Source organism: Pantoea sp. CFCC18179, from assembly GCF_059412405.1.
On sequence record NZ_JBNBPM010000001.1, the window covers coordinates 458,354 to 573,696 of the forward strand.

Annotated in this window: 110 protein-coding genes and 1 tRNA gene (1 of these 111 cut by a window edge); 13 read left to right on the forward strand and 98 right to left on the reverse strand. The window is 54.3% G+C overall.

Features of this window, described 5'->3' with window-relative positions:
* The 4 genes from ACPUC7_RS02230 to ACPUC7_RS02245 all read right to left on the reverse strand — a co-directional run.
* On the reverse strand, positions 1-12 hold the 5' portion of the coding sequence (locus tag ACPUC7_RS02230; RefSeq protein WP_494921590.1) for a ketose 1,6-bisphosphate aldolase. It extends 849 nt beyond the left edge of the window; 12 of the gene's 861 nt are visible here — the first part of the coding sequence; the start codon lies at positions 10-12; its stop codon lies beyond the left edge, outside the window.
* Positions 13-83: 71 nt separating this feature from the next.
* Entirely contained in the window at positions 84-1,022 is a 939-nt protein-coding gene (locus ACPUC7_RS02235) for an ABC transporter substrate-binding protein (RefSeq protein ID WP_494921591.1), read from the reverse strand.
* 72 nt (positions 1,023-1,094) lie between these two features.
* The gene (locus ACPUC7_RS02240; protein WP_494921592.1) at positions 1,095-2,078 is read right to left on the reverse strand and encodes an ABC transporter permease subunit; all 984 of its coding nucleotides are present in this window, start codon (positions 2,076-2,078) and stop codon (positions 1,095-1,097) included.
* Positions 2,079-2,088: 10 nt separating this feature from the next.
* Complete coding sequence (locus ACPUC7_RS02245; RefSeq protein WP_494921593.1) at positions 2,089-3,594, reverse strand: sugar ABC transporter ATP-binding protein; 1,506 nt, start codon at positions 3,592-3,594, stop codon at positions 2,089-2,091.
* Between the two features lie 145 nt (positions 3,595-3,739).
* Between ACPUC7_RS02245 and ACPUC7_RS02250 the strand changes: the two genes are divergently transcribed.
* Positions 3,740-6,046, forward strand: a complete 2,307-nt coding sequence (locus tag ACPUC7_RS02250) for an ATP-binding protein (RefSeq protein WP_494921594.1) — start codon at positions 3,740-3,742, stop codon at positions 6,044-6,046.
* Here the strand turns inward: ACPUC7_RS02250 and phnE (ACPUC7_RS02255) are convergent.
* The 13 genes from phnE (ACPUC7_RS02255) to phnF form a co-directional block, all read right to left on the reverse strand.
* A complete protein-coding gene (gene phnE, locus ACPUC7_RS02255; RefSeq protein WP_494921595.1) occupies positions 6,000-6,884 on the reverse strand; it encodes a phosphonate ABC transporter, permease protein PhnE in 885 nt (294 codons plus the stop codon). The two genes, ACPUC7_RS02250 and phnE (ACPUC7_RS02255), sit on opposite strands and share 47 nt — an antisense overlap.
* A complete protein-coding gene (gene phnE / locus ACPUC7_RS02260; RefSeq protein WP_343551322.1) occupies positions 6,881-7,744 on the reverse strand; it encodes a phosphonate ABC transporter, permease protein PhnE in 864 nt (287 codons plus the stop codon). The genes phnE (ACPUC7_RS02255) and phnE (ACPUC7_RS02260) overlap by 4 nt, the downstream gene beginning before the upstream one ends.
* Positions 7,745-7,827: 83 nt before the next feature.
* A complete protein-coding gene (phnD, locus tag ACPUC7_RS02265) occupies positions 7,828-8,754 on the reverse strand; it encodes a phosphonate ABC transporter substrate-binding protein (protein ID WP_343551321.1) in 927 nt (308 codons plus the stop codon).
* Positions 8,755-8,780: 26 nt separating this feature from the next.
* Positions 8,781-9,608, reverse strand: coding sequence for a phosphonate ABC transporter ATP-binding protein (gene phnC / locus ACPUC7_RS02270; RefSeq protein WP_343551320.1), 828 nt, complete (start codon positions 9,606-9,608; stop codon positions 8,781-8,783).
* 233 nt (positions 9,609-9,841) lie between these two features.
* A complete protein-coding gene (gene phnN / locus ACPUC7_RS02275) occupies positions 9,842-10,372 on the reverse strand; it encodes a ribose 1,5-bisphosphokinase (RefSeq protein ID WP_494921596.1) in 531 nt (176 codons plus the stop codon).
* Positions 10,372-11,508 (reverse strand): alpha-D-ribose 1-methylphosphonate 5-triphosphate diphosphatase, encoded by a 1,137-nt coding sequence (phnM, locus tag ACPUC7_RS02280; RefSeq protein ID WP_494921597.1) that lies wholly within the window; start codon positions 11,506-11,508, stop codon positions 10,372-10,374. Before phnM ends, phnN begins: the two co-directional genes overlap by 1 nt.
* Positions 11,505-12,209, reverse strand: coding sequence for a phosphonate C-P lyase system protein PhnL (gene phnL / locus ACPUC7_RS02285; RefSeq protein WP_343551316.1), 705 nt, complete (start codon positions 12,207-12,209; stop codon positions 11,505-11,507). The genes phnM and phnL overlap by 4 nt, the downstream gene beginning before the upstream one ends.
* A 161-nt stretch (positions 12,210-12,370) precedes the next feature.
* Positions 12,371-13,132 (reverse strand): phosphonate C-P lyase system protein PhnK, encoded by a 762-nt coding sequence (gene phnK, locus ACPUC7_RS02290; protein ID WP_494921598.1) that lies wholly within the window; start codon positions 13,130-13,132, stop codon positions 12,371-12,373.
* Positions 13,122-13,970: an alpha-D-ribose 1-methylphosphonate 5-phosphate C-P-lyase PhnJ gene (locus ACPUC7_RS02295; RefSeq protein WP_343551313.1), complete on the reverse strand. Its 849-nt coding sequence runs from the start codon at positions 13,968-13,970 to the stop codon at positions 13,122-13,124. The genes phnK and ACPUC7_RS02295 overlap by 11 nt, the downstream gene beginning before the upstream one ends.
* Positions 13,963-15,039 (reverse strand): carbon-phosphorus lyase complex subunit, encoded by a 1,077-nt coding sequence (locus tag ACPUC7_RS02300; RefSeq protein ID WP_494921599.1) that lies wholly within the window; start codon positions 15,037-15,039, stop codon positions 13,963-13,965. Before ACPUC7_RS02300 ends, ACPUC7_RS02295 begins: the two co-directional genes overlap by 8 nt.
* The gene (gene phnH / locus ACPUC7_RS02305; protein ID WP_343551311.1) at positions 15,039-15,614 is read right to left on the reverse strand and encodes a phosphonate C-P lyase system protein PhnH; all 576 of its coding nucleotides are present in this window, start codon (positions 15,612-15,614) and stop codon (positions 15,039-15,041) included. Before phnH ends, ACPUC7_RS02300 begins: the two co-directional genes overlap by 1 nt.
* Positions 15,614-16,060, reverse strand: coding sequence for a phosphonate C-P lyase system protein PhnG (gene phnG / locus ACPUC7_RS02310; RefSeq protein ID WP_343551310.1), 447 nt, complete (start codon positions 16,058-16,060; stop codon positions 15,614-15,616). The genes phnH and phnG overlap by 1 nt, the downstream gene beginning before the upstream one ends.
* Positions 16,057-16,773 (reverse strand): phosphonate metabolism transcriptional regulator PhnF, encoded by a 717-nt coding sequence (phnF, locus tag ACPUC7_RS02315; RefSeq protein WP_343551309.1) that lies wholly within the window; start codon positions 16,771-16,773, stop codon positions 16,057-16,059. Before phnF ends, phnG begins: the two co-directional genes overlap by 4 nt.
* Before the next feature lie 310 nt (positions 16,774-17,083).
* On the opposite strand from phnF, the gene ACPUC7_RS02320 reads away from it, so the two are divergent.
* Together ACPUC7_RS02320 and ACPUC7_RS02325 are read left to right on the forward strand one after the other, a co-directional pair.
* On the forward strand, positions 17,084-19,249 hold the full coding sequence (locus tag ACPUC7_RS02320; protein WP_494921600.1) for a putative bifunctional diguanylate cyclase/phosphodiesterase: 2,166 nt from the start codon (positions 17,084-17,086) through the stop codon (positions 19,247-19,249).
* A gap of 172 nt (positions 19,250-19,421) precedes the next feature.
* Positions 19,422-19,874 (forward strand): transposase, encoded by a 453-nt coding sequence (locus tag ACPUC7_RS02325; protein WP_494921601.1) that lies wholly within the window; start codon positions 19,422-19,424, stop codon positions 19,872-19,874.
* Between the two features lie 79 nt (positions 19,875-19,953).
* Here the strand turns inward: ACPUC7_RS02325 and ACPUC7_RS02330 are convergent, their stop codons facing one another.
* From ACPUC7_RS02330 to ACPUC7_RS02345, 4 genes are all read right to left on the reverse strand, one after another.
* The gene (locus tag ACPUC7_RS02330) at positions 19,954-20,796 is read right to left on the reverse strand and encodes an oxidoreductase (RefSeq protein ID WP_494921602.1); all 843 of its coding nucleotides are present in this window, start codon (positions 20,794-20,796) and stop codon (positions 19,954-19,956) included.
* 95 nt (positions 20,797-20,891) lie between these two features.
* Positions 20,892-22,847, reverse strand: coding sequence for a hydantoinase B/oxoprolinase family protein (locus ACPUC7_RS02335; protein ID WP_494921603.1), 1,956 nt, complete (start codon positions 22,845-22,847; stop codon positions 20,892-20,894).
* A gap of 1 nt (position 22,848) precedes the next feature.
* The gene (locus tag ACPUC7_RS02340; protein ID WP_494921604.1) at positions 22,849-24,897 is read right to left on the reverse strand and encodes a hydantoinase/oxoprolinase family protein; all 2,049 of its coding nucleotides are present in this window, start codon (positions 24,895-24,897) and stop codon (positions 22,849-22,851) included.
* 15 nt (positions 24,898-24,912) lie between these two features.
* On the reverse strand, positions 24,913-25,359 hold the full coding sequence (locus ACPUC7_RS02345; protein WP_494921605.1) for a GNAT family N-acetyltransferase: 447 nt from the start codon (positions 25,357-25,359) through the stop codon (positions 24,913-24,915).
* Between the two features lie 304 nt (positions 25,360-25,663).
* Between ACPUC7_RS02345 and ACPUC7_RS02350 the strand changes: the two genes are divergently transcribed.
* Entirely contained in the window at positions 25,664-28,924 is a 3,261-nt protein-coding gene (locus ACPUC7_RS02350) for an Ig-like domain-containing protein (protein ID WP_494921606.1), read from the forward strand.
* 403 nt (positions 28,925-29,327) lie between these two features.
* Positions 29,328-32,504, forward strand: a complete 3,177-nt coding sequence (locus tag ACPUC7_RS02355; RefSeq protein WP_494921607.1) for an Ig-like domain-containing protein — start codon at positions 29,328-29,330, stop codon at positions 32,502-32,504.
* Between the two features lie 303 nt (positions 32,505-32,807).
* On the opposite strand, the gene ACPUC7_RS02360 is transcribed toward ACPUC7_RS02355, so the two are convergent.
* The 17 genes from ACPUC7_RS02360 to ACPUC7_RS02440 form a co-directional block, all read right to left on the reverse strand.
* Positions 32,808-33,317 (reverse strand): Lrp/AsnC family transcriptional regulator, encoded by a 510-nt coding sequence (locus tag ACPUC7_RS02360; protein ID WP_008109584.1) that lies wholly within the window; start codon positions 33,315-33,317, stop codon positions 32,808-32,810.
* Positions 33,318-33,457: 140 nt separating this feature from the next.
* Positions 33,458-34,774: a 4-aminobutyrate--2-oxoglutarate transaminase gene (gabT, locus tag ACPUC7_RS02365; RefSeq protein WP_494921608.1), complete on the reverse strand. Its 1,317-nt coding sequence runs from the start codon at positions 34,772-34,774 to the stop codon at positions 33,458-33,460.
* 142 nt (positions 34,775-34,916) lie between these two features.
* Entirely contained in the window at positions 34,917-35,843 is a 927-nt protein-coding gene (locus ACPUC7_RS02370; RefSeq protein ID WP_494921609.1) for a 2-hydroxyacid dehydrogenase, read from the reverse strand.
* A complete protein-coding gene (locus tag ACPUC7_RS02375) occupies positions 35,843-36,688 on the reverse strand; it encodes a GNAT family N-acetyltransferase (RefSeq protein WP_494921610.1) in 846 nt (281 codons plus the stop codon). The genes ACPUC7_RS02370 and ACPUC7_RS02375 overlap by 1 nt, the downstream gene beginning before the upstream one ends.
* A 135-nt stretch (positions 36,689-36,823) precedes the next feature.
* A complete protein-coding gene (locus ACPUC7_RS02380; RefSeq protein ID WP_494921611.1) occupies positions 36,824-38,488 on the reverse strand; it encodes an ABC transporter ATP-binding protein in 1,665 nt (554 codons plus the stop codon).
* A complete protein-coding gene (locus ACPUC7_RS02385) occupies positions 38,485-39,336 on the reverse strand; it encodes an ABC transporter permease (RefSeq protein ID WP_494921612.1) in 852 nt (283 codons plus the stop codon). Before ACPUC7_RS02385 ends, ACPUC7_RS02380 begins: the two co-directional genes overlap by 4 nt.
* Positions 39,336-40,289: an ABC transporter permease gene (locus ACPUC7_RS02390; protein ID WP_343551295.1), complete on the reverse strand. Its 954-nt coding sequence runs from the start codon at positions 40,287-40,289 to the stop codon at positions 39,336-39,338. The genes ACPUC7_RS02385 and ACPUC7_RS02390 overlap by 1 nt, the downstream gene beginning before the upstream one ends.
* A 78-nt stretch (positions 40,290-40,367) precedes the next feature.
* Positions 40,368-41,972 (reverse strand): ABC transporter substrate-binding protein, encoded by a 1,605-nt coding sequence (locus ACPUC7_RS02395; RefSeq protein ID WP_343551294.1) that lies wholly within the window; start codon positions 41,970-41,972, stop codon positions 40,368-40,370.
* A gap of 150 nt (positions 41,973-42,122) precedes the next feature.
* Entirely contained in the window at positions 42,123-43,400 is a 1,278-nt protein-coding gene (locus ACPUC7_RS02400; protein ID WP_494921613.1) for an NAD(P)/FAD-dependent oxidoreductase, read from the reverse strand.
* A gap of 14 nt (positions 43,401-43,414) precedes the next feature.
* Positions 43,415-44,083: a haloacid dehalogenase type II gene (locus ACPUC7_RS02405; protein WP_494921614.1), complete on the reverse strand. Its 669-nt coding sequence runs from the start codon at positions 44,081-44,083 to the stop codon at positions 43,415-43,417.
* A gap of 31 nt (positions 44,084-44,114) precedes the next feature.
* Entirely contained in the window at positions 44,115-45,584 is a 1,470-nt protein-coding gene (locus ACPUC7_RS02410) for an aldehyde dehydrogenase family protein (protein WP_343551290.1), read from the reverse strand.
* Between the two features lie 381 nt (positions 45,585-45,965).
* Positions 45,966-47,423 (reverse strand): NAD-dependent succinate-semialdehyde dehydrogenase, encoded by a 1,458-nt coding sequence (locus tag ACPUC7_RS02415; RefSeq protein ID WP_494921615.1) that lies wholly within the window; start codon positions 47,421-47,423, stop codon positions 45,966-45,968.
* Between the two features lie 202 nt (positions 47,424-47,625).
* Positions 47,626-48,585 (reverse strand): HTH-type transcriptional regulator Cbl, encoded by a 960-nt coding sequence (gene cbl / locus ACPUC7_RS02420; RefSeq protein WP_343551287.1) that lies wholly within the window; start codon positions 48,583-48,585, stop codon positions 47,626-47,628.
* A gap of 215 nt (positions 48,586-48,800) precedes the next feature.
* Positions 48,801-49,718, reverse strand: coding sequence for a nitrogen assimilation transcriptional regulator NAC (gene nac / locus ACPUC7_RS02425; RefSeq protein ID WP_494921616.1), 918 nt, complete (start codon positions 49,716-49,718; stop codon positions 48,801-48,803).
* A 498-nt stretch (positions 49,719-50,216) separates the two neighbouring features.
* Positions 50,217-51,251 carry an ABC transporter permease gene (locus ACPUC7_RS02430; RefSeq protein ID WP_343551285.1) on the reverse strand — a complete coding sequence of 345 codons (1,035 nt, stop codon included), beginning with the start codon at positions 51,249-51,251 and terminating at the stop codon, positions 50,217-50,219.
* Positions 51,252-51,265: 14 nt separating this feature from the next.
* A complete protein-coding gene (locus tag ACPUC7_RS02435; protein WP_494921617.1) occupies positions 51,266-52,750 on the reverse strand; it encodes a sugar ABC transporter ATP-binding protein in 1,485 nt (494 codons plus the stop codon).
* A 33-nt stretch (positions 52,751-52,783) separates the two neighbouring features.
* Positions 52,784-53,707, reverse strand: a complete 924-nt coding sequence (locus ACPUC7_RS02440) for a sugar ABC transporter substrate-binding protein (RefSeq protein WP_494921618.1) — start codon at positions 53,705-53,707, stop codon at positions 52,784-52,786.
* 507 nt (positions 53,708-54,214) lie between these two features.
* On the opposite strand from ACPUC7_RS02440, the gene ACPUC7_RS02445 reads away from it, so the two are divergent.
* Positions 54,215-54,290, forward strand: a tRNA-Asn gene (locus tag ACPUC7_RS02445).
* A gap of 138 nt (positions 54,291-54,428) precedes the next feature.
* Here the strand turns inward: ACPUC7_RS02445 and ACPUC7_RS02450 are convergent.
* The 4 genes from ACPUC7_RS02450 to ACPUC7_RS02465 all read right to left on the reverse strand — a co-directional run bounded on the left by ACPUC7_RS02450 (position 54,429) and on the right by ACPUC7_RS02465 (position 58,756).
* A complete protein-coding gene (locus ACPUC7_RS02450) occupies positions 54,429-55,721 on the reverse strand; it encodes an NtaA/DmoA family FMN-dependent monooxygenase (RefSeq protein WP_494921619.1) in 1,293 nt (430 codons plus the stop codon).
* An 11-nt stretch (positions 55,722-55,732) separates the two neighbouring features.
* Positions 55,733-56,932, reverse strand: coding sequence for a M20 family metallopeptidase (locus tag ACPUC7_RS02455; protein ID WP_494921620.1), 1,200 nt, complete (start codon positions 56,930-56,932; stop codon positions 55,733-55,735).
* Between the two features lie 68 nt (positions 56,933-57,000).
* Positions 57,001-57,657: a methionine ABC transporter permease gene (locus tag ACPUC7_RS02460; protein WP_494921621.1), complete on the reverse strand. Its 657-nt coding sequence runs from the start codon at positions 57,655-57,657 to the stop codon at positions 57,001-57,003.
* Positions 57,638-58,756, reverse strand: coding sequence for a methionine ABC transporter ATP-binding protein (locus ACPUC7_RS02465; protein WP_494921622.1), 1,119 nt, complete (start codon positions 58,754-58,756; stop codon positions 57,638-57,640). The genes ACPUC7_RS02460 and ACPUC7_RS02465 overlap by 20 nt, the downstream gene beginning before the upstream one ends.
* A gap of 212 nt (positions 58,757-58,968) precedes the next feature.
* Here ACPUC7_RS02465 and ACPUC7_RS02470 point away from each other — a divergent pair, with 212 nt between their 5' ends.
* From ACPUC7_RS02470 to ACPUC7_RS02480, 3 genes are all read left to right on the forward strand, one after another.
* The gene (locus ACPUC7_RS02470; RefSeq protein ID WP_343551275.1) at positions 58,969-59,610 is read left to right on the forward strand and encodes a TetR/AcrR family transcriptional regulator; all 642 of its coding nucleotides are present in this window, start codon (positions 58,969-58,971) and stop codon (positions 59,608-59,610) included.
* Positions 59,611-59,684: 74 nt separating this feature from the next.
* Entirely contained in the window at positions 59,685-61,067 is a 1,383-nt protein-coding gene (locus ACPUC7_RS02475) for a D-arabinono-1,4-lactone oxidase (protein WP_494921623.1), read from the forward strand.
* 17 nt (positions 61,068-61,084) lie between these two features.
* On the forward strand, positions 61,085-61,912 hold the full coding sequence (locus ACPUC7_RS02480; protein WP_494921624.1) for a glycosyltransferase family 8 protein: 828 nt from the start codon (positions 61,085-61,087) through the stop codon (positions 61,910-61,912).
* A 68-nt stretch (positions 61,913-61,980) separates the two neighbouring features.
* Here the strand turns inward: ACPUC7_RS02480 and ACPUC7_RS02485 are convergent, their stop codons facing one another.
* From ACPUC7_RS02485 to ACPUC7_RS02495, 3 genes are all read right to left on the reverse strand, one after another.
* Complete coding sequence (locus ACPUC7_RS02485) at positions 61,981-62,391, reverse strand: type II toxin-antitoxin system HicB family antitoxin (protein WP_343551271.1); 411 nt, start codon at positions 62,389-62,391, stop codon at positions 61,981-61,983.
* A gap of 16 nt (positions 62,392-62,407) precedes the next feature.
* Positions 62,408-62,596 (reverse strand): type II toxin-antitoxin system HicA family toxin, encoded by a 189-nt coding sequence (locus tag ACPUC7_RS02490; protein ID WP_343551270.1) that lies wholly within the window; start codon positions 62,594-62,596, stop codon positions 62,408-62,410.
* 162 nt (positions 62,597-62,758) lie between these two features.
* Positions 62,759-63,781 (reverse strand): LLM class flavin-dependent oxidoreductase, encoded by a 1,023-nt coding sequence (locus tag ACPUC7_RS02495; protein WP_494921625.1) that lies wholly within the window; start codon positions 63,779-63,781, stop codon positions 62,759-62,761.
* Between the two features lie 197 nt (positions 63,782-63,978).
* Between ACPUC7_RS02495 and ACPUC7_RS02500 the strand changes: the two genes are divergently transcribed.
* Together ACPUC7_RS02500 and ACPUC7_RS02505 are read left to right on the forward strand one after the other, a co-directional pair.
* On the forward strand, positions 63,979-65,037 hold the full coding sequence (locus tag ACPUC7_RS02500) for a fatty acid desaturase (protein WP_494921626.1): 1,059 nt from the start codon (positions 63,979-63,981) through the stop codon (positions 65,035-65,037).
* Entirely contained in the window at positions 64,934-65,719 is a 786-nt protein-coding gene (locus ACPUC7_RS02505; RefSeq protein WP_494921627.1) for a phosphate/phosphite/phosphonate ABC transporter substrate-binding protein, read from the forward strand. The genes ACPUC7_RS02500 and ACPUC7_RS02505 overlap by 104 nt, the downstream gene beginning before the upstream one ends.
* A 98-nt stretch (positions 65,720-65,817) precedes the next feature.
* Here the strand turns inward: ACPUC7_RS02505 and ACPUC7_RS02510 are convergent, their stop codons facing one another.
* The 6 genes from ACPUC7_RS02510 to fusA all read right to left on the reverse strand — a co-directional run bounded on the left by ACPUC7_RS02510 (position 65,818) and on the right by fusA (position 74,729).
* Entirely contained in the window at positions 65,818-67,158 is a 1,341-nt protein-coding gene (locus ACPUC7_RS02510; RefSeq protein WP_494921628.1) for an LLM class flavin-dependent oxidoreductase, read from the reverse strand.
* 10 nt (positions 67,159-67,168) lie between these two features.
* Entirely contained in the window at positions 67,169-68,776 is a 1,608-nt protein-coding gene (locus ACPUC7_RS02515; RefSeq protein WP_494921629.1) for a dipeptide ABC transporter ATP-binding protein, read from the reverse strand.
* Entirely contained in the window at positions 68,773-69,606 is an 834-nt protein-coding gene (locus tag ACPUC7_RS02520; RefSeq protein ID WP_494921630.1) for an ABC transporter permease, read from the reverse strand. The genes ACPUC7_RS02515 and ACPUC7_RS02520 overlap by 4 nt, the downstream gene beginning before the upstream one ends.
* Positions 69,603-70,595 (reverse strand): ABC transporter permease, encoded by a 993-nt coding sequence (locus ACPUC7_RS02525; RefSeq protein WP_494921631.1) that lies wholly within the window; start codon positions 70,593-70,595, stop codon positions 69,603-69,605. The genes ACPUC7_RS02520 and ACPUC7_RS02525 overlap by 4 nt, the downstream gene beginning before the upstream one ends.
* A gap of 177 nt (positions 70,596-70,772) precedes the next feature.
* Positions 70,773-72,386 carry an ABC transporter substrate-binding protein gene (locus ACPUC7_RS02530; protein ID WP_494921632.1) on the reverse strand — a complete coding sequence of 538 codons (1,614 nt, stop codon included), beginning with the start codon at positions 72,384-72,386 and terminating at the stop codon, positions 70,773-70,775.
* A 243-nt stretch (positions 72,387-72,629) separates the two neighbouring features.
* Complete coding sequence (fusA, locus tag ACPUC7_RS02535; protein WP_494921633.1) at positions 72,630-74,729, reverse strand: elongation factor G; 2,100 nt, start codon at positions 74,727-74,729, stop codon at positions 72,630-72,632.
* 213 nt (positions 74,730-74,942) lie between these two features.
* Here fusA and ACPUC7_RS02540 point away from each other — a divergent pair, with 213 nt between their 5' ends.
* Entirely contained in the window at positions 74,943-75,854 is a 912-nt protein-coding gene (locus ACPUC7_RS02540; RefSeq protein ID WP_494921634.1) for a ketopantoate reductase family protein, read from the forward strand.
* Positions 75,855-75,919: 65 nt separating this feature from the next.
* On the opposite strand, the gene ACPUC7_RS02545 is transcribed toward ACPUC7_RS02540, so the two are convergent.
* Positions 75,920-76,687: a YdcF family protein gene (locus ACPUC7_RS02545; RefSeq protein ID WP_494921635.1), complete on the reverse strand. Its 768-nt coding sequence runs from the start codon at positions 76,685-76,687 to the stop codon at positions 75,920-75,922.
* Between the two features lie 99 nt (positions 76,688-76,786).
* Between ACPUC7_RS02545 and ACPUC7_RS02550 the strand changes: the two genes are divergently transcribed.
* Positions 76,787-77,857 (forward strand): LacI family DNA-binding transcriptional regulator, encoded by a 1,071-nt coding sequence (locus tag ACPUC7_RS02550; protein WP_494921636.1) that lies wholly within the window; start codon positions 76,787-76,789, stop codon positions 77,855-77,857.
* A 31-nt stretch (positions 77,858-77,888) separates the two neighbouring features.
* Here ACPUC7_RS02550 and tmaR read toward each other — a convergent pair whose 3' ends face one another.
* From tmaR to ACPUC7_RS02780, 46 genes are all read right to left on the reverse strand, one after another.
* A complete protein-coding gene (gene tmaR / locus ACPUC7_RS02555) occupies positions 77,889-78,209 on the reverse strand; it encodes a PTS system regulator TmaR (protein WP_343551398.1) in 321 nt (106 codons plus the stop codon).
* A 161-nt stretch (positions 78,210-78,370) separates the two neighbouring features.
* A complete protein-coding gene (locus ACPUC7_RS02560) occupies positions 78,371-79,429 on the reverse strand; it encodes an FUSC family protein (protein ID WP_343551257.1) in 1,059 nt (352 codons plus the stop codon).
* Between the two features lie 242 nt (positions 79,430-79,671).
* On the reverse strand, positions 79,672-80,130 hold the full coding sequence (locus ACPUC7_RS02565) for a GyrI-like domain-containing protein (protein WP_494921637.1): 459 nt from the start codon (positions 80,128-80,130) through the stop codon (positions 79,672-79,674).
* Positions 80,131-80,218: 88 nt separating this feature from the next.
* A complete protein-coding gene (dacD, locus tag ACPUC7_RS02570) occupies positions 80,219-81,385 on the reverse strand; it encodes a serine-type D-Ala-D-Ala carboxypeptidase DacD (RefSeq protein WP_343551255.1) in 1,167 nt (388 codons plus the stop codon).
* 341 nt (positions 81,386-81,726) lie between these two features.
* Positions 81,727-81,966 carry a hypothetical protein gene (locus ACPUC7_RS02575; protein ID WP_494921638.1) on the reverse strand — a complete coding sequence of 80 codons (240 nt, stop codon included), beginning with the start codon at positions 81,964-81,966 and terminating at the stop codon, positions 81,727-81,729.
* Positions 81,967-82,022: 56 nt separating this feature from the next.
* Positions 82,023-83,285: a Y-family DNA polymerase gene (locus ACPUC7_RS02580; protein WP_494921639.1), complete on the reverse strand. Its 1,263-nt coding sequence runs from the start codon at positions 83,283-83,285 to the stop codon at positions 82,023-82,025.
* Positions 83,285-83,524, reverse strand: a complete 240-nt coding sequence (locus tag ACPUC7_RS02585) for a DNA polymerase V (RefSeq protein ID WP_494921640.1) — start codon at positions 83,522-83,524, stop codon at positions 83,285-83,287. Before ACPUC7_RS02585 ends, ACPUC7_RS02580 begins: the two co-directional genes overlap by 1 nt.
* A 144-nt stretch (positions 83,525-83,668) precedes the next feature.
* The gene (locus ACPUC7_RS02590) at positions 83,669-83,848 is read right to left on the reverse strand and encodes a hypothetical protein (protein WP_494921641.1); all 180 of its coding nucleotides are present in this window, start codon (positions 83,846-83,848) and stop codon (positions 83,669-83,671) included.
* Between the two features lie 106 nt (positions 83,849-83,954).
* A complete protein-coding gene (locus ACPUC7_RS02595; protein ID WP_494921642.1) occupies positions 83,955-85,103 on the reverse strand; it encodes an acyltransferase family protein in 1,149 nt (382 codons plus the stop codon).
* 58 nt (positions 85,104-85,161) lie between these two features.
* Entirely contained in the window at positions 85,162-87,066 is a 1,905-nt protein-coding gene (locus ACPUC7_RS02600; RefSeq protein ID WP_494921643.1) for a tail fiber/spike domain-containing protein, read from the reverse strand.
* A 65-nt stretch (positions 87,067-87,131) separates the two neighbouring features.
* Positions 87,132-87,485: a hypothetical protein gene (locus ACPUC7_RS02605; protein WP_494921644.1), complete on the reverse strand. Its 354-nt coding sequence runs from the start codon at positions 87,483-87,485 to the stop codon at positions 87,132-87,134.
* Between the two features lie 73 nt (positions 87,486-87,558).
* The gene (locus tag ACPUC7_RS02610; protein ID WP_494921645.1) at positions 87,559-90,042 is read right to left on the reverse strand and encodes a host specificity factor TipJ family phage tail protein; all 2,484 of its coding nucleotides are present in this window, start codon (positions 90,040-90,042) and stop codon (positions 87,559-87,561) included.
* A complete protein-coding gene (locus ACPUC7_RS02615) occupies positions 90,002-90,421 on the reverse strand; it encodes an NlpC/P60 family protein (RefSeq protein ID WP_494921646.1) in 420 nt (139 codons plus the stop codon). The genes ACPUC7_RS02610 and ACPUC7_RS02615 overlap by 41 nt, the downstream gene beginning before the upstream one ends.
* On the reverse strand, positions 90,414-90,884 hold the full coding sequence (locus tag ACPUC7_RS02620; protein ID WP_494921936.1) for a DUF1833 family protein: 471 nt from the start codon (positions 90,882-90,884) through the stop codon (positions 90,414-90,416). Before ACPUC7_RS02620 ends, ACPUC7_RS02615 begins: the two co-directional genes overlap by 8 nt.
* Positions 90,884-91,381, reverse strand: a complete 498-nt coding sequence (locus tag ACPUC7_RS02625) for a hypothetical protein (protein ID WP_494921647.1) — start codon at positions 91,379-91,381, stop codon at positions 90,884-90,886. Before ACPUC7_RS02625 ends, ACPUC7_RS02620 begins: the two co-directional genes overlap by 1 nt.
* A gap of 3 nt (positions 91,382-91,384) precedes the next feature.
* Positions 91,385-94,843 (reverse strand): tape measure protein, encoded by a 3,459-nt coding sequence (locus ACPUC7_RS02630; RefSeq protein WP_494921648.1) that lies wholly within the window; start codon positions 94,841-94,843, stop codon positions 91,385-91,387.
* Between the two features lie 60 nt (positions 94,844-94,903).
* A complete protein-coding gene (locus ACPUC7_RS02635; protein WP_494921649.1) occupies positions 94,904-95,578 on the reverse strand; it encodes a DUF6246 family protein in 675 nt (224 codons plus the stop codon).
* 58 nt (positions 95,579-95,636) lie between these two features.
* On the reverse strand, positions 95,637-96,392 hold the full coding sequence (locus tag ACPUC7_RS02640; RefSeq protein ID WP_494921650.1) for an Ig-like domain-containing protein: 756 nt from the start codon (positions 96,390-96,392) through the stop codon (positions 95,637-95,639).
* Positions 96,393-96,453: 61 nt separating this feature from the next.
* Complete coding sequence (locus ACPUC7_RS02645) at positions 96,454-96,837, reverse strand: phage tail termination protein (RefSeq protein WP_494921651.1); 384 nt, start codon at positions 96,835-96,837, stop codon at positions 96,454-96,456.
* On the reverse strand, positions 96,834-97,202 hold the full coding sequence (locus ACPUC7_RS02650; protein ID WP_494921652.1) for an HK97 gp10 family phage protein: 369 nt from the start codon (positions 97,200-97,202) through the stop codon (positions 96,834-96,836). Before ACPUC7_RS02650 ends, ACPUC7_RS02645 begins: the two co-directional genes overlap by 4 nt.
* Before the next feature lie 2 nt (positions 97,203-97,204).
* The gene (locus ACPUC7_RS02655; protein WP_494921653.1) at positions 97,205-97,552 is read right to left on the reverse strand and encodes an uL10 family ribosomal protein; all 348 of its coding nucleotides are present in this window, start codon (positions 97,550-97,552) and stop codon (positions 97,205-97,207) included.
* 165 nt (positions 97,553-97,717) lie between these two features.
* Positions 97,718-97,990: a hypothetical protein gene (locus ACPUC7_RS02660; RefSeq protein ID WP_494921654.1), complete on the reverse strand. Its 273-nt coding sequence runs from the start codon at positions 97,988-97,990 to the stop codon at positions 97,718-97,720.
* Between the two features lie 2 nt (positions 97,991-97,992).
* Complete coding sequence (locus ACPUC7_RS02665) at positions 97,993-98,370, reverse strand: DUF7370 family protein (protein WP_494921655.1); 378 nt, start codon at positions 98,368-98,370, stop codon at positions 97,993-97,995.
* Between the two features lie 2 nt (positions 98,371-98,372).
* Positions 98,373-98,699: a hypothetical protein gene (locus ACPUC7_RS02670; RefSeq protein ID WP_494921656.1), complete on the reverse strand. Its 327-nt coding sequence runs from the start codon at positions 98,697-98,699 to the stop codon at positions 98,373-98,375.
* Between the two features lie 40 nt (positions 98,700-98,739).
* On the reverse strand, positions 98,740-99,771 hold the full coding sequence (locus ACPUC7_RS02675) for a major capsid protein (protein WP_494921657.1): 1,032 nt from the start codon (positions 99,769-99,771) through the stop codon (positions 98,740-98,742).
* Between the two features lie 11 nt (positions 99,772-99,782).
* Entirely contained in the window at positions 99,783-100,226 is a 444-nt protein-coding gene (locus ACPUC7_RS02680) for a hypothetical protein (RefSeq protein WP_494921658.1), read from the reverse strand.
* A complete protein-coding gene (locus ACPUC7_RS02685) occupies positions 100,226-101,665 on the reverse strand; it encodes a DUF2213 domain-containing protein (RefSeq protein WP_494921659.1) in 1,440 nt (479 codons plus the stop codon). The genes ACPUC7_RS02680 and ACPUC7_RS02685 overlap by 1 nt, the downstream gene beginning before the upstream one ends.
* Positions 101,666-101,716: 51 nt before the next feature.
* Complete coding sequence (locus tag ACPUC7_RS02690) at positions 101,717-102,379, reverse strand: hypothetical protein (RefSeq protein ID WP_494921660.1); 663 nt, start codon at positions 102,377-102,379, stop codon at positions 101,717-101,719.
* A 118-nt stretch (positions 102,380-102,497) separates the two neighbouring features.
* Positions 102,498-103,418 (reverse strand): phage minor head protein, encoded by a 921-nt coding sequence (locus tag ACPUC7_RS02695; RefSeq protein ID WP_494921661.1) that lies wholly within the window; start codon positions 103,416-103,418, stop codon positions 102,498-102,500.
* Positions 103,419-103,425: 7 nt separating this feature from the next.
* Complete coding sequence (locus tag ACPUC7_RS02700; protein ID WP_494921937.1) at positions 103,426-104,868, reverse strand: DUF1073 domain-containing protein; 1,443 nt, start codon at positions 104,866-104,868, stop codon at positions 103,426-103,428.
* A 27-nt stretch (positions 104,869-104,895) separates the two neighbouring features.
* Positions 104,896-106,368, reverse strand: a complete 1,473-nt coding sequence (locus ACPUC7_RS02705) for a phage terminase large subunit family protein (protein ID WP_494921662.1) — start codon at positions 106,366-106,368, stop codon at positions 104,896-104,898.
* Entirely contained in the window at positions 106,355-106,834 is a 480-nt protein-coding gene (locus ACPUC7_RS02710; protein ID WP_494921663.1) for a DUF2280 domain-containing protein, read from the reverse strand. Before ACPUC7_RS02710 ends, ACPUC7_RS02705 begins: the two co-directional genes overlap by 14 nt.
* A gap of 30 nt (positions 106,835-106,864) precedes the next feature.
* The gene (locus ACPUC7_RS02715; RefSeq protein WP_494921664.1) at positions 106,865-107,500 is read right to left on the reverse strand and encodes a putative metallopeptidase; all 636 of its coding nucleotides are present in this window, start codon (positions 107,498-107,500) and stop codon (positions 106,865-106,867) included.
* Positions 107,493-107,621, reverse strand: coding sequence for a hypothetical protein (locus ACPUC7_RS02720; RefSeq protein ID WP_494921665.1), 129 nt, complete (start codon positions 107,619-107,621; stop codon positions 107,493-107,495). Before ACPUC7_RS02720 ends, ACPUC7_RS02715 begins: the two co-directional genes overlap by 8 nt.
* 322 nt (positions 107,622-107,943) lie before the next feature.
* Positions 107,944-108,141, reverse strand: coding sequence for a hypothetical protein (locus tag ACPUC7_RS02725; protein WP_494921666.1), 198 nt, complete (start codon positions 108,139-108,141; stop codon positions 107,944-107,946).
* 52 nt (positions 108,142-108,193) lie between these two features.
* On the reverse strand, positions 108,194-108,433 hold the full coding sequence (locus tag ACPUC7_RS02730; protein ID WP_494921667.1) for a hypothetical protein: 240 nt from the start codon (positions 108,431-108,433) through the stop codon (positions 108,194-108,196).
* A 103-nt stretch (positions 108,434-108,536) separates the two neighbouring features.
* Positions 108,537-108,998: a lysis protein gene (locus ACPUC7_RS02735; RefSeq protein ID WP_494921668.1), complete on the reverse strand. Its 462-nt coding sequence runs from the start codon at positions 108,996-108,998 to the stop codon at positions 108,537-108,539.
* Positions 108,995-109,534 carry a lysozyme gene (locus ACPUC7_RS02740; protein WP_494921669.1) on the reverse strand — a complete coding sequence of 180 codons (540 nt, stop codon included), beginning with the start codon at positions 109,532-109,534 and terminating at the stop codon, positions 108,995-108,997. Before ACPUC7_RS02740 ends, ACPUC7_RS02735 begins: the two co-directional genes overlap by 4 nt.
* Positions 109,535-109,536: 2 nt before the next feature.
* A complete protein-coding gene (locus tag ACPUC7_RS02745) occupies positions 109,537-109,887 on the reverse strand; it encodes a hypothetical protein (protein ID WP_494921670.1) in 351 nt (116 codons plus the stop codon).
* 749 nt (positions 109,888-110,636) lie between these two features.
* A complete protein-coding gene (locus tag ACPUC7_RS02750) occupies positions 110,637-111,482 on the reverse strand; it encodes an antitermination protein (RefSeq protein ID WP_494921671.1) in 846 nt (281 codons plus the stop codon).
* Between the two features lie 38 nt (positions 111,483-111,520).
* On the reverse strand, positions 111,521-111,877 hold the full coding sequence (locus ACPUC7_RS02755) for a RusA family crossover junction endodeoxyribonuclease (protein WP_494921938.1): 357 nt from the start codon (positions 111,875-111,877) through the stop codon (positions 111,521-111,523).
* Positions 111,877-113,268: a replicative DNA helicase gene (locus ACPUC7_RS02760; RefSeq protein WP_494921672.1), complete on the reverse strand. Its 1,392-nt coding sequence runs from the start codon at positions 113,266-113,268 to the stop codon at positions 111,877-111,879. The genes ACPUC7_RS02755 and ACPUC7_RS02760 overlap by 1 nt, the downstream gene beginning before the upstream one ends.
* Positions 113,265-114,314: a replication protein gene (locus tag ACPUC7_RS02765; protein ID WP_494921673.1), complete on the reverse strand. Its 1,050-nt coding sequence runs from the start codon at positions 114,312-114,314 to the stop codon at positions 113,265-113,267. The genes ACPUC7_RS02760 and ACPUC7_RS02765 overlap by 4 nt, the downstream gene beginning before the upstream one ends.
* A 209-nt stretch (positions 114,315-114,523) precedes the next feature.
* Complete coding sequence (locus ACPUC7_RS02770) at positions 114,524-114,796, reverse strand: DUF4222 domain-containing protein (protein ID WP_494921674.1); 273 nt, start codon at positions 114,794-114,796, stop codon at positions 114,524-114,526.
* Positions 114,702-115,025 (reverse strand): hypothetical protein, encoded by a 324-nt coding sequence (locus ACPUC7_RS02775; protein ID WP_494921675.1) that lies wholly within the window; start codon positions 115,023-115,025, stop codon positions 114,702-114,704. The genes ACPUC7_RS02770 and ACPUC7_RS02775 overlap by 95 nt, the downstream gene beginning before the upstream one ends.
* Before the next feature lie 84 nt (positions 115,026-115,109).
* Positions 115,110-115,334, reverse strand: a complete 225-nt coding sequence (locus ACPUC7_RS02780; protein ID WP_494921939.1) for a helix-turn-helix domain-containing protein — start codon at positions 115,332-115,334, stop codon at positions 115,110-115,112.
* Positions 115,335-115,343 lie beyond the last annotated feature (9 nt).

Genomic DNA, 115,343 nt, shown 5'->3' on the forward strand with positions numbered 1-115,343 from the left:
AATCAATGCCATGTTGTCCTCCTAATTATCCCCTCTCCCGCTTGCGGGAGAGGGTTAGGGTTAGGGTGAGGAAAAGCGAGCGCCTATTTCACCGTCCAGCCCTTGTAGCTGCTGACGCTGTTGCGATCGATCATCGTCACCGGAATCAGCACCGGTTTATCTGGCGCAGGCTTGCCTTGCAGAATGTCGTAACCAATCTCCACCGCTTTCGCCGCCATCACTTGCGGGTCTTGCGCTGGTGTGGCGACAAACAGTGAACCCTTACGCTTCAGCGCCTCTTCGCCATCTGGTGATCCATCGACGCCGACAATAAAGAACTCACTGCGTTGTGCTTGTTTCGCCGCTAAATCGGCACCAATCGCCGTCGGATCGTTAATTGCGAACACCGCATCGATCTTCGGATTAGCCGACAACAAACCGGTCATCACTTCCAGGCCACCTTCACGGCTGCCTTTGGCGTTCTGGTTATAGGAGAGAATTTTGATATCTGGATGGGTTTTCAGCTCGGTCATGCAGCCTTCAACACGGTTTTGCACTGCGGAGACCGGCGGCCCATTGATGATCACCACATTGCCTTTGGCTTTCAGGCGGTCAGAGATGTACTTGCACGCCATCGCACCGGCAGCGGTGTTATCGGAGGTGATGGTGGCATTGGCACCGTCAGCCGCCACGTCCACCGCTACTACCACGATACCGGCGTCACGCGCACGCTTCACGGCTGGCGCGATACCTTTGGAATCCGCAGCGTTGAGGATGATCATGTCGACTTTGGCGGCGATGAAGTTATCAATCTGCGCCACCTGTTGACCGAGATCGTAGCCACTGGAAACCAGCGTCACGTTCACTTTGTCGCCCGCCAGTTCTCGCGCCTTGAGTTCCGCGCCTTTAGTAATTTGCACGAAGAACGGGTTGGCGAGGTCGCCGACAGTCACACCAATGGATTTCAGATCTTTGGCCTGCACCAATGGCGCGCTCAAAAGCGAAGCTGCCAGCAGTCCGGTAATAATCGGATTAAAACGCATAGTCGATGTTCTCCTGCTTTTTTGGTTTTTGTGGTCACCATAAATGGCGACCCTACATAACGACGCTCTAATTCAACCCACGTGATGCCGCGTGCGGTACTTATCGATCAGCACCGCGATAATGATCACCGCACCCTTGATCACTAACTGCCAGAAATAAGACACACCCATCAGTGTCATGCCGTTATTCAGCGTGGCGATAATCAGCGCCCCGATCAGCGTGCCGGTAATGGTGCCGATGCCGCCGACAAAGCTGGTGCCACCGAGAATCACCGCGGCAATCGCATCCAGTTCATAACCGACGCCGAGATTGCCGTTGGCGCTGTAAAGTCGTGAGGCGCTCATCAATCCGCCCAAGCCTGACAACAGCCCGCTCATGGCGTAGACAAACAGCAGCACCACGCCAACCTTGATGCCGGTCAAGCGCGCCGCCTGCACGTTGCCGCCTACCGCGTAGATGTGCACACCCAGCGTGGTGCGGCGCAGAATGAACCAGCACAGCGCAATCACCGCAAAGGCGATAATGATCAGCCACGGCACCGGGCCGAGATAGCCGTTGCCAATCCATTCAAAGTTGATGTCGGAGTTAATCACCGTGGTACCATTCGCCAGCAAATAGGCCGCGCCGCGCATTGCGGTATAGGTTCCCAGCGTGACAATAAACGGCGGCAAACCGGCCCACGCCACCAAAATGCCGTTGAACAATCCCATGATCAGACCGGCACCCAACGCCGCCGGAATAGTGAGTGAAGCAAAGGCCGGATCGAGTGACACCACCATCGCCACCACCGCCGTAGTGCCGAGCATTGATCCCACCGACAAATCGATGCCGCCGGTGAGAATCACAAAGGTCATGCCCGCCGCCAGCACGATGTTGATCGACGCCTGACGCGTGATATTCAGCAAATTGCCTTCGGTAAAGAAGTTGGGCGCAACAAAACCAAATACCGCCACAATCAGGATTAAGATCGGCAAGATGCCGACGGTTTGCAGCAGATCGCTCATCAAGGCGCGCTTGAGCGTTGGACTTTTTACGCGTGCGGTTTCACTGGTCATTGCGCTCTCCTCAGGCCTGAACCGGCTGCGCGCCGGTGGCCAGTGTCATTATGTTTTCCTGGCTAATCTCCGCCCCACTCAACTCGCCCGCGATGGTGCCTTCGCGCATCACATAAACGCGGTCGCTCATGCCGACCACTTCCGGCAACTCGCTGGAAATCATCAAAATCGCCACGCCTTGCTGTGCCATTTGCTGCATCATGCGGTAGATTTCGCTCTTGGCACCAACGTCTACGCCGCGCGTCGGTTCATCAAGAATCAGGATGCGTGGTGCAATCGCCACCCAGCGTGAAATCAGCAATTTTTGCTGGTTGCCGCCGGACAAGCCGCCCGCTCTGACCTGCGCATGCGGCACGCGAATATTCAGCGAATCAATTGCTTCGCTGGCGATCTTCTGCCCTTTGCGCTTATTCAGCAGACCGTAACTGGCATCGCGCTCCAGCGTCGCCATCACGATGTTTTCCTGCGCCGCCATCTCAAGGAATAAGCCCTGCTCTTTACGGTTCTCGGTGAGGAAACCTATGCCACGCGCGATGGCATCACGCGGGGAATGAATCTGTACTTCCTCGCCATCGATCCAGATCTCACCACCGCTGGGTTTGTGCACGCCAAAAATCAGTTGCGCCAGCTCGCTGCGCCCGGCTCCGACCAAACCAGCCAGACCAACAATCTCGCCAGCGCGCACCGCTAAACTGCTGGGATGCACTTTGCGTTTGTCGCACAGGTGATTAACCGCCAGACGAATGTCGCCGAGCGGGATGTTGCGATCTTTGTTGAACAAATCGTTGAGTGGACGCCCGACCATCATGCGCACCAGCTCGCTGGCGTTCAGTTGATCGCGCGTCAAGCTGCCAACGTATTGCCCATCGCGCAGCACGCTAACGCGGTCGGAAAGCTCATACACTTCCGCCATGCGATGGCTGATATAGATGATCGCCATGCCCTCGCTGCGCAGACGTTTAATCAGCGCAAACAGCTGTTCGGTTTCACGATTCGAAAGCGCGGCAGTGGGTTCATCCATCACCAGAATGCGGCTGTTGCGATGCAGCGCACGGGCGATTTCTACTTGCTGCTGCTCGGCGATACTCAGGCGGCTGACCAGATCGGTGGCGTTGAACTGCGCGCCGAGCCGGTCGATGACCACCTGCGCCTCTTCCGCCATCTGACGACGCCGGACTAATCCAGCACGGGTGATTTCGCTGCCGAGGAAGATGTTCTCCGCCACGGTTAAGTTGGGCGCCAGATTGATCTCCTGATAAATCAGCGTGATGCCCGCCGCCAGCGCCTCTTTCGGCCCTTTAATGGCGTACGGTTGCCCATCGATAAGGATCTCGCCGCTGCTGGCGGTGTAAGCTCCGGCCAGAATCTTCATCAGCGTACTTTTCCCCGCGCCGTTTTCACCCATCAGCGCATGCACTTCGCCGGGCCAGACGGTGAGATCGACGCCTTTTAGCGCGTAGAAGCTACCAAAGCGGCGGTTGATTGCGCGCATTTCCAATATCGGTGTCGCTGTCATCGGTAAGCTCCTGCTGGCAAAGGTTGCAGCGAGTAAAGCCGCTGTAGATAAATGGAAAATGTCAGCGTCCCGTTCATATTTGTCATATTTCGCCTCGGGTGCGCTTCTATACTCGCCGGGAGTTGAACGGCATGAGGTGGCAAGAATGAGTCACGGTCGGCATTGGCACGCGGGCGCACGCAGTCGCCTGCTGCTGTTTAATCTGCTGGTGATGTCGGTGACGTTGGCGGTGAGCCTGGTGGCTATTTTTGGATTTCGCCACGCCGGTCACATTCAGGAACAGGCGCAGGCGCAAACGCTGGCCGATATGAACGGCAGTCTGGCGCTGGCACGCGATACCGCCAACGTGGCGATTGCCGCGGTGCGCTTATCACAAGTGGTGGGCGCGCTGGAATATCAAAGCGAATCGGCACGTTTGCAGCAAACGCAACAGGAACTGCAACACTCGCTGAACTTGCTGGCGCACGCACCACTGGCCGAACAACAGCCGCAACTGCTGGCACGCATCCGCGATCGCAGCCAGATGCTGGAACAGACCATCAATCAGTTGTTATTGGCCGGACATCAGCGCCATTTGCAGCGCAACGTGATGCTGAGCGGTTTATGGCAATCGCAGCTGCTGCTCAACCACATCAACCTACTGACGCACACCCCATCGCCTTCCCGCGCCTTGCGCCAGCAAACCGCCAGTTTATTGAGCGTGGCGATTCAATCTGCTGCGCCACAAGCGGCGGTGCAGCAACTCGCCACGGTGCTAGGCCAGTGGCAAACGCTGATGCTAAACGGCGTGTTGAATGACCAAGTCCAGCGATTGATCACCACGGGCAACGATCTGCTGCCGGTGGCGCAACAACTGGAACAAAGTGATATCGCCATCGCCTACGCCACCTATCGCATCAAGGCCTTAGTGGCAATGCTCAACGACGACATCACCCATTATGTGCAGCTGGTGGCGCAGCAAAGCGATGCGCGCAGCGCGGTAACGCATGAAGAGCTGGATTCAATTATCGGCTTTATCGGCCTGTTTATGCTGCTGGCATTGCTGATCACCGGTTACGCCGGTTATTACATTTATCGCAATCTGGGATCGAGTTTGACCGCCATCGCCCACGCCATGACGCGGCTGGCGCAGGGTGAGAAAAGCGTCAATGTGCCGGGCCTGGCGCGACGTGATGAATTGGGCGACTTGGCACGGGCGTTTAACGTGTTTGCGCGCAATACCGCTTCGCTGGCACAAACTTCGCGTTTGCTGAGAGAGAAAAGCAATCAACTGGAATCGACGGAAGAAGCGTTACTGCACAGCCAGAAGATGAAAGCGGTTGGGCAACTGACCGGCGGCCTGGCGCATGACTTCAACAATCTGCTGGCAGTGATCATTGGCAGCCTGGCGCTAACCGTGGATCAACTGCCGCCCGGTACGCTGGCCAGCCGCATTGATCGCGCACGTCAGGCCGCCGATCGCGCGGCGCAACTGACGCAGCGTTTGCTGGCGTTTTCGCGCAAGCAGGCGCTCTATCCTTGCGCGGTGGCGGTGGTCGAACTGGTGGAAAATTTGCACTCGCTGCTACAGCACGCGCTGCTGCCCGGCCAAAACCTGGTGGTCGATGCGCAAGGTCCTGGCTGGCCGGCGTGGATCGATGCTGGGCAACTGGAAAACGCCCTGATGAATCTGGTGGTTAACGCGCGTGATGCAATGGAGAAACAGCGCGGCGAGATTCGGCTGCGTATCTGGAATCAACGTAAAGCGCTGGCCGATGGCGAACGCGATTGCGTCACGATCGAAGTCATCGATCACGGTTGCGGCATGTCGAACGAAGTGCGCGAACAGGTGTTTGAGCCGTTCTTCACCACCAAAGCGATTGGCAGCGGCAGCGGATTGGGATTATCGATGGTGTACGGATTTGTGCGCCAATCCGGCGGGCAAATCGAACTTGAAACCGCGCCGGGCCAAGGCACCACCGTGCGTTTGCTGCTGCCGCGTGCGCCGGAAGCGGTGCAACCCACTCGCTTGCCTGTATCGATTGCGCCAACCGCGAGCAATGATCGGCTGATTTTAGTGCTGGATGATGAACCGGCGGTGCGGCAAACGCTGTGTGAGCATCTGCATCAGTTGGGCTATTTGACGCTGGAGTGTGCCGACGGTGAAAGTGCATTGGCCTTGCTGCGTCAAACGCCAGATATCGACATGCTGATCAGTGATTTGATGTTATCGGGCGGGATGAACGGCGCGGATGTGATCCGTCAGGCGCAGGCCCAATGGCCGCATTTGGCAACGGTGTTAATCAGCGGGCAGGATTTGCGCCGGAGCCAGGTGACGCTGCCGCTGTGTGAGCGGCTGGCAAAACCCTGGCATCAGGCGCAGTTGGTACAGACGCTGGAGCGCGCCTGGCAACGCAGTCAGCGGCTTAGTCGCGCGCGGCAGGCTGCCACAACGGCACCCCTTTCCCGGTGATGTAGCGTTTACGCAGTTTGCTGGAGATTACATCCATGATCATCACCACCGCCACCAGAATAATGGTCAGGAACATCACCACATCCCAGTTCCACAAACGCATATTCTCGGCATACACCAAACCGACGCCGCCCGCGCCGACAAAGCCCAGCACCGCCGCGGAACGGGTGTTGGATTCAATCTGGTACAAGCTGAGGGCGAGGAAGGTCGGGAACGATTGGGTGAAGATGCCGTAGCGATGTTTTTGCAGGCTGTTGGCGCCCACCGCGCTGAGACCACGACTTGGCGAACGTTCTACCGCTTCGTGCCCTTCGGCATACAGTTTGCCGAGCAAACCGACATCCTGCATCACAATCGCCAGCACACCGGCCAGCGGCCCCATGCCGACGGCGCGCACGAAGATCAAACCCCAAATCGCCATGTCGATGCCGCGCAGCACATCCAGGATGCGACGCACCACCAGCGAAATCGGACGCGTAACCGGATCGTGCATCACGTTACGCGCGGCAAGGAACGAAACCGGCAGCGCAATAAACGAGGCGGTTATGGTGCCGGCAAACACAATCGCCAGCGTAATGCCGACTTGAGTGAAGTAGTAAGCAAACGGCCAGTTCATGAAATCCTGCCAGACAAACATGCGCAGGAAATAGCGACTCAACTGCTGGCAGCCGACCAGAAAGCGGCTCCACTCAATGCCGAAAAACTCAAAGAAGAACAGGTAATAGAGCACGATAGCCAATGCTACCAACGCCACGCGGCGCAAATAACGGTTCTGCGCGGCAAACAGCGCGGCGTGTTCCTGCTTGAGTTTGGCAACATCCGGCGCGAGGGTAATCATAGCGTCTCTCCTTCCACCACGCGGCGACGCAGCCAGCCGGACAGCGTATCCAGCAGCGACACCACTACAATAATCAGCAACAGCGTGATGCTGACCTGATCGTAACGATCGAGTTTGATATTGGTCATCAGCTCCTGGCCAATCCCGCCTGCGCCGACCAAACCGAGAATGGTCGAGGAGCGGAAATTCACTTCCAGGCGCATAAAGCTGTAGGAAAGAAACGTCGGTTTGACCTGCGGCCAGAAAGCAAAGCGCATGCGCTGTAATTTGGTGGCACCACAGGCGGCAAGGCCGCGCACCGGTTTATCGGAGGCGCTTTCAATCGATTCGTAGAACAACTTAGTTAGGCTGCCGACGGTGTGCAACGCCAGCGCGAGGAAGCCAGGAATCGCGCCAATGCCGAACGCCATCACGAACATCACTGCCCACGCCAGTTCCGGCATGGTGCGCAGGAAGGCGACAAAGGCGCGAATGGCGATGCGCAGGCTGCGTGGCGTGTTGGTGTTATCGGCGGCGAAGAACGCCAGCACACCCGCGACCATGACTGCCACGATGGTGGACGACAGCGCCAGCTGTAAGGTTTCCCAAATCAGGGGCAGCTGGAAGTGCAGACGATAGCCCCAATAGGCCAGCGATCCTTCGGTTTTCACATCAGAGAACAAGACCGACCAATGCAACACCGGCATGGTTTCGCCGATGTAGTCAAAAAAGTGTGGCAGCGATTGCCAGACCGTGGTGAGGCTGAATTCCGACATCTTGCCCGCGGCCAGATAGAGCGCCAGTAACAGCAGCGACCACAGCAGCGAGTCGCGCTTTTGCTGGCGGCGGATGCGTTGGTAGTAGTGTTCGAAATCGGTCAAGGGAGGAATTCCTGTGGTAGGAAGGTCACCATAAATGGCGACCCTACAAAAACATGGGGGTGCATGAATGCGCCCCTTGTTAATTAACCGCGCGAACCTTTCATCAAATCACGCTTCATATCGATGATGTTCTGGTAATCAGCCACGGTTGCAGGACCGATGTGCTGCGCACCGCCAACCGCTTTAACGAAGCAGCTGTGCTGTTCTTTATCCAGCTTCTTGATGGTCGCGACCACTTTCTCTTTAAAGTCGGCTGGCAGATTATTGCTCACCAGAATCGGGCCATTTGGAATCAGCGGCGACTGCCAGATGATGCGGATCTGCTTCATCAGGTCTGGGTGATCCATACGAATCAGACGACCAAAAGCACCTGAGGTATAACCGGTTTCACGATCGCCGATCAGTGAAGTCCAGGTGACCGCGCCTTCGAACTGACCGTTCAGCACGCCAAGGATGTCCTGCTCGTGGCCGCCAGAGAAGGTCACGCTAGAGAAGGTGTTGTTGTACTTGTCATCAACCGTGCCGCCGAACTCTTTCTTGAAGGCCTGGTTTGGCATCAGGAAGCCCGAAGTAGAATCAGGATCGGCCATCCCGAACGATTTGCCTTTCAGGTCTTCCAGCTTTTTGTATGGGCTGTCGGCTTTCACGATCACCACAGAGTGATAACCTTGTGAACCGTCTTTGTCGTCTACCACGATACCGACCACATCCACTGCTTTCGGGTTTTGCAGGTAAACAGAAGCGTAAGAGGCCGGTGACATGCTCAGCACTAGGTCAATTTTGTTACCCAGCAAACCCTGAATCACGCCTGAATAGTCAGACGAGTTGCGCAGTTTAGTATCAACCTGCAACTCCTTGTCGAAGAAGTCTTTCACACACTGGTTATCACCAATCTGCTGCGTGGCGTTCTGGCCACCAAGAATCCCGAGGTTCAACTCTTTTGGTGCATCCGCTGCGTTTGCGCCAAATGCCATCGCAATAGTCAGTAAAGCTAAAGAAGTCAGTTTCATTCTTAGGTTTTCTCTTGCCGTGGGAGTTAGTGGAGCTGGTTAATTTCGTCGCCGTACAGCTCATGCATCAAGCCATCGGTCAACTGGGAAGGATGTCCATCGAACAGGATTCTGCCGCGCTGAATGCCAATCACGCGGGTGCAGTAACTTTTCACCAGTTCGATGGAGTGCAGGTTCACCATCACGCTGATGCCCTGCTCGCTCACCTGACGCAACACATCCATGATGCGTTTGGTGTTTTTTGGATCGAGTGACGCTACCGGTTCATCGGCCAGCAAGATGCGCGGGTTCTGCATCAACGCACGGCAAATCGCCACACGCTGCATCTGACCACCGGACAGGTTTTCGGCACGTTGCAGCGCCTGCGGCAGCATGTTCATCCACTGCAACAGTTCAATGGCACGCGCACGGTCGGTTTCGGAGAACACTTTGAAAAACGATTTCAGCGTTGAGGTTTGGCTCAAGCGGCCCAGCAGCACGTTGGTCAGCACATCGAGGCGCGGCACCAAACAGAAATCCTGGAAAATCATGCCGCATTCGGTGCGCCATTCGCGCATCTGACGGCTATTCAGCGTCACCACATCGCGGTCGGCTTGCCCTTGATGAATGCTTTGAATCGCGCCTTGCGACGCGCTAATGGTGCCATTCAGCATATGCAGCAGTGTCGATTTGCCTGCGCCAGAGCGACCAATCACGGCCACCAGCTCGCCCGCATGCAGATCGAAACTGACATTATCCAGCACCTTGTTTTCGCCGTAGGCTTTGCACAATCCTTGTACCGACAGCACCTTGCTGCTCTGGCCTACAGGCGGGAACGGATTGTCGACGACGGTCTTCAGTAATGCCTGTGCCATGTTGCGCTCCATCTCTTCTGAGGTGTTGATTGCCCGCTATTACGGCCAAATCGGATGAAAGCTTGATGACAGTAAAGTGATTAAACCGTGACAGCGTTTCATCAGCCGTCGTAGGGTCGCCATTTATGGTGACCGCTCGCTACAGCCTGAAGATTCGTAAGGTCGCCATTTATGGTGACCTCAAGCCAGTGCGCGGTTTAATAAGAGGTCACCATAAATGGCGACCCTACGAGTTACTCGGCGAGGAAATTACGCAACTGATTCAGCGTGTCACTCAGCGCGCCATCGTTGCTCAGCGCATGACAATGGGCGGGCAGCGGCTCGGCAGCGCGTGCCAGGCGTCGGGCGATTTCGGCATCATCCTCGCGTCCACGCTGGCGCAGACGCGCTTCCAGCACCGCAGGCGACACCTGCAACACCAGCGGCAACAGCTGCGCACCGTAATGTTGCTGCACAATCGGCAGATGCAGCCGCGATCCGTTGACCAGCACATTCAAACCGCGCGCCAGCCACAAGTCGATCTCCTCGCCCAGCCCGTAATAGAGGCCGTGCGCCTGCCAGCTCACCGCGAACAAGCCCAGCGCTTCACGCCGTCGGAACTCGGCTTCGCTCAGCGCCACATGGTTCTCGCCACCGGCATCGGCGGCGCGGGTTATGTAGCGATGGGCGATCAGCAGATTGTCCGGCGGCGCTTCACGCAGCGCATTCAACAGGCTGTCTTTTCCCGAGCCCGAAGGCCCGGTTAGCCAAATCAGGCGCGCCATCAGAACACCAGCTTGCCTTGCGACCAGACGTAACGAATATGCGGATGACCGTGCGCGGTATGTGCCAGCACCAAGTCGGCGCGCATCCCTTCGGCGATAGAACCGCGATCGTGCAGGCCAATGGCGCGAGCCGGATTACACGTCACCAATGCGGCGGCTTGCGGCAGCGTCAGGCTATTGCGCTCATCGGCCACTAAGCGGAATACCGCATCGAGCAAGCTGGCCGGATAGTAATCCGACGACAGAATATCCAGCAGCCCGTGGCTGGCGAGATCGGCCGCCGCGACGTTGCCGGAGTGCGAACCGCCACGCACAATGTTCGGCGCGCCCATCAGCACTTGCATGCCACATTCGCGTGAGGCGCGTGCCGCCTCAATAGTGGTCGGGAATTCAGCAATCGCGCTGCCGACTTCGTGTGATTCCGCCACGTGTGCGGCGGTGGCATCGTCATGGCTGGCAATCGGAATACCGCGAGAACGACACAAGCTGGAGATGGCGTTGCGGTTCGGCGTGGAGAACTCGGCCGCCAGCGCCAGTTGCTCGCGCTCAAACTGATCCATCTGCTCATCGTTGAGCTGATATTTGCCCTGATAATAGGTGCGATACATCTCCAGCGAGGCGTACTGGCGCTGGCCCGGCGAGTGATCCATCAACGACACCAATGACAATTCCGGCGTGCTCATCAGCTTTTCAAACAATGGCAAGGTGGTGTGATGCGGCAACTCGCAGCGCAGATGCAAGTGGTGATCGGCGCGGTTAATGCCTTTGCGATTACTGTCCTGAATCGCCTCGATCATCTTGTTAAGATTCTCAATGCGATGCCCACCATCGCGCACATCGCCGACGCCAATCGCATCCAGCACCGTGGTGATGCCGCTGGCGACCATCAACGCATCGTGGCTGCTCATCGCCGAATGCGCAGGCCAATCAACTTTCGGACGCGGCGTAAAGAACTTGTCGAGGTTATCGGTATGCAACTCGACCAAACCCGGCAGCAGGAAAGCATTTTCGCCATCCAGCGCGCCCGGCAACTGGCTGGCGCTGTCGCTGAAGCTGGCAATACGACCGTCACGGATCTCCAGAGAACCGGCCACCACTTCCTGATCCAGCACCAGCTGGACGTTATTCACGATCATGCTTCTGCTCCTGTGTTCACTGGCTGCATGACGTGCAGGCGATCGGCAACGCGGCTGCGCACCACTTCGTCATGGAAAATACCTACGATGGCGGCACCGCGAGTGCGGGCCTGTTCAATCAGTTCCACTACCGCCGCGCTGTTGGCGCTGTCGAGTGAGGCGGTCGGTTCATCCAGTAGCAGCACCGGATAATCGGCGATAAAACCGCGTGCGATATTCACACGTTGCTGTTCGCCGCCGGAGAAGGTCGATGGTGCCAGCGACCACAAGCGCTCTGGCACGTTGAGACGCGTTAGCAGTTCTTTGGCGCGTTTCTCACAGAAGGCACGCTCCACGCCGCGTTCCAGCAACGGCTGCATGACGATCTCCAGCGTTGGCACGCGCGGAATCACGCGTAAAAACTGGCTGACCCAGCCGATAGTGTGGCAACGAATCGCCAGAATCTGCCGTGCTGGCGCTTGCGCCATGTCGATCCATTCGCCTTGATGTTGCAGCCAGATGTGGCCGCTGTTGGCCTGGTAGTTGCCGTACAGTGCGCGCAGCAAGGTGGATTTGCCGCTGCCGGAACGTCCGTGCAGCACCACACATTCCCCGCCGTTGACTTCAAGATTGGCGTCCTGCAACACCGGCAGCGCAGCGCTGCTTTGGTTGTGCAGCACAAAGGTTTTGCTCAGATGCTCTACGCGCAATAAAGGTTGCATGTTGATGTCCTGATGTTTTTCCTGGAGGTCACCATAAATGGCGACCCTACGAAACAATACGGTTGGGCCATTACACCGCTTTCGGTCACCATAAATGGCGATCCTACAAAAGCACGCTCGGTTACCGTAGGGTCGCCATTTATGGTGACCGTTTGATGCGATTAACTCAGCACCGACGAAACCAGCAGCTGAGTATAAGGATGATGCGGATCGTCCAGCACTCGGTCGGTCAATCCGCTCTCTACAACGCGGCCCTGCTTCATCACCAACAGGCGATGCGCCAGCAAACGCGCCACGCCGAGATCGTGGGTGACAATCACCACCGCCAGATTCAACTCACGCACCAGCGTGCGCAGCAGATCCAGCAGGCGCGCCTGTACCGACACATCCAAACCGCCAGTCGGCTCATCCATAAACACCAGCGTCGGCTGCGTCACGAGGTTGCGCGCAATCTGTAAACGTTGCTGCATGCCGCCAGAAAAAGTGGTGGGCAGATCGTCGATACGGTTGGCGGGGATCTCAACATCCTGCAACCAGCGCATCGCTTCTTTACGGATGTCGCCGTAATGGCGTTGCCCCACCGCCATCAAACGCTCGCCGATATTGCCGCCCGCCGTCACTTGTGGGCGCAAACCGTCGAGCGGATGCTGATGCACCACGCCCCATTCGGTGCGCAGCAAGCGGCGGCGATCGCTTTCGCTCAGTTGATAAAGATCCTGCGCGCGATAAAGAATGTTGCCCTGCTGCGGTGCCAAACGCGCCGACAAACTGCGCAGCAGCGTGGTTTTACCCGAACCGGATTCGCCGACAATGCCTAACACTTCGCCGGGATAGAGTTCAAAGCTGACATCTTCAAAGCCTTTGCCTGGCGCATAAAGGTGCGTCAGATTGTTGACCGCGAGCAGCGGCTGTTCACTGTGCATGCTGTTGTTCCTGCTGCTGGTGGCAAAAATCGGTATCGGAGCAGACAAACATGCGCGTACCGGCATCATCCATGACCACTTCATCGAGATAGCTGTGACGGGAACCGCACAGCGCGCAGGGTTCTTCCCAGCTTTGAACGCTGAACGGATGATCGTCAAAATCGAGGCTTTCTACTTTGGTAAACGGCGGCAGCGCATAGATGCGTTTTTCACGCCCGGCACCAAACAGTTGCAGCGCCGGCATCATGTGCATCTTCGGGTTGTCGAATTTCGGAATCGGCGAGGGATCCATCACGTAGCGATCGTTGACCTTCACCGGATACGCGTAGGTGGTGGCGATGTGGCCGTAACGGGCGATATCTTCATACAATTTCACCTGCATGATGCCGTACTCTTCCAGCGCGTGCATGGTGCGGGTTTCAGTCTCGCGCGGCTCGATAAAACGCAACGGTTCTGGAATCGGCACCTGAAAAATCAGGATCTGATCTTCTTCGAGCGGCGTTTCCGGGATGCGGTGACGCGTCTGGATCAGCGTGGCGTCATGCGTGGATTCCGTGGTTGCCGCGCCGCTGACGCGCTGGAAGAAGCGACGAATCGACACCGCGTTGGTGGTGTCATCCGCGCCTTGGTCGATCACCTTCAGCACATCAGCATCGCCAATAATGCTGGCGGTGATCTGAATGCCGCCGGTGCCCCAGCCATACGGCATCGGCATTTCACGTCCGGCGAACGGCACCTGATAACCGGGGATCGCCACCGCTTTCAGAATGGCGCGGCGAATGGTGCGTTTGGTCTGCTCGTCCAGATAACCGTTGTTGTAGCCGGTTAACTCACTCATGGTTCTGCTCCTGATGCTGTTGGCGCAGCCGTTTCAGCAGCTCAAGCTCCGCCTGGAAATCGACGTAGTGCGGCAGTTTCAGATGCGAGACAAAGCCCGCCGCCTCTACGTTGTCGGCATGCGACAACACAAACTCTTCATCCTGCGCCGGGCCAGCAATGCGCTCGTGGTACTCCGGCGCTTGCAGCGCACGATCAACCAGCGCCATCGCCATCGCTTTGCGTTCGGAGCGACCAAACACCAAACCGTAACCGCGCGTGAAGTGCGGCGCGCTGTCTGTTTCAGTGATGAAGCCGTTGACCATTTCGCATTCGGTCAGCAGGATTTCGCCAATCTCGATATCGAAACCGAGCTCTTCCGGGCAGATCGATACGCTGAGATAGCCGGTACGGATTTCACCGGCAAACGGATGGTTACGACCGTAGCCGCGCTGCGTTGAGTAACCCAACGCCAGCAGGAAACCTTCGTCGCCGCGCACCAGTTGTTGCAAACGGGCAGCACGCGTCGCCGGATAACCGGGCGGTTCGCGGGTGATGTCGCACGGCTCGCTGCCGTCATCTTCTTCACGCGCCGCCAATCCTTCGTTTGTCATCATGCTGAACACATGCGGACAGCGCTCAGGCAGCGCCTGATCGTCACGCGGTGCTGCCGGCGTTTCGCCATTGGCGAGTAAGGTGAAATCCAGCAGACGATGGCTATAGTCGTAAGTCGGGCCAAGTACCTGGCCGCCGGGCAGATCTTTGTACACCGCCGAGATACGACGTTCGATGCGCATCTCATCGGTTGCCAGCGGCAAACTGTCGGCGAGGCGCGGCAACGTGGTGCGGTAAGCGCGCAGCAGAAAGATCGCTTCGACCAAATCGCCGCTGGCTTGTTTAATCGCTAACGCCGCCAGTTGCGGATCAAAAATGCCGCCTTCGGTCATAACGCGATCCACCGCTAAACCGAGTTGTTGCACGACCTGATCGCAACCCAGTTCAGCTACGTCGCGGTCACCACGGCGCAAATCCGCCTGAAGTTCATGGGCGCTGGCAATCGCCTTTTCGCCCCCTTTAACCGCAACGTACATCAGCACACCTCCACGTCGGTGGTGCGCGGCAAGGCCATCATCGCTTCACCACAGGTGAAAATCAGATCCACGCCTTGTGGGAACGGATGCGGGCGCTCGCGCAGATAATGCAGAATCGCGTCGGGCAGTTGTGGCGCGATGGCGCGTGATTCACGCAAGCCCGGTCCACTCAGACGCAGCGTTAAGCCGCCATTCAGTGAAGGCACTTCGACAATCAGCGTGGTGCTTTTTTCCGGTGACATATTGTCGCCCGCCGCAAACAGCGCCGGATCGGGATTGGCGGCGGCATGCGTCAAAGCAAACGGCGCATCGCGCTCATCCACAATCGGTACGCCGGTATGGAAACGCAGGTTGTTGCGCACCACTTCATTATCAATGCGGCTATCCAGCCACAGCGCGCTCTCTTGATCGACCAGCGTCAGCAGCACGGCGGTAGCAGCAGGTGACAGATCGCCCCAGCCTTGTTGGAGCGGCAGCGACACCATCACGCCCGGCTCGCTCATCGCTTTGAGAATGCGGCGGAAGGCACGTTGTGCATCAGCAACCGGATGGTTAAAACTTGCCAGTAATGTCATTAGTTATCTCCGCGAACCAGCGTAAAGAAATCCACTTTGGAGCTGGCGATTTCACGCGCGCGCAGCTGACGCTGCTCTTCACGCAGTGCCGCCAGCGGGGCAATCAATTTTTCCTGCAACAGCGCCTGGGTCTCCGGCTGTTGCAGCAGCGCATCAATCAGCGCACAACGTTCGGCGTGCGGCTTATCGCGTCCCAACACATAGCTAAAACCCAGCGTGCCATCGTGCAGCTTCACTACTGCACGCGTCACCGTGGCGTCGCCCATCACGAAGCGTTTGCCGCTGCCGCCCATACGCGCTTGCAGGCGGGTTAAGCCGGTCTCTGCCGGGCGAATCGCTTCAAAATCGGCATGCAGATTCAGCGGCTGCCAATGCGCTTCAAGCGTGCTGGCGTCGCTGTGTGCCAGCACCGAGAGCCAATGTTGGCGGGCGGTTTGCTGTTTCATTCGTGCTCCAGAGTCAGTTCAATCATGTCGCCACGCGTCAGGCTGACGGAGTATTCCGCCACCTGGCCGTCGCTGTGTTTATTCAGGGTGCGCACGCACAACAGCGGCGACTGCAACGCAATCTCCAACTGCTTGCACTCTTTGGCCTGTGCGCGGCGAGTGCTGATGCGCGTTTGGCTGCGCGTCAGGAATAAGCCGAGGTTTTTCTGCATATAGTCGTGCAGCGAACCGCTGTGAAACTGTTGCAGCGTCGGCCACCAGCTGAGATCGGCGAGGAAGTGGTTGATCACGCACACCGCCACGCCGTTGACGCGACGCAGCGTGCGCAGATGAATCACGTTGTCGCCTTCATTGATCGCCAACGCGCTCGCCACATCGCTGCTGGCCGGACGCACCACCGCCAGCAAACGTTCGCTGGTTGGATGGCTGCCCTGCTCCATCAGGTTCTGACTGAAACGCGCCTGCGCATGCAGCGGATAATCGTAAGGACGCATCAGCACCAAAATGCCGACGCCGTGACGACGTTGCAGCAGCCCTTTATTGACCAACTCATCGACGGCGCGGCGCAAGGTGTGACGATTCACTTCATAGTGATCGGCCAACTGTTGTTCGGAAGGCAGATAGTCGCCACAGCGATAACGTTCCTGTAACGCCTGTTCGAGTTGCGCGGCGACTGCCTGATAGACAGTGGTCGGATGTCTGGATATCTCCATCACGCTCAATACCTCATTCACATTGGTTGAGGAGCGCAGCGAGGGTTGCTGCGGGATGGCGATTACATTGCGCGAGCCAGATGACAGCGCCGTGACGGCTCAATGACGCGCTGATGAATTTGCTTTAAGACAGAAGGATGTGAGCGAAACGGCAGGCAATTCAATAAAATATTTTTAACTATCACCTTTGTGACAGTGTTCAAAAATTTACCGCTTAATTACATCTCTTTTGCACCGCCCTTACATCACGCAGCTTAAGAAAAGTCTGCTAAGTTAAAATATGTAACCCACTTGTTAAGTGAAACTTAAAATGATTAACGCGTTGAAACTATCGGATGGTTTTCGCCGCAACTTTGTCCGTGAAGTTATTTTGCCGCTGATGGCTATTCTTATCCTGACCTTTGCTGGTGCCGGCATGGGTTTATTCTGGGGCACCTCGCTCACCAATAATGAAGCACGCGATCAGCAGCAGCGCATGATCGAAGCCTCTTTTACCCAAAGTTTGTCGGAACATTTGCGCCAGTTGCGCAGCCTGACACGCTGGTCACCGCTGGCCGATCAGCTGGCACTGGCCCATCCTGATGAAAGCTGGCTGACGCAAAATGTTGGCGGTTGGCTGTACGACATGTTTGATCACCAACTGGTGGTACTGCTGGATCGCGACAATCAGTTGGTCGATGTGTGGCGCAACGGGCAAACGGTGCCGGACAAAAATATTGGCCCGGTGATGCAGGACATCCTGAATAATCCGCTGGTGCAAAACAGCGATGTGGTGGTCGGCCCGAACGATCACGCCGATTTCGTGCGGGTTGGACAACGCGCAGCGGCGCTGGCGGTGGGCGACATCAGCAGCACCAAACAGGCCGGACGCTATCGTTTGGTGAGCATCAAATTCCTTGATGATGGTTATTTGCAAAACCTTGCCGATCGCAGCCAGTTACGTGAACTGACCTTTACCGATGCCGAACCAGCCACACCCACCAAAGCGCGCTATTTACTCAATTCTCAGCAAGGTGAACCGGTGGGTTTTCTCAGCTGGCGGCCGGATAAACCTGGCGCACAAATGCTGCGCACCATCGGCCCCACCACGTTGATTTCGGTGCTGCTGATCACTTTGCTGTGCATGTTTATGGTGAGGCGCATCTGGACCTCGTCGCTGAAACTGTCGCAGTCCATGCTCAAGCTGGGCGCCAGTGAAGCGCAGGCACAGCATCTGGCGTTTCATGATGTGCTGACCGGTTTGCCGAATCGTTCATTAGTCGAAGACCGTTTAACCCAGGCGCTGGCGGCAGCATCGCGGCACGATCATCGCGTAGCATTGCTGCTGTTGGATCTCGATCGTTTTAAGAACATTAATGACACTTACGGCCATCACGCCGGTGATGAGCTGATCATTGAAGTGGCGCGCCGTCTCAATGAGATTGTGCGCGCCAGCGATACCGTTGGGCGCATCGGCGGCGATGAATTCATTATTGTGATGCCGGATGTCGATAATATTGGGCAAGTGCAATCGCTGGCGAAGCGCATCATTACCCGGCTAAGCGAGCCGTATCCGTTAGTCGGCAGCGAGTTGTGGGTTGGCGTTAGCGTCGGGTTAGCGCTGGCTCCCAAAGATGGCATTGACCGATTGGATCTGATGCGCAAAGCCGATATTGCCTTGTACGAAGCCAAAAACCACGGACGCGGTCAATATCGCCAGTTCGAAAAAGTGATGGATGAGTCGCTGCGTACCCGCCAGCAAATGGCGGCCGATTTGCGCCAGGCGATCTTAAAATTCGAAGGGCTGGCGGTGTGGTATCAACCGTTAATGGATATCAGCGGGCAGCGCGTGGTGGGCCTTGAGGCGCTGCTGCGCTGGCATCACGCCGAGCGCGGCGATGTGGCGCCGGGAGATTTCATCGCCATCGCCGAAGAGACCGGCATGATCATTCCGCTTGGCGAATGGGTGCTGCGCGAAGCCTGTAAAACCTCGCTCAAGCTGCCGCAGATTGTGGTGGCAGTTAACGTCTCGCCGGTGCAGTTCCGTGCCAGCAATTTTGTCGAGCGCATCATTGAAATCGTCGAGTCGGAAGGCGCCAATCCGCAACATATGGAGCTGGAGATCACCGAAGGCGTATTGATCGAAGATGAACATGAAGCGCGCAACAACATCATCGCGCTACGCGATGCTGGTTTCCGTATTGCGTTGGACGATTTCGGCACCGGCTACTCCAGCCTCAATTACCTCAGCACCTTCCCGGTGGATAAAATCAAAATCGATCGCTCGTTTACCCAATCGCTCGGCGTGGCGCAAAATTCCACCGCGATTGTCGAATCGGTGGTGCGTTTGGGCCACGCGATGGGCTTGACCGTCACCGCCGAGGGTGTCGAAACCGAAGGGCAAAAAAACGCGCTGGCCGATGCAGGGTGTAATCAGTTGCAAGGGTATTTGTTCAGTCACGCGGTGCCGTTTAGTGAGATTGAGAAGATGATGTGACGGAAGTGTGGTTATCGGCCAGGTCACCATAAATGGCGACCCTACGGGCTGATTCTGTAGGGTCGCCATTTATGGTGACCTGAATTTTCCCCGAATGCGCCTCGCAATAATTAATTCCTGTCGTACTCCTTTCGCCGCATATCATGCAATATCCAGTCGGCAAGGAGGCCGAATGAAAAACCGCCACTATCCTCGTTTGAAAAATTATGATTACCGCACGCCTGGCGCCTATTTCATTACCTTGGTCTGCCATCGACGCGCACCATTATTCGGTCAACTTTTCGGTACAGATTTGGATCTCTCCTCTGTTGAGGATTACGTGATTAAAGCCTGGCGTGCCTTGCCGCAACGCAATACGGCAATCACCCTTGATGCGTTTGTGCTGATGCCGAATCACCTGCATGGCATTTTGTGGCTGGGGAAAAATAGTGCAAGAAGCCTGCAAGACATTGTTAATGGCTTTAAAGCGGAAGTCTCACGGGAAACCGGTGTGAAAGCGTGGCAGCGCAGCTTTTATGATCGGGTGATTCGGGATGAGGTGGAGTTGTTTAATATCCGCAAATATATTGAAAACAACCCGAAGCAGTGGGCGTTGGATCGGTTGTATGTATCGAGTTCAAATTAAAGAGGTCACCATAAATGGCGACCCTACGAAAACCTGATGTTGTAGGGTCGCCATTTATGGTGACCGCAACAAGCCAACGCTACGACGGAAAATCGGTCTCAATCGAAGTCTGTTTCCATGCCTCGATCTGCGCCAAACGCTCTTTCAATTTGGTGGTCACCGCGTCGTATCCCCACGCGCCCATCACCAAATGACGTGGCGGGTTGTCGTGCTCGGTGATGGCGATCATCGCTTTGGCTGCGCGTGCCGGATCGCCTGCCTGCGTGCCGCTGTATTCGGAGGTGGCTTTCATGCGAGCTGCGGCCGTTTCGGCGTACTCCGGCAAGGTGCTTGGCGTTTGATGCAGCGAACGTCCAGCCCAATCGGTGCGGAACGGGCCGGGTTCGACGCAGGTGACATGAATGCCGAGCGGTGCGGTTTCCAGCGCCAGCGAATCCGACCAACCTTCTACCGCGTGTTTGCTGGCTGAGTAATAGCCCGAACTGGCGAAGCCAATAAATCCGGCCACCGATGTGATGTTGATGATGTGGCCGCTGCGTGCTTTACGCATCGACGGCAACACCGCGCGCGTTAAGGCAAACAGGCCAAACACGTTGGCATCGAACTGGGCGCGGATCTCTTTTTCATCGCCCTCTTCCACCGAACTTTGATAACCGTAACCGGCGTTATTCACCAGTACATCCACGCCGCCGAATTTCTCCAGCGCAGCGCTTACCGCCCGATCGATGCTGCTTTGATCGGTCACATCCAGCGCTACCGCCAGCGCGTTTTCATGTCCGGCGACCAGATCCTGCACTTTGCTGGCATCGCGCGCCGTGACCACTGTGTTGAAACCGCGTGCAATCGCCTGCTGTGCCAGTTCGCGGCCAAAGCCGGTTGAGCAACCTGAAATGAACCATACCGGAGTGTTTGCTGAAGCCATGATGACGTCCCCTTCAATCACGCCCAATGAACCGCCATCGGGCAAAGAGAGTAACTATGGCAAACACCTTCCGTGGCGATTAGCGTTGCGTGCGCCTAAGGCGTCATTGCCGGATAGCGTTGCTTAAGCTGGTCGAAGATGTTCTGCATCGGCCTGTCGTTATCCGCTGCAACCGCCGTAAACACCTGCTGCTTGAGGAAGTGACGCCAGCCGATCGGCGCTGCCGCCAAAAACGCGGTGAGCAGACGATAACGTTCCGGCGTCCAAATCGCTTCGAATGCGCTCCGTGCCGCACCGTGATCGAAATGTTGGCTGGCACGCGTTTGCATCTCCGCGCGCAGTTGCTCGGTGGCGGCGTGATCGATCTCGCCATCGCGCAGCGCCACGCCGTAACTGTCGCGCGCCCTCCGTTCCGAGAGGAAGCCACAACGAATATCCTGCAACACCGCGTGTACATCACGCTCTACAGGCAAACCGTAACCGCCTGCGCCGGGGCCGCGCACTTCAACGATATCGCCCGGTTGGCAGTGGATCACATCGGTGTTGCCATGCTCAATCGCCACGCCGTTGCGTAAGGTGCGGAAATGCGACAGGCCGCCCGCCGCGCCGCCCAGCACGCCCGCCGAGGCAAATACCGAGCGATTGCGGTTGCGCGCGGTGACGGTGGTATTCGGCGCGAAGATTTCAAACGCCATTTCAGTGGCTAATCCGCCGCGATAACGCCCGGCTCCGGCACTGTCGGCGGCTAGACCGTAGCGATGGAAATGGATCGGCACTTCCGCTTCGTTGATCTCAATCGGCGTGTTTTTCAGGAATGCCGACAAGCCGCCAGAACCATCCGGGCCATCATGCCGCGGCGTGCCGCCCGCACCGCCGCCCACCGGGCCGAGCGACGCCACCACGTTACGATTGGCACTATCGCTGGTGCGAATGTTCATGATCGAATTTCCGCCCGGCGAGTTGGCGGGCAAACGCTCGGGAATCGCCTGTGAAAACACGCCTAGCGTGGCGATTTGCGACAGCGCGCAGGTCAGCGATCGCATACCCACTGCCGCTGGCGCTTCGCAGTTCATCACCGTGCCCGGCGGCAAAATGGCGCGTGTTGGCCTTAAGGTTCCGGCATTCAGCAGCAGATTGCGATCCAGCGTCGAGAGCACATACGTCACGCCAACCAGCGCCAGCGGATGCCGCTCACGTCCGCCGGTCGGCATATTCAACGAGGAAGTCAGTTGCGGATCGCTGCCGGTGTAATCGAGTTCCAGCGTGTCGCCGGTAACGCGCAAGGTAATCGCCACGCGGCACGGAAAACCGCCTTCGCCATCTTCATCGGCAAAATCAGCGTAGAAGTATTCTCCATCGGGAAGGGTGGCGATGATGCTGCGCGCTTGTGCTTCGGCGTAATCGAGAATGCCGTTAATGCCTTGCAGGAAATCATCGATGCCAAAGCGCGCAATGATGTCGTGGATCTTACGTTCGCCGACGTTAACCGACGCGATTTGCGCTTTGAAGTCGCCCCAGTTTTGCTCCGGCGCGCGTACGTTGAGACGCATGATGCGCGCCACTTCTTCATTCAATTCACCGTTACGCACGATTTTCAGCGGCGGAATGCGAATCCCTTCCTGCACGATATCGGTCAATGAACGCGACAGCGACGCTGGCACTGCGCCGCCGACATCGGTGTTGTGAATGTGTCCGACGACAAAGCAGACGATCTCGCCGTGGTGAAACACCGGTTTCCAGATATGGATATCCGGCGAATGCGTCGCCACGTTTCCGGCGTAGGAATCGTTGGTGATGCAGATATCGCCCTCTTGATAGCTGTCGATCAAGGCCAACACCGGGCCGTAATCGATGCCGCTGTACCACGGCGCGCCGAAGCTGCGCGGCGAGGCAAATGCCAAACCGTCACGGCTGACAATCTGGCAGGAGAAATCTTCCGTCTCTTTAACGAATGTCGAATGCGCCGTGCGCATCAAGGTGAAGGCCATGGCATCCGCCGCCGCCGCGCAGTAATTGGCCAGAATTTGCAGGTTACGTCCGTCAATCGCCATGTTAATTCGCCTCCGTTGGCGTGATCAGCAAGTTGCCAAAACTATCCACGTCCACTTTCATCTTCGGCGGCACGCAGGTGGTGCAATCGTCCTGCGCGATGATCACCGGGCCGATCAGTTGGTGTCCGGCGCGCAACGTGCCACGACGCACCACATCCACCTGATGCGTGGCACCATCAATCCACGCGCTAACCTGCTGCGCCACGTCAACCGGCGCATCGGCGGCGGCGAGCGGATTGAGCGTGGGTTTAGGCGTCGGCGAGGCAATGACTAAACGCAGATTGATAATTTGTACCGGCGCATCGCCATCACAATGACCAAATAACTGTTGATGCTGGCGATCAAACGCCGCGTGCAACGCGGCAACATTGGCCTGCGCTAACCATGCAGGTTCTAATGCCACTTCGATTTCAAATGACTGGCCGCGATAGCGCATATCGGCGCTGTAGTGCAGCGTAAATGGCATCTGTGCGCCGTGCTGCTCGCTGAGCCAATTGCGCGCGCGTTGACTGAGCGCATCGGCTTCGCTCGCCAGACGATCGGCTAAAGTGGCATCGAGATCGCTGTACAGCGTACGGATAAAATCATTGCGGATATCCGCCACCAATCCGCCCAGCGCCGACAGCACGCCCGGCGTCGGCGGCACAATCACCCCTTTCATATTCAACTCGCGCGCCAGGAAACAGCCCATCATCGGACCTGCGCCGCCAAAGGCGAGGAACCAGAATTCACGCGGATCCAGACCGAAACGCGACAGCAAGCCGCTGGTGTCGCCATACATGCTGGAGATTGCCAGTTCGATGGCGGTTTCGGCGGTCTCTTCAACGCTGATGCCCAGCCGCTCGGCTAAAGGTTGCCAGGCCGCGCGTGCCGCCGCGACATTTACTTGCACCGCGTTATAGCCAAGATCGCCGTGACCGATCATGCCGCAGGCGGCAAACGCATCGGTGGCGGTCGGCTGCGTGCCGCCGCGCTGGAAGCACACCGGACCGGGCAGCGATCCGGCGCTGTCTGGCCCCATTTGCAGTACGCCTTGATTATCGATCCATGCCAGCGAGCCGCCGCCTTGCCCAACCGATGTCACCGCAACGGAAGGAATATAGATCGGGAAATCACCGATAATTTCCCCGTTGCCCTGCGCCACCTGACCATCAACAATCACTGCCACATCGGCGCTGGTGCCGCCAATATCGAGGCTGAGAATTTTGTCAAAACCGCAGGCGCTGGCGAGGAAGCTGGCACCGATCACGCCTGACGCGGTGCCGGATAACACCATCTGCACACATTCGCTTTTCGCCTGCTCCACGCCCATTACGCCACCGTTGGATTTAGTGATACGCGGTGGAGGACGCACGCCCTTCTCTTTTAATGCACGCTCAAACGATTCCAGATAATGGATCACCATCGGCTGCACGTAGGCGTTAATGGTGGCGGTGATGGTGCGCTCATATTCACGGATAATCGGCCAGATGTCGGCGGAACAGGAGGACAGTAATTCCGGAGCATGTTGATTGATGATGGCTTTCACTGCCGCTTCGTTGTGGCGATTGCGATAGCTGTGCAAAAGCGACACCACAATGCCCTGACAACCGGCGGCGCGCGCAGCTTCAATGGCATCCAGCACGCTTTGCGTATCCACTTCGGTTAACACCTTGCCGTGGCGATCGGTGCGCTCTTTAATGGCGAACACCCGATCGCGCGAAATCAGCGGCGCCGGTCGGCGTGAGAACAAATCGTGGATATGTGGGATCTTCAGACGTGCCAGCTCCAGCACATCGCAAAATCCTTCAGTAGCAAACAGCGCCAGCCGCACACCACGACGCTGGATTACCGCATTGATGCCGACCGTGGTGCCGTGCGTGAAGTAATCAATCTGCCGCGGCTCAATGCCGTCGCGCTGCTGCAACTGCGTTAACCCCGTGAGGATTTCACTGCCCGGCGCATCCGGGCGCGACAGCACTTTTAACGTGTGAATCTGATTTGTCTCTTCATCCAGCACGGCGAAATCGGTAAACGATCCGCCAATATCGACGCCAACGCGGTAACCCATGTCAAAACTCCAGTTTCAGGAGAGAGGAAATTCCATCAGCTTGTGTGGATCTTGCACCACGCGCCAGCCGAGGCGCTGATACAGCTGATGGGCATCATTGGTCGAGAGCATCCAGCGATGAACCGTCACCAGTTCCGGGTGCTCGCGCACACAGGTCGCCAGCCAGGTTCCTAATCCATGTCCGCGCCAGTTATCATCAATCATCACATCGCATAGCCAGCCAAAACGGGTGTAATCCGTTACCAATCTTGCGAAACCGATCTGCTGGTGTTGATGATAAAGACCAAACGGCAGCGAGCCAGCAAACGCGCGCTCAGTTTTGGCGCGTGGCTGGTCTTTCGCCCAGTACGATTTTTCCGTTAGCTGGCAGTGGATGTAAGCGAAATCCAGTTTGGCGCGCTCGGTAGAGAGCGTGAATGCATCGCGCTGCCAGACCTGATCGGGAATGTTGAGTGTGCTCATAACAACTCCTTGTATCGGATGGATTCAGTGTAAAAGCGTTGGGTTTTACCCCGTTGCTGAAGCTGGGTTGAAATCCAGCAGGATCAGGGGAATTTTGTGATGGCAAGAAATTTTATGCTGTGAACAATTTATGCACTTAGCTCGCATTTTCCTGTCCCGCTTTAAGACCTTTCTCGTCAGCAGAAATTACGTCTTCTATTACCTTTCACGCCAGGATTGGTGTTTCCACTTTACGCCTCGCTGTGCAGCAGGCTCGCCATTCATCCTCTCTAACCCAACTTATTGATAACCAGGACGTTTAATCATGAATACAATAAATTATACTGGCACAGCTTATGCGCAAAGGGATACATCGCTGCCCACCATCAACGCCACCGCGTCAACCGAGATCGGGAAGCAAGGCTCTATAGCGCTGATTACCGTTGGTGGTGAATCCTTTGAAGTCGAGATTGATCCAGTAACCGGAAAATATTCCTGGACGGCTAATGTTGCGATGCCAGATGGTGATTACAGTGTCTCAATGGCGATCAAAGATCGTGCAGGCAATGTGGGCCAACCAAACCTCTTTACTTTGCGTATTGATACGACGCCGCCAGAAGCGCCCCAGCTGCTTAACCTGTTTGATGATCAGGGCGCGATTACCGGCAGTTTTGATGCGGGTAAAATCACCGATGACAAACGCCCAAAACTCACCGGCGTAGCACAGGAAGGGACTACCGTTTATCTGTGTGACGAAAACGGCAATAAAATTGGCAGCGCGGTCGCCGATAAAGTCACCGGTAAATGGGTGATGGAGCCAAATGTAGACCTGAAAGACGGTGCCAATAGTCTCACACTGGTTGCCGAAGAGACTTTTGCAGGCAAATTGCGCACTGGCACAGCTTCCTCTCCCTTCACTATCGTCATTGGCGCTGACGGTGCGGTAATACCGCCAAATCTCATCACCATTAATGACGCGATTGACGATGCCGGTGCCATCTCTTTGCTATCAGCTGTTGAAAATCATGGAAATAATACACTCGCATACGTTGAAACCCTGGTTGCGCAAAGAGACACCCCGCTTCCGACCATTAACGCTAGCGCGCCGAGTGAAATTGGTAAACAAGGTTCCATTGCGCGAATCATTGTTGGTGGTGAAGCCTATGAAGTGAATATTGATCCTGTAACTGGCAAATATTCCTGGACGGCTGTACTTCCGTTAACTGACGGGGATTACAGCGTTTCGATGACAGTGGTCGATCGCGCGGGTAACGTGGGTAAACCTACGCTCTTTACCCTGCGAATTGATACCACACCACCAGAAGCACCGGACCTGATTAATATGTATGACGATCAAGGTGCAATTCAGGAAAGCTTTGATTCTGGTGATACCACTGACGATAAACGCCCAACATTCACCGGCATTGCACAGAAAGGCGTGACGGTTTACCTGCAGGACGAAAGCGGCAATAAAATTGGCAGCGCGGTGGCCGATAAAGTGACCGGTAAGTGGGAAATAGAACCTAATGTCGATCTCAAGGACGGCGTAAATACCTTGACACTGGTTGCTGAAGAGACCTTCGCTGGAAAATTACGTGCAGGCGCGGCTTCTGCCCCCATTACTGTTGTGATTGGTGCCGATGCCCCTATCCTTCCGCCAAATACCATTGTCATCAAGGATGCCATCGACGATGCGGGTACGGTAACCGGCAAGCTCACGACTGGAGCGCTGACCGATGACACGACACCGACATTGCAGGGCATCGTCTCTGCTGGCAATAGCGTAACCGTTTACTATCGCCTCGCTGGCAGTACCTCTTGGGCCGGCAGTGCCACCGCGACCGTGAACGGCAGCGAGTGGAGCTGGACGCCAACCAGCGCGCTCGCTTATGGCGAATATGAGTTCCAGGCCAGTATTGGCAGCTTCAGCAGCAACCTGTTCACGCTGGATATAGCAACCGCTGCCGACATCGTAAAGAAAACCGTTATTGAGTTGGTAGAGGACGACTTCGGCGTCTGGAAAGGCGCGCTCAGCAGCGGCGCCATCACCGATGACGCCACGCCGACCTTCAGCGGACGCGGTGAAGCCAATGGCAAAGTGGTGGTTCGCTATGGCCAGCCAGGCCAGCTCAGTAACACCGTTGTGGTAGACGTGGACAGCAGCGGACACTGGGCGTGGACGCCAGTTTCAGACCTACCAATAGGCAACTGGAACTTTGACGTGCAGCCGCAGGGTGAAACCAACTGGTCCGACACCTTCTTGCTGAGCATCGACAGCTCCGATCGCTTTACCCCGGTCATTACGCATGCCTATGATGACGTGGGTACACCGCAAAATCTGGGTAACGGTGATACCACAAATGACAGCACTCCAACCCTGAAAGGCACTGGCATGCCGGGTAGTGTGATTACAGTCGAATATGCTCAACCTACAGGTGGCTGGATTTATGCAGGTACAGCTACCGTCAATGCCAGCGGTAATTGGGAAATGACGTCCCCTGTACTAAACAGTTCTGGTAAATATGATTATCGTGCGAAAGCAAATGATGGCAACAACGAGAGTGCCTGGTCTCCAACATTTAGTTTAAATTTTGATGATTTACCCGATGGTGGCTATGAAGAATTTTCAGAGGTTGTTGGCAATATTTCGGCAGGATATGAAAAAACTTTTACCTCAGGGCTAAAATTAAAACTTATAACCTATGCCGAAGAATTGGTCAGAGGAAACCTTGCTAAACCTGGCTTTCATAATTCGGGTACACCGGGATATCACGTTATCGATGAATCCTTTACAAGAATTATATTCCCGAAACCAACAAATAGCTTTACCTTAGAAATTTCGGCTGTTCAAAATGGAATTTTAGCTTTATTTGGCGCCGACGGTAGACAGTTGGGCCAGGAATTACTTGGCAATGGGGTTGGCAATGGAAATAAAAGTTTCACTAAGACTTACTACGCCTATAGCGGTGAGAAAATAGCCTATTTTACTTTACGCAGTAAAGATGGAAATGATGATGCTGGATTTACTTTAAAAAGTGTAGAATGGGGTAGTGGAAGATACTCTTACTTTAATGTTGAAGAAAATGACAATTCATTTTTGAATGATTCATCCGAAACGGTCATTACTTCATATATTGAAGATGATATTCATTCTGTTAGTCATGTAAATGATCTCTACACGATGCCTGTAGTGGGTAACGCTTTAAAAACCGACACTCTGCAACTCACCGGTAAAGATCAGCTTCTCGATTTAACCACACTGAGCAGCCAGATTGAATCGGTGGAAATTATCGACATCACCGGCAGCGGCGATAATACCCTGAAACTGGATCTCACCGCCCTGCTGCAGCGCGGTGAAAAAGATCTGTTTATCGAAGACGGCAAAACCCAGTTAGTTGTCAAAGGTAATGAAGGTGATGTCGTTGAGTTAAAAGATATTCTGCCAGAAGGCAGCGATATCAGTGAATGGCAACATCAGGACGGTACGGTTACGGTTGCAGGCGTTGAGTATCAAGTTTATAGCCATGCAGACAACGCCGATCTATTGGTACAACAAGGTGTGAAAATCGAACTCATCCATCAATAGACGATAGGCAGCCACGTGGTGTTAATATAATTCACGTTGTTAACAAATGAGTTATTCCCTGAAGCCACTGCAATTGCGGTGGCTTTTTATTGCCCAGATAAGACAAACCCATCCTTCACGACCCTTTCTCTACTTAAGACTCGTCGCAGATTCGTTACCTTTGAGACTGTTCTCGTCACGGATGCTTGCGAGCTCTATTAACTTTCCTGCCAGGTTGTCTATTTTTAAGCCCGCATGGTAATAAGCGGCAACGTAAGCGCCACTTATAAAATGGATATCATTGAAATAAAGGATTGTCCTTATGCAAATTAACGCCTATACAGGCACCGTTTACGCCCAAAGAGATACTTCGCTGCCCACAATCTCGGGGACTGCCACCACTGAAATTGGCAAAACAGGCAGCATGGCAAAAATATACGTGGGCACCGAATATTTTGAAGTGCCTGTCGATCCGCTAACGGGTCACTATACCTGGACCGCCACCACGCCCATCCCTGACGGCGATTACAGCGTTTCCGTGACCATCCAGGACAAGGCGGGTAACCTTGGCAAACCAAACCTGATCACTCTCCGCGTGGATACCACACCGCCGGCCGCGCCAATCCTGCTGGATATGTATGACGACCAGGGCGCGGTAACCGGCAGCTTTGATAATGGCAAAACCACCGACGATAAGCGGCCTGAACTCACCGGCTTTGCCCAGGAAGGCACGACGGTTTACCTGCGCGATGCAACCGGCACAACCATAGGCAGCGCGGTCGCCGATGCCAAAACCGGCAAATGGGTGATGGTGCCGACTTCAGACCTAAAAGACGGCGTGAACAACCTGACATTGGTCGCTGAGGAAAACTTCGCGAGAAAGCTGCGTACTGGCACGCCTTCACCGGTGTTCTCTATTGTGATTGGCGCAGACACTTCCGTCCTCGCCGCAAACACGACCGCCATTAACCAAGAACTCCCCGCCCGCATCGAGGAAGAAACAGCGACTCAGGCTGCCGGCATTGACCCTATTGGCACGTTGGCCTACATCAAAACGGAATATGCCGAGCGGGACAGTGCGCTGCCAACCCTCGCAGGCGTAGCGACAACGGAAATAGGTAAGTCCGGCTCGATTGCGCAAATCATTGTGGGTACCGAATATTTCGAAGTCGAGATTGATCCCGTCACCGGCCGTTACTCGTGGACCGCTACCACCCCAATTCCTGATGGTGATTACAGCATCTCTATCACCATTAAAGACCGCGCGGGGAACGTGGGCGCACCTACGCTGGCCACCCTGCGTGTGGATACCACGCCGCCGGACGCACCAGACCTGATTAACCTGTACGACGACCAGGGTGCGATCACCGGCAGCTTCAATACTGGCAAAACCACTGACGATAAACGTCCAACCCTGACCGGTCTCGCTCAGGAAGGCACCACCGTTTACCTGCGGGACGAGAGCGGTAAAATCATCGGCAGCGCAGTGGCAGACAAGGTCACCGGCATCTGGAGATTGGAGCCGAATGAAGACCTGAAAGATGGCGTAAATAATCTGACTCTGGTCGCAGAGGAGAACTTCGCTAAAAATTTGCGCACAGGCCCCTCTTCGCCGGTTTTCACCATCGTGATTGGCGAGGATGATCGCATCCTGCCGCCAAACACCATTACCATCAATGACGCCTTCGATAATATGGGCGCTTTCACCGGTATCCTGGCCAGCGGTGCTCTGACCGATGACACCACGCCAACTTTACGCGGCGACGTCACTGCGGGTAGCAGCGTGACGGTTTACTATCGCCTTGCCGGCAGCAGCAGCTGGGCTGGCAGCGCAACGGCAACGGTTAGCGGAACCGAGTGGAGTTGGACGCCGGGTAGCGCCCTGCCTTTTGCAACCTACGAATTCCAGGCCACCATCGGCACGGCTCACAGCAACCTGTTTACCTTAGAAATCGCCAGTGCGGTGGACATTGTGCTGAAAACCCGCATTGAGTACGCCTATGATGATTTTGGCAATTGGCAAGGTACGCTAAGCAGCGGCGCGATAACCGATGATGAAACCCCAACACTGCATGGTCGAGGTGAAGCTAACAGCAAGTTGGTATTACGTTTCGCTCAAACCGGTCAGATCCCGAACACCGTGGTGATTGACGTTGACAGCAGTGGTAACTGGAAATGGACATCAGCAGCCAATCTGCCCACGGGTAACTGGAGTTTTGACGTGCAGCAGCAGGGGCAAACCAGCTGGAGTGACGCCTTCACCCTTAACATCGTCAGCGCCAGTGGCTTCGATCCGATCATTGATTATGCTATCGACGACGTGGGCGCTTCTCAGGGCAAAATATACAGCGGTGCTAATACTGACGACACCACGCCAACATTGCACGGTCGCGCTGAAGCCAACAGCCTCGTCTATCTGCGCTACAGCTCAGGCCAAACCCCGATTACAATTTCGGTAACCGCCGATAGCAAGGGTGACTGGAGTTGGGCCGCGCCTACGTTGGCTAACGGTAACTGGACGTTTGAAGCGCAGAAAACGGGTCAAATTGGCTGGAATGCTTTTAACTTAAAAATTGATACCACAATCTTTGTTCCTCGCCCAACCATCGATGATGTGCTTGATAACGTCGGCGGGATCAGCATTATTGGCAATAACGGTACCACCGATGACAATACGCCAACGCTGAGAGGTACTGGCGAAAATGGCGCGATGATTGAGATTCAACGCCAGTCTGGCAGCAGTTGGGTAACCATTGGACAAACCTCGGCCAATAGCGCCGGTAATTGGTCATATACGCCAAGCCAATTGGCCGATGGCTCGTACACATTCCGCGCAAAAGCTGCGTTAGGAAACAGTCAAAGCACATGGTCTAACAATTTCAAAATTCAGATTGATACGGTGCTTCCCCCATCAACCCCAGTGATTGTAGATTTTTGGGATAACGTCAACCATATTGATGGTGTCGGCGTGCGTTATTCAGGTCAGCTTAGCGATGACCTTAATCCTACATTCCGTGGCACTGCGACCCCCAACAGTATTCTTGTGCTTGAGGTTGATACTGATATTTACGACAGCGGTTTCGGTGAATATAGAAGAATCAATGTCGATCATACTGGAAAGTGGGAATATACATTGAGAAGTCCTACATTCCATAATTTTTATGAAATACGCGCCTACAGCATTTTGGCCGGTAAATACAGCGGCTATTCAAATGTTTTCAAGCATGCATTTTATCCAACATCATTACCTGATGATGGAACAGGAAAGTTTTCAAATTTGAACATTGATCTTCCTGATACTGAGCATGTTATTAATGTTAACAATGTTGTTGATAACGCGGTGAAAGTTGATGTAGCTCATTTACTCTCACATGGCGAAAAAAATCTGTTTATTGAAGATGGAAAAACACAGTTGATGGTAACTGGCGAAGAAGGCAGCGTTGTTCAGTTGGTCGATATTCTGCCTAAAGGCAGCGATATCCATCAATGGCAGCATCAGAACGGCACAGTCACCGTAGCGGGCGTGGAATATAACGTCTATAGCCACGGCAATGACGCGGAACTGCTGGTGCAGCAAGGCGTAAAAACTGAACTGGTTTAATGGTTGAATAATTATTTCAATCAAAATGGTTAAAACTCAACCACCGTATTTATTACGGTGGTATTTTTTCTGAAAAAAATAGCGCACCATTTGTAGCGGCGCGATTTATCGCGCATTTCAATGTTGGCATTGTGCCCGAACAGGCATTGCGCAATAAATTGCGCCGCTACGGCATCTTCGGTTATTGATTTCGGCATGTTGCTTAAATGCGTGGTCACCATAAATGGCGACCCTACAAAAACACGCCGTCATTTCGTAGGGTCGCCATTTATGGTGACCGTGTTTGCATCACCCAATTAAACCTCAACCAAACTCCACCGAATTCTGTTTGGAAATTAACGATCGTAACGGCACGCTGCTTTTCATAATCGGCGATTTAATCACGATATAACTGAAATACTTATCGATGCCGATCTGCGCATCCAGCATCTTCTCAATCACTTCCTGATAATGCTCAATGCTGCGGGTAATAAAGCGCAGCAAATAGTCATAGCCGCCGGTAATCAGATGGCATTCCATTAATTCATCCACCTCACGCACCGCGTTCTCGAATTTCATAAAATCTTCGCGGCGATGGCCCGACAACGTGACTTCGGTAAATACCGTCACGGAATCAGTGATTTTGGTGAGATTAATATGCGCTTCATAGCCATTGATGAACCCGGCCTGCTCCAGACGTTTCACTCGTTGCAAGCACGGGCTGGGCGACAGCCCAACGGCGTCGGCGAGATTGACGTTGCTAATACGGCCATCTTTTTGGAGTTGCACCAGGATATTGATGTCGATGCGGTCGAGTTTCATTAAGCCGTTCATAGCACCCCTCATTGTCAACCAATTAGGTTTAACCTCCCGAAGATATACCACGCTTTAAGGCAATTGTGCTATCTCGTTAACTGGTTCTACCAGCGGGAGGTTTTCAAATTACTACAACAATTTCAATGAGGAAGCGGATTTTATCCCAGACGACCCGTGGCGCGTGCCAGCGCGATATCGAAAATATGCAACGCCTCTTCCAGCTGCGAATCGGTGGTCACCAGCGGCGCGAGGAAACGCACGGTGTTGCGATGAATGCCGCACTTAATCAGCAGTAAACCTTCCTGGCAGGCGCTATCGAGGATCTTTTGCGTTAAGGCTGCATCCGGACGTTTGGTCTCGAAATCAATGATCTCCACCGCCTGCATAAAGCCAATGCCGCGCACATCACCAATGCAGGCATATTTCTCCGCCAGTTGCTGCAAACGTGCGTTGAGTTGCTCGCCCAACTGGTTGGATCGCGCTAACAGATTGTCATTTTCCAGCAGATCCAGCACCGCCAGCGCGGCCGCACAAGCCAGTGCATTACCGCCATAAGTACCGCCTAAACCGCCCGGTTGTGGCGCATCCATGATCGCCGCTTTACCCACCACACCGGAAATCGGCAAGCCGCCTCCAATGCTCTTCGCCACCGTCACCAGATCTGGCGTGATGCCGAGATGCTGGAAGGCAAACATCTTGCCGGTGCGACCAAAACCGGTTTGCACTTCATCGAGAATCAGCACGATGCCGTGCTTCTCAGTGATGCGACGCAGCGCCTGCATGAAGTTGGCGCCAGCTTGCAGGAAACCACCATCTCCCTGCACCGGTTCGATGATGATCGCCGCCACGCGTTCCGGCGCAATTTGCACCGCGAACAGTTGATCCAGCGCTTGCAGGCAATCGTCATCACTCACGCCATGAAACGCATTCGGGAACGGCAAACGATAAATGTCACTCGGGAACGGGCCGAAATTCTGCTTGTACGGTGCCGACATGCCGGTCAACGTGGTGCCAAGCAAGGTGCGGCCGTGGAACGCGCCGTCGAAAGCAATTATGCCGCTGCGTTTGGTGTGCGCACGTGCGATCTTCACCGCATTTTCTACTGCTTCCGCGCCGCTGGTGAAGAACACGCTTTTGAAATCTTCGCCGCCGCCGACCAGCACATTGAGGCGTTTCGCCAGCTCGATGTAACCCGGATACGCCACCACCTGGAAACAGGCATGCGACACTAAACCGAGTTGTTTAGTCACCGCATTGACCACCGCCGGATGGTTGTGACCAACGTTGAGCACGCCAATGCCGCCCACGAAATCGAGGTAGCGATTGCCCTCCACATCCCACACTTCGCTGCCTTTCGCTCGCTCGATCACCAACGGATGCGCGGTGACCACGCCACGTGGCACATGCTGCTCACGCGCGTCCAGTAACACGCTGTTATCGGTATATGTTTGCTGCTCCGCCATGACATTCTGCATTTTCTAAAACCCCTATCCACGTAACGTTCGGTTGGCTCAAGTATCGCAATCGCTTGGTTTGTCACGCTGCCGTAATCCACCAGACAGCGGCATTTCCTGTCAAAATCAGAGGCTAATCAGCAGGGAAATTTGGCGTGCTGCATCAGTAGCCGCGGCTGCGATCAATCACGCCAACCATCGGCTCGCCGCGCTGAAAACGCCGCAAATTGTCGAGCACTGCCGACACCGCGCTGTTGGTTTGCGTGGAGCTGGCGATGTGTGGCGTCAGCCAAATTGCTGGATGCTGCCAGAATGGATGTCCGGCCGGCAGCGGCTCGGGATCGGTGACATCAATCACCGCCGCGCTGAGTTGCCCACTCGCCAGCGCCGCCAGCAAATCCTCTTCATTGAGCTGTGGACCGCGTCCGACTTGTACCAGCGCCGCGCCCGCTGGCAATTGGGCAAACAGCGCTGCATTGAGCAAGCCGCGCGTGCTGTCGGTGAGCGGCAGCAAGCACACCAGAATGTCGCTGTGGGCGAGGAAATCGGCTAACTGATCGCTACCGTGCCAGCAGCGTACGCCAGCAATCTCTCGCGGTGTGCGGCTCCAGCCAGCGCAATCAAAACCCAGCGCCACCAGCTGCTGCAAAGAGGCTTGCCCGAGTTCGCCCAAGCCCATCACGCCAACGCGACGTTGATTGGCGGTACGAATCGGATGGGTTTGCCACTGTTCGGCACGCTGCTGCTGGAAGTAGCGCGGCATATCGCGATGCAAACCCAGCACGGCAAAAGTGACGTATTCGACCATGCCTTGCGTCAGGCCGGGTTCGATCATGCGTACCACCGGCAAATCCGGCGGCAATTGGCTGAGATCAAACTGATCGGCACCCGCGCCGACCGAAAGCAGCGCTTTCAGATTGGGAAAGGTGGTCATCAGGTTTTCTGGCGGCTGCCATGCCACCAACAGTTCCACCTGGTTGGCATCGCCGATATCCGGCCAGATGTGCATTTGAATGTCTGGCGCATGTTCAGCCAGCCAGCGCTGCCAGCTGGCACCGCGCGTCGGTTCAGATTTGTAAACGATATGCATCAGGCCATCGCCTGGGTCATCAACCCAAACGCCTGCATCTCACCGGCTTGCGGCGACCACGGCGCTCCCCGAATCATGGTGGTTGGCGCATCGACCTGCACCAAACCCAGCGTTTCCAGCCATGCGGCCAGCGGCAGCGCGCCATCGGTGTCGATACGCACGAACTCGCCGCGCAGACCTTGCATTAAGGCGGCAATCAGCATTTGTGCGCTTTCGAGATTAAGCGCGATCACCGGACCAATCGCATAACCGTGACCGAAGCGGCGCAGGCTGGCAAAACCCTGCATGCGTTGGTTGGCATCTTGCAGCAACACGGTTTGATATTCGGCGATCAAGCTGTTGATCAATGTTGGCCGCCACATGCCGTGCGCTTGCTGATCCAGTTTAGTTAGCAACTCGGCATCAGCCGGTTGCGCATTGCGCAGCGTGAGATCGGCAGGAATGTGAACGCAAGGTACCGCTGCCAGCTCGCGGGTTTGATGCTGCTGAATGTGGCCAGTAATTTTAAAGCCGAGCTTTTCGTATAAACCTTTGCCCATTTCGGTGGCGTGTAAGCGGATGTTGTAGTCGGGGAATTTTTCCATCACCGCTAGCATCAGCTGCTTGCCGATACCGCGCCCCTGAAATTGCGGGTTGACCACCACCAAACCTATGGTCGCCGCCCGCTCGCCCCAGCGCCAGCCAAAGGCGCTGCCGACGAATGCGCTGTTTTCTTCCGCGACTACGCCTTCGCCCAGCGTGAGCGCTTGCAGCCAGTCTTCGCGGCGGTGCGGCCATTGCAGTTGTTGGGTGATGGCGTAGCCGTGTTCAATGTCGTCACGCATCATGGCGCGTAGTGTAATCATGGTTGTTCCTTGTTAATCAGGTCACCATAAATGGCGACCCTACATATTTTGGCGCGGTCTGCGGTCACCATAAATGGCGACCCTACGGGTAGGGGCGGGTTTTCGTAGGGTCGCCATTTATGGTGACCTCACACCCTACTCCGCCTTCAACACATCCTCGTGCTCATCCAGCCAGCCTTGGCGCAACTCCGGCACCGCACGTTTCAGGCGTTCGAAATAGAGCTCGCTGGTCGGCTTATCATAGTCGGCACGCGCAATCTGGGTGACAATCTTGCCGGATTGCATCACCACAATATCGTCGCACACCGCGCGCACCGCATGCATGTCGTGGCTGATAAACAGCACTGACAAGCCTAACTCGCGGCGCAGTTCGCTGATCAGATCCAGCACTGCCGCCGCCACTACGGTATCCAGCGCCGAAGTCACTTCATCACACAGAATCAGATCCGGGTCCGCCGCCAGCGCACGCGCCAAATTGACGCGCTGTTTCTGCCCGCCAGACAGCGCCCACGGACGCCGCCACAGCACGGTGCGCGGCAGTTTCACCAGGTCCAGCAGTTGATACAATCGCGCCTTGAGCGCCGGGCCTTTCAGTCCGTGGAACAGCACCAGCGGGCGCGACAGAATCTGCTCGACGCTGTGTGCCGGGTTCAGCGCAGTGTCGGCCATCTGGAACACATATTGAATGCGGCGCAGTTCATTGTCCGGGCGCTTATGCATGTCGCCATTGATGTAGTGGCCGTTAAACAAAATATGGCCGTGGCTCGGCGCATTCAGTCCAGCAATGGCGTGCGCCAGCGTGGTTTTACCGGAACCCGATTCGCCGATGATGCCAATCGCCTGGCCTTTCCATAACTTAAGGTTGATGTCTTCGAGGATACGGATCTTCTGCTGACCCTTGCTGTCACGCGGGCCATAACCGGCGCTGAGATCGCGCACTTCCATCAGCGGCTGCATCTCTGCATCGGCACAGGTCCAACTGCTTGGGCGCTCTTTCTGCCGCGCCGCATCCATTAGCAGTTGGGTGTATTCGGCCTGCGGCGCGCCAATCAGGCGCTCGGTGGTGCCATATTCGGCCATTTGTCCGCGCAGCAGCACCAGAATGCGGTCAGCCATTTGCGCCACCACCGCCAAATCGTGGCTGACGTAAATCGCCGTCACGCCACGCTGCGCCACCACGCGACGAAACGCTTTGAGCACTTCCACTTGGGTAGTCACATCCAGCGCGGTGGTTGGTTCGTCGAGGATCACCACATTCGGATCGCCAATCAGCGCCATCGCGGTCATCAAGCGTTGCAACTGTCCACCGGAAACCTGATGCGGAAAACGATCGCCGATGGTTTCTGGATTCGGCAGCGCCAGCTCGCGGAACAGCGCAATCGCCTTCTGTTTGGCCTCTTTGCGCTTCATGGTGCCGTGAATCACCACCGGCTCAATCACCTGATCAAGAATGCGCATGCCGGGATTGAATGAGGCCGCCGCACTCTGCGCGATGTAGGCCACTTTATTGCCACGAAACTCGCGCAGTTGGCTTGGCGTCAGGCTGCGCACATCGGTGCCCGCCATGTGAATATTGCCGTCGGCGATACGGCAGCCGTGGCGCGCGTAGCCCATCAGCGCCATCGCAATGGTGGTTTTGCCGGAGCCCGATTCACCAATCAGCGCCAGCACTTCGCCCTTTTGCACCGTGAAACGGATATCGGAAACCAGATCGATCTCTTCGCCTTTATCGGTCTGCGCAGTAACACGCAGGTTCTCAACCGAGATCACCGGCATGGCGGTATGTGGCGTCACGTTCATGCTCCCTCCTTCGCCAACGTCAGCGGACGCATCTGCTGCAAGCTGTCGATAAACAGGTTCGCGCCGATCGTTAAGCTGGCGATCGCCACCGCAGGCATCAGCACCGCAGGTGAACCGTTGAACAAGCCCTGGATATTCTCGCGCACTAACGTGCCCCAATCGGCGTAAGGCGGCTGCACGCCGAGGCCGAGGAAGCTCAAACCGCTGAGCAACAACACGATGTAGACAAAGCGCAGGCCGAAATCGGTCAGCATCGGATGCACCATATTCGGCAGGATGTCGTGAATCGCCACGTACCAGCGGCTTTCACCGCGCAGCCGGGAAGCACGAACGTAATCCATATTGCGCAGGCTACTCGCCATGGCAAACGCGATGCGAAACGCACCAGGCCAGTAAGTGAAGATGGCGGTGAGAATCAGCATCGGCAGCGATGATCCGAACACCGCAACAATCATCAGCGACAACACTTTGCCCGGCAGCACTAATAAGGCATCGTTGATGCGGCCGAGTAACTCTTCCAGCCAGCGTCCAGCAACCGCCGCCAGCAGCGCCAGCAAGGTGCCAATGATGCTGGCACACAGCGCGGCGGTGAGCGCCAGACCAATCGAGAACTTCGCGCCATACAGAATGCGGCTGAGGATGTCGCGCCCAAGATAATCGGTGCCGAGCAGGTTGGCGCCGGTCATGCCACCGAGCATCGGCCCGCCGCCGATATCCTCCACGCTGTGCGGCGCTAACTGCGTGCCAAACAGCGCCATGCACAGCCAAAACAGCGAAATCAGCAGCCCAATTCGGCCCGAGAGCGACAGCGCCTGAAATAAGCGCACAGGAAGCAGTAAGCTATTCATCAGCTTCTCCATTTCGGGTTAAAGGCGATAGTCAGAATGTCGGCCACCAGCAGCAGCACCAGATAACAGGCGGCGAACAGCATCACGCACAATTGCACCACTGGCAGATCGCGGTTGCTGACCGCATCGACCAGGGCGCTGGCTAAACCGGGATAACTAAAGATCGATTCGATGATGATCACCCCGCCGAACAAATACGACAGGCTGAGTGAGATGGCATTGGCAATCGGCCCGACCGCATTCGGCAGCGCGTGACGTAACACCGCGCGCAGCGGCGACACGCCTTTCAGCAGCGCCATTTCCAGATACGGGCTGTCGAGCTGATTGATGATGGCGGAACGCGTCATGCGCGCCATTTGCGCCACCAGTACGCAGCATAAGGTCATCACCGGCAGCGCGTAGGCTTTCAGGTAGCTGATCACATCCATGTTGGGGCTGCCGAACGACATCGCCGACACCCAATGCAGTTGCACCGCGAAGATCAGTACCGCCACGGTAGCGACTAAAAATTCCGGTACCGCCACCGTTGCCATGGTGCTGATCACCAGGAAGCGATCCAGCGCCGATCCCCGATTCATCGCCGCCACAATGCCGATAATCAACGCCAGCGGCACACAAATCACCGTGGTGATGCCCGCCAGTTGCAGCGTGGCGGGAATGCGTTGTTCCACCAGTTGCAGCACCGGCAGATGGCTGGCAAATGAGGTGCCGAAATCACCCTGTAGCATGCCGGTGAGCCAGGTGAAGTAACGCACCAGCAGCGGCTGATCCAATCCCAATTGTTGACGTAACGCCGCCACCGTTTCCGGCGTGGCGTTTTGTCCCAGAATCATCTGCGCCGCGTCGCCGGGCAGCAGGCTGGTGATAAAGAACACCACCGCCGAGACGATAAGTAAGGTCAGGATGCCAGCACCAGCGCGGCGGGCAATCAGAAACAACATGTATCGGTTCATCGGCGATCTCCTGGTACAGAATCATCGGGCACAGGCGAATCGGTCACCATAAATGGCGACCCTACAACACCCGCAGCGTTAGGCATTCAACCAGGCAAACTCATGGAAGCGATAGCCCATCATCATGCCGCTTGGCCATGCCTCAACGCCGCCGACTTTCTTGCTGTAACCGTCGGTGGAGCTGATAAAGGTCGGGATGATGGTGCCGCAGTGATCGTAAATCAGCTTCTGCATGTCGCCGTACATCTGCTTGCGTTTGCTCTGCTCGCGTTCGCCGCGTGCCGCCACCACCAACTGATCGAACTGATCGTTCTTCCAGCCGGATTCATTGTTAGATGCTGTCGAGAGATAGAACTGCGAGAACAACATATCCAGCGTCGGGCGCGGGTTAATCGAGCCGTAACCCACCGGATCTTTGGTCCAATGCGTTGACCAATAACCGTCGTACGGCACGCGGCGCACTTTGATGTTGAGTCCGGTGCTGCGTGAAACCTGCTGAATTAACTGACCGCCTTCCACCGAACCTTCGATGTTCGGCGTGGTGATGATCTCCACCGTGGCGCCTTTCATGCCCGCTTTCTCGATGTGGAACTTGGCTTTCTCGGCATCCAGCGGACGCGGTTTGAGATCGGCGTTATACAGCGGATGCCACGGCGGTACTGGCGTGTCGTTACTGACGTCGCCGTAACCTTGCAGTACGGTTTTCACCAGAATGTCGCGCGGTTGCAGATACTTCATCGCCAGCACGAAATCTTCGTTGCTGCCCGGTTTCACATCGGTGCGAATGATCAGGTTGGTGTACATGCCGGATTTACTCTCCAGCACCGCGAAATCCGAGGTGGCTTTGATGCGATTGCAGTCAGCCGCGCTCAAAGTGGAGACGATGTGCAGATCGCCAGACATCAGTGCATTGACGCGTGCCGCTTGATCGGTGACGCCCAGCAGTTCCACTTCGTCGAGATGCGGCAAACCCGTTTTGTAGTAATTCGGGTTTTTCACGCCCACCGAACGCACGCCCGGCGTGAACTCTTTCAGCTTGAACGGCCCGGTGCCGATGCCTTTGCTGAAATCTTTGGTGCCATCCTGCACGATAAGGAACGGCGCGCTCGCCAGCATAAACGGCACGTCAAAGTTGGCCTGGCTGAGTTCCAGCGTCACTTCGTTGTCGTTGACGGCGGTGAAGGTTTTGAATTGATCCGCCAGTTTGAAGGCGTTAGAGGCGACCGCCGGATCTTTGTGGCGGCTCAGCGAGTAAATCACGTCTTTGGCGGTCAGCGGTTTCCCGTCGTGGAAAGTGACGCCTTTGCGCAGTTTGATCTGCCAGGTGATGCCATCGCTGGAATCAATCGATTCCGCCAGCGCCGGTTGCACCGCGAGGCTTTTATCCAGCTCAGTCAAACCGCTATAAACCATAAACTGGCGGGTATAATCGCCGCTGTTATTGCCTTTGGCCGGATCCAGCGTATCGGTGGCTGAGGCGTTGGACATTGCGGCGCGCAATTTGCCGCCTTTCACCGGCGTGGTGGCGGCGAAACTCATTTGCGGGAAACCGATAATGCCGCTGCTCATCACCGCACCGGCAGACAACAACTTCATCAGGCCACGCCGCGACATCGATCCTTCGGTCAACATACGCGTTAAGGCCGGATTTACAGCGTCAGACTCTTTATCGAATTTACTCATCTGCACACCCTCAATATGAATTGTTGTTTGTTTGGTTCTGCGCGTTTTGCCTGGTCACCCTAAATGGCGACCCTACAAGCCATTAGCGTAGGGTCGCCATTTATGGTGACCTTCCCGATGGACGCGCGAACCGTTACGACACCCCTGAAATCACGACAACCGATCCTTGGCTTTGTAATACAACCCCGCGAGGGGCAAAAACCACGGTTTCCCGTGATAACCGGGCAGCGCAGGCCATGCGTCGCGCTGCCAGGGATTTTCGTTGCGTTTCTCGGCCAGCAGATCGGCCATCACACGGCCCATCCACACCGACATCTGCGTGCCGTGCCCGCTGTAACCCATCGAATAAAACACGCCATCTTGCTCACCGGCATGTGGCAGGCGGTCGGCTGTCATATCCACCATGCCGCCCCAGCAATAATCGATGCGCGCTTTGCCCAACGGCGGGAATAGCGCGGTCATCGCCGCACGCAGCACGTCGCCGCTGCGGGTGTCCGAAGTGGGATTGCTGACGGCAAAACGTGCGCGGCCACCAAACACCAATCGACGATCGGCGGTGGTGCGGAAATAGTTGCCGATATTCAGCGAGGTCACGTAGGTACGGTCGCGCGGCAAGATCTGCTCAATCAATTCATCACCCAGCGGCGCGGTGACCACGATAAAGCTGCCAACCGGCACGATACGGCGCTGGAACCACGGGAATGGCCCTTCGTTCGACACGCCAGTCGCCATCATCACTTTGTCGGCAATGATCTCGCCTTTGGCGGTGGTGACGCGGTGACGATAACCGTCGAGACGGGTTAAGCCAGTAACCGCATGATGCGGGAAGATCTTCGCCCCGCTGCGTGCCGCCGCTTCCGCCAGGCCAACACCAAATTTGCCCATGTGCATCTGCCCGCCACGTTTTTGCAGCAGGCCGCCGTGGAAGCTGTCGCTGCCGACTTCGCGGCGAATCTCATCTTTGCCGATCAGTTCGATTTCCGGATCAACGGTGTCGCGCATCAGTTGCCACGCGCTGCGTAAACCGGGGAAATGCGAGGCTTTGCTGGCGAGCTTGAGCTTGCCGCACAGGCGGAAATCGCAATCGATCTTCTCCTCGCGTACCAACTGCTCGACGTAGCTCACCGCATCGTCATACGCCCGATAGAAGCGGCTGGCCTGCTCGATTCCCTGGCTCTCTACCAACGAGGCAAAGTTCTGCGCCACACCAGTGTTGCAGTGTCCGCCGTTGCGGGCTGATGCCTGGCTCATCACCTCGCCGCTCTCGAGCAGCACCACATTGATGCCGCTACGCGCCAGGTTGAGCGCCGTCGAGACGCCGGTAAAGCCACCGCCAATCACCACCACGTCCGCCACGCTCGGCAGTTCGCCGGTGGCAGCTCCGCCGAAGGCGGGCGCGGTGGCTTGCCAGAATGATTCGAGTTTCATCGCCGCCTCCGGGCTTAAAGTCCAACCACAGCGGGCAGGCCGCCGATGTCTTTGATTTCGGTGTATTCGTAGGCCGGATTGGCCGGATCGTGGCCGCGATTGACCCAAACCTTGTTCTTGATGCCCATGTCGTAGCAGGTCATCAGGTCGTAACGCAGGCTGGAGGAGACGTGCAGAATCTCTTCCGGGCCGCAGTTCAGCTTGTCCAGCATGTATTCGAAGCCTTTCATTTGCGGCTTGTACGCGCCGACTTCCTCGGCGGTGATGGTCATATGAATCGGTGCGCCGAGACGCGGTACGTGATGTGGGATCAGGTCATTCATCGAGTTGGTGAGCAGCACCAGCGGAAACTCTTTGGCGACCTTGGCTAAGCCCGCAGGCACATCGGGATGTGGTCCCCAAGTGGCGCAATCGGTATAGATAAAGTCGCTATCGGCTTTGCTCCACTGCACGCCCCACTTTTTGCAGGTGCGCTCAATCGCATCGCTGACCACGTCGTAATACGGTTTCCACGCGCCAAGCACTTCATCGCGGCGGTAATGGGCGAAATCGGTGGTGAAGGCCAGCATATCTTGCGCGGCTACGCGGTCGCTAAAGCAGCGCGTGGCAGCACCCGCCATGTCAAAGTTGATCAGGGTGCCGTAACAATCAAAGGTGATGAATTTCGGTTTAAACAGTGCCATGACGCGACCTCGTGGTGGTTTGATACGTGAATTAAAAATCGATTAAGACGCTTTTCTGGCGCTGACAAGCCTGGAATGCCTGACGTCCCAGATCCTTGCCGATACCGGAACCGAGGAAGCCGCCGGTGGGAATGATGAAATCGCCGGAACGACCGTAGCGATTCACCCACACGGTGCCGGATTCCAGCGCGCGGATCGCCCGCATCGCGCGTGGCAAACTCAGCGTGTGCACGCCCGCGCACAGGCCGTAGGTTTCATGCGCCGCCAACGCCAGCCCTTCTTCTTCGTCGTCAAATTGCTGCACGGTGAGCACCGGGCCAAAGATCTCCTGCTGCACCGCCGGATTGTTGTTGGCTACGCCGCACAGCAAGGTGGGCTGCCAGAACCAGCCTTCGGCGGTATCGGCAAATCGTTCGCCGCCGACTAACACCTCTGCGCCCTGCGCTTTGGCCTCGGCAATCACCGACGCCACTTTGTTACCCTGACGTTCGTCGATCAGCGGCGCATAGCGGCTGCTCTCCAGCCAGGTGGCGCCCGGACGCGGCTGCTGGCATAGCGCCACCAGGCGATCCAGCAGCGGCTGGGCAATAGCGCGTTGCACGATTAAGCGCGTTCCGGCGACGCACGCCTGGCCGCCGTTGGCGGTGAAGCCGCGCAGAATGCGTTGCGCCAGCGCATCGATATCACCGGCATCGTCGAACACCAGCTGCGGGCTTTTGCCGCCCAGCTCCAGCGTGACCGGTTTCATGCCGTGCTGCGCCACATCGCTCATAATGCGCGAGCCAGTGACGGTGGAGCCGGTGAAGGAAACCTTGCGCACCAGCGGATGGGTGACTAACGCGTGGCCGGTGACCGCGCCGCTGCCCTGCACGATATTCAGCACGCCCGCCGGTAATCCGGCTTGTACCGCCAGTTCCGCCATGCGCACGGTGGAGAACGGCGTCAGTTCTGACGGTTTCAGCACCACCGCGTTACCGGCGGCCAGCGCCGGGCCGCATTTCCATGACGCCATCGACAGCGGAAAATTCCACGGCGTGATGGCACCGATCACGCCATACGGCTCGGCAATCAGCATGCCGAGGCTGCTTTCCTGGGTTGGGAACAGGTCGCCACTGTATTTGTCGGCGCACTCGGCGTAGAAACGAATGGCTTCGGCGGTAAAGGGAATTTCATGCTGGATGACATCGCTGATCGGACGCGTGGAGCCAAGGGATTCCAGTTGCGCCAGCAGCGCATCACTCTCAATAAGATCGGCCCAGCGACGCAGAATTTTGCCTCTGGCACGTGGCGCGCAACTGCGCCAGCCGCTGGTGATTAATGCCTGATGGGCGCTGGTAACCGCGCGATCCACATCCTCGATGGTCGCTTCGGTTAGCTCGGCATAAATTTGGCCATCGGAAGGACGTTTCACCGCAAAACGCGCGCCAGCGGTTTTAACATGTTGGCCGTCGATATAATGTCCCGCCGGCAATAAAACTTTTTCAGGGTCGAAACTTAACATGGAAAATTCCTTATTTGTTACACCCATCACAGACGCGCTAATTAACATTTTGCAATGCGCATTTCTGTCTCGCTAATAAGCTAATGCAGAAAGTATGCCAGCCCGCTAAAAAATAAAAATGCGTAAAAAACAGCGCAAAAAAATTTTCTGCCGTATTGGTGAGCGAAATTTTGCGGAATTGCCGAAGGAATAAACAGATGATTTAGCTCACAAATTATGTGCATCGCAGCGGTGCAGTGCGCATGAAACTTGCACTAAAACGGGGATGAGCGGGAAAAGTATGATGAGGCGCACAAAATAAACAGCGCCGCGAACCATGCGGTAGCGGCGCTGTTTATTGGTCACCATTAATGGCGACCCTACAAATAGGGTGGTCGTTATTTAAAGACTGCCAATATGAAACGTTTTCTGTTCTAAATATTCTTCAATACCGTAACGCGATCCTTCACGGCCTAAACCCGATAATTTAATTCCACCAAAGGGTGCCGCGTCTAATGATATTGCGCCGGTATTAAATCCGACCATGCCAAATTCTAATGCTTCTGCGACGCGCCACGCACGGCGAATATTTTCGGTAAAGAAATAGGCACCGAGTCCATATGGCGTGTCGTTCGCCATGCGGATCGCTTGCTCTTCATCGTCAAACACAAACAGCGGTGCTACCGGGCCAAAGGTTTCTTCATACGCAATACGCATGCTGCTGGTGACATTGCCTAACACCGTGGGTTCGACAAAAGTGCCATTCGGCGCGCTGATACCACCGCGCAATAAGGTTGCGCCCTGGCTCAATGCATCGTCGATATGGCTGTTAACCTTCTCCACCGCACTTTGGTTAATTAGCGGGCCGATGGTGCTATCGGGCGCAAAGCCGTCGCCGACTTTCAACGCTGCCACCGCCGCCAGCAAACGCTCACTGAACTGCTGATAGATGCCACGCTGCACCAGAATGCGGTTGGCACACACGCAGGTTTGTCCGGCGTTGCGGAACTTGCTCGCCATCACGCCCGCAAGGGTGACATCGAGATCGGCGTCATCGAACACGATCAACGGTGCATTGCCGCCGAGTTCCAGACTCAAGCGTTTAATGCTGTCGGCACTTTGCTGCATCAGCAACTGACCAACGCGGGTCGAACCGGTAAAGGAGATTTTGCGCACCGTGCGGCTGGCGGTTAAGGTGCTGCCGATCTCGGTCGGCAAGCCAGTCAGCACCTGCAATACGCCGCTGGGGAAACCCGCGCGTTCGGCGAGCACCGCTAAGGCTAATGCCGACAACGGCGTCAGTTCTGAAGGTTTGACAATGATCGGACAACCCGCCGCCAGCGCAGGTGCGACTTTGCGAGTGATCATCGCAATCGGGAAATTCCACGGCGTGATGGCCGCCGCCACGCCGACCGGCTGTTTCAGCACCAGAATGCGGCGATCTTCGCTGGGTGCAGGAATGGTATCGCCATAAATACGGCGCGCCTCTTCGGCAAACCACTTCACAAAACTGGCACCGTACAGCACTTCGCCTTTGGCTTCCGCCAGCGGCTTGCCTTGTTCAGCGGTCATGATAATCGCCAGATCGTCAGCATTATCCAGTATCAACTGGTGCCACTTCTCCAGCAGCGCCGCGCGCGTGGCGTTGGGCGTTTTGCCCCATCTAACGCGCACCGATTCAGCATAATCTATCGCCAGCTCGGTTTCCGCCGCACCCAGTGCCGGGATGGTGGCAATCGGCTGTTGTGTGGCGGGATCGATCACCTCCAGCGTGGCGCCCTGCTGCGCATCCTGCCAGCGCCCGGCAAAGAGCGCCTGCTGACGCAGTAAATCCGTATCTTTAAGTTGAATCCGCGACATGGCTATCCCCTGTTTCACTGTCTTTTCACTGTAACGTGCGACGACAGCGCAGGATGTTTTTCTGGCGCGGGGAAGCGGCTTCGGTGGCTGTTTTGCGGCGGGAAAAGAAATTTTATGCTGTGGGGAAGAAGGTCACCATAAATGGCGACCCTACGGGTTCGGTGTGGTTTTGTAGGGTCGCCATTTAGGGTGACCGCGTACATTAGATCTGGAAATCGATGGCCGGTTCGTTCTCGGTTTCATACGAGAGCGCCTGACGCTTGATCTCCTCCAGCGACAGATTGGCGTTACATAATTCGAGGAACTGCCAGACATAATTGCGCTGCAATTGTCCGCGTTTCAAACCGAGCCACACGGTGTTGGCATCGAACAGATGATGGGTATCGATCTTTACCAAATCTTCGCCTTCATAGATATCGCAGGCTTGATCGGCCAGAATCCCAACGCCTAAACCGAGCTCAACGTAGGTTTTCACCACATCTGAATCCTGCGCACTGAGCACGATATCCGGTCGCAATCCCGCCGCCTGAAATGCGCGATCAACCTTTGAGCGGCCTGTGATGCCCTGGCGATAAGTGATCAATGGATGGCGGCTGAGGCTGGCAAGCGTTACCGGTTGCTGCTGCAACAGTTCATGATCGTGCGGCACCAGTAACGAGTGATGCCAGCTAAACCACGGGAACGCCGCGAGACTGCTGTTATTGACCAATTGCTCCGAGGCGATGCCGATATCGGCTTCACCGGCCAGCAACATGGCGACGATCTCCTGCGGCGAGCCTTGGTTCAGTTCCAGACGCACGTTGGGATAGAGCTGGCGGAACGCTTTGATCACGCGCGGCAAGCTGTAACGCGCCTGGGTATGCGTGGTGGCGATGGTCAGCACGCCGCTGGTTTCATTGGTAAACACATCCGCTAAACGGCGCACTTTGCCCGCTTCATCAAGGATGCGTTCAGCAATGGTCAACAACGCCTTGCCCGGTTCGGTCATGCCTAACAGTCGCTTGCCACGACGAATAAAAATTTCCACGCCCAGTTCATCTTCTAAATCGCGAATATGACGACTGACACCTGATTGCGAGGTGAACAGCGTATTTGCCACTTCGGTGAGGTTGAACTCGCAACGGGCCGCTTCACGTATAATTTTAAGTTGTTGGAAATTCACACCCTTTTCTCCTGATTCCTGCCCTGTTTCATCCATGTTATGAACTTGGTGTCATCGCAACAAATAATAAAAAACGGTGTGTTATGCGGAATAGTAATAAGGCGGGAGTTTGAGCGGATGGAAGGTTAGGTAAACAATTTAGCTAAGAACAGACGGGATCGGTCCCCTCTCCCATTTATGGGAGAGGGTTAAGGTGAGGGAAAGCGCGTACCGACTTACCCCACCAACATCAATTCGCGATCTTCCACCATTGGCTTATTGAGTAGCGACAGCAGAATATTCTTCACCGCCTGCGCCGATGGCGACAGCGGTAGACGCGCCGAGATGTTCAGCGACAGCGGCAGATTCAGCGATGGACTGTTAATCCGCGCCATCCACGCATGAGTTGAACTGACCAACGCACGTGCCGCAGATTCTGGCAACACGGTGACGCCCATGCCGCTGGCAACTGCCGCAGTCAACGTGGAGATCGACTCAATTTCACCGATGATGCGTGCACTTAAGCGACGCAGCGAGAAGGCTTCATCCACACGTTTGCGCACCGCGCTGTAATCACGTGGCAGGAACAGATTCATCTGCGCCACTTCCGCCAGATCCACCGAAGCACCCGGACACGCGGTCGCACCGACCAGATACAACTCTTCTTTCATTAACGGAATGCTGTTGATGCCGGCGGTTGGCGCGCGGTCATACAGCACCGCCATATCCAGTTGGCCGTTCATCACTTTTTCGTTCAGCGAGGTGCCGCTGTTTTCGTGCAGATACACCAACACATCCGGGAATTGTTCACGTACGGTTTGCAGCAGCGGCATGGTCAGCGACGAGGCGGCGGTGCCTGGCGCTAAACCAATCGATACCTGGCCATTTAATGCTTGTCCGGCATTGATCACTGCGGTTTGGGCTTGTTCACACTGGCGCAAAATAGTCCGCGCATGGGCATACAGAATTTTACCGGCTTCCGTTGGCGTCACGCCGCGCTTGGTGCGGATCAGCAATTGCTGATCGAGTTCATTTTCCAGCGTAGCGACTTGCTGGCTAAGCGCAGGCTGCGCGATGTGCAGCACTTCTGCTGCCTGAGTCAGGCTGCCGATATCGACGATTTTTACAAAGTACTTGAGTCGTCTTAAATTCATGTTGCCTCCGTCAATCCCCGAATACCCAGGTTGGGCGTCTCAGCCTGCTGGCTTGTGTAGATGAATTTGCAATATGCAGGCCAGGTTTGTTCGAGGTGCGAAAAAGCATTGCCAGATTTTTCCTAAAGGCACGAAAAATAAGCGTTTGTGATTACCTCTAACGGGTTAATAAGCCTGAGCGATGACACAGGAGGTTTAGGAATTCATCGTTGCGCACTGGATTGGTGCAGGAAATGCGAGCCAGCCGTGCAAAAAAGTGATGACGTTTTGAGCCGCGATGGTGCAGAAATAACAAAAATCAGGCAGAAACGGCGATTACGAAAGCAAACGAGCAAAAAAGAACGGGGTTGGTCAGTGGGAAAACTTATGTGGTGGGTTGGGCGAGTTGTAGGTAAGAGAGTGCGCGCTGTGGATGACTCGGTGCGCGCTGTCCCTCACCCTAGCCCTCTCCCGCACGCGGGAGAGGGAACCGATCGAGCAAGCTGTGGGGCTGGCTGATTAACGTTTTTTACGGTTGCGGTGCATATCGATGGACACTGCGGCGACGATGATGATGCCTTTGATAATGTCCTGCACGTACGCATCGACACCCACGAAGGTGAAGCCGCTTTTAATCAGGCCGAGAATCACTGCACCAATCAGCGTACCGGTGATGCGTCCGACGCCGCCCATCAGGCTGCTGCCGCCGATGACTGCTGCGGCAATCGCATCCAGTTCGTAGGCCATCCCCATACTTGACTGACCGCTACTGACGCGCGCCGCCAGCACGACACCCGCCAGGCCAGAGAGCGCACCGGCGATGGTGTAAACGATGATCAGATATTTGTTAACGTTGATGCCCGACACTTTGGCGGAGGTCATGTTGCCGCCAATCGCGTAAACATATTTGCCGTAGCGCGTGTGTTTCAAGGCGATATGGAACAGGAATGCTACCACCAGGAAGATAATCACCGGCATCGCGCCCTGGCCGATGGAGGTGAAGCCATCTGACAAGAAGCTGATCGGGTTACCTTGCGTGTAGTACTGCGCCAGACCGCGCGCTGAAACCATCATGCCCAAGGTGGCAATAAACGGTGGAATGCCGGTTTTGGTGATCAGCACGCCGTTCATCACGCCGCACAATAATCCCACGCCAATCCCGGCCACAATCGGTATCACCGCTGGCAGGTTAACCAGCGACGGATACATCGGCGTTAAGCTGTCCGAGGTTTGCGCCAGGCTGGCCGCCACGACCGCGGTTAAGGCGATGACCGAACCGGAGGACAAGTCGATACCGGTGGTGATGATGACTTGCGTCACGCCTACCGCGATGATGCCGATGATCGCCACCTGCAAAATAATCAGCACCAAACGGTTGGTGTTCAACAGGAATGACTGATCGCGCACATACCAACCGGCAATTTCAAAAATCAGCGCAATGCCCACCATCACCACGAAAATGCCGGTATCTTTTGGCAGCTTATGACGCAGGTTACTGAAGAAAGAACTCTGTTGTTCCGCGGCCTGCGGGGCCGTAATTTTTACGTTACTCATAGATGTCTCACGCCTCACTCGGATGCCAACGACAAAATGGTTTCCTGATTGGCCTCTTCTTTATCGAGGATGCCGGTTATACGTCCGCCGTGCATGACCATCACGCGGTCGCTCATGCCGAGGATTTCGGGCAACTCAGACGACACCATGATGATGGCGACGCCACGGTTTGCCAGTTCACTGATCAAGCGATAAATCTCCGCCTTCGCCCCAACGTCGATTCCGCGCGTCGGTTCGTCGAGGATCAGGATCTTCGGTTGCGCCAGCAGCCAGCGTGCAATCAACACTTTCTGCTGATTGCCGCCGCTGAGGTTATTGATGATCTGATCCATGGTCGGCGTTTTGATGTTCAGCTTGCGAATCTGATCCATGCAGTCCTGCGCCATTTTGATGTGGCTGACAAAACCGCTTTTATGGGTGTAATCCGGCATGTTGACGATGCTCATGTTCTCCATCACCGACAGCACCAGGAACAGGCCGGACTTTTTACGGTCTTCGGTGAGGAACGCCATGCCCTTTTCAATCGCCGTGGAAGGCGAATCGATTTTGACCGGCACGCCATCAATCAGGATTTCGCCGCTGTCGAAACTCTCCATGCCGAACAGGCTTTCCATCACTTCACTGCGCCCGGCACCGACTAAACCAGCCACGCCGAGGATTTCGCCTTTGCGCACCGTAAAGTTGATGTCGGTGAAACGATCCTTGCAGGTCAGATTGCGCACCGTCAGCACATCGCCGCCGATTTCGCCATTGAATTTCGGGAACAGCTGCGTTAATTCGCGACCTACCATCTGGGTAATCAGCGACTGGCGGGTAAATTCGCTGGTGTTGTTGCTGCCCACCCAGGTGCCGTCGCGGAAAATGCTGATCTCATCGGTAATCGAGAAAATCTCGTCCATCTTGTGACTGATATAGATGATGGCTTTGCCCTGCTCACGCAGGTCGCGAATGATGGTGAACAAGTGCGCCACTTCGGTTTCCGTCAGTGCCGAGGTCGGTTCATCCATAATCACGATGTCGGAGTTCCACGATACCGCTTTGGCAATCTCCACCATCTGCTGGGCGGCGATACTCAGCTCGCCGACCATGCGATCCGCTTTGAGGCGGATATTCAGTCGATTGAGCAATTCCTGGGTTTGCTTGTTGAGCTTGTTGTGATCAACAAAGCCGTACTTCATCGGTTCGCGACCAAGCCAGATGTTCTCGGCCACGGTCATGTAAGGCACCAGATTCAGCTCCTGATGAATCATGGAGATGCCAGAACGTAAGGCATCCATGGTGTCCTGAAACTGCACCGGCTCCCCTTTAATGCGAATGGTGCCCTTATCGGGACGATACATCCCGATAAGGCATTTCATTAAAGTGGATTTGCCCGCGCCATTTTCACCCATCAGGGCATGTACCGACCCCGGTTTGATACGCAGTGAGACATTGTCGAGTGCCTTCACTCCGGGGAAGAACTTGCTGATGCCTTCGGCTTCAAGCGCAAAAGCGGTCATACATCACCTCCGTACGGCTGAGTCGGGAACGGTTTATTTCTGATTCTGGTTGGCGAACTTTTCGTAGTTTTCTTTGGTGATCAGCTGGAATGGAATGTCGACCACTTTCTGCACTTTTTCGCCGTTGATCAGTTTCACCGCTGTTTGCACCGCGCCTTCGCCCTGACCTTTCGCATCCTGGAATACGCTGGCGACCATTTTGTCGTTCTTGATCATCTGCAATGCATCGGGCGTACCATCCACACCGGCTACCAGAATGTGGTTCGGGTTTTTACCTAATGCTTGCAGTGCACCAATTGCCATTTCGTCGTTGTTAGAAGCAATGGCCTGAATGTCATCGCCTGCTGTTAACCAGTTACTCACCACATCAACCGCATCATTACGGGTGAATTTCGCAGTTTGTTTCTGTACCACTTTGATGCCCGGATATTTGGCCACCACGGCTTCCACACCTTTGGTGCGTTCACGGGTGGATTCGTTAGCCAGATCGCCCAGCAGAATCGCTACGTTGCCTTTGCCATTCATTTTTTTCGCCAGCGCTTCCATCTGCAAACGTCCCGCCAGTTCAGAATCTGAACCGACAAACGCCATTTTGTCTTTCAGCTCGCCCGCCGGTTTGCGGTTAACAAACACCAGCGGCACGCCCGCTTTGGCCGCAGCATCCACCAGCGGTTTCACGGCGTTGGTATCAACCGGGTTAACGATAATTGCGTCAACGCCCTGACCAATGAAGTTCTGCACCTGCTGCAACTGCTGTGAAACGTCACCTTTCGCGTCTTCGACCTGACCTTTGATGCCATCTTTGGTCATCTCTTTTTGCATCGCGGTACGCAGAATGGTGAGGAAGTTGTCATCAAACAGCGCCATAGAAACGCCCACCTGAAGGTCTTTTGCCATAACTGCGGCAGGTAACATGCAAGCTAACAGGGAAGTCACTAACGCTTTTTTGAATTTCATAGGTAACCCTTCTTTTTCGTTAACATGCTCAGGTTGGCTGAAACCGCGAATGAAAAATATCTTTTACATTCATTCAACGTCGCTGGCGTTTTTTATGTGGTTGTAGAGGTAAGGCTTCTGGTTTAACGCTATCGGTCACAAACATCCGTATTGAACAATTTATTCCTTATCAATCAGTTGTTTTCAAAATCACATTCCCGATGAAGTAACTTGTTTCGCGGGTGATGATAAGCAGTTCATTTATTTCATCTGATGTTCATTTGAAATTTTCATCATAAAAGCACTGAAATGATTGTTTTAAAATCGGCAAATAACAAAACTTTGACACGCCTCTAACATCTCAAAGGAATTGCGTTTAAAGTGAGATCTTGCTGGCAGTTTAGAATCTGCTCATTCAAGGCAGAAAAGCACCATTCCGCTGCTTTTCCGCGCACTTAAACCAGAAGTGTGCAGTCGGGCTTTGACATTAGAGATCGGCATCGCTAATATGCGCCTCGTTCACACGATTCCTCTGTAGTTCAGTCGGTAGAACGGCGGACTGTTAATCCGTATGTCACTGGTTCGAGTCCAGTCAGAGGAGCCAAATTCAAAAAGCCCGCTCAGGGAAACCTGAGCGGGCTTTTGTCATTCTGCGCTTTTGCCAGGTCACCATAAATGGCGACCCTACAGGTGCTGGTTTGTAGGGTCGCCATTTATGGTGACCGCGTGTTGCCACGTGCAATTATTTCAACGCTGGCAACTCCAAACTGCTGCGGAAATCACTGCCAACATAATCGCTATCAATCAACTGGCGACGGCGCAGTTCCGGCAGCAAGCCGTTGAGCAGCAAATCTTGTTGATCGGGCTGACCGAGGCCGTGCAGTGAAATCACATCCAGCACGCCAGCCTGATAACGTTGTTCGATGGCATCGGCCAGCGTTTCTGGCGTACCTGCGACAAACCAATGGCCGGTCTCTTCGGCTTTGATGATCAACTCGCGCAGCGTTAATCCCTCTAACGCATAGCCACGGAAAATCGCCGCACGTCCCTGCCGACGCTGCACTTGTGTAATCTCTGGAATCAGCGCCGCCGGTAATGGCTGATCCAACGGCACCTCGCGCAAATCCACCTCACCACCCAGCATATCCGCCACGCGCAATCGACCTTGCTGATAGTTGATGCGTTCATGTTTCTCACGCAGGCGACGCGCCACGTCGGCCTCGCTGTCACCAATGATGGCGTGGAACGAATTCATTATTAACGGTGGATTGTGCTCGCGACCAAAGCGGCGTGCGCGTTGCTGCACATCGGCGACAAAACGCTGGGCCGCGTCGAAAGTGGGCTGCGAGGTATAAACCACTTCGGCATAGCGCGCGCCAAGCGTGACGCCGGCTTCGGATTGCCCCGCCTGGAACTGTACCGGACGTCGCTGTGGCGGCGGTGGCACATTCAACGGGCCCGCCACCTGGAAATAGTCGCCACGATAGTCAATGGCATGCAGTTTCTGGTGATCGAGACGAATGCCGCCGCTGGCTGTTCGCTGCACCGCCGCGGGATCATTGGCGTCATACAACGCGTTCATTACCTCAATAAATTCAGTGGCGCGTGCGTAACGTTCCTGCGGCGGCGGCAATGGACTTTCGCCGAAATTTTCTTCGCCCACCGAAGAAGTCACCGCGTTCCAGCCCGCACGTCCGCCGCTGATGTGATCGAGCGTGCCGACTTGACGCGCCAGATTATACGGATGCAGCCAACTGGTGCTGACGGTGGCGATCAGGCCGATATGCGAAGTCACCTGGCTCAAGGCCGCCAGCGCAATCAACGGATCTTGCGTGCCCGTGGTACCCGCCAATCCAGCGGGATCGGCTTGCAGCAAATCGGCCGTGAATAAACCGGTGATTTTCTCGCGTTCGGCAATCTTCGCCAGTTCAATAGCGCGCGCGATGCCCACGCCTGGCTGCGGATCATTACCGGCAGAAATTACGCTGCTGGCACCGACCAGGGTTTTCAATTTTCTACGATAGCTTTGCGACACAGCCTTCTCCTTTATGGTTGTCGCGCGAAATCCGCTTTGACGTCATGTAACGCATCGGCATCCGTCAGCAGACGCAGCCCCGTGCGCGCCAATACGCGAGCGCCAATCAGCAACGCCTGGTAACCGCGTTCCGAATTGGCAGCTTCACGAAATGGCACAGTATGAAAAATCAAATCGTCGGGGCCGATCTTCAGCCACGGATGCGCCGTCGGCACCGCATGGCTGATATCACCGGCATCGGTGGAAACTTTGTTCTTTTGCGGCGACACATCGACCTGCTCGCCTGCCAGCGTCAATTCCTCCAGCAGCAAGGCATCAAGCGCAGTATTCAGCTTGAAATCACGCGGGCCAATCTGGTGATCGATCTCCACGCGCGTGCCCGTTGCCAGCGCCACACCTTGCGCAATCGCGCGTAAACGCGGTTCCAGCGCTTCCACCACTTCACGGCTGTCGGCACGAATGTAGTAATGCGCTGAGGCATATTCCGGGATGACGTTGGGCGCCTGGCCGCCATTGGTAATGATGCCGTGCACCCGCACGCCATCTGGCAGTTGCTGACGCAGCACGCTGATGCCGTTGTACAGCAGCACCAACGCATCCAGCGCATTAATGCCTTCATGCGGCGCGCTGGCGGCGTGCGATGGCTTGCCGTAAAAGTGGAAATAGAGATGATTATTGGCCAGCGTGGCTTCGGTCAGGCGCGTTTTACCGGCGGGATGCACCATCAGCGCCACATCGACATCGTTGAGCAATCCGGCTTCAACAAAGCGTTTTTTTACGTTGCCTTTTGGCCCACCTGGCCCGGCTAATCCACCCTCTTCGGCTGGCGTACCCAGCACCACCACGCGTCCGCCGGTTTCCTCCAGCACGCTGGCAAGAGCAATCGCCGCCGCCACACTGATGGTGCCAATCAGGTTGTGGCCACAAGCATGTCCGATACCGATTAACGCATCATATTCCGCAAGGAACGCAATGGTCGGCCCGGGTTTGTGGCTGGTTTTCAGTGCGTAAAAAGCTGTTTCATGTCCGGCGACGTGGCGCGTGACGTCGAAACCTTGCGCGCTGAGCAGTTGCGTGAGCTGTTCGCAGGCGAAGTATTCGTCGTTGCCGGTTTCAGGATTTTGAAATATCGCTTTAGCGACCGTGATGAAGTTGGCGCTGTGCTGTTCGAGCGTATTTTCGAGCGTGAGCTGAAGCGTGTTTAGCGGCATAGGTATTCTCCCCGGAAAGGCGGTCACCATAAATGGCGACCCTACGAAATCCGTGCGTTGGGCGCGAATTAATAACGTTTATCGATGCGCTGCACCAATCGATCGCCAACAAACTGGATGCCGCACACTAATATGATCAGCACCGCAATCACGGCGATCATCACTGAGGTTTCAAAGCGTTGGTAACCGTAGCGAATCGCCAGATCGCCTAAGCCGCCCGCGCCGATAGCTCCCGCCATCGCCGACGCGCCAATCAACGCCACCAGCGTGACAACAAAACCAGAAACAATGCCGGGCAGTGCTTCCGGGATCAGCACTTCCCAGACGATGCGCAGTTTGCCGGCGCCCATCGCACGCACCGCATCAATCAGCCCGCGATCAACATCGCGCAACGACACCTCTGCCACGCGAGCAAAATACGGCGTAGCGGTGATCGAGAGCGGAACAATCGCCGCCCAGGTGCCAAGCGACGTACCGACCAGAAAACGGGTAAACGGAATCAACGCCACCAGCAGGATAATGAACGGCAGTGAACGAAAGCCGTTGATGATCAAGCCGAGCACGCGATTCACGCCGCGATGTTCAGCAATGCCGCCGGGGCTGGTTATCACCAAAATCAGGCCGAGCGGCAAACCCGCCACCAAAGAAAACAGGCCGGAAATCGCCGTCATCAATAGCGTTTCACCGAGTGCGTTAAGTAACATATCAATCATGACTGGCGACATAACCCATCCGCTCTACCTGCGCCTGCTGCGTATGCAGCCAGCTGAGAATCTGTTGCTCGTCGGCGATATTGCTGGCCGGGAGCGCAATAAAGAAACGCACTACCGCGTAATGCTGGATGTGCTCAACGCCGCCTTGTAACAAACGGAATTTGCCCGACTGCGCCGCCGAAAAGCGCGTTAACAAATCGCCCTGCGCATCAGCACCGGCAAAGTGCACGCAATAGATCGCCTCGCCCTGCTTTTGCTGGCTCAGGCGCGCGGCAAGGTTGTCCGGCAACTGTGGTAACAATCCGCGCAGCAGCGTGCGCGTCACAGCAGATTGCGGATCGGCAAAGACCTGCCAAACCGGCCCTTGTTCAATGATTTCCCCGCCATCAATTACCGCCACGCGATGCGCCACGGATTTGATCACTTCCATTTCGTGGGTGATCAGCAAAATAGTGATGCCGAGTTTTTGGTTGAGCGATTTGAGTAGCGCCAGAATTGAGCGCGTGGTTTCAGGGTCCAGCGCCGAAGTCGCTTCATCACACAACAGCAGCGCTGGGCTGGCTGCCAGCGCACGCGCAATGCCGACGCGCTGTTTCTGTCCGCCGGATAATGCCGCGGGATAGTGCTGCGCCTTGTCGGCCAATCCCACCAGTTCCAACAGTTCCGCCACGCGATGCAGGCGTTGGGCTTTATCCATACCAGCGATTTTCAGTGGTAGCGCCACGTTCTGCGCCACGGTTTTTGCCGACAATAAATTGAAATGTTGAAACACCATGCCGACCCGACTGCGCACCGCTTGCAGCTGTTTTTCCGACAAACCGCTGATGCGCTGGCCTTCAATCTCAATCACGCCGCTATCCGGTTGTTCCAGTCCGTTAAGGCAGCGGATCAAGGTCGATTTGCCCGCGCCACTGCGCCCAATCAGGCCAACAATCTCACCCTTTTGCAGCGTGAGTGAGACATCGCGCAGCGCCTGCGTTTGCCCAAAGCGGCGTGAAATACCCTGCAAACGCACCACGTTGTTTTGCGCTCGCAGAGGAGAATGCGCCGATTCCGTCACCCCGCGCAGCAGCGCAGTATCAGGCGTGGCGACTTCAAACAATTGCGTCATGGCTTTTCCTTCCCAACAGTTATCATCACCATGCTAAAATTTCGGCCGATGTTGGATTTGTTGGCAGTATATCGACATGCTTATTCCAGCATTATGATTTGTTCGGGAAAGCTATTCCTAAAAAGCATAATGCCGCGCGCCGCTCGCATCGCCACAAGCGAAAATTGCGCTGTGTTACCATGCCCCTTTTGCTGGACTTAATATTGAGCGCTATGTCGGACACTACTACTAAACGAAAAAATGACCCTGAAGGGCTGAAGAAACGTATTCTCGCCGGCGCGCTAAAGATGTTTGCCGAATTCGGTATGCAAGGCGCGCGATTGGAGCAGATCGCCGAACATGCGCAAACCACCAAACGCATGGTGGTGTATCACTTCGGCAATAAAGAGCAGCTGTATATTGAGGTGCTGGAGCAGGTTTATCAGGCGATTCGTCAGCATGAAACCGGCCTGAATCTGGCGGCGATGGAGCCGGAACTGGCGATGACCAAACTGGTAGAAGCCAGCTTCGATTATCACGTTTCACATCCCGATTTTATGCGTTTGGTGTGTACCGAAAACCTGCTGCGCGGACGCTACATCATGCAATCGGAACGCATCAAATCATTGAATAAAAGCGCCCTCGATCTGCTGGATGACATTCTCACCCGCGGCCAGCAGCAAGGACTGTTTATTGAGGGCCTTGATACCGTAGATGTGCACCGCTTGCTGAGCAGTATTTGCGTGCACCACGTTTCTAATCGCTACACCTTCCATACGCTGTTTACCCCCAACGATAGCGAAGAGGACAGCATCCGCCGTAATCGCCAGTTGGCGGTCACCGCCACACTGCGTTATATCCGCAAAGCCCCGTAATCCGCGGCTTCTCTGTGATGGTCTACGCTTAAAATCTTGGGACCGTCACAGACCTCAGATTAAGGAACGCCGTAGTGAACAAAGACTCCCACCTTTATCCCTTACGCCATACGCACAATACTGACCAGGACAGCGCACTGTGGAACTGGGCGCAAAACACGGTGGTCGGTCAACGTCAGCAGCTGCAACAGCCGCAAAATGAAGACGAGCTGCAACAGTTACTGCGCACATCCAGCGGCAAAGTTCGCGTGCTGGGTAGCCGCTTGTCGCCGGGCCGTATGCTACAAGTGCACCCGCAAGATGTGTTGCTGGATCTCAGCGCCTTTAATGGCGTGATCGCCGAAGAAGCCGACAGCGTGACGTTTGCAGCGGGAACACCGCTGGAGCAGGTTTACAACCATCTCACCAACATGGATCGCATGCTGGCCTCTTCGCCGGGTGTAATTGCGGTACAAACACTGGCCGGTGCGATGGCAACCGGCACCCACGGGCAGGGCTTAGGGCAAAGCTCGTTAGCCGATGAAGCACTCCGCATTCGCATGGTGCTGGCCGATGGCAGCGTGCGCGAGTTTGTGCGTGGCGAGCCGGATTTCCCCGCCGCACAAGTGTCACTCGGCACGCTGGGCATCGTCACCGCCGTGACACTGCGCACTCAACCTTTCCGCCTGTTTACCTGCCACAAATTTGCCGTTTCGGCCGATTCGCTGGAAGACGATTTGATGGCGTGGAATCAGCAATATGAGATGAGCAAAGCCTGGTGGTTTGTCGATGACAATCTGATGCACGTGTGGAATGCGCAGCAGGCCAGCGAGACGGATGCGGCAGACTATTACGCCAATCAACGCGCAGTGATCGAACACGGCGACGACACCGACAGCAGCCTGAACGACACCATTGATCAGACATTAGCGCAGATGCACCGCGACACGCAGATTCACGGTAAAGGCGGCAAACAGTTCCGCACCGTGACGCGCTTCCGCGACTTCACCGACATCAGCGGCGATATCTATCAGCTGTTCTGCCGTGGCATTGCGGTGCCGCAAATTAACGTCGAGATCGGCGTGCCGCTGGAGAAAACGCCGCAGATTATCAGCAAGATCAAAGCGTGGTATGCCGAGAATCATCCGCATATGCACTATCCCATTATCCTGCGCTGCACCGGCGCGTCGGAAGCGTGGCTTAGCCCGGCTTATCAGCACGCCACCTGCTTTTTCGGCTTCGTGGTCTATTACGCCGATGACGGTTCGCTGTCGCAAGATGGCCTGCATTTCCTCACCGAAGTGGAGAAATTGCTGGTCGCCGAAGGTGGACGTCCGCATTGGGGCAAATACTACGATCCGCAGCGTTATCAGTGGCGCGACATCTATCCGCAGTGGGATGCCTTCCGTGCGGTGCGTGAACAGCTCGATCCACAGCGTCGCTTTAGCAATGACTATGTCACGGCTTTGTTTGATTAAGTTTGAGGGGAGAAAACATGTTTGCATGGGTAACGCTGTTAACGCAGCCCGACTACTTTATTGGCGTGCAGGCGCTACATCGTTCATTAAAACGCAGTGAAACCCAGTGGCCACTGATCGTCATGGTTACCGAGGCGATCGACCTGGAAACGCGTGAAGCCTTACAGGATCTGGGCTGCGTGATCCACCCGGTTGAACCGCTGATGCCCAATGCTGAATTGGAGCAGCATTATGCGTCGGCGCAATTTGGCGAAGTGTGGAGCAAATTGCGTGCGTGGGAATTAGTGGATTGCGAGCGCGTGGTGTTTCTCGATGCCGATATGCTGGTGCTGAAAAACATGGACGAGCTGTTCACGCTCGATCTCGGCAAATACGCGTTAGCAGCCTGCCACGCCTGTCGCTGCAACCCGAATAAAATCGCCACTTATCCCGCCAGCTGGCAGCCGGAGAATTGCCATTACACCTGGCAGGATCGCGGTGAACCTGCTCCGAAATCGCTGGACCGCTATCTTAACGGCGGTTTTTTGGTGCTGAAGCCGGATTTGTCGGTGTTTAGCTGGTTGCAGCAGAAAGTAGCGGAAATCAGTGACCTGCGCCGTTATCCGTTCTCCGAGCAAGACCTGCTTAATGAGGTGTTCGAAGACCGCTGGCTGCCGCTGCCGTACATCTACAATGCCTTGAAAACCTTGCCGTTCCAGCACAGCGCGATGTGGCGTGAGGATGAAGTGAAGAATTTGCACTTTATTCTGGCAAAGCCGTGGAAGCGCGATCTCAACCAGCCTGAAGCCGAACGCGACCGCTATTACGCGCTGGATAAGTTGTGGTGGGAAATGTCAAAGGTTTAGGACTTCGTAGGGTGCGCATTTTTGCGCACCTGGTCACCATAAATGGCGACCCTACGAAACACGAACCATTAACTGGTTTTAGCGATTCTCTCCAGCGCAACCTGCGCCAGAAAACCTGATCGGGTTTTGAATTCGGGATGGGTTGCCACGCAGCGATCAATGCGGTCAATCAGCAACTTTGGCAACGTCACGTTGATTTTTTCGGACCCGCCAAAGATACGCGTGACGTCGACATCAACAAGTACCCACACATAACCAACATAATCTGGCTCTTTCATCAGCGATTTCAATTCTGACACCGCTGGAATATCGTGACCCAATTCAACCATCAATTCCAGATGTCCAGTGATCGCCTCTTTGGCATTTTTCACCGCTTCTTCCAGCGTTTCACCGGCAGAAAAACAGCCTGGCAAATCAGGGACAGTGACACCAAAAGCGCTGGTGTCATCACCGGCTTCAATTGCGATGGGATAGAACATATTGACCTCTTTCAATTTAATGGACAGTCAGTCCAGCTTGTTTCCTGATACTTTTCACCGTTTTGAACGGTAAATCTTTTTTTGGGTGCGGTATCGTCACCAATCCCTTTTTGACGGGATGCACAAAATGATGATGGCTGCCGTTTATGCGTATCAGTTCCCAACCGTCGGCCTTAATTTCGGCCATTAATGATCTGCTATCCATGTCGATGCCCTACTGCATCCTGAAAGCAAAAAGATAACCCCAATAACTCTACATTGCAAGAATAAGAGTTATTGGGGTTATTTTATGATGTGGTGATATTGGCAGGTCACCATAAATGGCGACCCTACGCAAAAACGGTGCGGGTGCCCGCACCGTTTAGACTTAACGCCAGCCCAACTCAGGTGCGACGTGGGTGAGGATGCTTTCGATCACGTGCGCACAGTAATCCACGCCTAACTGGTTCGGGATGGTTAACAGCAGCGTGTCGGCTTCGGCAATCGCTTCATCCTGCGCCAGCTGTTTGATCAACTGATCCGGTTCCGCCGCATAACTGCGACCAAAGATAGCGCGGGTTTTCTCGTCGAGGAAACCGACCGAATCCTGATCCTGTCCACTGCGACCAAAGTAGGCGCGGTCGATGTCATTGGTCAGCGCAAAGATGCTGCGGCTGACGGAAACGCGCGGCGTACGTTGATGACCCGCCGCTTGCCACGCCTCGCGATAGGCACGAATCTGTTTCGCCTGCTGCACATGGAACGGTTCGCCGGTCTCATCATCTTTCAGCGTTGAGCTTTGCAAGTTCATGCCCTGCTGTGCCGCCCAAACGGAGGTGGCGTTGGAACCCGAGCCCCACCAAATACGCTCACGTAAACCGGCTGAGAACGGCTCAAGACGTAATAGTCCCGGTGGATTAGGGAACATCGGCTGCGGATTAGGTTTGGCAAAACCTTCACCGCGCAGCACTTCCAAAAACTCTTCGGTGTGGCGGCGGCCCATATCGGCATCGCTTTCACCGTTTTTCGGATCGAAGCCAAAATAGCGATAGCCTTCAATCACCTGCTCCGGTGAACCACGACTTAAACCGAGCTGCAAACGTCCATTGGAAATCAGGTCCGCCGCGCCGGCATCTTCCGCCATGTACAGCGGATTTTCGTAACGCATATCGATCACGCCGGTACCAATTTCAATCTTTTTGGTGCGCGCGCCGACCGCCGCTAGCAGCGGGAATGGCGAACTCAACTGACGTGCAAAGTGATGCACGCGGAAATAGGCACCATCAGCGCCGAGTTCTTCGGCAGCCACGGCTAAATCAATCGATTGCAACAACACCTCTTGCGCGGAACGCGTGGCGGACTGGGTTGATGGCGTCCAGTGACCAAAGGATAAAAAGCCAATCTTTTTCATGCGGAAATTCTCCTCGTGGGCAAAGTCGGCCCAGATGTTTGCGATGGAGAAAGGTTACGCCAGACACGAGGTGACTGATAGCCAATAGATTTCGCGCGCATCATCAACTTTTTTGCATAAGTCATAAAAAGAGGATCTTTGTCTTCCGCTGCGCAATAGCGCATTTTCAGCGCAATCTCTTTTGCAGCAGGTTAATCATGGCGAGCGAATATCTCAGTGCGCAACAGCGCGAAGTGGTGCACCAACTGGCACGCAGCTGGCTGTGGCGCAGCGAGCTACCCACCTGGCTGCTTATTGCGGCTGTATATGGCGGTTGGTTCTCCTGCGTGATTTACTGGCAAACGCTGGGATTGGCGTGGAGTACCCTGCTGCTGGTGCTGTTCACCACCTGGTATTTATCACTGCAACATGAGCTGATTCACGGCCATCCCACGCGCTGGCCGCGCCTGAACCAACTGTTCGGCACGCTGCCGCTGGCGGTGTGGTATCCGTATGGTTTGTATCGCGATTCGCATCTGGCGCACCATCGCAATCACACCTTGACCGATCCCGATGAAGACCCTGAAACCTATTACCTGTCGCCAGATCGCTGGGCGCAGCTTAAGCCGTGGCAACAACAGGTGATTCATCTGCGCAATACCTTTCCCGGCCGTTTGCTGATTGGTCCGCTGCTGGATATCGCCGCCACGTTGAAAACGTTGCTGCGCGCTTTTATCCAGCGCGATAAACCGGCGATGGCAATGTGGGCGATTCATCTCAGCTTGCTCAGCGCCGTGTTTTACTGGATGACGCTGCAAGGATTTTCGCCGCTGTGGTTCGTGCTGGCGGTCAGTTATCCGGCGCTGATGCTGACCAAAGTGCGCTCATTCTACGAACATCGCGCCGAAGACGATCCGCTGGCGCGCTCAGTGAATAACGAAGCTGCGCTGCCGTGGCGTTTGCTGTTCCTGAATCTCAACTATCATTCTGTACATCACGATCTGCCCGGTTTGCCGTGGTACGGCCTGCGCAAAGTCTATTTGCTGTATCGCGATGGCTATTACCAACGGAATCACGGTTTTCGCGTCGCCGGTTATGGCGAGTGGATAACGCGCTTCTGGCGCAAATCGGTCGCGGTTAACGCCCATCCGGCAGCACAAAAGGATGCACAGGATGCCCTCTCTTTCGTTACCGATGTACGACATCAATCATCAGGCGACGCTTGGCCTGACCTCAGCGCTAACGACGCTGTTGCAACAACGCGGCGTGCCAGCTGAGGTTGGATGGCCGCAGGATTTATTGCCGCATTGGCGCGCGGATAATTTGTTACTGAGCCAAACCTGCGGTTATCCGTTAGTGGCGTTATTGCCGGATGTGCAGTTAGTCGGCAGCTTTCAATCCAGCGCGCAAGGTTGTGATGGTCTGCGTTATCGCAGTTGGTTAGTGGCACGCAAAGAAGATGATCATTTAATGATCAGCGACTTTCGTGGACGCCGCGCCGTGTGCAACAGCGATGATTCCCACTCCGGCTTCAATTCGCTGCGTTACGTGATTGCACCGCTGGCACAGGACGGCACATTCTTCAGTGCCACGCATTTTAGCGGAAGCCATCGTCAATCGTTGGCAGCGCTGCGCGCGGGCAAAGCGGATATCGCGGCAATTGATTGCATCACCTGGGCGCTGCTGCGACGTCATTTTCCGCAGGAATTGGCCGGGTTGGAGATTATCGGCGAAACGCCATTGTGTGCGGCGCTACCGTTGATTACCTCGGCGAAAACCAGCGCAGCAACGTTAGAGACGTTACGTAGCGCGTTACAGGAATTAACCAGCGATGCGCGATATGAGGATTTGCTGGCGGAGAATTTGATTAGCGGTTTCAGCGTCAGCGATCGTGCGTTTTACGACGAAGTGCTGACGTGGGAAAAACAAGCCGCCGCGTTGGGCGTGACGGCGTTGTAATAGCAGCCCTTTGTAGGGTCGCCATTTATGGTGACCTGGCTGGCAGAGATGGGATTCCCAGGTCACCATCAATGGCGACCCTACGGGAAATTGGCGGCTTACGCGACCTGCTGATCACCGCGCTGTACCGCAAACTGGTTTTCTGGCGCGGGCAAACCGAGATTTTCGCGCAATGTCGCACCGGCATATTCGCGGCGATAAATACCACGCGCTTGCAACAGCGGGATCACCTGCTCGACAAAATCATCAAAGGCTGTTGGCGTGCCGCCGCGCACGATAAAACCGTCGGTCGCACCCTCAAGGAACCATGTCGCCAGGCCATCCGCCACTTGCTGTGCCGTGCCGAGAAAACTGGGACGTGGCGTAGCTTCTTCCAGTGCCGCCTGACGCAGCGTTAATCCGCGTGCTTTGGCGTTCTGTTTGATCTTATCGGTGGTGCTACGGAAGCTGTTGCTGCCCAATTCACCAATATCCGGGAACGCTTCATCCAGCGCATATTGGCTGAAATCATGATGTTCAAAGTAGCGGCCCAGATACTCCAGCGCTTTCTCGATGGTCACCAACTCGGCGGTTTGCTGATAGCGACGTTCGGCCTGTTCTTCGCTGTCGCCGATAATCACGCTAATGCCCTGAAACACACGAATATCATCCGCATCCCGGCCGCGCGCCACCAGACGACGGCGTACGTCTGCGCGAAACTCGCGAGCTTCATCCAGCGTTTCCTGCCGCGTGTAGATCGCATCGGCGGCTTCGGCGGCAAAGGCTTTACCCGCTTCTGACGCGCCCGCCTGGAACACAATCGGACGGCCTTGCGGCGAGCGCCCAACATTCAGTGGCCCTTGTACCGAGAAGTATTTTCCTGCGTGATTCAGCGTGTGCAGTTTATCGGCGACGAAGAATTCCCCGCTCAGTTTATCGCGCACAAACGCATCTTCCTCCCACGAATCCCACAGCCCTTTGGTGACCTGCAAATATTCGCTGGCAACGCGATAACGCTCATCATGTTCAGGATGAGACGCGCGCGAGAAGTTTTTTGCCGAGCCTTCCAGCGGCGAGGTCACCACATTCCACCCCACGCGCCCACCGCTCAGGTGATCGAGGCTGGCAAACTGGCGCGCCACGGTGAACGGTTCGCTGTAGGAGGTCGATAGCGTGGCGACCAGACCGATATTTTTCGTCACCAGCGATAACGCTGACAGCAAGGTGATCGGTTCAAAACGGTTGAGAAAATGCGGAATCGACTGCGGTGTGATGTACAAACCGTCCGCGACAAACAGGAAATCGATCTTCGCCTGTTCGGCCTTACGCGCCAAATCCAGCACGTAATCCACATTGATGCTGGCATCAGCAATCGCATCCGGATGGCGCCATGCCGACATGTTGCCCGATACGCCCTGAATAATCGCGCCCAGCCGAAGCTGGCGTTGTGTCTGACTCATGCTGATCTCCTTAGTAGACGTTCGCGGGCTGCCAGTCGGGAATCACCGGCAGCGCCTGTAACAGTTTTTGTGTCCACGGATGCTGCGGCGCGGCAAACACCTGTTGCAGCGCGCCGCTCTCCACCACGTGTCCGTTCTGCATCACCAACACGCGATCCGCCAGATGCTGAATCACGCCGAGGTCGTGAGAAATGAACAGCAACGCCGTGCCATGTTCGGCTTGCATCTCCGCCAGCAAATCCAGCACCTGCGCCTGCACCGACACATCCAGCGCACTCACCGGTTCATCGGCCACCAGCAGCGCGGGATTGGGAGCAAAAGCGCGCGCGATCGCCACGCGTTGTCGCTGACCGCCGGATAATTGCTGCGGATAGCGTTGCAGGAAGTGGTCGCCTAGCTGCACCTCATCCAGTAACTGGCGCACGCGCTGGCGGCGTGCATCACCGTAAATCCCGGCGCTGTCGAGGCTTTCGCCAATAATCTTTTCCACCGTATAGCGCGGATCAAAAGAGCTGAACGGATCTTGGGCGATCAGCTGCAAACGCGCACGACGAGCGCGGCGCGCTTTCTCTGGTAGACGATCCCAGCGTTCACCTGCCAGCAGCAGCGTGCCGCTGTCTGGTTCACTTAATCCCATCACCAGTTTCACCAGCGAGGTTTTGCCCGAGCCCGATTCACCCACCACGCCGAGCGTTTCCCCGGCGTGCAGCGTAAAGTTGATGTCATTCAGTACCCGGCGATCGCCATAGGTTTTGTGCAAACCGATGCCTTGCAGCAACGGCGTTTCACTGCGTTTTGGCCGAGCTGGCAACGCGGTGGGTTCCGCCGCGCTGAGCCGAAAACCGCGCGTGGCGGGGGTTGGCACCGCGCGCAGCAGGCGCTGCGTCCAGGCATGTTGCGGACGTTGCAGCAGTGCGCCACTGTCGCCCTGCTCCACCACTGCGCCATCGCGCATCACCAGCACGCGGTCCGCCAGTTCCGCCACCACCGCCAGGTCGTGGCTGATCAGCAGCAAACCGTGTCCATCGCGCCGCCGCTGCGCCAGCAGTTGCAGGATTTGACGCTGCACCGTCATGTCCAGCGCCGTGGTGGGTTCATCGGCAATCAACAGCGCTGGGCTGCCTGCCAGCGCGGTGGCGATTAACGCGCGCTGGCGCTGGCCGCCGGAGAGTTGATGCGGATAACGCGCCAATCGGCTTTCCGCATCATGAATGCCCGCCGCCTTTAGCAGTTCGAGGCTTTTTGCTTCGATGTTGCCGCGATAGCCGACGGCGCTTAACGCATCCCCCAGTTGCTGACCAATCCGGCGCAGCGGATCGAGCGACACCAGTGCATCCTGCAACACATAACCCATGCGCCGACCACGCAACGCGCGCCAGTCACTGCGGCTGGCGTGGCGCATATCACGTCCGTCAATCGTGAAACGATCGGCGGTTAAGGTTGCGCCCTCCGGCAGCAAACCCAACAGGCTGCGGGCGGTCAGGGTTTTGCCAGAGCCGGATTCACCGACCAACGCCACCGATTCACCTGGCCACACTTGCAGGTGCAGATTTTTCACCACCTGCTGTGCGCCAAAGCGGATCGAGAGATTGTGAATATCAATAAACGGTTGGCTCATGCGGAACGTCCTTCAAAACGGGCTTGCCAGTAGCGTCCCAGCGTGTTGACTGCAATCACCGTTAAGGTGATCAAAACGCCCGGCCAGACGGCGATCCACCAGGCATTGCGCAAGTAGTTGCGCCCTTCTGCCAGCATCAAGCCCCATTCGGCAGTGGGTGGCTGCGGTCCCATGCCGAGGAAGCTCAATCCGGCAGTGCCAATAATCGCGGTGCCTAATCCCAGCGTCGCCAGTGCGGGCACCTGGGCAATGGCATGCGGCAGAATGTGCCGGACAATCAATGTGAAGCGCGACAGACCAAACGTGCGCGCCTGTTCAACGTATCCCGAGGTCATCACGCTGTAGGTTTGTGCGCGCACCACGCGGGCAAAACGCGGCACCGACGCCACGCCCAGCGCAATGATCAGGTTGTTGGTGCCGGGACCGGTGAAGGCGATCAACATCAGCGCCAGCAACAGATCGGGAAAGGCGGAAATCACATCCACCGCGCGGCTCAGCAGTTCGTCAACCACGCCGCGCGCCAGCGCCGCCACCAATCCCAGCACGGTGCCGAACACCACCGCCAACACCATCGCCGCCACGCTGATCAGCAGCGAATAACGGCTGCCATAAATCACGCGCGTTAACAGATCGCGTCCTAACTGATCGGTGCCCAGCCAGTGCTGCGCCGACGGCGGTAATTGCGCGTTAAGCGGATCGGCGAGTAACGGATCGCTGTGCGTCAGCCATTGCGGCGCGATGACGGCAATCGCCAGGATCAGCAAAAACAACACCGCTGCCCACACCGCCGCAGGCAGCGCGACGGGAAAACGTTGCAGTGCGGCAATCATGACTGGCTCTCCCCACGCAAGCGCGGATCGATCCACAGCGATAAAATGTCCACCAAAGTGCTCATTACCACGTAGATCAGCGCCGATAGAATCGCTACCGCCAGCACCACCGGCAGATCCTGTGCCAGCACCGCATCCACCGTCAGTTTGCCGAGTCCGGGACGACCAAACACTTGCTCGGTGATCACTGCGCCGCTCAGCAAGCCGCCGACCAGCCAGCCGGTTAACGTCACGGCGGGCAGCGCAGCATGGCGCAGCGCGTGACGCAGACGAAGGGTGGCTTCTGCGACGCCCCACGCGCGCAGCGTTAAAGTGAATGGCGCATCCAATGCGCGTTCCAGTTCGCGGCGCAGCAATTGCGCAATCACCGCGCCCTGCGCCATGCCCAATGCCAGCGCTGGCAGCACCAGCGACGACAGCGAACGATCACCCGCCACCGGGAACCAGCGCAGCGTAAAGCTGAAAATAAACAGCAGTACGATGCCCATCCAGAACGATGGCGTGGAAGCCAGCAACAGCTCCAGCGCATTGGCAATGCGGCGACCAACGCGGCGATGGGCAGTGCCAACCGACATAGCCAGCGCAAACAGAATACTGACCAGCAGCGCCGCCAGCGTTAGCTTGATGGTCGGCCACAGTTGCGTCGCCAGCAGATGGCTGACTTCGGTATTCAGCAGGTAAGAACGACCAAAATCACCGTGCAGCACGCGCCATAAATAGTGCACGTATTGCCACCATAACGGCTCGTTTAAGCCCCATTCGGCGCGGATCGCCGCCTCAATCGCTGGCGTGCGCATCTGCTCGCCAATCAGCACGCTGACGATGTCGCCGGGTGCCAGATGCACACCCAGAAACGCCAGCGTCACGGCGGCCCACAGCACTACTATCCCGCCGAAAACCCGGCTGACGATGCGACGCGCTAATTCGCTGCGCCACACAGCGGGCCGCCGCGTGCTGGGCGTGCGGGTGACAATGCTTTCCAGACTCATTTTGGTCTCCGGAATGATTCGATTTATTTGCAGATAAGGTTGGCGAGAGTATTAAAATCCGCCGGGTTAAAGTAAACCGAGAATAACGGCAATCGATTTGTAGAATATGGGAAATGATATTTTTCGCAGGCGAGAAAAATAAAGGTCACCATAAATGGCGACCCTACAATCTGAATATTAATGCTTACTCAACCACACATCATAAACACTTTCGGGCATCTGCTTATAACTGCGAAAACCGTAACCGTGCACATAACTGGCGGTGGCTAACTGATCTTCCGGTTCATACAGCGGCACAGCCAGCGCCAATTGTGGTAACGCCAGTTGTTGCAGTTGGCTGTAAAAATCACGACGCTGATTGAGATCCAACGTGGCGGCGGCTTTATCCAGCAATGCGTTGATTTCTGGGCTATTCACGCGGCTGTAGTTGATCGCGCCGCCCTGAGCGATGGGACGATAATGGTTTTCAATATCCACGCCATCGGTTGGCGTGTTGGAGTTGGCGATGGTGCCAAATTTGCCGCTTTTGCGCACATCGCCATAGGTGCCGGAATCGACGTAATTCAGTTTAAGATCAACCCCCAAGCGCTGACGCGCCTGCGCCTGAATCGCTTGTAATAACACATCGCGCTGATCGCGCACCGTGGCCTGGGCCTGAATCAACTCGATGCGCAAACGTTGACCGTCTTTAGTTCGGAACCCTTCGCCGTCGCGCGTTTTCCAACCGGCCTCATCCAGCAGTGTGTTGGCCGCCGCGGGATTGTTGCCGTATTTGCCCTCCAGCGCTTTGTCGTACAGCGGATCAATCGGTGAAGTGATGCCCCACGCACGCGTGCGTTCACCGCGATAAACCGATTTCAGCAAGGGATCGATGTCCAATCCTTGTAGCAACGCCTGGCGCACCTTTACCTCTTGCGTGGGACCATATTCCACGTTCAGGAACAGCGAATACGGCGTACCCGTGTTGAGCGCATGCTGATAAGTGAAGTCGGGATTGTCTTTGAATTCACCGGCATCGTTGCCTGAAATCCCTTCAATCACATCCACCTGGCCGGATAACAGCGCGCCTGTTCGCACCGAAGATTCTGGCAAGAAGCGGTAAGTGACACGATCAAGATAGGCCGGACCTTGGTGCTGCGCGGTGGCGGGCGCCCAGTGATAATTTGGGTTTCTCACGTAGGTGACCTGCTGGCCTTTCTCGTAGCTGTCGAGAATAAAGGGCCCGGTACCGGCGAGCGCTTTGCCACCCGATTTCAGCTGCGGTGAAGTCCAACTGGCCGGTGCTAAAATCTGCAAACCGGCGGCAAATGACAGGAATGGTGCATAAACTTCTTTCAAGGTGATCACCACGGTGTGATCGTCCGGAGTAGCGATGTTGTCGATGTGCGAACCCATCAGGCACAAACTGGTGCCAGCGCAATATTGCGCCGCCTGGGTTTGACGAAAGTTGGCGGCTACGGCGCTGGCATTCAATTTTTCACCGTTGGAAAAGGTAACGTCACGCCGCAGATTAAAGCGAATCACTTTACCGTTGTCGCTGACCTGATAACTTTCCGCCAGCCACGGCACAAAGCTGCCATCCGGACGGCGCGCCAATAGCGATTCCCAAAAGTTGCGCAGCGTGATTTCGGCTTTGTCCTGCCCGTTCAACTGCGGATTAAAGGTGGTAGGTTCGGTTTCTACGCCGACGGTTAAACTGCCGCCGCTGATGGGTTGATCGGCTGCGATAACAGCCGATGCGCTGCCCAGTAGCGTTAAACTCAGCGCCAACGTCATTTTATTGAATTTCATATTATCCTTGGTGAATGCAGGTATATTTTAAATAGCTCGCAGAGAGCCTGAATTAATTCCCGCTGAATTATTAAAACCCGGACAAATAAATGTAAAACGACAATAGTGGCAATCGATGTGTTGAATGTGGCAATGAAGGGAAATAAAAAAAAGGTCACCATAAATGGCGACCTTACAAAGGTGAGGTGCGGTTTTCGTAGGGTCGCCATTTATGATGACCTCACGTTAGCTCAGCTCGATTATTTATTCGGCACGAGCGGCGATGATACTTTCGGCCACATTACGTGGTGCTTCAGCGTAGTGCGCAAACTCCATGCTGTAGGTGGCACGACCTTGCGACATCGATCGTAGCGTGGTGGCGTAGCCAAACATCTCCGACAACGGCACTTCGGCACGAATAATGCGCGCACCAAAACGCTCCTCCATGCCTTGCAGGTTGCCGCGCCTTGACGACAGATCGCCCATCACGCTACCGGCGTACTCTTCCGGCGTTTCCACTTCCACCTGCATCAGCGGTTCGAGAATCACCGGATCGGCCTGCTTCGCTGCGGCTTTGAAACCAAAAATCGCCGCCATGCGGAACGCCATTTCTGACGAATCGACATCGTGATACGAACCAAAGGTCAGCGTGGCTTTAAGATCCACCACCGGATAACCGGCCAGCACGCCGCTGTTCAGCGCCTCGCGAATTCCCTTCTCCACTGAAGGAATAAACTCGCGCGGTACTACGCCGCCTTTGGTGGCATCTTCAAAGGCAAATCCCGCGCCAGCCGCTTGCGGTTCCAGCGTCAGCACCACATGGCCGTACTGACCTTTACCGCCGGATTGACGCACAAACTTACCTTCAACGTCGCGCACCGTTTTGCGGATGGTTTCGCGATAGGTCACCTGCGGCCGCCCGATGTTGGCTTCGACGCCAAACTCGCGCTTCATGCGATCAACAATAATCTCCAGATGTAACTCGCCCATGCCGGAAATAATCGTCTGGCCGGATTCCTCATCGGTATGCAGACGGAACGACGGATCTTCGGCCGCCAAGCGCTGCAACGCCAGCCCCATTTTCTCCTGATCGCCCTTGGTCTTCGGCTCAATCGACAGCGAAATCACCGGATCGGGGAACTCCATGCGCTCCAGCGTGATCACTGCATTGGGATCGCACAGCGTTTCACCGGTGGTCACCTCTTTCAAACCGACGCAGGCGGCAATATCACCGGCGCGAATCTCTTCGATTTCGATACGATCGTTGGCCTGCATCTGCACGATGCGGCCAATACGCTCCTTGCGTCCTTTCACCGCATTCCACACGCTGTCGCCTTTGCGCAGCACACCAGAATAGACACGCACAAAGGTCAACTGACCAACGTACGGATCGCTCATCAGTTTGAACGCCAGCGCCGAGAACGGTTCGGCATCATCGGCGTGACGTTCGTCGTGCTCGCCTTGCTCGTTAACGCCGCTCACCGCCGGTACATCCAGTGGCGACGGCATCAGCTCAATCACCGCATCCAACATGCGCTGCACGCCTTTGTTTTTGAACGCGCTGCCGCACAGCATCGGCTGGATTTCACCGAGCAAGGTGCGCTGACGCAAGCCGGCAATCACTTCGTCTTCACTGAGATCGCCTTGTTCAAGATAGCGATCCATCAACGCTTCACTGGCTTCGGCGGCCGCCGCGACCATGTTCTCACGCCATTCGGCGGCCAGCGCCTGCATTTCATCAGGAATAGGCGCATAGCTGAAGCTCATGCCTTGCGTGGCATCGTCCCAATAAATGGCGCGCATTTTGTTGAGATCAACCACGCCGCTAAAGTGCTCTTCGGCGCCAATGGGAATCACAATCGGTACCGGATTGGCGTGCAAACGATCTTTCATCATCTGCACCACGCGGAAGAAATCCGCTCCCTGGCGATCCATTTTGTTGACGAAAGCGATGCGCGGCACGCGGTATTTATTGGCCTGACGCCAGACGGTTTCGGATTGCGGCTGCACGCCGCCCACCGCGTCATACACCATCACCGCGCCATCCAGCACGCGCATCGAGCGCTCAACTTCGATGGTGAAATCGACGTGGCCGGGCGTATCAATAATGTTGATACGATGCGGCGTAAAGCTGCCATCCATACCCGGCCAGAAGCAGCTTACTGCCGCCGAAGTAATGGTGATGCCACGCTCTTGCTCCTGCGCCATCCAGTCGGTGGTTGCCGCGCCATCGTGCACTTCACCTAACTTGTGGCTCATTCCGGTGTAAAACAGAATGCGCTCAGTGGTGGTGGTTTTACCGGCATCGATGTGCGCGGAGATGCCGATGTTGCGATAACGTTCGATGGGGAGGGTTCGGGGCATGATGCGTCCTTAGTCTGCTCGACTGAGTCATTGCGCGGGCACCATTGCCCGCCGCTGCGCAATAGCCTAATCCTATTGTACGAACAAATACGAACAGTTTGAGCCTTTTTTAATCATCGTTGAAATCTTGCAGACGATTCAGCATTTGCGGGCTGGCAAGCCAACGCCCGCCGCTTTAAGGTAAGGGTTTCACTGTTAACGGGAATCTCAACCATGCGCATTCTGGTAGTCGGCGCCGGCGCAACCGGCGGGTATTTCGGTGCGCGTCTGGCGCAAGCAGGACGTGATGTGACTTTTTTGGTGCGCGAGCGCCGCTTCAAGCAGTTACAGCAAACCGGTTTGGTACTGAAAACGCCTGATGCTAGCGAAGTGTTTCAGCCGCAGCTGGCGCAGGCCGGATCGCTCAGTGGCAGCTTTGACCTGATAATTTTGACGGTGAAAAGCTTTGGGCTGGATCAGGCGATGGATGACATCGCGCCGGCGGTAGGCGCGGATACGCTGATCATGCCGATCCTCAACGGCATGCGACATATCGATACGCTGCGTGCGCACTTTGGCGACAAGGTGATTGGCGGCTTGTGTAAAATTAACGCCACGCTGGGTGAGAACGGCGAAGTGATGCAGATGACGCCGCTGCATATGCTGTATTACGGTGCGCTCGACGGCAATAATGATGCGCGTTTGCAGCGCGTCAACGAAACCTTGAGCGGCGCGGCGTTTGATACGGTGTTTGCGGACAACATCATCAGCGAATTGTGGGAGAAGTGGCTGTTGCTGAGTACGCTTGGCGCGGTGTGTTGTATCGCGCGTGGCAATACCCAGCAAGTGCTGACGTCACACGGCGGCGAAGCGTTGCTGCAAAGCGTTTTTGGCGAAGTGTTGGCGGTATTGAGCGCCGAAGGCTATCAGCAGCGTCCGGCGGTGACGGCAAAGATTTATGAAACGCTGAACAATCCCAAAGCCGCGATGACTTCGTCGATGTACCGCGATTTAACCCAAGGCTATGAGATTGAAGCCGATCAGGTGATTGGTGATTTGCTGGTGCGCGGCGCGCGCAGCGGCGTGGTAACGCCACTGCTGAACGCGGTGTATGTCAATTTGCAGGTGTATTTGCAGAATCGATAATAGCGGTCACCATAAATGGCGACCCTACAACATCCGTACGGTCGCCATTATCGGCAACCAAATTCTTACAATCGCGACTGTACGCCCGGCAACTTCACTAATCGCTGCCATCCCGCTTCCACCGCTTCCGGCACCTCAACATGGCCGAGGAAACCTTTGCCGTGCGGGCCATAGCCGTTTTCATCGTCACGCAGACGTTGAATTTCGCCAATCAGCAGCGACAGAAAACGCTCCATCGACCACAATCCTTGCGGCGGCGCGCCGATAATGCGCAGCATGCCCGCATCCATCATCACCTGCGGCACAAACACCGGCCAGCTGATAAATTCCGGTGCGTCGGCACGATCGCGCCATTGATAGCGGAAAGTTTCCCAGGTACGACGCTGCATCAGCGGATCTTGTACCAACAGCACGCGCTGCGGTTGCCAGTTGTGCTCATCCAGCATTTTTTGGCTGAAAGCCGCGTTTTCGCCACAGTTACGCGAGGCTTTTTCCAGCAGCAACTGAGCGTCGGGCAACGCGGCAAACACCTGCGCCACTTCGCCCAACAATTCCGCTTCACTTTTGCCTTTGCTGGCGATTTGGCGATACAGAGGATGCGCGGCCAGCATCTCGGCCAGCAGCGCGGTTGAGTGACCAATGCCGCCGCTGATCAACAGGGGCAATTGATACTTTTTCGCCACGGCAATCACCGCTTCAACGTTGGGCAGTACCGCGTGACCAGCCAGAATGGCGAGATCGATATCGAGTGAGCCGTCTTTTGGCATGTGATCCAGCGCCAACCAGGCCGCCAGTGTGTTGATGTCCTGAATCTGATCGTTGTTGAGCTGCATTCCGTTCTCCTCGTTTTATCCTTGGCAGTGTAGCGGCTTAAGTGCGCGTCGGCAGGGAAAAATTTGCTACACTCGAGGCTGTTTATTCAGGAGAGATCCATGACTGCGCGTTCCGTAACCCTTGACGATGTGGCCCAATTAGCTGGGGTTTCCTACCAAACCGTGTCCCGCGTTCTCAACCACTCCGCACAGGTTTCGCCGCGTACCCGCGCCAAAGTCGAAGCGGCGATGCAGCAGCTCAACTATGTACCGAACCGCGTGGCACAGCAGCTTGCCGGCAAAAATACTCGCACGCTGGGGCTCGCCACCAGCGATCTGGCATTGATGGCACCGGCGCAAATCGCCTCGGCGATTCAACAACGTGCGGCGGCGCAGGGTTATCATCTGGTGATCGCCATGGCGAATCTACACAGCGCGCCGCAGGATACGGTGAATGAACTGCTGGCGCAGCGGGTGGATGCGCTGATGATCAACCTGCCGCTCGATGCCGCACAAGCAGCGCAGATTCAGTTGCAGTGTGATAACAAGCCGGTGCTGTTTCTCGATGTCGAGCGCAGTGCAGCGGTGGCGCAGTGTCAATATCAGAGCGAATCAGGCGCGCAGCAGGCGGTGGATCATTTGGTCACTCTTGGCCATCGTCATATTGGCGTGCTGAATGGGCCGTCGCGCTCCGCTTCGGCGCGGGCGCGTTATCATGCCTGGGAAGCCGCGCTGGCAGCACATCATCTGGCGCCCTTCTGCGTGCTGCATGGCGACTGGAGCGCAGCATCGGGTTATCAGGCATTGTTGACGCAATTGCCGCAGCAGTTACCGCAAGCATTGTTAGTGGCGAACGATCAAATGGCGCTCGGCGCGATGCGCGCACTGCATCAGCATGGCGTGAAAATTCCGGCTGAGATGTCGATTATCGGCTACGACGATACGGCAGAAAGCGCGTGGTATCAGCCGCCATTAACCACGGTGCGTCAGGATTTACAGCAGTTGGGCGCGGCGAGCGTTGATCGTCTGTTAGCGCAGTTGGAAGGTGGCGAGGGTGCCGCAGAATCGTTGCAAACGGAGTTGGTGTTGCGCGAAACCACCGCCGCGCCGCAGAAAAATCAGGTGGATGTGGCGGAGATTGCACAGCAGCTACAGACATTGGCGCGCCAGTTGCTTGGGGCGCAGAAATAAAAAAGGTCGTCATAAATGACGACCTTCAGTGTTACTGGGCTTTCGGTTCGCCCATCGCTTTCAACTTCTTCGACAGCTCGCGACGCTCTTTCGACAGGTCAGCGTTTTTGATGATGTATTCATCAACGCGGTCTTCATAGTCCACACGCATGGACGCAATGATTTCCTGCACCGCCTCAATGCTCATGCCTGGTTTGATGTATTCGCTCAGGTTGTCCAGCAGCAGCACACGTTTCTGGTTATCACGGACTTTCTTCTCGTTATCCACGATTTCGCGCTGCAGTTTGTTTTTACGACGGAACATACGCACAAACTCCAGTACGTCCTGAAATGATTGCTTGGCATTATCCATGTTGGCACCTTTCTTGAGGCCTGCATTCGCAGGCGGAATAGTCATAACGTTCAGCTTAGCGGGTTGGCCGCCAGGGAAGCAATTTTCACAGCTAAATTCGGACTGGCGCTTATCTTAGCGCAAAGAAAGCGTGATTCACATTAAGTCATTGCCTGAGAAAACTATTTACGCAACGCCAGACGCACCAAATCGGTCATGCGCTCCAATTGACGTGCTTGCTCCAGGCTCAGCCACACATAGCCGTAAATCGCGGTGGTTTCCGAACGCCCGCTGCGATTGGCGATCAACTGCTCCAACTCTTGGGTAATCTCTTCTAAAACATGGCTGTTGGCGGTGATCTGCTCGGTTTCGCCTTTCACCATTAAGGTGGCTAACGCATTCAAGGTGTCTTCGGTCATTTGCTGCGTGCGGCGCAGCGTGGGCGCATTTAGCATGATCAGATGACTTTCACGCGATGACCACCACGCATCAATTTGCATCTGCATGGTGTTAACCATATTACGGTTAATGGTCTGAATCGCTTCAAACACCGATTTCGGAATACGCGTCTCTTTGCTGGCCGGTTCCAGCAGCGAGCGCATCTTGATCACTCCGGTCAGCAGCTTTTGGAACGGCTTATTGAGTCGCGGTTTTTCCAGCAGATTCGGCGAGAAACCGGTGTGATGCAGTTTCGCCATCGCAATAAACGCATCCGACAATTGAATGCGCCAATGGGTGTAAGCACGCTGCGCCCAAATCGCGCTGAACAGCAATGCCATCAGCGAGCCGAGAATCACATCGCCGCCGCGCCACAGCGCAATGGTGAAATCCCCGGCCGGTGCGCCCACCACTACGCCGAGTGTGATGCCAATCAGCAGCGCCATGTACGGTTGTTTACCCAGCGTCAAATAGCCGCAGACAATCATCACAATCGCACACCACACCAGCATCACCGGCAGCGAAAACAACTCCAGTTTGAGCGCAATCAAGCCAGAGATCAGCCCGGCAAAGGTGCCGCTGATGCGTTGTACCACGCGCGGGAAGACGTTGCCCCAGGTGGAAATCGGCCCCATCACCACCACCAAAGTAATCAGCGGCCAGGTGCCTTCGGGGATGTCGGTCATGCGTACGAACAGGAAGCACAACACAAAAGCGATGGCGATACGCACGCCGTGCACGGCGCGATAGTGGCGGTAGAACCAGAACTCAATCTGCGAGATGGGTTTGTCAGCGCGTAACATGGTTATCCGGGAACGATAAAAAATTGCGCGCTATGTTACCCTGGCGATGGCTGCATCATCAGGGCTGAACGCAATTATTTTTCGTGTTTTGCTGAAATATAACATGGGCGTTACATCTGACTTTCTCAATGGAAACATTGATGTAACGCAGTAGGTTGGGTGCGATTATTGAAAAGGTCGCCATGAATGGCGACCCTACGGGTGCGGTTTTGTAGGGTCGCCATTTATGGTGAGCGCTTATTTTATTCAGCCGCACGTACCGGGATATACATATCCACCAGCCAATCGCCGCTATCGGAACCATCAGAAAGGTAATGCTCGAAGCACGGACGATTATCGACTTGCCATTCGCCCTGCGCTTTTAGGTGATCAAACAAGCTGCGCCACGCGCTGAAGAAGTCATTATTCAGCACCTCAATGCGCGCATGGTAATACTTGCCGCCTGCCAGCAATCCGCGTTCAATTTCATCACTGGCATCTGGCAATACTTCGGTGGCGATCACCGTTTCGACGCGCAGCTCTTCTGGCGGCACCACTTCGGGATTGCCGTAATAAATCGCCAGCCATTCGCCCTGCGCCTGATGCTCGCTGACCCAGTTTTTCAGCCGTTCAAAACCACGCGGCACGGTTTCCTGCCACGGACCTTGCAGATGGTAGCCAAGCCAGCTTTGCGGATTACGTTCAACAATCGATGCTTTCATACCTTGCCTCAATTCAGCGGTTGAAAGCGCAATTGTGCCATCACCGCCGCGCCACGGCGACGATGATGACGCTGAAATCCGTCGCGGATTACAGTTTCTGTTTCACGTAATCGGTAATGCGGGTAATGATGCCAGCCTGATCAACCGCTTGCAGCGCATACAGCGGATAGCTTGCCAGCTGCTTATCTTTGTCCATCACCTGAATTTCGCCGACCTGCTCACCGGCTTTCAGCGGCGCTTCCAGGTCTTTACGATCAATCACATATTTCGCCATCACGTTAGAGACTTCGCTGCGCGGCAGTGACAGATAAACATCCTGGGTGGTACCGACATCAACCTGATGCGGCTTGCCGTACCAAACGTTTTCGGTGCCGATTTTCTTGCCCGCGTGGAACAGTTGTACGGTGTCGAAGTTGTTCTGGCCCCACACCAGCAGCTTACGCGCCTGATCTTCGCGCCCTTTCGAGCTCTTGCCGCCCATCACTACGGCGATTAAGCGATGACGTCCCACCACGTTCGAGGCGATGATGTTGAAGCCCGCGCTCTCGGTGTGACCGGTTTTCAGGCCATCGACGTGCAGATTTTGATCCCACAGCAAGCCGTTACGGTTGTTCTGGGTGATGCCGTTCCAGCTCAGGGTTTTCTCGCTGTACATGGCGTAGAAATCCGGTTCGCCGCTGATAATCGCCCGTGACAACACCGCCAAATCGCGTGCTGTGGTGTGCTGGCCCGGCGCATCAAGGCCGTGCACGGTTTCGAAATGGGTGTGCGACAGGCCGAGTTTCTGCACGTAGTTGTTCATCATGGTGACAAAACTGCTTTCGCTGCCCGCGACGTGATCGGCCAGCGCCACGCAGGCATCGTTACCGGAATCGATGATCACGCCGCGCATCAAATCACGCACCGTCACCTGATCGCCCGGCTTAAGGAACATCAGTGAAGAGCCTTTAAACACCGGATTGCCCGCGCCCCACGCATCTTTGCCGATGGTGACTTTGTCGTCGCGACTGATTTTGTTCTGATCGATAGCGCGATCCACCACATAACCGGTCATCAGCTTGGTGAGACTGGCCGGGTTGCGCTCTTCATCCGGATTACCGGCAGTGAGAATCTGGCCGGTGGTGGCGTCCATCAACACCCATGAAGCCGCATCAATCGGCGGAGGCGTCAGGGGAAATGGCATGCTGTCGTCGGCCTGTGCCAACGATGCCCAAACAATCATTCCAGATACAGTAACCAGCAGACGCCTTTTCAACACTTCTTCCTCGAAATCAAAAAATGAATTTACCGCCGGACGTTTTACGGCAAATAGCGCTTACAGATCTGAATAAATTGAAAAAAAGTATGAACTGCGGACAAATGCTGCGCGCCCGCTCGCAGCGAGGATCATCGAGGTTGTGCTGCTATCAACGGACGACTATCCTGTGCGTTGTCTCTCCACAGCCAGGATGATGCCGTGCCCGCCTCTGAGTTCACCTTTTTGTTCCACGATTATGATAACCCTTATATAAAGGCATGATTTAACTAAAGTTGAATTAAGATCGGTTTTCTTTGGTACTCAGTTTGGTACTCAGTCACAATTGCGAGCGGTTAGCATCAGATCGGAAGATCATCATCCTGATACAGTGGCATTATTTCGTGAGTTACTACTCCAATAACTGCAACATCCTCTAGCAAATCTTCCACCAGCAATAGACCATCATCGGTGATAACGTGTCGTGGTTGAATCATCACCATCGCCCATTCATACATGCCGGACATATCCAGCAGCACGGTATCGCCGTTCTGTGGTCGCCGCTTCTCATCAACGATACAGCTTCGGCCTTTCCATTCCACCAGGTAACAGGTTTTGCTCGTCGGCAGAAGTTGCTGTAGCGGCTGGAGCAGAAACGTTACTTCGCCACGGGCAGGTCGCTGTATCTCGTCGTGTAAGCCGGTGACAACATTTCGCGCTTCATCCCCCAGGATTTCTGAATACCTTGTCCTGCAAACCATAATTTCCCCTTCCCGCTCTGATTGAGGCCATCGACGACACGCATCAGCGATTCGCTGTTGGCCTGTGGTTTGAATTCGTCAAAGAGATTGAGTTGTGAGACGCCCTGGCTGAAGAAGTCGCCCAGCATCACACCTGCTTTCATATAGCGATGACCATCGCGCCAGATTTTGTCGAGACCCTGCATGGCGACCTTGATGATGTCGCGAGTATCATTAGATGGAGTCAGCAGCTTGCCCATCGCCTGATTGCCGTAAAACACTTCACCCACGGCGTGCGGGCTGGTTCTGACAAACACGGCTATCTGCCGGCAGTATTGCCGCTCACCGCGCAACTTCTCCGCCGCGCGTTCTGCGTATGAGCAAACCGCCTGACGCATGTCTTGGTATTCGGTAATGCGTGAGCCAAACGACCGTGAGCAGACGATTTGCTGTTTCGTCGGCGCGAACTCTTCCAGCTCAAGGCATGGTTCGCCGCGTAGCTCTCGCACAGTGCGCTCCAGCACCACGTTAAAGTGTTTGCGGATAATCCATGTGCTCTGCTCTGACAGATCTTTGGCGGTGATGATGCCCATCGCGTTCAGCTTCTTGCTGATGCGCCGACCAACGCCCCACACTTCTTCTACCGGTACGAGAGCCATCAGCTTTTTCTGCCGATCGACATTCGACAGGTCAACCACGCCTCCGGTCTGCGTCCATTTCTTCGCTGCGTAATTGGCGAGCTTAGCCAGAGTTTTAGTCTGCGCTATGCCAACGCCTACAGTCAGATGTGTTTCACGCTTAATTCTTTCGCGCACCTCGCGCCCGAACTCTTCCAGCACACGGCAATTACGGACGCCGGTTAAGTCCAGGAACGCTTCGTCAATTGAATACACCTCGACGGACGGCGCCATTTGCTCAAGCGTGGTCATTACCCTGTTCGACATGTCGGCGTAGAGCGCATAGTTACTGCTGAACACGTGAATCTTATGGCGGCGGATTTCATCTTTCAGCTTGAAGTACGGCGCGCCCATCGGGATCTTAAGCACCTTAACTTCGGCGCTTCGGGCAATGACACAGCCGTCGTTGTTGCTGAGCACCAGAACCGGCTTACCGCGCAAATCAGGCCGAAACACCGTCTCGCAGCTGGCGTAAAACGAGTTCACGTCAACGAGCGCAAACATCACCGGCCGCCATTCGGGTTGAACACTTCAAACATGCGATCTTCACCTTCCGTGGTTGAGATATCCTTGAAGACGGATTTGTGCGCTTCGATCCACTTGTTTGCCTGATAGGCCGTGTAATGCCAGTTGAAGCGCTTTAGCTCAGCAACAAAGTCGAGAGTGCTGACGGTGAAGCGCCCTGCTGCATCGCGCTTGGTTGCCAGATCAAAGGCGTCATAGATTTCATAGTCGCGGGGCATGGTATGTTGCCTGCTGATGGTTACTGTATATAAATACAGTAATATTGATCGGTAGGATCGATCAAGTCGATTGAGGCGAGTTTTTAGGAAGGGATTGGCGGGGAAGGAAATTTAGGTTGGGCGACAATGCCGCCCGGTCTGGTGTTAACGCTCAAGCAGAATGAGAGCGATATCTCTGGCAATGTCTGGCTCGCCATCTGAATCGCCGAGTATCACCTGCATCACGGCATATCTCGATAGCAACCTACCCTCGGCAAGAACGGTTATCGCAGCATCGCCAATGATTCTGGCCACTTCATCCATAGCAGGTTTAGTTAGTTCCATATGCTCTCCTTGTCTACAGGGTTAGCGTACGCCGGTAAACAAGTGGATGTATGAGAAATGGCTCAAAGGCAGATGACTGCCGCGTAAGCTCTCGGACCATATTCAACTATGGCGCTCTGTGCTTCCATGCATCTTTCAATTTCAATTGATTAGATTTTCCAACGTTCATGGCTTTGGTTAAAGTTTTACCTGCAAGGTTGCTCCATTTTTCAATGGTTTTATGCAAAGTAAAACTAACAATGATAGAAACCCCAAAGGCTGTCAGGGCAGCAAGAGCCATAGGTTTACCGGTAGACAGCATTATTGATATTATCACGTATCCCATTACGGAATGGACAAGGTAAAGCGGATAACTTATGTCCGCAAAAAAATCAAAAAATCTATTAGGTTTAAATTTCCCTCTCAATACATAGCATATTGAGAAAATCAAAAGCCCTGTAGCATAATTGATAGACATGCCAATCGCAAAACGCATATCTCCATCACCAACCATAAACAAGCTGTAATTGGCAAATAGTAAAGCCGAGAAGGTTATCAACTCAACCTTACTCAACAGTCCATTCATAAAATAATAGAAACACGTTCCAATAAACAAAAACGGCAAATATTTTGCTTCATTTATTATTGCGTACTCATTAGGTGATAGGTTTACAAATCCTGATCGGTATGAAAAAACTAACGCAACCGGAATTGACATTAACAATATGCACAATGAAAGATATTTTTTAGGGCTTTTGGTGATGAAAAATAGAACTGCACTTATTAAGTAAAATTTCATTTCTACAGCCAGCGTCCAGTTAACAAAGTCAACTGAAGGCATCCACATAACTGTGTGGGCGAGAATAAAATTAAGAAACCATATATTTTGGGGGTAACTATCTTGCGGGTTAGTACCCCAGTAATAAGATGATAATGAAATGAAGCAGAAGCACAAAAGCAAAGCGACCCAGTATGTCGGCATTATTCTGAATGCACGCTGAATCATGAATTCGACTGAGGTTAACTTACTCAGTGAGAACATGATTACGAACCCGCTAATCAGGAAAAACACTGAAACCCCTAGCGGCCCATAGTTAAGCATGGCTGGTAGGTTTATCAGTTCACTAGCCAGCCATGGCCTAGAAAGCGAAGAAGGATCAAGCGCGATGCCAATTTGGTTTCGGATGCTGCTGTCAAAGAAAACACCAAAATAGTGCTCAAAAACAACGGCAAGAGCTGCCAAGCCTCTAAGCTGGTTTGCAAATGTTAGCTTCATGACATCAATTCGTAAGTTCTCGTAAAGATATCGTAATCGCTATAGGAAATGTCTGCAACTAAACGAAGTTGGTCTGGACGAGTTTTTGTGATCCTGTACCTCCATCAGAGACGCCGCCGCTTACGTTTCCATAGCATTGGTTAAACGCGATGATATAGTTCGTACTAGCTCCAGCATTAACAAACACCCCCCAACGCTGAGTGGCGCTCAGTGAGGAATTGTCAAAAAGGTTATTTGTAATAGTAAAGTTATTGGTTCCAGCAGATACAACCACGCCACTACCTGTAGTTGACGCGGCAGAGTTGCTGCTGAACTGACAGTTATTGATCACTGTAAAGTTTGCAGAAGCTGACAGGATTAGTCCGTGCTGGGCATTATTAATAAACTGACTTTGATTAAATGTAACACCATGAGTAATGCCTAGTGATAAGCCTGATTCAGCAGCATTCGAGCTAAACCAACTATTATTAACAGTCACCTCTCTTGCCTTGGCAAAGCTGCCAGAAACATTAGCGGTGTCAAAAAAACAATTTGAAACGCGCCCAAAGCTAGGGCAATTCCTCGCTGTCGAAAGAGCAGAATCAATCAATATCGGGCGTTTACACATAGTGCATCGAATATTGTCTAACACCCACCCCTCTACTTGTGCGCCGTAAATATAAACACCAACATTGGTTCGACGCACGCCGCTTGAGTAGGCTGTTTGCCCATCAATCATTACGTCTTTAACAACAAAATCTATCGAGTTAGTATCAATATAAATGGCATCATTATAACAACCTAGAATAGACAACGATTCAAAGACACAACCTAACGCGGTGGTGTGATAAATGCCATTATAAGCCTTCTTGATTTTGATATTTCTTACATTAGCATAAGAACAATATGTGACATTAATTCCAGCTCCAGCAGTTGGCGCAGAAGAGCCGATGTATTCAACGCTAAATTCAGAAAGGCTGGCGCATGCATTATCATCCCCTACAGCACCATTTACCGTAGTCACCGCAATAATATCACTGGCGCCAGAGGTTGATTGTATTACGCTTACTTCAGGTGACATTCCCTTTAACATGAAGGGCTTTTTAATTTCAAATTTATTGCTAATTAGATATTTTTTATTTAATAGATGGATTCCTGACAGGGCTAGGTGAGATGCATTAAATGATGCTAAATCATCAGTGGATCCATCTCCTTTTGCCCCAAACCATTCAACATACCCTGGCTGATTGCATTTAAGCGCAATTTGTCCAGATACGATCTGCATTGGAGCTGCGACGATAGATTTGCACACAACATTTACCGGAGCGGTAGATGTTAGGGTTGCACCTGGTGCCATTACCAGGCAATCCACTGTGATTGACTGCGAAATGCGCCAGTTACCTCTAGGGAGATTTAATACATTTCCTGAGGCAGCTAGCAGCGCTGTAACAGCACTATCGTTTAAGGCAGTTCCATCTCCGACACCAAGAAAGTCGAAGATAGTTAGAACGTCGGTATTTTTTTCGTGCTGTGTTCTTGGCGCTGCACCTGTATAGGGTTGTTTAACTGCCACAAGAGCATCGCCAGCTCCATCTTGTAAGCTCCCTAAAACGGCTGAACCAACGCCTAGCCATTTTCCAGCACCGATACCTCCTGCAGATTGTGGGGTAGATTGTGCAGGAACGGTTTTTGGCAGTTGGCCATCCCAACGGTAATACTCTCCACTTGAAGTATCTTTTAGAACCTGGTTAGGCAGTGTCAGTGTTGCGCCGACTTGAAATGATTCAATGGTGATGTAACCAAATGAGGCTATAGCCTGCTGCGCCAACCACCTTAAACCCTCGATGGTGTAATGCGCACCGCCAAACCTATCTTTATATTTTAGATCAAGAGAGGTAACAAACTCATCAATCTTACCGGCGTTAAATTTTAGATCGCGAGGGGATTCGCTAGGAGTAACGTTCGCTGTAGGTTGCGTAGCCATATTTTTTCCATAAAAAAAGCCAGCTTCATAGCTGGCCTTGTGTTGGATAGGTTATTTGCGGTGCTTTACCGGTACTGAGTGGTTCCGGGATTCGTAAGTGCATGATTCACTACTACGCCATCCCTTAGCAGAACTTCGAGTGCTTTCTTGCTGACATCAACTTTAGGGTTAGGATTGAATGCCCTAACAGCCGCGGTTGATGTCACATACTCATAAATCCATTTGACCTCATGGTCGCTCACAATCTCTTTTTTGACCGGTTCACCTAAAAGGGCGACCAATTGGTTATCGGTTGTTTTGCCGGAAACAAGTTGAGTTGCTTTAGTTTCATCAAAGTCTTTACCTGCATGGGCAGTGCTTCGATAAACGCAGCCGGAAAGCAAAATGGTGATTAGTGAAGCGATTAGCAATTTATTCATAACCCAGCCCTTTAATGTTGATTGGTTCAATCGTAAAGAATGCCTCATGCTATAGAAAGCAAATAAATCAATATTACGGGTAAATTAAATCGCTGTATTCAGCAAGGGTTAAGGCTGTCGTACCATCGCTGTTTGGTTGCTTCTCACTAATGATCCACTGCGTTGCGTCCAACTCTTCCGTAGTGGCAATGACGTATCTGGATGGTGACTGAACGTCGTAACCATCAAAAATGTTCAGAGATATATCAGGAATCGCAGCATTGAAGCCAAATGAAGTATCGGATCGTGGAGTGGCAGCATATCTGGCAGAACTGTTGCCCAGCGAATCGGTGATGACCACAAACATCGATCCAGCGAAGTTGATGCGCTCGCTGGTTTCGAAAGTATTGCCATTGCGGGAAACGATGTAACCAGCCTGTTGGTTGGTGTCGTATGTGTCCGGCACCTGAACCATATCGCCTACGTTCACCCACTCACCATCGGCAAGCGTAGTGATCGCCATGCTCATGCGCGAATAAAGCAACCGGCGGCACTCCTTCTGAGCACGATAATCCGCCTGGAAAGAATCGCGGATATACATCATTTCGAACTTCTTCGCCTTGGTCGGCGCGCCAAGCTCAATCTGATTATTGCGTATCCGGTAGCGAACAAACGCCTGCTTATTGGTTGTTGGGTTGCGATATTGAACTTCGATGCCATCATACCCTCCCGGCAGAGTCATGTCGTAACTTAGCGAATATCCGGCATCTACAGTGTTCGATCGATTAAAAACGGTGGCTGGAGAAGATCGCTTACCGTCCAGAGTGAATGATAGAACGCTGTCATCCCAATAGACGCTTACGCCAGCAGCATCACAAATGGTCTCCATGCGCTGGCCAAGAGAAACATCTTCATCATCGAAGGTGTAATCGAAGTACGATAAACGGGTGTCGCGAGCGTCCAACTCAGCCTGTATTTGATACAGTCCGTAAATGTCGATCGAACTCTCCGCTTGTCCGCCGATAATCAGCCAATTATGTAAAGCTATATCGGCGAACTTGCGCGTAGCGCGAATGGTGTAATCAACCTTTTGCGTCACCATGTTGTAGCTGATGACATGGCGATTTATCAGGGCGTTATATTTCCGGTCTCGTGAACTTGTGGCGTTCTCCGTTTGACGCACCGTTACACGTACCAATGTGTCATTTGGATAGCTAACGTTTGTTCTGATATTCACCCCGTGAATGGCTTCCACCTTCAGCTTACTGTTGTCACCGCTGTTATCCGTGCGTTGGAAGCTAACTGCATACCGTCCATATCCTCCAACTGGCGTAAGCTTATCAGTTCGGTAAAAAGTGTCTGATGTTGATTGGTGTGGCGTAGTCTGCCTGTAAGTGAAGGTTTGTGTCGTGCCTGGAATCTGGACGTTTTCACTATCAACTTTCCAGATAGTCACCTGCCAGTTAGTTTCACTTTTTCCACCAAGCCCTGATTGCGTATGCAGCCAAAGTTGCGTTGATTCTACCGGCGAGAAAAAAGGACCAATCACTAAAGCCTGATTGTCATTGAGAATGAACTTCGTCGTATTAATGGTGGCGTTGCTGATATACGAAGCGTTGGAACCCTCAATGCTATCCATTACAAAGTTGTAATAGTAAACCGGCGCGGTAACTGATCCGTTATTCGTCTGCGTGGCAGAAATAAGGTTTCCAGAAAGAGTGAAGTCCTCTGTGACGTTTCCACTTGCGGTTGGATAAGTGACATTAATGACGAAGGATACAGCGTGAGGTAACGTCAGCCCCATGAAGTAATCAAAACTGGCCTGCTTGACGATTTTCATCAGTATCTGACCGCCAGAATAGGCGCCGCTGATCACCGTATTAGCTGTTGCGCTCTCAATAGGGAAATCTTCAGATTCGTTTTTACCCGGCACTTCCTGCCCATCAACATCATCAAACTGATAGCCTTCGTTGATAGTGCCAATCACTGTGCCGGGGTTATAAACGGTAAATGAAGCGCCAGCCATAGATCCTAAATTGCTTTCAGAATATCGAACTGAACTAACAGCATAAGTACCAAGCCCAAAGTTCATAAATTCGGTCAGATACTTAAGGTTATTGCTGTATTCAAAAAGTGACTCCTGAATCAAATCTGGGAATGCACGAATAAGACCATAATTATCCGGCTTTGCCTCACCATTTCGCGCAAGGTTTGTTTGACCTTTCAGGCTGTTATTGGAAGATGTTTTGCTCTGCCCAATGTTGCCGGTTCCGGGCTGTTTAATAAGCCCGCTCATCACTTTCTGGGTGAATTTTATCGGGTTGAAATGCTCCAGTGGATTAAGCAGCGTCTTTGCCAAATCACCGCTTTTGGGCTGGTCGAAAATTATGATGTTGTCTGAATCTTTGACGGCAAACTCTAGCTCATCATCTTCACCCAACTCTCTGCCGTTCAGGTTGATACGAAGCTCGCTGTGCAGAAGTTGAGTCATCAACCAATCACTGAATTTCACTCCGGCAGAAGCGCATATCCGCTCTTTAGGCAGCCCCGGCACGCGCTGAATCTGAATAATTGGCATACGTTTTAAATTCCACCCTGGTGAATATTTTCTGAATTGTTCGAATGCTGTCAGCTCTTACATGCCCGCTGTCACCGCGGCTATGCAATGCGCGTCCATTAACAATCAATCCGACGTGAACCGGCGCTGCGCCGTAGTAGGCGATGAATATTCCATTCTCAGGAATCATGTCGGAGGCCTGCCAGTAAATGACTTCATCTGCAAAGCACGTAAGGAATTCGCCGCCCGATTCGTAATCAGGCGCATGGTGTATCTCAACGCCCATCACATGCCGATAGTAAAGAACGACCAATCCCCAGCAATCCATTGCTTCAAATGTGCAGGCACGGTCAGCCCATGGAACACCAGTCACACGTTCAAGAAATTCAGATTTAAGCATTTTTTAATCCAGGGAATTCTTCAGGCGTGTACAGCAAGCCTACGTTGTTATTGAGTGGATTTTTCAGCGTAAGCGTTACCGTCACGTCGCTCTGATCCATGCTCACGTCATTAACGTAGAGCGTCCACGGCTTCAGCGGCGTATTCATGTCGGCAGCATCAAAGCGCTGAAATGTCGCTGAGATCGGCGTGATACGCGCGGTTCCTTTCCAGAGTTTTAACTTCTGCTTAAAGTCCTGTGCCAGACGGCTGAATTTGATACTGCAATCAATCACCGGCGTGCTGCTTTGCTGGCTTTCCGTCACTTCCATCCGGCACGGTGTGTAAATTTCTCCGGCGAATGTTTTGGGAAACACCTGCTTGTTGACCAGTCGAACGTAACCAAAGGATGCGTTATAGAATGTCAGCGTTTCATAAAGCACACGATTTGGGCGCTGGCTTCGATATTCACGAAGTGTTGGCATCATGGAACCCTCGGCAGTGATTCCGGATCGCGATTGTCCGGATAGCCCGTAACGATGATGTCCAGCCAGCTAGCCCATGGCGGAGGCAGCTCAACGATAATGTCGTCAAAATCATCATCCGAATTTTTCAACTCGCGCGCGATAACCGTCCCCGTCCAGGTGAAAGTTGAACCGCTCTGATTCCACGTCGGATAAACAGTGAAGTGCAGTTCCTGCATCTCCAGCCCTGTATCACCGGAGCCCGTGGACAATTTCATGTTGAACCACTGGTTGCCGTTATCCAGATAATTCGGGCTGCGAAACCACTGATAAAACGCCCGGTGCTGGGCTGCGGTAAAAATCCAGGTAAGGTTGAATGTTGCTTTCAGATCGTCAGTCAGTTTCTGAAAGATTGGCGCACCAACCTGAGGCTGGTCGGTGCGGAAACCCGTATCACTGGTAACGTTTTTATTGGACTTCTGAGCAAGCGGGAGCCAGTCAGGATAATTAATAGCCATTTATCACTCTCTCGCTCGGCGCTGGGTCTGAAGGTTGTCAGTAATAGCCCTGCTGGCTGGGCCGCCTTGGTTCATGTCAGCAATGAATGCCGTAACCGTCCAACCTCCATTTCCATCAGACTGAGCCTGTGCATCAACGGTGGCGTTGGTGTAGTTCTGAATGTTGATAACTACACCGCCGGACGATGCCCCGCCTCCTGAATTAAGATCCTTATTGCTGATAACCGAACCGTTGTCGCCGGGTATCATGTACTGACTGCCATTACTGGCACGGTAGATTTCAGGCATACCGCCTTCGCCAACCTGGTACATTGAGCCAGCCGAAACCGGGCCGCCGTTTTTACGCTTCCCGGCTAATCCTCCCGCCAGCGCCATACCTGCAATCAAAGCGCCGATACCTATGATTGCTGCACCACCAAACGAACCAATTGATGCCGCCGCCGCCGCTGGCAACCATGCAACCGTTGTTGTTGCTGCGGATGCTGTGCTTGCTGCTGTGGTGGTGGCAATGCCGGCGACCGATGCTGAGGTAGTTGCCGCCGTTGCGGATATTTGAGCGGTTGAACCCATCACCGCCGATTTAACCCATTCCACACCCATTTGGACGAAGGAGTTGATCAGGCTGTTGATGGCGTTGCTGGCGAGCGACTGCATGGCCTCCTCTGCGGTCATGCTGCCAGTGACCATGCCGGTAAATGCGTTGGAAGCATTGCCAGCCAGCGAATCAAACGACGCGGCCACTGCTTCGTTGCCAACACTCTGATTGCGCCACATCGTCCACATTGCAGCTGTTCGCTGCTGGTCGTACTGTGTATTCAGTGAATTGCGCAGGGCGAGGCTTTGCTGTTCGGTAAGAACCTTTTGGTTCTCGAACTGCTGGATGAGCGCTAGTTTCTGCGCATTCTCATTGGCAAGCTGCTGAACTGGATCGACTGTACCGGCGGCGACCTGTTGTGGCGAGACAACCTGCTCGGAACGTATTTTCGCAAGGTTGGCCTGATGCTGCTGTTCAAGTTGCTCCGCGGTGGCGTTATATTGCTCCTGACTGATTTTTTTCGCAGATAGCGCGGTATTGAGATCGTCAACATCCTGCTTGTAGCTGGCATTCTCTTTAGCTTCAGGCAAAAGCTTCTCTGCTGCTGCCTGCGCGCGGATTGCATTGCCGGTATCCCACTTAGCCGCCGCATACTTGCCTGCCAGCTCCAAATCTTTCTGTGTTGCAGCGCTGCCGAGCGATTGCTGAGCGGTCAGAATGGCCTGCTCACGGCTCAGCTCTCGCGTTGAATCGCCAGCAATCTCTGATTGTTGCTTCAGATTTGCCAGCTTTTGCGCGACAGATTCGGCCTGATTCTCAGCTTTCTTGCCTTCGGCAATACCGGCTCTCGTTTCCTTATTCCGGTTCGCCTCTGCTTGCTGAAGGTCATATTGCGCGCCAGCCAGTTCACCGGCCGTGTTTATCTGGTTCTGGTTGCCGCCTTTAGCATTCGCCTCCATACGAGCCTTGGTGACGGCGCGCAGGCGCTTGTCTGTGATGGCAAGTAGCGCGTTTTCGTCTTGAAGGTCTTTGTTGTATGCATCGGCCTGATCGCTTCGAGGCAATTGGAGGCTGGTAGCGTTGAATTTCTCCTTCGCTCTGCTGGCAAAATCAATCGCATTGCCAAACTGATTCATCAATCCTGTAGCAACGCCAGCAGCCTCACCATCACGCTTAAGCAGGTCGATACCCTGTGCAAACGTACCGTTCATTTGCGCACGCAGAATGCCGGTCTTACTGACCGTCTGGCTCAACTTGTTCTGTGCGGTTTCGTTCTGCGCCAGAAGCTGAGTGTGTTCGCTTTGGGCATCAGACAGTTCAGACAGAGTGACTCTGTAAAGCAGGCTACCTTCCTGAAGGAAACTAAGCGTGCGGCGCAGGCGGTACTGTTGAAGCTCGTTTGATTCGAGGCTCGACTGATTATCTTTGATCGCATCAGCCTGCGCCTTGATTGACTTGGTGGCATTGTCGATTTCAGCGGCAAGCTGAACCTGACTCATGCTCTTCATCTTGGCTATCACACCATCCAGCTTGTCAGCGAAGTCGATGCTCTCCTGCCGCGCCTGCTGCATCTTCTGGTAGAAATAGAAGATGCCAGCCGCTGCAATCACCGCTAATCCTGCCGGGCCTCCAATAAGCGCCAGCGCATTTTTCGCAAGCCCGCCAATGGTGGTCGTTGCCGCCGCAGATGCCGCCGCCGCAGTTCTGGTTGCCGCTGCCTCTGCGAGTTGAGCTTCTGCATATGTCGCCGAGCGCTGGATAGCCACCGATTTCACGGCAACAAGGTTTTCAAGCGCGAATGCCTCCGCAGCAGATCCTCTTGCAACGTTGTATTCAGTCTGGGCCAGCGCAAGATTTGAAAGTGCCTGCTCTTTATCGAGACCGGCCTTAAGTGCAGTAACGCGCGCGGCGTTGGCAGTAGCAGCTGCTGACTGTGCTGTTGCCGCAGTTTGCGCTTTGGCTGCTAGTGCATCATCAATGCGTGCCTTGGTCGCCAGCGCCAGCGCACCGACAAAGCGTCCGCCAAAAATGACCGCCGCAACGGCGATAGCGTTCGCCACGATGTCCAGATTCTGGCTGAGTGAAATCACACCTTCGTTAAACACGCGAATTGAAGTGGAAACGCTGGAGCTTTCGCCGACGAATTTAGTGATGTTGTTGGTGGCGATCGTAAACGCCTGGCCCATTGTTGTCGTGGTGTTCGCAAACTCCTTTGCAATTACGCTGCTCTGCTTGAGCAGACCGTTAACTACCACTTCCGTGGTCAACTTGCCCTGCGCCGCCATTCCTCGAAGCTGTCCAATTGTGACACCGAGAGAGTCAGCCAGAGCCACCGCAAGGCGGCTGCCGTTTTCTGAAATTGAGTTAAATTCTTCGCCGCGCAACACGCCAGATGCCAGCGCCTGAGAAAGCTGCGTCATGGTTGAGCTGGCTTCTTCAGTCGTTGCGCCAGAAACCGCCAGGCCTTTGTTGATGGTCGACGTCAATGTGATCAGGTCTTTGGTGCTTGTTCCGGCGCTGCGCGTTGCACGCTCAAGTCGACCATAGAGCGTGGCAGTTGCCGCCAGGCTGCTCATGGTGTTCTGGGAAATGTCGAAAACACGCTGAGTCACTTCAGCCAGTGATTCGTTGGCGCGGACGGAGTTGGCTAGTTTGTTATTGACCGTTACCCACTCATTCCCGTACGCGGTGACCTGCTGAATTGAAATTGCAGCTATTACGCCGCGCGCCACTGCGCTGAGGCTGGACATGGTGCGCTGCATTGATGCCACCGAGCGCTCGGCCCGTGTCACACTCACATCAAGTCGTCCTACCGTTCCGCCTAAACCGCTAAGCGCTGCATCAACTTCACGGCGAGCCGCCAGCAGGCGAGCGGTGTCCATATCCACTTCATAAATGATGCTGCCTGCATTCAAAGTGCCTGCCATTCGCTATTCTCCGGGCATAAAAAAACCTGCCGGAGCAGGTTGGTTAACTAATGGTTTTCATCAGGCCGCTTTCGCGCGTCGCTTCTCACGAAGAGCAAAATAATCATCCGCAGCTTGGTCGTACTCTTCCTTCGTATAGCCCTTTTGAGCGGGGTATTTAGCGGCCAGCATTATTTGAAATTCTGTCATAGTCAGCTGCTGTGCCTCTTCTCGACTGATTCCAAAGTGAGTTCGGGCAGCGCTGATGTATTCAAATGCGCTGAATTCCGATGTTGGAGATCCGCTCTCGTTTCGTTGCAACTGGCGTACCTTGGCTTTGCCAATGATGCCGTGAGTAATCAGAGATTGAGCGATCAGCAGTACCTCGAAATCCCCCATTTGTCCGGCGCGCCGCTTAAAAGTCTTTCCCTTGGCTTTGGCGGGGTGAAACACGCCAATCAATGGAGATAGATCATTGTCACAACATGACTCCATCACCGTAATGGCGCTCATAAGCGCCCGCTTCCCATAGGAGCTTGTACGGATGTGATCGATCAGCCAGGTAGGTATGTGACCATATGCCGTCACTGCACGCTCAATCAGCGGGGTAACCTCATCGTTATGTAGATCAGCGAACGCCTGGACAATCTCTTGCGGTTCTCCGATTCGCATCATATTGGCGAGCGAAGGTCGAAACATGTAATCGGCTTCGGGCGTGCAAATCAGGCACTCACCAATCTCTTTCATTGGGATCATGATGGCCCTCTTAAGTCAGCATTGTGTGGGCTTCGAATTGAAGCCCCTGGAATGATGACTACACAGTAACGGTTGCCGCGAAAACTGCTGTGAATGAGCCATCGGTGGTTGTCACTGTGATATTCGCATTACCTGCTGTTGCGCCGGATGGTGCATTGACCGTTATAGTGTTACCACTGATAGTCGCGGTCGCTCGTGCAGGTACTGAAGATGTGACCGTGAATGTTTTGACAGACGCATCCGCTGGCGAGACGTTGACGGTGAAGGTGGTTGAAGCACCTGCGGCAACGCTGGCGCTGGTCGGTGTGACTGTTACGCCGGTAGCCGGAACATCGCTGCCATCTGGCTCAATCTCGAAGGTGGTACCCTCATTCAGCTTCAGTTCCAGACTGTAAGTCACGATCTCTTTAACGCCACCTCCATCACTGAGACCAGACGCCACCATGTAACCGATATGGTATGAATCGCCCCAATGGAAGCGCATCCACACCGTTGGCTGTCGACGCGCACGCACTTCATCAACGACGTATTTGGTAAACTGCTGAATACCAAACTCATCAGTACGGTCTTTTACGCGAACTTCACCCTCAATCGAATAGGTCGGATCGAGGCTGGCGATCATAGTAGAAGTAAAGCCACCATCATCCGCGTCTGACGTCAGAGACTCCGGGCTCAAGTCCCACGTCGCCGACGTTGGAAGGCCTAACAATTTCCATTCCGACTCTTCCGGGCGCACATCCGGGCAGCCATAAGCTAGCTCGAGCGTTTTGGCGCGGCCAATCAGGCGGTCAAAGCTGCTTGCACAACCTTCCATATTTATTTCCTCATGTCATAAAAAAGGCCGCCTGAGCGACCGTTGTGATTTTTTGCAGTTTTCATTCGCCATATAGGCAGGAAAACATCAGGCGGTAGACCAAACGGCCTTCTGCAGTGGGGACTGGAGGCGGAATGCCACCCATGTTAGTTATCTGTCCAAGGCACTTACTGGCTGTTGGGTTGGATTTGACGTGCTCAATAATCGCCTGAACAGTTGAATCGACAAGTCCGTTAGCACCCTTTGCGCCAACGACATCAACCATCACGTAATACTCAGAGCTGATCACGTCATCGATTGGAGTGCCGCCGCCAGGCCTGAAAACGATGAATGCATCGCTCTGCTTGCCGGTGTCATTCCACATCAGAAGCTGCGTGATGAATCCAGCAGTTAAACCGGCATCAACAAAGAGATTACGCACGCGCGTATGCATTGGAGGATTCAAAATGACATCTCCTTATGGACTGAGCTATCAATCAGCGATCGCTCATCCTCAAACCCTAGTGTCAGATATTCTTTCTTGGCCGTGGCTCTCCGGAATCTTTGCGGGTTAGCTGGGTCATGAACATAAGCCGCATAACTAGCGGTATAGCCCACTCGTCCGGTTATACGTGTGCCATTTACGATGATTTCCCGGAACTGGCTATTAATCAGAAATGATGTGTCTATGGCGGTATAAAGCGCTGCGCGTGTGGCACCAATAAGCATTGCCACATTAAGAGCCCGAACAATTCGCCGGTCCTGAATGTTATCGATAGCGCGGTTAACGTTGCGTGAAACCTGCTTGATGCCTTTTACTTTCACGCCCATGGCTACACTCCAGTGATAATCGCGTAATCGTCTGCTGTGCGCTCAAAGGTGTCTGCATAACGTATCGCCTGCATCACCTCATCGGCACCGGCTGCAATCGGGTCGAGTTCAGTTGAAACGCCAATCAGAATGTAATCACCGGTATCTGCCAGTGCGAACTCCGTCCAGATTGTGTTCTTCACTACCTTTTCACCACCGATGTCACCAACGCGCTTTGAAAGCCCACCCTGATAATCACAGGCAATAACCAGCGGAGCTTCGAACACAGGATCGCCGAAATCATTGCTTGCGCCTGAGCGCTTCCAGATAGTCGCCTGTGCGCTGTATGACCAATTGGCTAAAGATGACATGTCATTTCCTCCAGCCGGTCACTGCGGGCTTCTCAGCAGCTATTCGCGGGCAGTTAATCACCCACTCGCCACTGCTGTTTACGTAGCCGGTTGTCTGCCGGCCATTTGATGTTTTAACCCACACACGGTCGAACGCCTTAGGCAGCACAATGGCAGAATTCCACTTCATTTGCCCACCACAGTGAATGACGTCAGCTTCCCGAAATCATCAAAGACTGCCGCAACCCTGCCAGATTCCGGCTCAGCTAATGCGTTAATGACGCCAATTAGGCCGATCCGGGCTTTGCCATCGTTGCCGATACTGCATACAAACGGCACAACAGATGCTGTCATCGCTTCGTTGCAGTTAACGCGATGCGCTACCAACGAGCTGGCAGCGTCAGGATCAATGGCTATAAGCTTGTTTAGCAATGCAGCTAAATCGGTTGCATTTAACACGTCTAACCTCCCACTACCATGAAGAAACCAACGCTATTGCCAGCGGAAATTGGCAGCGCGGCAGTACAACCGGAGGTATCAGCCATGGATAACGCATTACGCAGGTTCTCTATGCCATCATCGGCATAATCAAAAGAGCGCGAGGCGCCTGAGGGCGCACCCTGCGATTTGATGCGGCGCGCGCCAGATGAAGCTGACATGAGTGCTGCTGCGTAGAGCTTGATCAGCGTCTGGGTGCAATCGTCGTAACCGGCACCGTCAAGGCACATGTCGATTTTGTCGACTGCACACAGGATCGGCGTAAGCAGCGCATCAGGAATGGAGTAGCCCAGCTCAGTGAGCAGAGACTTAACCTGTTCGGGAGTGATCTGGGCTGCCATGTTTACTTATCCTTCTTCGTGGCAGCTGCCAGCGCAGCTACCGCATCGTCAGCGCGCTTAGTCTCCGCTGCCAATACAGTAGCGTGATCGGCTTCCGCTTTCGCCAGTTTGGTTTCTGCATCGTCAGCGCGCTTAGTTTGAGTAGCCAACTCAGTGTTCAGCTTTTTTAAGTCGGCTGCGCCGGGAGATGCCACTTCGAACGAGTCGCTGCTCACCGGGTTAGCTTTGCCAACGAGCCACGCAGGCAACGATGTGCCTTCGTAAATTTCACCCTTTTTCAGTTCGTGGCTGTCATGGGTGAGGATCCACTTCAATTTTTCATCAGGCATATGCCCTCCGCAATGAAAGTGGGGCCGAAGCCCCGGTTAATCAGGCTTTGGTCAGCTGGACGTATCCGGCCTGGCCTTCGGCATCATGCTTGAACTGTGGCGCAGCAGCGGCCAGCACTGTGAACACATAATCGTCTTCAGGGTTTTGTCGCGCTTTAGGGCGCATGGTCAACGGCATACCGTTGAGGATCTGAACAACATCGGTGCGTTTGACCACGCCCAGAATCTCGTTCGCCGGCACTTTCGAGGCAGGCACAATGGCTGCGATGCCAGGAATCTCCATAACGCGTTGCAGGATGCCTTTCGGATAGTTCGCCACATAATCAGTGGTCGACGCGTAGAACCAGTCGGAGTAGTTCACATAGAACGTTACCGGCGCGTAATAGTTCTTTGCATGAATGAGGCTGATTGCCTCTTTAAACACTTCAACCCACTGCGGACCAGTCGCGCTGCTTAGGTCCAGAGCGTGAGTGCCGGTCGCACGATTAGGCGCGGTACGCAAACCATAAATGCGGGCACCACCAACGTTGATATTAGCGTCACCGTTCAGCGCCATATCCTCCAGCTTCTCAGCCACTTTGCGCTGATGGTTTGGAATAGCATCGCTGTCCAGCGAATAGCCCTCGGTCTGTGCCGCCAGCATCTGGCGCCAGCCGAATGACAGTTCACTGTCGATGATCGGCAGTGGCGTACCTTCGTAATCCATCACCGGCTGGTCAGTCTTGGCTTTGCCGCGACCATCAAGGCTGATGTTCACATCACCAGAATCTGACAGGGTCATGAAGTAATGCACGATTTTGCCAAGCGGCATCGGACGGGAAACGGTGGCTGCCAAGTCGTTGAAAACCGACAACACATCGCGCTGCACGGTGATTGCCGAACGGTCCCACTCGCCCCAGACATCCTTAGGCAGCACCGAGGCGTTGCCGATCAGTTCGTCGAAGGAAATGAACTGACCGTTGGCGTTATTGACCGCAAAACCATTCTGAGCAGCCATATTCATTTGCATCATGTCCCAGCGGCGGCGGGCATTGATGATCAGCTTTTGCTGATCGGGGGTAAACTTAAGCATTCTGCTTGTCCTTAGGCTGCAGCCGGTTTGGTGTAAGAGTTAACGATCACCACGTCTGCAAAGCCCTGTACTGAAAGGGTGCGAGCCGCTTTTTCGTCGAAGGTTGCAACCACGATGTCGCCTTCATCAGCAGCGACGAACACACCACCAGCTCCCACAGTCAGCTCCTGGCCAATCGTGTAAGCTGCAGCTGCCAACTGCACGTAATACTCCTGATCGACTTCAACGCGGTACTGCACGCCAGTTTCGCCAGCTGCGTATGCCGTGTTGATGTCCTGACCGAGGAAACGACGATTGCCCAGAATGAGCAGGCGGCCGGTTGGGTCAGTTGCCACAGAAACACCACCAGTGGTGTTCTTCTTCACTACCACGCCCGGAGTGAGCGCGGTGGCAACGTTCAGGTTGATTGTTTCGGGTTCGCGTTCAACCGGGCCGCGATAGATGACGTGAGGCATTATTTTTTCTCCTGATCCATGCCAGCGTTGAGGTCGTAGTCAGCCCACTGGTCATTGGTCTGGTTATTTTGTTGGAAGCCAGGATTCAGGCCATGGGATGTCTGGCACTTAGCGTACATACCATCCAGAGCAGCGCCATCCATCGCGTTCACTGCAATGTCATCGAGGCCAAATTTCGCTTTAACAGCAGCGCGTTTAGTGGCCTTTTCATTGTCAGAGTTAGCAGTCATGCCGCTTTCAATGGCGTCCAGTTTTGCGGCGAATGGCGCGAACCAAGATGGTGCATCGGAACTGTTGTTAGTTGGCTCAGGCTTTTTCTTTGGCTTACCTGTTTCCGGATCGATGTTGTCGCCATCATCGGTTCCGCCACCGTTTTTCTTTTTACCTGCTTCATCAGCTTTCATCTGGTTGTAGGCATCCAGAAGTTCGGCTTCTGACTTGCCCTCGGTTGGCTTACCGGCGGCTTGCAGCGCGTTGATGATCATGTCTTTCATCGGATTAATTTCTCCGTTGGTTTTAACTTCGTACTCAGTGGGTTTGCGCACGACTTCTACAGGATTGCCAACCAGCGTCGCTGCGCCGTCAGCCATGAGGTACTTCTGATCGAACAGCTTTCTGGTGCCGCCTTTTCCGTTCTCTTCGTAGATGAAGTGATCGGGATAAACGCTGACGATGTAACGCCAGATATCGCCATCCGTTTTGATTGCTAGGCGCAGCGCCTGATAAATGTCATCGAAGGACATCTGCGAAGCGTTGCTGAAGAAGAACTTCACCTTATCAATGAGGTTATCGCTGGTGTTGTTCGCTGCGTCGATGATGCTGGCATTCTCGACTTCGCTTTGCTCACCGTCGGCGTTAACGAACATGCCAACGCCCTCTTCTGGTGTACCGGCACCGGGCTCATCCAGCAGAATGGCGATGTGGTCGAAACGCATGTTGCGCGCAATCCACGAGTGCTTTTTCCCCTTGGACTTGCCCGCCTTGGTCTCTTTATTGGTGAGCAACCCGGTAGAAACGTGGATCGGGTCAGTGTTCGTATTGGCAATCATGCCGTCGAGGCGCTCAATTAAGCGCTTACCGTCTGGCTTGGCTTCGGCGATCGCCTTGTTGACGTAAACGTCCATCACAACCTTGTCGGCTGCCTTGCTGACGTTTTCCGCCCACGCACCAACGTGATACTTGTTCACCGCGCGCGGATCGTTAGCGCTGACGAACTTGCCGTCGACTTTCGGGTGCGGCAGAGGCATCAACTTGCCTTCCATCGACTTGTAGCTGTTGTTAATTTCCTCCGCCGGATACAAACCGCCATTCATAACGATGTCATCGACAATGGGCACCACGCCGCGAATGACGTAGTGATCTGCACCGTCGATGGTGGTCGTTGAAATGTTGGAAGCGTTGATGGCGAGGGATTTAACGTGGATGCTGGATAGCGTCACGTTGCGTCCTCAATGGTGGATTGCAGATAATAAAAAACCCGCCGAAGCGGGCTATTTAATTTTTGGTATCGACCTGATTAGTTCATTAACTTCTTTGGTGTCGCATGTATGAGTGTAATCTCTTACACTTCCAATATTAAGGATAAAAGGCTCTGCATTTTTCGCATATATATCTAAACACAACCTATATTCTTTTTGATGTGCGAATTGGCTTTGCTTATGGAACACTGCCTCGTCAATTTTTTTCAGAGAGAGCGTCTTGTTCACATCATAATAAGTTACTGGAGCAGCTTTGAAAATGCCTTTTAACCCATTCTCACCTAAATCCATGAAGGCACGTTGAGCTTGAGTCATGAATCTATCGAAGTCTGTTATGACAATCGCGTAATTACCCAACCTCTCTGATTCAACAGGCAGCGTCAAAAGGTCAGTTAATCGCTGGGAATCTTCTTCGTTTAGCTTACCGTAAAAATCTATACCATCTGAATGAAGGCATGTCATACAGAAGACATTCACATTTTCGTGCGAGTACGACCTTATTTGTAAAGGTGCTGCTATATCTTTACCTTTAATGGTGAAGCTATCTTCGCCGTTGACCTTGAAATTCAACTCAATCCCTTCAGGTTGAATCCATGCAAAAATTGCTTCGTTTTCATCCCCAATATTAGATTCAGTTTCCTCTTCAAAGCTTCTGAAGTATTTTATTGGGTTCATGTAAAGTTTTCCATTCAAGAAATCTTCACGATATTCAGGCTTGGAAAAAACCTTGATTAATATTACGTAATACACGCAGCCAACCGAAATTTAATGGAACACGGAATCAATTTAATACTTATCGACTTTCTCTCCAACGCTTTTCTTCTTCCTTCAACTTATCCACCAGTCCACGATTCACTATTCTGCCTTTATCGTCTAATAGGACTGGTATGTTGCTGCAATAACAGCGGTAGCGGTTTCCACGCTGAGCATAAAACTGTTCAACCTCTTCCGTAGTATATGTTTTACCGTGACGCGAGGCATGCCATGGTCTTGTGGTTGGCTTTAAAGCCGAAATCCACAGCACAGCAGTATTCAGACCCAGACGTTCTCTTGCCCAGTCAACTTCATTTCGCTGCGCTTTCCTCAACGCGCCAACCTGCTCGGTCTGGGCCATGTTCTGGGCTTTCGACATCGAAACGTCCAAGCGCTTGCTGATCACCTTGGCCGTCTCGCGGGGATTCACGCCGCGCCCTACTGCGTCGATCACGATACTGGCGAGATCCCCGCGCGCGATATCGCTTATGCTTTTCCAGTCGCTGTATGTGGATAATGCTGCCGCCGCTACCTGATTCTGGTAACCGGGCGAACTGAACAACTGCGCCAGCTTGGTCTGCTGCGAGTAATACTCGGATTGCCGCGACAGGTTGGTGAACGCTTCAAAAGTGCCGCGCGCAATTTCTGCCTGAACATAGACGCTTGCCCATAGATTATACTGACCACCATCCAGCAGGTTCTGATCGAGAATTGCCTGCATCAAATTCAGCATCTCATCGAGTTGCTGATTTGTCATGTCGTAGATATAAGCCGAAGCATTCACTGCATACAGCGTAGGCATGTCGCCGTGCTGATGACACAAGAAATGCCATTGATGCGAATTGCCCTCGCGCGCGCGTCCTGTCAGACGCTGATCAAACAGCGACTTCAGCGCCAGTTTAATCTGGTAATAACGTTCCTCGATGTCGCGAGCCATCTTACTGACTGGCTTGTTCGACATAGTCGGGTCAACTCGTGACCTTGGAATCACCGGGCTCTTCGGTTTCCGGTTCATCATCGTTTCCACCAAGAGGATCGGCGCGCTTGACTGAAGGTTCGTTGTCATCGGTATTTTCCAATTCAGGATCAGGCTGCAGCTCACCCTGCGCACGAACTTCATTGCCGCTGATGGCAGAACGTCCAAACGCGTTGGTCGTCTTCACGGCCACGTCAGCCATGGCATTCATATTGGCAATCTTCTCTGACTGGCTAGGGGCCAGTAAGTCGGACCAGCCAACGCTGATTTCGCCAGCAGCAGGAACCGGGACAATGCCCAGCGTCCAGAATCGGCTGACCAAGTCGGTGATGACATCAACCAGGAAGCCATTACGGCGAGACATGCGCGTCTTAGCCCAGCTCTTGCCGTCCTCGGTAGAGGCGCGTTCGCCAGTCTGCATGCCCACCAGCTCTTTCATGGGGATCGGCACGGTCGCGCACCACTCGCTTAACGCCGTTCGCCATGTTGGCTCGGGGTCGGCGGCGGCCACTGACAGCACCTCTGCGGTACCGGCCTGCATGAAGCTGGCGCTATCAGTACTGTCGTTGAGACGGCGCACCTGTCCGTCCAGCGCATCAGCGAGATTGCCTTCCGTGGTACCGAGCGCTTTCGCCAGGGCTGCGAAGTTGGTTTTCTCGCTGAAGTTGTAGTTAAGCTGACGGCTGGCGTTCTTGAGGAAGCCCTCTGACGCGCCGCCGCTCACCTTCTCGATATCGAGCAGCTTGTTGAAGCCCTCTTCCAGCATCGACCGCCCGGAAGTCATCGAGCCATCATCAGAGCCCTCTGCAAGGATGATTACGCGATCGGGATGCACGTTGATAATGCGGCCCGGTCGCGCGTCTTTGTTGTTGCCCACGGATATTTCGGTGAATGAGTACATCCTCACATCGCCGAACGTCTCGCTGTCCGGGTCGCTGTCCCACTCAATCGGCTCTATCTGGGCTTCCCACGCCGGGATAAGCTTAACCAGCGCTTTCTCAGCCAGGCGGCCCACGACCGTTGTGTCGACAGGGTCGCGCCAGGGCTTGCTGTCTTTCACCTGAATCAGCAGCGCCGAATATCGGCCTACCAGATTGCGGCGGTCAGCGCCTTTAATCTGCTTCCAGCAACGCTTAAGCAGCTTGTTGACGCGCTTATCCCATGCCGTTTGTTTGGTGGCGTCTTTGGTTTTGTCGCCCTCGTAAATCTCCGGGAAATCCTCCCAGCAGCCATCAACCATGCGGCTGACGGATGCGCCGGCGATCGCGTTGCGCGTGTATGCGCGGAAGAAGTCCTCAAACGTCAGTTCGACGGGATAGCCGAACTCCTGATAGAGGCGCTGGCGCTTCGTGTTGCTGGTACCGTTGAAGAGCGACGACAGGTAATTGCGCCGCTCTTTCTCGACACTGGCATTACTGGCGCGCTGGTCTTTCATCTCGCTTTCTTTCACTGGTGTCCTCCGTCAGCGCGAGCGCACCAACATGCCAATTGATTGTGGTTCTGAAAGTTCGGTGAGCGCGTATACGGCGGCGTCCAGGCGGTCGGGCGATTTCTTCGCTGTCGCTGGCACGTATTCCATGAACTGGTTTTCCAGCTGATAGAGGCTGCCACGGTGCGCGACACGGCCCTGCGCATAGAGAGCTGAAATCGGCTCGGCGCGGGCAAACTTACCTTTGCTGGCATGAACGCGGATCACGCGCCCGGTGAATCCAGCATTTGAAAGCGTGTCCTCAGCCATATCGCCGCCCTGGTTGGTCTCGATGACAATTGCATCAGCATCGTGCTGGTGATACGCCTCAATGGCGCGCGTCGCCCAGCCGTTCGGCGAGTATTTGCCGCTGTAGTCGGCGTCGACGGTGTACTGTCGCTCGTCGCCATTGCCGTAAACGCTGGCCACCGCGATGCCGGATTCATCGCTCTCTTCGCTGTTGGTTGCCTGCGGATCGATAGCAACAACGGTGCGCGTGAGTTCCTGCGTGATCCGCATTTCGTGCGCCGCGTTAATCATCGCCTCATTCCATAGCGCGCCCTCGGCGTTGAAACGCTTAGGATTCTGCATGTACTGAGCTTCGGCGGTGCGCCGGTGGGAGAAGAGTGAAACGCGATGCGACTCGTTATGCTTGAAGGGCCACAACCAGCCATCAGACAGTCCATGGTCAATCGGTATCGCGTGGGTGTTGTCAGGGTATTGCTCGGCGTAGCTGCGGCTGTTATCGATGATTACGGGCAAATTGAGGTGATGCCACATTTCACCGCTGCCGCCGCGCAGCAGGTAGCCACTGAGGTCGTAATAGTGGATGCGCTGCATAATCACGATCATCGGCGTCGTTTCGACGGCCAGACGTGATTTGATTGTTTCGTTGAAGCGGTCGTTAACACCACCGCGCACGGTTTCGCTGTACGCATCGTCCGGTTTAACCGGGTCATCGATGATCAGCGCACCCTGCCAGCCGTCTTCCATATGCCCAGCACGAAAGCCGGTAACCTGCCCAGCAGCTGACGACGCGTAAACGCCGCCGCCGTGCTCGTTCCACCACATCGCCTTGCTGTCTGCGTCATCGCGCAGATCCATAGGCCACATGCTCTGGAAGGCGGATGACTTGATCATGCCGCGCGCCGTCGATGAGTTGAGCAGCGCCAGGTTGTGCGAATACGACAGGTGCATGAAGCGAGCGCGGCGATTCAGTGCCAGACCGCGCCCCATCATGTTGATGGTTGCGAGTTCGGTCTTGGTATAACCAGGAGGAACGTTGATCACCAGGCGTTTGATCTCGCCATCGATGACGCGGTCAAGTGTTTGCTGAATAACCTGGTGGTGCGGCGCCACAATCATCTTACCGCCGGTGCGCTGCTTGAAGAAGTAGCGGGCAAAATACATCCCGTCCTCTTCGCACTCTATCTTGCGCGCGTAATTACGTTGCTCAACAGTCGTCATCCTGCAGCATCTCCTGTCGGGCTTTCTTGTACTCCTCCCGCGTCAGGGTTGCCGCTTCAATTGGGCCACCATCTTTGCCTGTGTGCTCAATCTTCTGACGGTTAGTGTAAGCGTCGCCGCACTCTTTCGCCGCCTGCTCGATCAGCTGCGCGGTAAGCGCGAAGTTCTTCATACCCTCGGTACGCATCGCCATACGGTCGAGCGCGCGCAGCCTGAACGCCTTATTGGCGATCGGGATGTCGGCTAACTCAGTCTGGAATCGTTCGCGCGTGGCGTGGAACATGTCCACCCACTTCTTCGCCAGCTTCTTGCCGCTGGCCTTCGTAGGGTCGTTTTGCTCAACCTGCTGGCGGTTAATCTTGATCCCGAATTCTTTCAGGACAGCGTCAGCAACCTGAGTGGGAGAATCAAAGCAAGCAACAGATTGAACTATAAAGGCTTTTACATCAGGTTTCAGCGCCGCCATAGTTTACCGTCCGTCCTGCTCTGTCCTGAATTATGCCAGACGCAGCATGCATGTTCCGCACGCCCTGGCTATGTTGAGTTTTGACACCTCAGCCGATTGGCTGGCAGCGTCGATAAGTTCCTGTACCTCGCTGCTAGCGCCGTAGCGGCGCACTACGCCTACGAACTCTTCGACATCGTGACCACGCATGCAAAGCTTGGGCTGTCCGTCACGCGTGAACTCAGGCGCGCCGAACTCGTCCACCTTTTGTGCTATGTGGTAAAGCTCGTGCTCAACCAGCGCGCAGAACTCTGCACCGCTACATTCCGCACAATAATCAGCAGCCAGCGTGATGATGTAATCCGGTACTTCTCCGAACCATTCATGCATCTGCTGTTCCATCCGTGCCTTCTGCCACCCGCCAGCGCGAAACGCAACCTCCTCGGCCTGACCGAGTACAGTGCGACCTTTCTTCGGGAACGACGAGGACGCCCACATCACGCGGATATCCGCGTCAATGAGGTGTGCATGATCGGGGTTATGCAGGTAACCGTCTTCCGACAGGATTTGCTGGTTTATCCACTCGAGCACCTCAGGTGCAGGGATCAGCATGATGTGGGCATGAAACTCTTCCAGAAGGCTGGCGGGTGCTGTTGGCCGTTCAATATTGTCTTCAGCATCACGCATCTCTCACACCTTCGAAAACCCGTGTTTTCCGGAAGCATTTATCCAGCAGCCATTGCCAGTCCATCAGTGCAGCGATGCATGCCACTGGAAGCATCCAGCGCCGCATGTCGATGCGCATCACGATTTTTCCTGAAGGCATTAATCACCTCGATTTGGTTGGAACCATAACTCTATTTATATCTATGAAATAGATGGGTAAATCTGTTAGAGAGGGATTAACCACTCTAATAGAACACAAAACATCAAAAATTAGAGAGGTAATATGGATTTACACAACATCATATTGTTAGCTTTGGCGTATGCCCCAGCAGTTAATAATTTCTTGGAAATCATGAAGTTGGCAATCCAGCAGCGCCGCGACGCTTCACAGCGTGGCTAGCCGTACAACTGGAGAGAAACAACAGAGCATTACAGGGCGCACTCGAAATTGTGACCTGTGATGCTCAGGTCGAACCCTGTGAGGTAAGTTCTGGCACGTATTCCATTTTCAGCACGTCATCCGTCGCAAGGTATACCCATGCTCCATCTTCCTTGGCCACACCAATGAAGCCGTTAACGATTTCAGGTTGTGATCGGTTCATCAAACCAACATGAGTTTCACCTGACTTTGTGGTTACGGTGATGCGGAAGGCGTCTGGCATATTGGCTCCAATAAAAAAGGCTGCCAGGCAGCCTTGTCATACGGATTAGAAACTAAGCCCCTTCGACCCAAATCATATAGCTTTCGCCAGAATTCCAGATGTTGCGGTCAATTTTCTTCACTTTAAACGACCCCGATTGCCCTGGGTCAACCCCATATTGGAGACCGATGTCGCTGCCGACTTCTGGAATATTTGCTTCGAAAAGATTGTCGTATTCTTTATCCAGCAATGGCCCAACGCCGATACCAGGGAAATCTATTCGCTGCGTTAGAAAGTAGGTTACTTTTATCATCACTTTTCCTTGTTTCCCGCAGACTCTCTGCGGAAACATTTAATTTGGGATGATTTTACTGATTTTCAATGCCCTAGATTGCTCTCAAAATAAGACACAATCACTATTTTCTACACTGCTCTTTGATGTACTGCTGCAATCCGGCTATTTGATTACCGGCGATTTCGATACGACTTCTGAGGGTCCAATAATTTCGCTCAGCGGCGTCAGCAAGTCTGGGGCTGGTTGCATCATCCATGCCGGTGGTGCCGGTGGCGTTAGTCGCTGGGCACTTTGCGTTGAGCTGCAACCGGCGCTTGCCAGTAGCAACATCATCATGCAGCAGATCGATAGTCGCCTGAGCATCAGCTAACTCCTTCGTGTATTTAGCATCAAGTTCAGCAACATCACGCTGGCGCACTTGCATGTCGTCAATCGTAGCGTTCGCCAGCTTGAGCGCATCTTTCGCTTTGTCGCGTTGGGATTTGTATTCAATGGCATGGCTGCGGTAATGGTTTGCCAGTGATCCAGCACCAATTAGTAACGCTATAACCAATGCGGTGATGGTCAACAGTACGCGCGTCATCCATCTATCCCCCAGCACGTTAATTCTGACTCCTGATCGCGGCGCTCCACCTGCCCGTAGCAATTGTTCGAGCGAATGCGGCAGTCTTTACCGCCGTCGAATATCCATCGTTTCATCTCGACGCATGCGCCTTTACGATCGCCCGCATTTAGCTTGCGGTAGAACGTGGACGGCAAGCATTTCCCGGGACCAATATTCCATGGACAGAATGACGCAATACCTACCTTCTGTGGGTTTGTGAGAGGCACATACACATTTTTATCAACCCATGCCAACGCTTTAGCCTGCTCCGCGGCATCAATCCGGTCGCATTGCTCACGCGTAAGTTGCATGCCTTTAACAACTGGCCTTCCATTTACTCGAGTCACACCGCCGCAGATTGTCCAAATGCCACCAGCATCCGGGTATGCATTAAGGCTGGTACCTTCCTTCTCATTTTGAAACTGGTACATCAGTGCCGGAGCTGACGCGCCTGCTGCTATCAATGCCAGCATCGCAGCGCTAAGGCGCGTTTTAAGCTGAGGCGATAAAGCCATATTTATTCCTTCGCAGCGTCGAGCACTTTATTGATGTCACGAATCACTTCTGATGATTGCTTTACAGCAGGCGTATCACCGCTGCCCTGCAGATAGTCGAGTACCGCCTGAGCGCGCACACGGTCTAATTCAATGCGCTCTTTTTCGTTTTTCCGCTCTTCCTGAATTGCTTTGCGTTTCAGCTTTTCGGTGCTGCGCTTATCGAGATATCCAAAGATGGCTATCACTAAACCTGCCAAGGCGGTAATCATGTACACACGGTCAAGTGTCACGACTCCGGCAAGGCTCGAAAGAGTTGCCATCCAGGTGCCCCCGCTGATTGCCGCATCGGCATGTTGATTCATACGCGTCATACCTACCCCCTTCATGCGGGGACCTGTTCAATTAGGAGTTGTCTACTTTCTGAACTGAGCAAGCCCGGTTAGTCTTTTCCTGTCGAGAGAAAACACCGATCCGCCGTTGGGTAGCCAATGTTGAAAAGTCCGCCGTAGTGCGGATTTTTTTATGGGGAAATGTCCGTTGCCGGCTTGGAGACTAGTAACTCTCAGCCAATGGCGTGGGTTAAAACAAAAAATCCCGCCGAAGCAGGATTATTTTTTTCTGAAGATTTTTTTAAGCCACCTGATGATGAGAGGCTGCTCCTTTTCAGGTCGCCAAATGCTATTGGCTTTCTTCCACGCTTCCGCTTCGGGCATACCATTTTTAATAAATCTTAAAGCGCTTCTTTTTTCCATAATCCGGTTGGTAACTTCCTGGATTAGGTATAAGCAGGGATAGCCAAATATTTTAACCATTGCCGCAATGAAAAAAATGCCAGTTAAGGCACTTACGTGGTCATATATCGAAGAAGGTATGCCAATCAAGTACTCAAGCACGACTTTTCATCCCTGCATTAATAACGCCAGTCGCATGCCAAGCATGACCGAAAAACAAAAACGCCCGCTAGCTGGTGAGGCCGCAGGCGCTTTAATTAGTCACAGATTTTGCAACCGACCGGTTTCCGCGTTGATGAACAGCACACAGAAATCCCATCATTGGCGAGATATTGGGCCATTTTCGTCACGGCGTCAATATCTCGGATTGGCCCTAATCGCAAATAATCTCAAAAAGCATCAATTTTGCGATTGCTCGTCACCCGTTGCAGCATTTCATCGGCGACAGCTTCTTCCCGATGGCATTGGATCACCAGCAACTCATAGAAGGGTTTGAAGCTGCGGCGCCACGTCGGTTCGCTTATGGTCATCACTCCATAAGCGACAGCACGGCGCACTACTTCAGATGGCAATCGGGCATAACCACGGCCTGAACATTTTGGGCACTCTTTGGTGACCGGCACGCCCTGCAACTCACTTTGCTGTTTGTCCAGCACCTTCCCTTTTCCGTGGCAACGGCATGCGTTGCTGATTTCACCTTTGCCACCGCAAGACGAGCAAAGCACGCGCGCTATTTCACGAACCTGTCTGTGCTTCTCAAACGTTGATGGGTACACGTCTTTCGCGCCCCATCTGATGGATGTTCTGATTATGTCCTGCGCCACCAGCGGCGTGTGGGTCTTAGTTGTGAACACTTCCGCTTCAGTGAATCCGGTACCGCTACAGCATGGGCATGAGCGCGTGCTGGCCGCGCTGCGCGAATAATCCTGATATGCGAACGTTGCGAGCAATTGCAGTAAGTCGCGTTTAATATCGTCAGCGAGTTCGGCGATCGCCCGGTAGCGCCCCGCCTGGCTCATACCAAAATCAGTAAGCATCTCCACGGCGCGGTCGTTAGACGTGATGCCGTGTTTAGACAGGAACAGCTCAAAGCCAAAGCGTGCCATCGCTTCGGTAAGGCCAAAGGATGCCATCACATCCGTTATGGTCAGGCTGTCACTGGCCGTTGCCGGTGGAGAATCGCTTAATTGAGGTGATTTCGGTGCGAAAAATTTAATAGAGCTTTCAAGATTCAATTTGCTTCTCCTGTCTGAATTCGGCGGTGTTACATCGGTCAGGCAATGTTTTCGATCCGTATCTGGCCCTTATCTCCCCAAATTTTGGTGATCCGTGCATCCCATACCGCGCTATCGTCATCAAACACAGCGTCCATCAACGCTTTATGCAGGTTATCGACATCAGGCTTTTGCTGATGCGGCCGACCAATCAACTCAGCGCGCTTCTTCTTGCTCCAGCTGTCGGGCATTGGAATAACAAACGTAATGCGGCAACCGCTGACCGGCAGAGCAACACCACGCAGGCGCACTTCGTCGCAGAATGCCCGGTAGCGCAGCACCGCCGGACGCTTTGCCCATTTGTCCCGCTGCGTTTGGCGAGGTTTGCCAATCGGAGTTATGTCGTAAATCTGGATCAAAAGTCTCTCCGTGAGGCGTGTCCGCCGCGTTCTGGCTTCTCGCGAGCGAGCATCGCCGCTTCCACCTGGTCAATATCTTTGAAGTGTCCGTTGTGGAATTTCTGGTAGGCAACGCCGCCGGGGCCATGACGGTTTTTACCAACGATGATTTCCGCCACGTCAGCCGCTGGGCTTTCAGGGTTGTAAACACCGTCGCGGTAAATAAACCAGATGCCGTCCGCATCCTGCTCAATGCTGCCGCTGTCGCGCAGATCAGCATTCACCGGGCGCTTGTTCGGGCGCTTCTCAACGTCACGTGAAAGCTGGCTAAGGCACACCACCGGCGTGTTCAATTCCATTGCCATGGTTTTAAGGCCGCGAGTGATTTCGCCGATCGCCAGGTCGTTACGCTCAGCGGTTGGCTTTTTAATGAGGCCGAGATAGTCAGCCATGATGAGCGACAAGCCCGGATAACGCTGTTTGTGGCGCGTGGCCACTGCCCGAATTTGTTCAATGCTCAGGTTCGTTGCATCAACAACCCACACATCGAGGTTTGCAAGCTGGCCGATGCCCATGGAGATCCGGCCCCAGTCCTCATCAGCGAGATGGCTTGCTTTGCGGAGCATCGAAACCGATACGTTGGACGCGTTCGCAAGCTGGCGCTCGACAATCTGCTGCGCCTGCATCTCCATGCTGAAGATCAGCACACCGCGCTTCACCTTCTCAGTACCAAGCGTTACAGTGCGTTGCGCCACTGCTTCGGCAATCTTTAGCGCTAATTCGGTTTTACCCATGCCAGGGCGCGCTGCAATGATGATCAGGTCAGTGTCGTTCAGGCCGCCGGTAATATCGTCTAATGGTTCGATGCCGGTTTTAACTGTGTACGATTCGTCGCCATCAGAAACCCGCTTTTCCAGCACATCCATGTAACCATCAAGCAATTCTCCAACTCGCATTGGCACAACTTGTTCATCGGTATGACTAAAATTCGCCAGTTGTCGGGTTAGCTCCTGGATATTTTCAAAAGCAGTTTCGTGATTGATCGCGGTAATGATCTGGTCGTAATGCGTTTCCATCAAAACCTTGAAATCGCGGATCATCACTTTCTCGCGCAAAATTTTGACGTAGCCCTTCATGTTTCTGGAGCTGGGAACAGCGCGCATTGTCTCCATGACGTTGGAGAATATGCCTTGTTCGGTTCCCATGGCGTCGGCAATTGCCATGGCATCAATCATTTTTCGATGACGGGCCTGCCGTTTAATCTCCTTGAACAGCTCACGATAAAACCCAACCAAAAACGATCGTTCTTCAAGAGTGTTAATCACCTCGAGTGAATCGGGCGTCATGCCTTCCAGCAGTAGGCAACCGATAACACAAGCCTCCAGATCACTACCAAGAATTGCACTCACAGCGCACCCTCCCGCACCTTGCGAAGCGTCTCAGGTTTCATCAGGTAATCGAAGCTGGCGCGCCAGCCGGTGCCGTCCGGGCCGCCGAAGTGAAAATCGCGCGCATCAGTCATGAACGTTTTGAAGTACGAGCGGAAAGCATCCACTGACTTTTTCGACATATGGATAAGCAGCGCGCGAATTGCATTCTCGCGATCGCGGTCCAGCTCAGCAGCAGCAAGGCGACCATCGGTAATATCGTTCCACGCATCCACCACCGCGGCGCAATCAATTTCGACAGCGTTCTGGCTCCACAGGGTGGCGTCAGCCAGGTAACCATCGAAGCGATTAACCCGGCAAATGTTGACAGGCTTAGCCACGGTACCGTTGCGACGCGTCCAGGTTTGGGCAACCCAGCGGATCACTAGTTTTAAATCTTCCACGCTGTAGGCATCCCGCGCCGCACGCTCTGTCAGCAAAACGGCAAAGGCTTCACCAGAGCGGCAGGCAGAGCTTGTGACCTTGTTGTAAAACTCCAGGACCTGTTTTGCCTGTGATAAAACTTCTTCCGAAAATTCCCCCTTGGGGGCTTTAGGGGGATCTGTTTTTACTGTCTTTGGAATAATGTCTTTGGTGTCCCCCTGTTTTGAGGGATAGCGCTCCCCTAATTTGAGGGATTTTTTATCCCCTGAATTGAGGGATTCTCCCTCGTTTTGAGGGATGCGCCATTCTGAGACGTTTTTATTGGGGCCATACTGGCGGCCATGCTGGATCAGGATGTTCATCGAAACCAGTTGCAGCTTGGTTTCGTTGCAGCGCTTAACGGGTAGCTTAGCGATAGCGGCGATTTGTGAATCGCTGATACGGTCCATTTTTTTATTCCATCCATAGGTAAGCCGGAGAACGGCAAGCAGCACCTTAAACTGACGCTTAGTTAAATCAGCGCCGGAGTATTCCTCCAGCAGCATGTTTGCCAGCCGAGTAAACCCGTCATCGGTATCGGCCATGCGTGACTCCACACGCTCTGTTCGAGCGGGAAAGTTGAGAACTTCAGCGGTGTTACTCATCTTCGGACCTCTTGCGCCGCAACTGTTTAGCCAGCTCGAGAGCGTCACGAAGATGGCGCCCGACACCAGGCGCGATTTGGCGCGCGAACTGCTCACGCGCCATGTCTTTATGTACAGTAGTTTCTGGTTGCGGTTTACGGCGTTTGTATCGCATAATTGACCTCGCTTTCCCAAAGCAAAGCTGTACCCGGCTGTTCAGCTCCAACTGTTCAGCCATCCCCTTCAAACAACCTGAAGTGCTTCTCGAAATACAATTTTGGAACGCAGCATTCGTGCGGATAGCCGGGACGCATGAAAATGACTCGCCGTTCCTGCCGGTCGTAGCTGATAACGTTGACGACAATGCCCCGCCGATCGCGGTAATGCTTATTGGTTTCGACAAATCTCTCATCCACCAGCGCCCTCCGCAGGTTTACGAAGGTGTTCCAGCATCGAAAGCAGCGTTCGGGCCTCTTCTCCCGTAAGCACAACGTTCTGCTCACACCCTGGCGCCGCGACGCTACCCTCAGGCAACCCAAGTTCGTGAATCATTCGGCACGCCAGTTCGCAGATGCGGATTTTCTGGCGACTAAGGCCAGAAGGATGAATACCCATTTCAACCGCCAGAGTCTTGTTTCCACGAGTGATGGCCTCTCGATGAAAGAAGCTCTCCAGCGCTTCTGGTTTGCATTTAACGCGAACTGAATTGCTCGCAATTGCTGTTGATTCCATTAAAATTTTCCCTTTATTGGTTGTAAATTTTCACTAGGAGCCCCAGCCATAAGCTGGAGCATTTCGCAGTGAAGTGAATGAACATCAATCAACGTTGATTCCATGGACATAACGTTGCGGATAAAGAATTTGCATCTCACTGATCTTCCCCTTGAAGAACTGAGAGATTTTTTCCGCTGTTTCGATTGAAGTAACTTGAATGCCGCGTTCAATACGGCTCAGGTTTCCAACGTCGATTTGTACGGCCAAGGCAACTTCACTGATTGTTAATCCATTCGCTTCACGCATTTTTCGCAGTGGTGTTTGCATATTTTGCAT

Excerpts from the sequence above, each read along its gene's own strand:
- ACPUC7_RS02670 (WP_494921656.1), bottom strand. The coding sequence starts at position 98,699 with ATGCCTGATGAAAAATTGAAGTGGATCCTCACCCATGACAGCCACGAA.
- phnM (WP_494921597.1), bottom strand. The coding sequence starts at position 11,508 with ATGATCGTGAATAACGTCCAGCTGGTGCTGGATCAGGAAGTGGTGGCC.
- ACPUC7_RS02395 (WP_343551294.1), bottom strand. The coding sequence starts at position 41,972 with ATGAGTAAATTCGATAAAGAGTCTGACGCTGTAAATCCGGCCTTAACG.
- ACPUC7_RS02295 (WP_343551313.1), bottom strand. The coding sequence starts at position 13,970 with ATGAGTGAGTTAACCGGCTACAACAACGGTTATCTGGACGAGCAGACC.
- ACPUC7_RS02465 (WP_494921622.1), bottom strand. The coding sequence starts at position 58,756 with ATGACGCAATTGTTTGAAGTCGCCACGCCTGATACTGCGCTGCTGCGC.
- ACPUC7_RS02550 (WP_494921636.1), top strand. The coding sequence starts at position 76,787 with ATGACTGCGCGTTCCGTAACCCTTGACGATGTGGCCCAATTAGCTGGG.
- ACPUC7_RS02455 (WP_494921620.1), bottom strand. The coding sequence starts at position 56,932 with ATGCCGCTAAACACGCTTCAGCTCACGCTCGAAAATACGCTCGAACAG.
- ACPUC7_RS02385 (WP_494921612.1), bottom strand. The coding sequence starts at position 39,336 with ATGAATAGCTTACTGCTTCCTGTGCGCTTATTTCAGGCGCTGTCGCTC.
- ACPUC7_RS02430 (WP_343551285.1), bottom strand. The coding sequence starts at position 51,251 with ATGAGTAACGTAAAAATTACGGCCCCGCAGGCCGCGGAACAACAGAGT.
- nac (WP_494921616.1), bottom strand. The coding sequence starts at position 49,718 with ATGAATTTAAGACGACTCAAGTACTTTGTAAAAATCGTCGATATCGGC.
- ACPUC7_RS02390 (WP_343551295.1), bottom strand. The coding sequence starts at position 40,289 with ATGAACCGATACATGTTGTTTCTGATTGCCCGCCGCGCTGGTGCTGGC.
- ACPUC7_RS02735 (WP_494921668.1), bottom strand. The coding sequence starts at position 108,998 with ATGACGCGCGTACTGTTGACCATCACCGCATTGGTTATAGCGTTACTA.
- ACPUC7_RS02325 (WP_494921601.1), top strand. The coding sequence starts at position 19,422 with ATGAAAAACCGCCACTATCCTCGTTTGAAAAATTATGATTACCGCACG.
- ACPUC7_RS02405 (WP_494921614.1), bottom strand. The coding sequence starts at position 44,083 with ATGGCACTGTTTAAACCGAAATTCATCACCTTTGATTGTTACGGCACC.
- tmaR (WP_343551398.1), bottom strand. The coding sequence starts at position 78,209 with ATGGATAATGCCAAGCAATCATTTCAGGACGTACTGGAGTTTGTGCGT.
- ACPUC7_RS02730 (WP_494921667.1), bottom strand. The coding sequence starts at position 108,433 with ATGATAAAAGTAACCTACTTTCTAACGCAGCGAATAGATTTCCCTGGT.
- fusA (WP_494921633.1), bottom strand. The coding sequence starts at position 74,729 with ATGCCCCGAACCCTCCCCATCGAACGTTATCGCAACATCGGCATCTCC.
- ACPUC7_RS02565 (WP_494921637.1), bottom strand. The coding sequence starts at position 80,130 with ATGAAAGCATCGATTGTTGAACGTAATCCGCAAAGCTGGCTTGGCTAC.
- ACPUC7_RS02590 (WP_494921641.1), bottom strand. The coding sequence starts at position 83,848 with ATGGAACTAACTAAACCTGCTATGGATGAAGTGGCCAGAATCATTGGC.
- ACPUC7_RS02585 (WP_494921640.1), bottom strand. The coding sequence starts at position 83,524 with ATGCCCCGCGACTATGAAATCTATGACGCCTTTGATCTGGCAACCAAG.
- ACPUC7_RS02375 (WP_494921610.1), bottom strand. The coding sequence starts at position 36,688 with ATGATTACACTACGCGCCATGATGCGTGACGACATTGAACACGGCTAC.
- ACPUC7_RS02665 (WP_494921655.1), bottom strand. The coding sequence starts at position 98,370 with ATGGCAGCCCAGATCACTCCCGAACAGGTTAAGTCTCTGCTCACTGAG.
- gabT (WP_494921608.1), bottom strand. The coding sequence starts at position 34,774 with ATGCAGAATGTCATGGCGGAGCAGCAAACATATACCGATAACAGCGTG.
- ACPUC7_RS02560 (WP_343551257.1), bottom strand. The coding sequence starts at position 79,429 with ATGTTACGCGCTGACAAACCCATCTCGCAGATTGAGTTCTGGTTCTAC.
- phnG (WP_343551310.1), bottom strand. The coding sequence starts at position 16,060 with ATGAAACAGCAAACCGCCCGCCAACATTGGCTCTCGGTGCTGGCACAC.
- ACPUC7_RS02415 (WP_494921615.1), bottom strand. The coding sequence starts at position 47,423 with ATGTCGCGGATTCAACTTAAAGATACGGATTTACTGCGTCAGCAGGCG.
- ACPUC7_RS02635 (WP_494921649.1), bottom strand. The coding sequence starts at position 95,578 with ATGATCCCAATGAAAGAGATTGGTGAGTGCCTGATTTGCACGCCCGAA.
- ACPUC7_RS02335 (WP_494921603.1), bottom strand. The coding sequence starts at position 22,847 with ATGGCGATTGACGGACGTAACCTGCAAATTCTGGCCAATTACTGCGCG.
- ACPUC7_RS02740 (WP_494921669.1), bottom strand. The coding sequence starts at position 109,534 with ATGGCTTTATCGCCTCAGCTTAAAACGCGCCTTAGCGCTGCGATGCTG.
- ACPUC7_RS02400 (WP_494921613.1), bottom strand. The coding sequence starts at position 43,400 with ATGAAACTCGAATCATTCTGGCAAGCCACCGCGCCCGCCTTCGGCGGA.
- ACPUC7_RS02245 (WP_494921593.1), bottom strand. The coding sequence starts at position 3,594 with ATGACAGCGACACCGATATTGGAAATGCGCGCAATCAACCGCCGCTTT.
- ACPUC7_RS02630 (WP_494921648.1), bottom strand. The coding sequence starts at position 94,843 with ATGGCAGGCACTTTGAATGCAGGCAGCATCATTTATGAAGTGGATATG.
- ACPUC7_RS02745 (WP_494921670.1), bottom strand. The coding sequence starts at position 109,887 with ATGACGCGTATGAATCAACATGCCGATGCGGCAATCAGCGGGGGCACC.
- ACPUC7_RS02545 (WP_494921635.1), bottom strand. The coding sequence starts at position 76,687 with ATGCAGCTCAACAACGATCAGATTCAGGACATCAACACACTGGCGGCC.
- ACPUC7_RS02780 (WP_494921939.1), bottom strand. The coding sequence starts at position 115,334 with ATGCAAACACCACTGCGAAAAATGCGTGAAGCGAATGGATTAACAATC.
- ACPUC7_RS02530 (WP_494921632.1), bottom strand. The coding sequence starts at position 72,386 with ATGAAATTCAATAAAATGACGTTGGCGCTGAGTTTAACGCTACTGGGC.
- ACPUC7_RS02715 (WP_494921664.1), bottom strand. The coding sequence starts at position 107,500 with ATGCGTGATGCTGAAGACAATATTGAACGGCCAACAGCACCCGCCAGC.
- ACPUC7_RS02320 (WP_494921600.1), top strand. The coding sequence starts at position 17,084 with ATGATTAACGCGTTGAAACTATCGGATGGTTTTCGCCGCAACTTTGTC.
- phnD (WP_343551321.1), bottom strand. The coding sequence starts at position 8,754 with ATGAAACTGACTTCTTTAGCTTTACTGACTATTGCGATGGCATTTGGC.
- ACPUC7_RS02690 (WP_494921660.1), bottom strand. The coding sequence starts at position 102,379 with ATGAACCCAATAAAATACTTCAGAAGCTTTGAAGAGGAAACTGAATCT.
- ACPUC7_RS02655 (WP_494921653.1), bottom strand. The coding sequence starts at position 97,552 with ATGTCATCTTTAGCCAATTGGTCATACAGCGCACAGGCGACTATCTGG.
- ACPUC7_RS02355 (WP_494921607.1), top strand. The coding sequence starts at position 29,328 with ATGGCAAAAATATACGTGGGCACCGAATATTTTGAAGTGCCTGTCGAT.
- ACPUC7_RS02610 (WP_494921645.1), bottom strand. The coding sequence starts at position 90,042 with ATGCCAATTATTCAGATTCAGCGCGTGCCGGGGCTGCCTAAAGAGCGG.
- ACPUC7_RS02695 (WP_494921661.1), bottom strand. The coding sequence starts at position 103,418 with ATGTCGAACAAGCCAGTCAGTAAGATGGCTCGCGACATCGAGGAACGT.
- ACPUC7_RS02640 (WP_494921650.1), bottom strand. The coding sequence starts at position 96,392 with ATGGAAGGTTGTGCAAGCAGCTTTGACCGCCTGATTGGCCGCGCCAAA.
- phnE (WP_494921595.1), bottom strand. The coding sequence starts at position 6,884 with ATGATTACCCTCGCGCCGGATGTTGCCAAACTCAAGCAGGAACACGCC.
- ACPUC7_RS02470 (WP_343551275.1), top strand. The coding sequence starts at position 58,969 with ATGTCGGACACTACTACTAAACGAAAAAATGACCCTGAAGGGCTGAAG.
- phnC (WP_343551320.1), bottom strand. The coding sequence starts at position 9,608 with ATGGCACAGGCATTACTGAAGACCGTCGTCGACAATCCGTTCCCGCCT.
- ACPUC7_RS02540 (WP_494921634.1), top strand. The coding sequence starts at position 74,943 with ATGCGCATTCTGGTAGTCGGCGCCGGCGCAACCGGCGGGTATTTCGGT.
- ACPUC7_RS02705 (WP_494921662.1), bottom strand. The coding sequence starts at position 106,368 with ATGACGACTGTTGAGCAACGTAATTACGCGCGCAAGATAGAGTGCGAA.
- ACPUC7_RS02300 (WP_494921599.1), bottom strand. The coding sequence starts at position 15,039 with ATGTACGTTGCGGTTAAAGGGGGCGAAAAGGCGATTGCCAGCGCCCAT.
- phnH (WP_343551311.1), bottom strand. The coding sequence starts at position 15,614 with ATGACATTACTGGCAAGTTTTAACCATCCGGTTGCTGATGCACAACGT.
- ACPUC7_RS02410 (WP_343551290.1), bottom strand. The coding sequence starts at position 45,584 with ATGTTAAGTTTCGACCCTGAAAAAGTTTTATTGCCGGCGGGACATTAT.
- ACPUC7_RS02595 (WP_494921642.1), bottom strand. The coding sequence starts at position 85,103 with ATGAAGCTAACATTTGCAAACCAGCTTAGAGGCTTGGCAGCTCTTGCC.
- ACPUC7_RS02380 (WP_494921611.1), bottom strand. The coding sequence starts at position 38,488 with ATGAACGTGACGCCACATACCGCCATGCCGGTGATCTCGGTTGAGAAC.
- ACPUC7_RS02505 (WP_494921627.1), top strand. The coding sequence starts at position 64,934 with ATGCCCTCTCTTTCGTTACCGATGTACGACATCAATCATCAGGCGACG.
- ACPUC7_RS02485 (WP_343551271.1), bottom strand. The coding sequence starts at position 62,391 with ATGTTCTATCCCATCGCAATTGAAGCCGGTGATGACACCAGCGCTTTT.
- ACPUC7_RS02580 (WP_494921639.1), bottom strand. The coding sequence starts at position 83,285 with ATGTTTGCGCTCGTTGACGTGAACTCGTTTTACGCCAGCTGCGAGACG.
- ACPUC7_RS02620 (WP_494921936.1), bottom strand. The coding sequence starts at position 90,884 with ATGCCAACACTTCGTGAATATCGAAGCCAGCGCCCAAATCGTGTGCTT.
- ACPUC7_RS02525 (WP_494921631.1), bottom strand. The coding sequence starts at position 70,595 with ATGAGTCTGGAAAGCATTGTCACCCGCACGCCCAGCACGCGGCGGCCC.
- ACPUC7_RS02510 (WP_494921628.1), bottom strand. The coding sequence starts at position 67,158 with ATGAGTCAGACACAACGCCAGCTTCGGCTGGGCGCGATTATTCAGGGC.
- ACPUC7_RS02520 (WP_494921630.1), bottom strand. The coding sequence starts at position 69,606 with ATGATTGCCGCACTGCAACGTTTTCCCGTCGCGCTGCCTGCGGCGGTG.
- ACPUC7_RS02240 (WP_494921592.1), bottom strand. The coding sequence starts at position 2,078 with ATGACCAGTGAAACCGCACGCGTAAAAAGTCCAACGCTCAAGCGCGCC.
- ACPUC7_RS02330 (WP_494921602.1), bottom strand. The coding sequence starts at position 20,796 with ATGGCTTCAGCAAACACTCCGGTATGGTTCATTTCAGGTTGCTCAACC.
- ACPUC7_RS02605 (WP_494921644.1), bottom strand. The coding sequence starts at position 87,485 with ATGAATAAATTGCTAATCGCTTCACTAATCACCATTTTGCTTTCCGGC.
- ACPUC7_RS02515 (WP_494921629.1), bottom strand. The coding sequence starts at position 68,776 with ATGAGCCAACCGTTTATTGATATTCACAATCTCTCGATCCGCTTTGGC.
- ACPUC7_RS02600 (WP_494921643.1), bottom strand. The coding sequence starts at position 87,066 with ATGGCTACGCAACCTACAGCGAACGTTACTCCTAGCGAATCCCCTCGC.
- ACPUC7_RS02710 (WP_494921663.1), bottom strand. The coding sequence starts at position 106,834 with ATGGCGGCGCTGAAACCTGATGTAAAAGCCTTTATAGTTCAATCTGTT.
- phnN (WP_494921596.1), bottom strand. The coding sequence starts at position 10,372 with ATGGCGCGCCTGATTTGGCTAACCGGGCCTTCGGGCTCGGGAAAAGAC.
- ACPUC7_RS02345 (WP_494921605.1), bottom strand. The coding sequence starts at position 25,359 with ATGAGCACACTCAACATTCCCGATCAGGTCTGGCAGCGCGATGCATTC.
- ACPUC7_RS02725 (WP_494921666.1), bottom strand. The coding sequence starts at position 108,141 with ATGCCAGACGCCTTCCGCATCACCGTAACCACAAAGTCAGGTGAAACT.
- ACPUC7_RS02370 (WP_494921609.1), bottom strand. The coding sequence starts at position 35,843 with ATGCATATCGTTTACAAATCTGAACCGACGCGCGGTGCCAGCTGGCAG.
- ACPUC7_RS02340 (WP_494921604.1), bottom strand. The coding sequence starts at position 24,897 with ATGGGTTACCGCGTTGGCGTCGATATTGGCGGATCGTTTACCGATTTC.
- ACPUC7_RS02775 (WP_494921675.1), bottom strand. The coding sequence starts at position 115,025 with ATGGAATCAACAGCAATTGCGAGCAATTCAGTTCGCGTTAAATGCAAA.
- ACPUC7_RS02480 (WP_494921624.1), top strand. The coding sequence starts at position 61,085 with ATGTTTGCATGGGTAACGCTGTTAACGCAGCCCGACTACTTTATTGGC.
- ACPUC7_RS02615 (WP_494921646.1), bottom strand. The coding sequence starts at position 90,421 with ATGCTTAAATCTGAATTTCTTGAACGTGTGACTGGTGTTCCATGGGCT.
- ACPUC7_RS02435 (WP_494921617.1), bottom strand. The coding sequence starts at position 52,750 with ATGACCGCTTTTGCGCTTGAAGCCGAAGGCATCAGCAAGTTCTTCCCC.
- ACPUC7_RS02500 (WP_494921626.1), top strand. The coding sequence starts at position 63,979 with ATGGCGAGCGAATATCTCAGTGCGCAACAGCGCGAAGTGGTGCACCAA.
- ACPUC7_RS02250 (WP_494921594.1), top strand. The coding sequence starts at position 3,740 with ATGAGTCACGGTCGGCATTGGCACGCGGGCGCACGCAGTCGCCTGCTG.
- ACPUC7_RS02490 (WP_343551270.1), bottom strand. The coding sequence starts at position 62,596 with ATGGATAGCAGATCATTAATGGCCGAAATTAAGGCCGACGGTTGGGAA.
- ACPUC7_RS02650 (WP_494921652.1), bottom strand. The coding sequence starts at position 97,202 with ATGGGCGTGAAAGTAAAAGGCATCAAGCAGGTTTCACGCAACGTTAAC.
- ACPUC7_RS02680 (WP_494921658.1), bottom strand. The coding sequence starts at position 100,226 with ATGCCTCACGTCATCTATCGCGGCCCGGTTGAACGCGAACCCGAAACA.
- phnL (WP_343551316.1), bottom strand. The coding sequence starts at position 12,209 with ATGCAACCTTTATTGCGCGTAGAGCATCTGAGCAAAACCTTTGTGCTG.
- phnF (WP_343551309.1), bottom strand. The coding sequence starts at position 16,773 with ATGGAGATATCCAGACATCCGACCACTGTCTATCAGGCAGTCGCCGCG.
- ACPUC7_RS02765 (WP_494921673.1), bottom strand. The coding sequence starts at position 114,314 with ATGAGTAACACCGCTGAAGTTCTCAACTTTCCCGCTCGAACAGAGCGT.
- ACPUC7_RS02700 (WP_494921937.1), bottom strand. The coding sequence starts at position 104,868 with ATGAAAGACCAGCGCGCCAGTAATGCCAGTGTCGAGAAAGAGCGGCGC.
- ACPUC7_RS02350 (WP_494921606.1), top strand. The coding sequence starts at position 25,664 with ATGAATACAATAAATTATACTGGCACAGCTTATGCGCAAAGGGATACA.
- ACPUC7_RS02440 (WP_494921618.1), bottom strand. The coding sequence starts at position 53,707 with ATGAAATTCAAAAAAGCGTTAGTGACTTCCCTGTTAGCTTGCATGTTA.
- phnK (WP_494921598.1), bottom strand. The coding sequence starts at position 13,132 with ATGCACAGTGAACAGCCGCTGCTCGCGGTCAACAATCTGACGCACCTT.
- ACPUC7_RS02675 (WP_494921657.1), bottom strand. The coding sequence starts at position 99,771 with ATGCTTAAGTTTACCCCCGATCAGCAAAAGCTGATCATCAATGCCCGC.
- ACPUC7_RS02460 (WP_494921621.1), bottom strand. The coding sequence starts at position 57,657 with ATGTCGCCAGTCATGATTGATATGTTACTTAACGCACTCGGTGAAACG.
- ACPUC7_RS02360 (WP_008109584.1), bottom strand. The coding sequence starts at position 33,317 with ATGAACGGCTTAATGAAACTCGACCGCATCGACATCAATATCCTGGTG.
- ACPUC7_RS02625 (WP_494921647.1), bottom strand. The coding sequence starts at position 91,381 with ATGGCTATTAATTATCCTGACTGGCTCCCGCTTGCTCAGAAGTCCAAT.
- ACPUC7_RS02495 (WP_494921625.1), bottom strand. The coding sequence starts at position 63,781 with ATGAAAAAGATTGGCTTTTTATCCTTTGGTCACTGGACGCCATCAACC.
- ACPUC7_RS02235 (WP_494921591.1), bottom strand. The coding sequence starts at position 1,022 with ATGCGTTTTAATCCGATTATTACCGGACTGCTGGCAGCTTCGCTTTTG.